Source organism: Pseudoalteromonas sp. AS71, from assembly GCF_038900275.1.
Classification (GTDB): Bacteria; Pseudomonadota; Gammaproteobacteria; order Enterobacterales; family Alteromonadaceae; genus Pseudoalteromonas.
Window position 1 is genome coordinate 1 of record NZ_JBBMQZ010000009.1, and the last position, 115,343, is coordinate 115,343.

Annotated in this window: 99 protein-coding genes, 2 tRNA genes and 2 pseudogenes (1 of these 103 running past the window's edge); 55 read left to right on the plus strand and 48 right to left on the minus strand. The window is 39.1% G+C overall.

Translation table 11 applies throughout. The features are described 5' to 3' along the window. Positions 1-321: 321 nt before the first annotated feature. From WNY98_RS08370 to WNY98_RS08400, 7 genes are read left to right on the plus strand one after another with little or no spacing between them, the layout of a single operon-like run. Positions 322-987: a Bax inhibitor-1/YccA family protein gene (locus WNY98_RS08370; RefSeq protein ID WP_007580214.1), complete on the plus strand. Its 666-nt coding sequence runs from the start codon at positions 322-324 to the stop codon at positions 985-987. A gap of 55 nt (positions 988-1,042) precedes the next feature. Further along, positions 1,043-1,396, plus strand: a complete 354-nt coding sequence (gene tusD, locus WNY98_RS08375) for a sulfurtransferase complex subunit TusD (protein ID WP_342877624.1) — start codon at positions 1,043-1,045, stop codon at positions 1,394-1,396. Continuing rightward, positions 1,393-1,749, plus strand: coding sequence for a sulfurtransferase complex subunit TusC (gene tusC / locus WNY98_RS08380; protein WP_024600506.1), 357 nt, complete (start codon positions 1,393-1,395; stop codon positions 1,747-1,749). The genes tusD and tusC overlap by 4 nt, the downstream gene beginning before the upstream one ends. After that, positions 1,746-2,012: a DsrH/TusB family sulfur metabolism protein gene (locus WNY98_RS08385; RefSeq protein ID WP_170070820.1), complete on the plus strand. Its 267-nt coding sequence runs from the start codon at positions 1,746-1,748 to the stop codon at positions 2,010-2,012. The genes tusC and WNY98_RS08385 overlap by 4 nt, the downstream gene beginning before the upstream one ends. A 3-nt stretch (positions 2,013-2,015) precedes the next feature. Then, positions 2,016-2,345 carry a TusE/DsrC/DsvC family sulfur relay protein gene (locus WNY98_RS08390; protein WP_007580207.1) on the plus strand — a complete coding sequence of 110 codons (330 nt, stop codon included), beginning with the start codon at positions 2,016-2,018 and terminating at the stop codon, positions 2,343-2,345. Next, the gene (locus tag WNY98_RS08395) at positions 2,345-3,031 is read left to right on the plus strand and encodes a pseudouridine synthase (RefSeq protein WP_342877625.1); all 687 of its coding nucleotides are present in this window, start codon (positions 2,345-2,347) and stop codon (positions 3,029-3,031) included. Before WNY98_RS08390 ends, WNY98_RS08395 begins: the two co-directional genes overlap by 1 nt. Next, on the plus strand, positions 3,024-3,461 hold the full coding sequence (locus tag WNY98_RS08400) for an NUDIX hydrolase (RefSeq protein ID WP_076924569.1): 438 nt from the start codon (positions 3,024-3,026) through the stop codon (positions 3,459-3,461). Before WNY98_RS08395 ends, WNY98_RS08400 begins: the two co-directional genes overlap by 8 nt. Before the next feature lie 45 nt (positions 3,462-3,506). Here the strand turns inward: WNY98_RS08400 and WNY98_RS08405 are convergent, their stop codons facing one another. Beyond that, on the minus strand, positions 3,507-4,778 hold the full coding sequence (locus tag WNY98_RS08405; protein ID WP_342877626.1) for a diguanylate cyclase: 1,272 nt from the start codon (positions 4,776-4,778) through the stop codon (positions 3,507-3,509). 360 nt (positions 4,779-5,138) lie between these two features. On the opposite strand from WNY98_RS08405, the gene mnmA reads away from it, so the two are divergent. The 5 genes from mnmA to WNY98_RS08430 all read left to right on the plus strand — a co-directional run bounded on the left by mnmA (position 5,139) and on the right by WNY98_RS08430 (position 10,101). Further along, positions 5,139-6,239 carry a tRNA 2-thiouridine(34) synthase MnmA gene (gene mnmA / locus WNY98_RS08410; RefSeq protein WP_007375708.1) on the plus strand — a complete coding sequence of 367 codons (1,101 nt, stop codon included), beginning with the start codon at positions 5,139-5,141 and terminating at the stop codon, positions 6,237-6,239. Continuing rightward, positions 6,239-6,841, plus strand: coding sequence for a high frequency lysogenization protein HflD (hflD, locus tag WNY98_RS08415; protein WP_024597927.1), 603 nt, complete (start codon positions 6,239-6,241; stop codon positions 6,839-6,841). Before mnmA ends, hflD begins: the two co-directional genes overlap by 1 nt. Positions 6,842-6,872: 31 nt before the next feature. After that, on the plus strand, positions 6,873-8,243 hold the full coding sequence (gene purB / locus WNY98_RS08420) for an adenylosuccinate lyase (protein WP_024597928.1): 1,371 nt from the start codon (positions 6,873-6,875) through the stop codon (positions 8,241-8,243). An 88-nt stretch (positions 8,244-8,331) separates the two neighbouring features. Continuing rightward, on the plus strand, positions 8,332-9,489 hold the full coding sequence (locus tag WNY98_RS08425; RefSeq protein WP_342877627.1) for a cupin domain-containing protein: 1,158 nt from the start codon (positions 8,332-8,334) through the stop codon (positions 9,487-9,489). Between the two features lie 153 nt (positions 9,490-9,642). Continuing rightward, positions 9,643-10,101 (plus strand): GNAT family N-acetyltransferase, encoded by a 459-nt coding sequence (locus tag WNY98_RS08430; protein ID WP_024597930.1) that lies wholly within the window; start codon positions 9,643-9,645, stop codon positions 10,099-10,101. 72 nt (positions 10,102-10,173) lie between these two features. Here WNY98_RS08430 and WNY98_RS08435 read toward each other — a convergent pair whose 3' ends face one another. The 3 genes from WNY98_RS08435 to WNY98_RS08445 all read right to left on the minus strand — a co-directional run bounded on the left by WNY98_RS08435 (position 10,174) and on the right by WNY98_RS08445 (position 12,728). Then, positions 10,174-10,620: a DUF4826 family protein gene (locus WNY98_RS08435; protein WP_024597931.1), complete on the minus strand. Its 447-nt coding sequence runs from the start codon at positions 10,618-10,620 to the stop codon at positions 10,174-10,176. A 118-nt stretch (positions 10,621-10,738) separates the two neighbouring features. Then, positions 10,739-12,142: a M28 family metallopeptidase gene (locus WNY98_RS08440; protein WP_197120925.1), complete on the minus strand. Its 1,404-nt coding sequence runs from the start codon at positions 12,140-12,142 to the stop codon at positions 10,739-10,741. Between the two features lie 172 nt (positions 12,143-12,314). Next, positions 12,315-12,728 (minus strand): hypothetical protein, encoded by a 414-nt coding sequence (locus WNY98_RS08445; protein ID WP_024600444.1) that lies wholly within the window; start codon positions 12,726-12,728, stop codon positions 12,315-12,317. Between the two features lie 149 nt (positions 12,729-12,877). Between WNY98_RS08445 and WNY98_RS08450 the strand changes: the two genes are divergently transcribed. Next, positions 12,878-13,675, plus strand: coding sequence for a hypothetical protein (locus WNY98_RS08450; RefSeq protein WP_342877628.1), 798 nt, complete (start codon positions 12,878-12,880; stop codon positions 13,673-13,675). Between the two features lie 6 nt (positions 13,676-13,681). Here the strand turns inward: WNY98_RS08450 and WNY98_RS08455 are convergent, their stop codons facing one another. Continuing rightward, entirely contained in the window at positions 13,682-14,086 is a 405-nt protein-coding gene (locus WNY98_RS08455; protein WP_170070812.1) for a GFA family protein, read from the minus strand. Between the two features lie 210 nt (positions 14,087-14,296). On the opposite strand from WNY98_RS08455, the gene WNY98_RS08460 reads away from it, so the two are divergent. Next, complete coding sequence (locus WNY98_RS08460; protein WP_342877629.1) at positions 14,297-15,151, plus strand: hypothetical protein; 855 nt, start codon at positions 14,297-14,299, stop codon at positions 15,149-15,151. A 151-nt stretch (positions 15,152-15,302) separates the two neighbouring features. Then, positions 15,303-17,150, plus strand: coding sequence for an ABC transporter ATP-binding protein (locus tag WNY98_RS08465; protein WP_170070810.1), 1,848 nt, complete (start codon positions 15,303-15,305; stop codon positions 17,148-17,150). A 130-nt stretch (positions 17,151-17,280) separates the two neighbouring features. On the opposite strand, the gene WNY98_RS08470 is transcribed toward WNY98_RS08465, so the two are convergent. The 3 genes from WNY98_RS08470 to WNY98_RS08480 all read right to left on the minus strand — a co-directional run bounded on the left by WNY98_RS08470 (position 17,281) and on the right by WNY98_RS08480 (position 21,617). Beyond that, complete coding sequence (locus WNY98_RS08470; protein ID WP_024600439.1) at positions 17,281-17,700, minus strand: MAPEG family protein; 420 nt, start codon at positions 17,698-17,700, stop codon at positions 17,281-17,283. A 189-nt stretch (positions 17,701-17,889) separates the two neighbouring features. After that, the gene (locus WNY98_RS08475) at positions 17,890-20,094 is read right to left on the minus strand and encodes a tetratricopeptide repeat-containing diguanylate cyclase (protein ID WP_342877630.1); all 2,205 of its coding nucleotides are present in this window, start codon (positions 20,092-20,094) and stop codon (positions 17,890-17,892) included. A 413-nt stretch (positions 20,095-20,507) separates the two neighbouring features. Continuing rightward, positions 20,508-21,617, minus strand: coding sequence for an endonuclease/exonuclease/phosphatase family protein (locus tag WNY98_RS08480; RefSeq protein ID WP_342877716.1), 1,110 nt, complete (start codon positions 21,615-21,617; stop codon positions 20,508-20,510). 506 nt (positions 21,618-22,123) lie between these two features. Between WNY98_RS08480 and WNY98_RS08485 the strand changes: the two genes are divergently transcribed. From WNY98_RS08485 to WNY98_RS08500, 4 genes are all read left to right on the plus strand, one after another. Beyond that, positions 22,124-24,415, plus strand: coding sequence for a peptidase U32 family protein (locus WNY98_RS08485; protein WP_342877631.1), 2,292 nt, complete (start codon positions 22,124-22,126; stop codon positions 24,413-24,415). Between the two features lie 11 nt (positions 24,416-24,426). Next, complete coding sequence (locus WNY98_RS08490) at positions 24,427-25,086, plus strand: glutathione S-transferase (protein WP_342877632.1); 660 nt, start codon at positions 24,427-24,429, stop codon at positions 25,084-25,086. Positions 25,087-25,221: 135 nt separating this feature from the next. Next, on the plus strand, positions 25,222-26,484 hold the full coding sequence (locus WNY98_RS08495; protein ID WP_342877633.1) for a valine--pyruvate transaminase: 1,263 nt from the start codon (positions 25,222-25,224) through the stop codon (positions 26,482-26,484). A 402-nt stretch (positions 26,485-26,886) separates the two neighbouring features. Then, the gene (locus WNY98_RS08500; protein WP_182197893.1) at positions 26,887-28,086 is read left to right on the plus strand and encodes an Nramp family divalent metal transporter; all 1,200 of its coding nucleotides are present in this window, start codon (positions 26,887-26,889) and stop codon (positions 28,084-28,086) included. A gap of 102 nt (positions 28,087-28,188) precedes the next feature. On the opposite strand, the gene WNY98_RS08505 is transcribed toward WNY98_RS08500, so the two are convergent. Continuing rightward, positions 28,189-28,641, minus strand: a complete 453-nt coding sequence (locus WNY98_RS08505) for a hypothetical protein (RefSeq protein ID WP_182197894.1) — start codon at positions 28,639-28,641, stop codon at positions 28,189-28,191. On the opposite strand from WNY98_RS08505, the gene WNY98_RS08510 reads away from it, so the two are divergent. Further along, positions 28,626-29,816: a PQQ-dependent sugar dehydrogenase gene (locus WNY98_RS08510; protein ID WP_342877634.1), complete on the plus strand. Its 1,191-nt coding sequence runs from the start codon at positions 28,626-28,628 to the stop codon at positions 29,814-29,816. The genes WNY98_RS08505 and WNY98_RS08510 overlap by 16 nt on opposite strands. 196 nt (positions 29,817-30,012) lie before the next feature. Here WNY98_RS08510 and WNY98_RS08515 read toward each other — a convergent pair whose 3' ends face one another. Further along, entirely contained in the window at positions 30,013-30,444 is a 432-nt protein-coding gene (locus WNY98_RS08515) for a hypothetical protein (RefSeq protein WP_342877635.1), read from the minus strand. Positions 30,445-30,576: 132 nt separating this feature from the next. Then, a pseudogene (locus WNY98_RS08520) lies at positions 30,577-30,978 on the minus strand (hypothetical protein). A gap of 165 nt (positions 30,979-31,143) precedes the next feature. On the opposite strand from WNY98_RS08520, the pseudogene WNY98_RS08525 reads away from it, so the two are divergent. Beyond that, positions 31,144-31,293, plus strand: a pseudogene (locus WNY98_RS08525) (PQQ-dependent sugar dehydrogenase); the annotation flags it as partial. A 183-nt stretch (positions 31,294-31,476) separates the two neighbouring features. Here WNY98_RS08525 and WNY98_RS08530 read toward each other — a convergent pair. The 10 genes from WNY98_RS08530 to lrp form a co-directional block, all read right to left on the minus strand. Continuing rightward, positions 31,477-31,932: a hypothetical protein gene (locus WNY98_RS08530; protein WP_007580157.1), complete on the minus strand. Its 456-nt coding sequence runs from the start codon at positions 31,930-31,932 to the stop codon at positions 31,477-31,479. 117 nt (positions 31,933-32,049) lie between these two features. Further along, complete coding sequence (locus WNY98_RS08535) at positions 32,050-32,409, minus strand: hypothetical protein (RefSeq protein ID WP_342877636.1); 360 nt, start codon at positions 32,407-32,409, stop codon at positions 32,050-32,052. A gap of 140 nt (positions 32,410-32,549) precedes the next feature. Next, the gene (locus WNY98_RS08540; RefSeq protein ID WP_342877637.1) at positions 32,550-32,924 is read right to left on the minus strand and encodes a molecular chaperone DnaJ; all 375 of its coding nucleotides are present in this window, start codon (positions 32,922-32,924) and stop codon (positions 32,550-32,552) included. Between the two features lie 109 nt (positions 32,925-33,033). Next, positions 33,034-33,477 (minus strand): hypothetical protein, encoded by a 444-nt coding sequence (locus WNY98_RS08545; protein ID WP_342877638.1) that lies wholly within the window; start codon positions 33,475-33,477, stop codon positions 33,034-33,036. A 356-nt stretch (positions 33,478-33,833) separates the two neighbouring features. Next, entirely contained in the window at positions 33,834-35,138 is a 1,305-nt protein-coding gene (serS, locus tag WNY98_RS08550; protein WP_342877639.1) for a serine--tRNA ligase, read from the minus strand. Between the two features lie 9 nt (positions 35,139-35,147). Beyond that, positions 35,148-35,528, minus strand: a complete 381-nt coding sequence (gene crcB, locus WNY98_RS08555; RefSeq protein ID WP_021032117.1) for a fluoride efflux transporter CrcB — start codon at positions 35,526-35,528, stop codon at positions 35,148-35,150. Next, positions 35,521-36,864 (minus strand): replication-associated recombination protein A, encoded by a 1,344-nt coding sequence (locus WNY98_RS08560; RefSeq protein ID WP_342877640.1) that lies wholly within the window; start codon positions 36,862-36,864, stop codon positions 35,521-35,523. The genes crcB and WNY98_RS08560 overlap by 8 nt, the downstream gene beginning before the upstream one ends. After that, positions 36,857-37,483, minus strand: a complete 627-nt coding sequence (gene lolA / locus WNY98_RS08565) for an outer membrane lipoprotein chaperone LolA (protein ID WP_342877641.1) — start codon at positions 37,481-37,483, stop codon at positions 36,857-36,859. Before lolA ends, WNY98_RS08560 begins: the two co-directional genes overlap by 8 nt. After that, positions 37,483-39,978 carry a DNA translocase FtsK 4TM domain-containing protein gene (locus WNY98_RS08570; RefSeq protein WP_024599040.1) on the minus strand — a complete coding sequence of 832 codons (2,496 nt, stop codon included), beginning with the start codon at positions 39,976-39,978 and terminating at the stop codon, positions 37,483-37,485. Before WNY98_RS08570 ends, lolA begins: the two co-directional genes overlap by 1 nt. Before the next feature lie 173 nt (positions 39,979-40,151). Continuing rightward, positions 40,152-40,631, minus strand: coding sequence for a leucine-responsive transcriptional regulator Lrp (gene lrp, locus WNY98_RS08575; RefSeq protein WP_007582985.1), 480 nt, complete (start codon positions 40,629-40,631; stop codon positions 40,152-40,154). Between the two features lie 142 nt (positions 40,632-40,773). Here lrp and ald point away from each other — a divergent pair, with 142 nt between their 5' ends. Further along, positions 40,774-41,895, plus strand: a complete 1,122-nt coding sequence (ald, locus tag WNY98_RS08580) for an alanine dehydrogenase (RefSeq protein ID WP_024599039.1) — start codon at positions 40,774-40,776, stop codon at positions 41,893-41,895. A gap of 134 nt (positions 41,896-42,029) precedes the next feature. On the opposite strand, the gene pssA is transcribed toward ald, so the two are convergent. After that, positions 42,030-43,355 carry a CDP-diacylglycerol--serine O-phosphatidyltransferase gene (gene pssA / locus WNY98_RS08585; protein ID WP_342877642.1) on the minus strand — a complete coding sequence of 442 codons (1,326 nt, stop codon included), beginning with the start codon at positions 43,353-43,355 and terminating at the stop codon, positions 42,030-42,032. Between the two features lie 298 nt (positions 43,356-43,653). Here pssA and trxB point away from each other — a divergent pair, with 298 nt between their 5' ends. From trxB to infA, 4 genes are all read left to right on the plus strand, one after another. Further along, complete coding sequence (gene trxB, locus WNY98_RS08590; protein WP_008168643.1) at positions 43,654-44,604, plus strand: thioredoxin-disulfide reductase; 951 nt, start codon at positions 43,654-43,656, stop codon at positions 44,602-44,604. A 97-nt stretch (positions 44,605-44,701) separates the two neighbouring features. Beyond that, a complete protein-coding gene (aat, locus tag WNY98_RS08595; protein ID WP_342877643.1) occupies positions 44,702-45,418 on the plus strand; it encodes a leucyl/phenylalanyl-tRNA--protein transferase in 717 nt (238 codons plus the stop codon). Beyond that, positions 45,411-46,115: an arginyltransferase gene (locus WNY98_RS08600; RefSeq protein ID WP_010552618.1), complete on the plus strand. Its 705-nt coding sequence runs from the start codon at positions 45,411-45,413 to the stop codon at positions 46,113-46,115. The genes aat and WNY98_RS08600 overlap by 8 nt, the downstream gene beginning before the upstream one ends. A gap of 90 nt (positions 46,116-46,205) precedes the next feature. Further along, a complete protein-coding gene (gene infA, locus WNY98_RS08605) occupies positions 46,206-46,424 on the plus strand; it encodes a translation initiation factor IF-1 (RefSeq protein WP_002962494.1) in 219 nt (72 codons plus the stop codon). A 212-nt stretch (positions 46,425-46,636) separates the two neighbouring features. Here infA and clpA read toward each other — a convergent pair whose 3' ends face one another. Both clpA and clpS read right to left on the minus strand, forming a co-directional pair. Continuing rightward, positions 46,637-48,898 (minus strand): ATP-dependent Clp protease ATP-binding subunit ClpA, encoded by a 2,262-nt coding sequence (gene clpA / locus WNY98_RS08610; protein ID WP_342877644.1) that lies wholly within the window; start codon positions 48,896-48,898, stop codon positions 46,637-46,639. A 93-nt stretch (positions 48,899-48,991) separates the two neighbouring features. Next, the gene (gene clpS / locus WNY98_RS08615) at positions 48,992-49,300 is read right to left on the minus strand and encodes an ATP-dependent Clp protease adapter ClpS (protein WP_002962498.1); all 309 of its coding nucleotides are present in this window, start codon (positions 49,298-49,300) and stop codon (positions 48,992-48,994) included. Positions 49,301-49,509: 209 nt separating this feature from the next. On the opposite strand from clpS, the gene cspD reads away from it, so the two are divergent. After that, positions 49,510-49,728, plus strand: coding sequence for a cold shock domain-containing protein CspD (gene cspD, locus WNY98_RS08620; RefSeq protein WP_002962500.1), 219 nt, complete (start codon positions 49,510-49,512; stop codon positions 49,726-49,728). 524 nt (positions 49,729-50,252) lie between these two features. Beyond that, the gene (locus WNY98_RS08625) at positions 50,253-52,475 is read left to right on the plus strand and encodes an NADP-dependent isocitrate dehydrogenase (protein ID WP_342877645.1); all 2,223 of its coding nucleotides are present in this window, start codon (positions 50,253-50,255) and stop codon (positions 52,473-52,475) included. 117 nt (positions 52,476-52,592) lie between these two features. On the opposite strand, the gene WNY98_RS08630 is transcribed toward WNY98_RS08625, so the two are convergent. From WNY98_RS08630 to WNY98_RS08645, 4 genes are all read right to left on the minus strand, one after another. Beyond that, positions 52,593-53,834, minus strand: a complete 1,242-nt coding sequence (locus tag WNY98_RS08630; RefSeq protein ID WP_337151282.1) for an amidohydrolase family protein — start codon at positions 53,832-53,834, stop codon at positions 52,593-52,595. Positions 53,835-53,846: 12 nt separating this feature from the next. Continuing rightward, on the minus strand, positions 53,847-55,229 hold the full coding sequence (locus WNY98_RS08635; RefSeq protein WP_076924540.1) for an amidohydrolase: 1,383 nt from the start codon (positions 55,227-55,229) through the stop codon (positions 53,847-53,849). Positions 55,230-55,329: 100 nt separating this feature from the next. Then, a complete protein-coding gene (locus WNY98_RS08640; RefSeq protein ID WP_197173556.1) occupies positions 55,330-56,115 on the minus strand; it encodes a hypothetical protein in 786 nt (261 codons plus the stop codon). A 122-nt stretch (positions 56,116-56,237) separates the two neighbouring features. After that, the gene (locus WNY98_RS08645) at positions 56,238-56,930 is read right to left on the minus strand and encodes a DUF445 domain-containing protein (RefSeq protein ID WP_197185786.1); all 693 of its coding nucleotides are present in this window, start codon (positions 56,928-56,930) and stop codon (positions 56,238-56,240) included. A 124-nt stretch (positions 56,931-57,054) separates the two neighbouring features. On the opposite strand from WNY98_RS08645, the gene WNY98_RS08650 reads away from it, so the two are divergent. Both WNY98_RS08650 and WNY98_RS08655 read left to right on the plus strand, forming a co-directional pair. Then, the gene (locus WNY98_RS08650; RefSeq protein ID WP_342877646.1) at positions 57,055-57,927 is read left to right on the plus strand and encodes a fructosamine kinase family protein; all 873 of its coding nucleotides are present in this window, start codon (positions 57,055-57,057) and stop codon (positions 57,925-57,927) included. Between the two features lie 103 nt (positions 57,928-58,030). Next, positions 58,031-58,234, plus strand: coding sequence for a CPXCG motif-containing cysteine-rich protein (locus tag WNY98_RS08655; RefSeq protein ID WP_002962509.1), 204 nt, complete (start codon positions 58,031-58,033; stop codon positions 58,232-58,234). 1 nt (position 58,235) lies between these two features. Here WNY98_RS08655 and WNY98_RS08660 read toward each other — a convergent pair whose 3' ends face one another. Beyond that, positions 58,236-58,862, minus strand: a complete 627-nt coding sequence (locus WNY98_RS08660; protein ID WP_007585130.1) for a riboflavin synthase — start codon at positions 58,860-58,862, stop codon at positions 58,236-58,238. Positions 58,863-58,990: 128 nt separating this feature from the next. Between WNY98_RS08660 and WNY98_RS08665 the strand changes: the two genes are divergently transcribed. The 4 genes from WNY98_RS08665 (at position 58,991) to WNY98_RS08680 (ending at position 61,905) form a co-directional block, all read left to right on the plus strand. Beyond that, entirely contained in the window at positions 58,991-60,361 is a 1,371-nt protein-coding gene (locus WNY98_RS08665; RefSeq protein ID WP_076924537.1) for an MATE family efflux transporter, read from the plus strand. Then, the gene (locus WNY98_RS08670; protein WP_033036817.1) at positions 60,324-61,388 is read left to right on the plus strand and encodes a DUF3080 family protein; all 1,065 of its coding nucleotides are present in this window, start codon (positions 60,324-60,326) and stop codon (positions 61,386-61,388) included. The genes WNY98_RS08665 and WNY98_RS08670 overlap by 38 nt, the downstream gene beginning before the upstream one ends. Before the next feature lie 113 nt (positions 61,389-61,501). Then, positions 61,502-61,578, plus strand: a tRNA-Val gene (locus WNY98_RS08675). A gap of 250 nt (positions 61,579-61,828) precedes the next feature. Then, positions 61,829-61,905: transfer RNA gene (locus WNY98_RS08680), tRNA-Val, on the plus strand. Between the two features lie 1,096 nt (positions 61,906-63,001). On the opposite strand, the gene WNY98_RS08685 is transcribed toward WNY98_RS08680, so the two are convergent. Together WNY98_RS08685 and WNY98_RS08690 are read right to left on the minus strand one after the other, a co-directional pair. Then, positions 63,002-64,411, minus strand: coding sequence for a sugar porter family MFS transporter (locus WNY98_RS08685; RefSeq protein WP_342877717.1), 1,410 nt, complete (start codon positions 64,409-64,411; stop codon positions 63,002-63,004). Positions 64,412-64,464: 53 nt separating this feature from the next. Next, positions 64,465-65,505, minus strand: a complete 1,041-nt coding sequence (locus tag WNY98_RS08690; protein WP_101163905.1) for a LacI family DNA-binding transcriptional regulator — start codon at positions 65,503-65,505, stop codon at positions 64,465-64,467. 211 nt (positions 65,506-65,716) lie between these two features. Here WNY98_RS08690 and WNY98_RS08695 point away from each other — a divergent pair, with 211 nt between their 5' ends. Continuing rightward, entirely contained in the window at positions 65,717-67,327 is a 1,611-nt protein-coding gene (locus WNY98_RS08695; protein ID WP_342877647.1) for a glycoside hydrolase family 43 protein, read from the plus strand. A 116-nt stretch (positions 67,328-67,443) separates the two neighbouring features. Here the strand turns inward: WNY98_RS08695 and WNY98_RS08700 are convergent, their stop codons facing one another. Then, positions 67,444-68,400 (minus strand): Gfo/Idh/MocA family oxidoreductase, encoded by a 957-nt coding sequence (locus WNY98_RS08700; protein WP_342877648.1) that lies wholly within the window; start codon positions 68,398-68,400, stop codon positions 67,444-67,446. A gap of 162 nt (positions 68,401-68,562) precedes the next feature. Here WNY98_RS08700 and xylB point away from each other — a divergent pair, with 162 nt between their 5' ends. The 6 genes from xylB (at position 68,563) to WNY98_RS08730 (ending at position 75,904) form a co-directional block, all read left to right on the plus strand. Beyond that, complete coding sequence (xylB, locus tag WNY98_RS08705) at positions 68,563-70,020, plus strand: xylulokinase (protein ID WP_342877649.1); 1,458 nt, start codon at positions 68,563-68,565, stop codon at positions 70,018-70,020. 30 nt (positions 70,021-70,050) lie between these two features. Next, positions 70,051-71,370, plus strand: coding sequence for a xylose isomerase (gene xylA, locus WNY98_RS08710; RefSeq protein ID WP_342877650.1), 1,320 nt, complete (start codon positions 70,051-70,053; stop codon positions 71,368-71,370). Positions 71,371-71,409: 39 nt separating this feature from the next. After that, positions 71,410-72,348, plus strand: coding sequence for a transaldolase (tal, locus tag WNY98_RS08715; RefSeq protein ID WP_342877651.1), 939 nt, complete (start codon positions 71,410-71,412; stop codon positions 72,346-72,348). Between the two features lie 58 nt (positions 72,349-72,406). Next, positions 72,407-74,425 (plus strand): transketolase, encoded by a 2,019-nt coding sequence (gene tkt, locus WNY98_RS08720; protein WP_342877652.1) that lies wholly within the window; start codon positions 72,407-72,409, stop codon positions 74,423-74,425. Between the two features lie 107 nt (positions 74,426-74,532). Then, the gene (locus WNY98_RS08725) at positions 74,533-74,916 is read left to right on the plus strand and encodes a hypothetical protein (protein WP_024593043.1); all 384 of its coding nucleotides are present in this window, start codon (positions 74,533-74,535) and stop codon (positions 74,914-74,916) included. 13 nt (positions 74,917-74,929) lie between these two features. After that, on the plus strand, positions 74,930-75,904 hold the full coding sequence (locus WNY98_RS08730) for an aldose epimerase family protein (protein ID WP_342877653.1): 975 nt from the start codon (positions 74,930-74,932) through the stop codon (positions 75,902-75,904). Positions 75,905-76,000: 96 nt separating this feature from the next. Here WNY98_RS08730 and WNY98_RS08735 read toward each other — a convergent pair whose 3' ends face one another. Then, positions 76,001-77,149, minus strand: coding sequence for an endo-1,4-beta-xylanase (locus tag WNY98_RS08735; protein WP_342877654.1), 1,149 nt, complete (start codon positions 77,147-77,149; stop codon positions 76,001-76,003). A gap of 157 nt (positions 77,150-77,306) precedes the next feature. Here WNY98_RS08735 and WNY98_RS08740 point away from each other — a divergent pair, with 157 nt between their 5' ends. Next, entirely contained in the window at positions 77,307-77,729 is a 423-nt protein-coding gene (locus WNY98_RS08740) for a cupin domain-containing protein (RefSeq protein ID WP_342877655.1), read from the plus strand. 170 nt (positions 77,730-77,899) lie between these two features. Here the strand turns inward: WNY98_RS08740 and WNY98_RS08745 are convergent, their stop codons facing one another. The 4 genes from WNY98_RS08745 to WNY98_RS08760 form a co-directional block, all read right to left on the minus strand. Continuing rightward, positions 77,900-78,823: an HNH endonuclease gene (locus tag WNY98_RS08745; RefSeq protein ID WP_342877656.1), complete on the minus strand. Its 924-nt coding sequence runs from the start codon at positions 78,821-78,823 to the stop codon at positions 77,900-77,902. Positions 78,824-78,965: 142 nt separating this feature from the next. Continuing rightward, on the minus strand, positions 78,966-79,967 hold the full coding sequence (locus WNY98_RS08750) for a 5'-nucleotidase (RefSeq protein WP_342877657.1): 1,002 nt from the start codon (positions 79,965-79,967) through the stop codon (positions 78,966-78,968). Between the two features lie 377 nt (positions 79,968-80,344). After that, on the minus strand, positions 80,345-82,567 hold the full coding sequence (locus WNY98_RS08755) for an endo-1,4-beta-xylanase (protein ID WP_342877658.1): 2,223 nt from the start codon (positions 82,565-82,567) through the stop codon (positions 80,345-80,347). A gap of 583 nt (positions 82,568-83,150) precedes the next feature. Continuing rightward, complete coding sequence (locus WNY98_RS08760) at positions 83,151-84,284, minus strand: endo-1,4-beta-xylanase (protein WP_342877659.1); 1,134 nt, start codon at positions 84,282-84,284, stop codon at positions 83,151-83,153. 115 nt (positions 84,285-84,399) lie between these two features. Here WNY98_RS08760 and WNY98_RS08765 point away from each other — a divergent pair, with 115 nt between their 5' ends. Continuing rightward, positions 84,400-85,374, plus strand: coding sequence for an SMP-30/gluconolactonase/LRE family protein (locus WNY98_RS08765; RefSeq protein ID WP_342877660.1), 975 nt, complete (start codon positions 84,400-84,402; stop codon positions 85,372-85,374). A gap of 143 nt (positions 85,375-85,517) precedes the next feature. Here the strand turns inward: WNY98_RS08765 and WNY98_RS08770 are convergent, their stop codons facing one another. The 9 genes from WNY98_RS08770 to WNY98_RS08810 all read right to left on the minus strand — a co-directional run bounded on the left by WNY98_RS08770 (position 85,518) and on the right by WNY98_RS08810 (position 97,923). Then, positions 85,518-86,798: a glycosyl hydrolase family 8 gene (locus WNY98_RS08770; RefSeq protein WP_342877661.1), complete on the minus strand. Its 1,281-nt coding sequence runs from the start codon at positions 86,796-86,798 to the stop codon at positions 85,518-85,520. Between the two features lie 219 nt (positions 86,799-87,017). Then, a complete protein-coding gene (locus WNY98_RS08775) occupies positions 87,018-87,839 on the minus strand; it encodes a ThuA domain-containing protein (RefSeq protein ID WP_342877662.1) in 822 nt (273 codons plus the stop codon). A 7-nt stretch (positions 87,840-87,846) separates the two neighbouring features. Next, complete coding sequence (locus WNY98_RS08780; RefSeq protein WP_342877663.1) at positions 87,847-88,557, minus strand: DUF6445 family protein; 711 nt, start codon at positions 88,555-88,557, stop codon at positions 87,847-87,849. Between the two features lie 5 nt (positions 88,558-88,562). Continuing rightward, a complete protein-coding gene (locus WNY98_RS08785) occupies positions 88,563-90,047 on the minus strand; it encodes a tryptophan halogenase family protein (protein ID WP_342877664.1) in 1,485 nt (494 codons plus the stop codon). A 22-nt stretch (positions 90,048-90,069) separates the two neighbouring features. Beyond that, complete coding sequence (locus WNY98_RS08790; protein ID WP_342877665.1) at positions 90,070-91,080, minus strand: cupin-like domain-containing protein; 1,011 nt, start codon at positions 91,078-91,080, stop codon at positions 90,070-90,072. 10 nt (positions 91,081-91,090) lie between these two features. Continuing rightward, the gene (locus WNY98_RS08795; RefSeq protein WP_342877666.1) at positions 91,091-91,834 is read right to left on the minus strand and encodes a SapC family protein; all 744 of its coding nucleotides are present in this window, start codon (positions 91,832-91,834) and stop codon (positions 91,091-91,093) included. Between the two features lie 186 nt (positions 91,835-92,020). Continuing rightward, complete coding sequence (locus WNY98_RS08800) at positions 92,021-95,050, minus strand: TonB-dependent receptor (protein WP_342877667.1); 3,030 nt, start codon at positions 95,048-95,050, stop codon at positions 92,021-92,023. Positions 95,051-95,437: 387 nt separating this feature from the next. Further along, a complete protein-coding gene (locus tag WNY98_RS08805; RefSeq protein ID WP_342877668.1) occupies positions 95,438-96,505 on the minus strand; it encodes a glycoside hydrolase family 43 protein in 1,068 nt (355 codons plus the stop codon). Between the two features lie 62 nt (positions 96,506-96,567). Beyond that, positions 96,568-97,923, minus strand: coding sequence for an MFS transporter (locus tag WNY98_RS08810; RefSeq protein ID WP_197117547.1), 1,356 nt, complete (start codon positions 97,921-97,923; stop codon positions 96,568-96,570). Positions 97,924-98,287: 364 nt separating this feature from the next. Between WNY98_RS08810 and WNY98_RS08815 the strand changes: the two genes are divergently transcribed. The 3 genes from WNY98_RS08815 (at position 98,288) to WNY98_RS08825 (ending at position 101,641) form a co-directional block, all read left to right on the plus strand. Further along, complete coding sequence (locus tag WNY98_RS08815; RefSeq protein WP_096793274.1) at positions 98,288-99,016, plus strand: NUDIX domain-containing protein; 729 nt, start codon at positions 98,288-98,290, stop codon at positions 99,014-99,016. A gap of 272 nt (positions 99,017-99,288) precedes the next feature. After that, positions 99,289-100,779: a SulP family inorganic anion transporter gene (locus tag WNY98_RS08820; RefSeq protein WP_342877669.1), complete on the plus strand. Its 1,491-nt coding sequence runs from the start codon at positions 99,289-99,291 to the stop codon at positions 100,777-100,779. Between the two features lie 10 nt (positions 100,780-100,789). Beyond that, positions 100,790-101,641, plus strand: coding sequence for a universal stress protein (locus WNY98_RS08825; protein ID WP_342877670.1), 852 nt, complete (start codon positions 100,790-100,792; stop codon positions 101,639-101,641). A 163-nt stretch (positions 101,642-101,804) separates the two neighbouring features. On the opposite strand, the gene WNY98_RS08830 is transcribed toward WNY98_RS08825, so the two are convergent. Beyond that, the gene (locus WNY98_RS08830; RefSeq protein ID WP_342877671.1) at positions 101,805-102,698 is read right to left on the minus strand and encodes a LysR family transcriptional regulator; all 894 of its coding nucleotides are present in this window, start codon (positions 102,696-102,698) and stop codon (positions 101,805-101,807) included. A gap of 117 nt (positions 102,699-102,815) precedes the next feature. Between WNY98_RS08830 and WNY98_RS08835 the strand changes: the two genes are divergently transcribed. From WNY98_RS08835 to WNY98_RS08845, 3 genes are all read left to right on the plus strand, one after another. Next, positions 102,816-103,439, plus strand: coding sequence for a glutathione S-transferase (locus WNY98_RS08835; protein WP_197102322.1), 624 nt, complete (start codon positions 102,816-102,818; stop codon positions 103,437-103,439). A 535-nt stretch (positions 103,440-103,974) separates the two neighbouring features. Continuing rightward, positions 103,975-104,145 carry a hypothetical protein gene (locus WNY98_RS08840; RefSeq protein WP_007375222.1) on the plus strand — a complete coding sequence of 57 codons (171 nt, stop codon included), beginning with the start codon at positions 103,975-103,977 and terminating at the stop codon, positions 104,143-104,145. Further along, positions 104,145-104,552, plus strand: coding sequence for a type II toxin-antitoxin system death-on-curing family toxin (locus WNY98_RS08845; protein WP_342877672.1), 408 nt, complete (start codon positions 104,145-104,147; stop codon positions 104,550-104,552). The genes WNY98_RS08840 and WNY98_RS08845 overlap by 1 nt, the downstream gene beginning before the upstream one ends. A gap of 86 nt (positions 104,553-104,638) precedes the next feature. On the opposite strand, the gene WNY98_RS08850 is transcribed toward WNY98_RS08845, so the two are convergent. Beyond that, positions 104,639-106,768 (minus strand): pyridoxamine 5'-phosphate oxidase family protein, encoded by a 2,130-nt coding sequence (locus WNY98_RS08850; RefSeq protein WP_342877673.1) that lies wholly within the window; start codon positions 106,766-106,768, stop codon positions 104,639-104,641. A gap of 394 nt (positions 106,769-107,162) precedes the next feature. On the opposite strand from WNY98_RS08850, the gene nirB reads away from it, so the two are divergent. The 6 genes from nirB to WNY98_RS08880 form a co-directional block, all read left to right on the plus strand. Continuing rightward, positions 107,163-109,736 (plus strand): nitrite reductase large subunit NirB, encoded by a 2,574-nt coding sequence (gene nirB / locus WNY98_RS08855; protein ID WP_342877674.1) that lies wholly within the window; start codon positions 107,163-107,165, stop codon positions 109,734-109,736. Beyond that, positions 109,723-110,076: a nitrite reductase small subunit NirD gene (nirD, locus tag WNY98_RS08860; protein WP_342877675.1), complete on the plus strand. Its 354-nt coding sequence runs from the start codon at positions 109,723-109,725 to the stop codon at positions 110,074-110,076. The genes nirB and nirD overlap by 14 nt, the downstream gene beginning before the upstream one ends. Before the next feature lie 9 nt (positions 110,077-110,085). Next, positions 110,086-110,952, plus strand: a complete 867-nt coding sequence (cobA, locus tag WNY98_RS08865; RefSeq protein ID WP_342877676.1) for a uroporphyrinogen-III C-methyltransferase — start codon at positions 110,086-110,088, stop codon at positions 110,950-110,952. A 271-nt stretch (positions 110,953-111,223) separates the two neighbouring features. Then, a complete protein-coding gene (locus WNY98_RS08870) occupies positions 111,224-112,486 on the plus strand; it encodes a nitrate- and nitrite sensing domain-containing protein (RefSeq protein WP_342877677.1) in 1,263 nt (420 codons plus the stop codon). A gap of 280 nt (positions 112,487-112,766) precedes the next feature. Next, entirely contained in the window at positions 112,767-113,960 is a 1,194-nt protein-coding gene (locus WNY98_RS08875; RefSeq protein ID WP_342877678.1) for an ATP-binding protein, read from the plus strand. A 58-nt stretch (positions 113,961-114,018) separates the two neighbouring features. Beyond that, a protein-coding gene (locus WNY98_RS08880; protein ID WP_342877679.1) for an EAL domain-containing protein crosses the window boundary here: on the plus strand, positions 114,019-115,343 show its 5' portion. 406 nt of this gene lie beyond the right edge of the window; only the first 1,325 of its 1,731 coding nucleotides appear in the window; the start codon lies at positions 114,019-114,021; the stop codon falls past the right edge of the window.

The following is a 115,343-nucleotide window of genomic DNA, read 5'->3' on the forward strand; positions in this document are numbered from 1 at the left end:
AACCCTAGATGGGCTATAAACCCATGCCGGTTTTCAAGACCGGTGCATTCGACCACTCTGCCATCTCTCCGCACGGCCTGCATAATAGGGAAACCCATCCCTTTTGTGAAGCTTTTTTTTTAATTAATTGTTTAAGTGCTTAAAAAACAATTAATTTGTTTAAAGTTAGAACAAAGTGTTTTTAATTTAGCCGTCAATACTCTTTTATTTAAATATTTAACTCTATTGATCTACAAAGGTTTGCCCAAACATATAAGAGTTGGTAATCTAATTTTAGTTAAATTATCGAAACACACACGTTTCACTTAAAGGAGCTCTACAATGGCGTTTAATCAATCGTACAATACCGCGAAACCGGTAATGTCTACCATTGAAACAAACAAGGTACTTAAAAACACCTACTTTTTACTAGCTATGACACTTGCATTTAGTGCAGTTACAGCCGGTATTTCAATGGCACTACAATTACCTTACTTTATGGGAATTGTGTTTACACTTGTTTCGTTCGGTTTATTATTTGTTGTAAATAAAAAAGCAGATACAGCATCTGGTGTATTTTGGGTGTTTGCTTTCACAGGCTTAATGGGGGCAGGCTTAGGTCCATTGCTCAACCATTATGCTGCAATGCCTAATGGTCCAATGCTTATTATGCAAGCGTTGGGTTCTACGGCGCTTATCTTTTTTGGTTTATCTGCTTATGCACTAAACACTAAAAAAGACTTCTCATTCATGGGTGGCTTTTTAACGGTTGGCTTAATCGTTGTGATTGTAGCTAGCATTGTTAATATTTTTGTTGGCAGTTCACTTATGTTTATGGTGCTTAATGCTGCAGTTGTATTGATCATGTCTGGTTTGATTTTATTTGATACAAGCCGAATCATTAACGGCGGCGAAACTAACTATATTCGCGCAACAGTGTCTTTATACCTAAGCGTATATAACTTATTTACGTCTTTACTTGCTCTACTTGGCGCAAGTGATGACTAATTAAATAGTTCTGTTAAAATAGCCCCTTAATTGGGGCTTTTTTATTGGAATTGTTTTGTCACGTTTTGTTCTTTCATTACATACACCACCATCCGATCACGATACAACGCAACGCATTGTTAAGTTTGCGAATGCATGTTTAGCTCAAGGGCACACCATTGATGCTATTTTTTTATACCAGCAAGGTATTTATCATGCATCTACCCACTTTGATTTATCCTCAAACGAACTTCAAATACCAGCACTTTGGCAGCAACTCGCCGATCAAAAACTAAATTTAATGCTGTGTGTTACCGCCGCTGAAAAACGCGGGTTAGATATTAAACGAACAGGTGTATTTGCAGTCGCAGGGTTAGCTGAATTTGCAATGCTTGCAAGCGACGCAGATAAATGGGTGCAATTTAAATGATAAACGTATTAGTAATGAGTCAGTGCAGCCCATTTGACGATTTAAATATTCGTGATGCACTTGATATGACATTGATATTTGCGGCCGTTGACCAAAATGTGAGTTGGTTGTTTAGCGGCCCCGCCGTTTTGGCTTTAAAAAAGCATCAACAACCAAACGATATTGGCTTAAAAGATTTTTTTAAAAACATTAAAACACTCGAAATCTATGATGTTGAAAACATCTACGTGTGTGAAAAGTCATTGCTTGATTATGGTTTAAATAAACATGATTTACTCATAGAGGCAAAAGCACTCAACTTTAGCCAACAACAAACATTAATTAAAGCGCAGCAACATGTGGTGAATTTATGAGTACATTACATATTTTTTCTAAGCCGCTTAACTATTATTCGGCAAATCAGCTAGAAAACTTAATTTTATCAGACGATAACGTGCTACTTGTTGGTGATGCCTGCTTTGCAAAAAAACAATTTAGGCAATTTGCAGATACACTATTAATACTTGAACAAGACGCGCAAGTACGTGCAATAAAATTAACAGATAACGATATAGCCATTAGCTATGAAGACTTTGTAGCTCTCACTTTATCAACTAATCAATCAATTACGTGGTAACTCATGCTTGAATTTAACAACCAACAGATTGAAACCGACAAACAAGGTTACTTGCTTGACCATACTTTGTGGTCAAAGGAGCTTGCACCTGTAATTGCTATCCAAGAAAACATTACCCTTAGTGTTCAACACTGGGAAGTCATTAACTTTGTTCGTGATTTTTATATTGAATATAACACCAGTCCAGCAATTCGGATGCTTGTAAAAGCAATGGCTAAAGCGCTCGGTGAAGACAAAGGTAATAGCCTTTATTTATATAAATTATTTCCTAAAGGCCCAGCCAAGCAAGCAACAAAAATTGCCGGATTACCAAAACCAGCTAGGTGCATATAATGAGATCTAAACCAGGCAATAATCAAGTAACTGAATCCAAGCCAAAAAGAAGTACAGGGCGTACTTATTCACGCAGTGCACTTAACAAAACGCCTTCAGGTAAAAGAGAGATAAAGCCGCAAATAGCATCTAAAGACAGAAAAATTGTGTTATTCAATAAACCATTTGATGTGCTATGCCAATTTACAGATGACGCAGACAGAAAAACGCTTGCTGAGTTTATCCCTATTAAAGAAGTTTACGCAGCGGGTAGATTAGATAGAGACAGTGAAGGTTTATTGCTTTTAACAAACTGTGGAAAATTGCAAAACACATTAACTGCACCTAATAAAAAAACGAATAAAACATACTGGGCACAAGTTGAAGGTGAACCAACGAGTGAATCAATTAATGATTTATGTAATGGCGTAGAACTTAAAGACGGACTTACACTCCCCGCTAACGTTAAAGTAATTGATGAGCCAACAATTTGGACTCGTAATCCCCCTGTACGCGAGCGAAAAGCAATCCCTACCACTTGGCTAAGTATTACAATTAATGAAGGTAAAAACAGACAAGTTCGTCGAATGACCGCGCATATTGGCCACCCTACACTTCGTCTTATTCGCTACAGTATCGGAAACTATACGTTGGATGATATTAATTGTGGTGAATACAAAGTAATTAAAGGTGCATTTGATGCATAAACCGCATGTAACCGTTGCGGCAATAGTAAAAAAGCAAAATGAGTTTTTACTTGTCAAAGAGCGCGATAAATTTACACAGCAGGTTTGTTACAATCAACCTGCTGGTCATTTAGAACAAAACGAAACTCTTGCACAAGCCGCAAGCAGAGAGCTACTTGAAGAAACAGGCTTAGCGCTTGAGCCAGTCGGCTTTTTAGGTGTGTATAATTTGCATGCCGAAAATGGAGTGCACTATTTGCGATTTTGCTTCTTATTTGAAGCGCCTGATAATATAAACGCGCCAACGCCAATAGATATCGATATTATCAGCGCTAACTGGTACACATTAGAGCAAATAAAATCACTCTCCCTTAGAAGCCCTTTAGTATTGAAGTGTATTAACGACAGCCTGAATCGACCAGTATTGAGCCTAGAAACTATTTACAATTAGCTATATTGGGGAGTAGAGTAAATAAGATAATTAACTCTATTTTATTTACTCTGAGCTTAGCGCTATACAATTACGCCCTTGTTTTTTAGCATAGTATAGGGCGTTATCAGCGGCTTTAACAAAGCTAATTTCGTCACTATTTGTATAGTCACTAATGGTATTAATCCCCATACTTATAGATAAAAATCCGGTAAAGCTATCCTGGTGCGCAATAGCTAAGTTTTCTACAGCTTTTTGTATTTGCTCAGCTATAAACAACGCCCCTTGCCTATCGGTTTGAGGTAATAAAACAACAAATTCCTCCCCCCCATAACGAGCCACAAAATCTTCTGGGCGACTAACCGTTGAAGCAATTGTTTGAGCAACATCATATAAACACGTATCGCCAGCCACATGCCCATACCGGTCATTAAATTGTTTAAAATGATCAATATCGATGATAATCATCGACAGCATGCCTTCGCATTCTTTTGCTCGTTCATACTCATGCGTTAGTTTTTCATCAAACCGGCGCCTATTTGCAATTTTGGTTAATGCATCCAAAAAGGCCATATCTCTAAGTATATCCTCCGCTTCTAAACGTTCTGTTGCATCATTAAAAACAGCCAAAAACTCTTCACCTATATCAATCCCTGATATCTCCATCATCACTTGTGTTCCATCACGACAAGACACTCGATAATTATTTGCGGGTATATCGTTATTATTATTCAGTGCCTTTTCAAGTGAGTCTTGCCACAGCTCTTTTGCAAGTGCTCTGTATTGTGGATCTGGATACGCTTTCTCCCACCACGATTTAAGATTAGGTACATCCTCTACCGTATAACCAAAAACATCTACAAAGCGTTGATTAACTTTCAAAATATCACCCGTTTTGGCACACACATTACATACCGGCATTGGCAAAACGGTAAATAACCTAGCGTAGTGACTTATCTCATGTTTGCGCATAGGGTTGAGCGTACTTTGAGGTAAGTAACTCATTGGCATATCACTTTTTTCTATACTAAGCTTTACGTCCATTTCTAAAGCAAAATACCATTCAAGCCACCAGTGCTCTACATGCTCAAGCACCTTTAGCTCAATGTTCTTTTTAGCGGTTGAGCCCTTAATTAAACTAAATAACTCATGTACATGGTTTGGTTCTTGGAAAATGTGAGGGTTTTTGAGTTTTATTAACTCATAAAAAAGGTGATAGGCTGACTTTTTAAACTCTGTCGTTTTGCTATAAAGTAATTCGCTATCCACAAAATCAGATTCGTTTGTATAGTGTTCAACTAAAGAGATTATCTTGTTTATTTGATAGGCGTAATTCATATATTCATTCCATTGACTATATATTAAGCGATTTTAAGTGGTTTACATTCATATACTCACCACTATTTTTATTTTGTTAAGTGTATATTTACTCTAGTAGTTTTAAAAGAAAATACTATTAATAAAACTTAATAACTACATGAATTATTCTATAGTCTTAATTTATTAGTAAAGATCACTTTAATATTACTAAAGTTACAGCCTAATAAAGCGCTTAAGTCTAGTTTGCTATTTGTTATATAAATAAAATACTGACTAATTCCCCTCTTTGCGCCCTTAGTCTCTTTAAGCACAAACAAAATACATGCTATAATCGCGGCCTTTCCAAGTTAACAGCAATCTGTATAAGCGAAATTATTCATGAGCGAAAATAGTCACATTAAAGTCATTGTTGGCATGTCCGGCGGTGTTGATTCTTCTGTATCTGCATATTTATTACAACAACAGGGCTACCAAGTAGAAGGCCTGTTTATGAAGAACTGGGAAGAAGACGACAATGATGAATACTGTGCTGCCGCTGATGATTTAAAAGATGCGCAAGCAGTGTGCGACAAATTAGGCATTGAGCTTCACACAGTTAACTTTGCAGCAGAATATTGGGACAATGTATTTGAGTACTTTTTAGCAGAGTACAAAGCAGGTCGTACACCTAACCCAGATATAATGTGTAACAAAGAAATTAAATTTAAAGCCTTTTTAGAATTTGCTGCGCAAGCACTCGGTGCTGACTTTATTGCAACGGGTCACTATGTTCGCCGTGAGCTTCGCGATGACAAATACGTAATGTGTCGCGGACTTGATAACAATAAAGATCAAAGCTATTTCTTGTATACTCTAAGCCATGAACATATTGGCCAAACGTTATTCCCTGTAGGCGATATCGAAAAACCAGAAGTACGCCGCATAGCAGAAGAGCAAGACCTAATCACTCACGATAAAAAAGACAGCACAGGTATCTGCTTTATTGGTGAGCGTAAATTTAAAGACTTTTTACAAAAGTTCTTACCAGCACAACCTGGCGTTATCGAAGACACAGACGGTAACAACGTAGGCGAGCACGAAGGCTTAATGTACCACACACTTGGACAACGCAAAGGCTTGTTAATTGGTGGTATGAAGGAAGGTTCTGGTGAGCCTTGGTACGTAGTAGATAAAGACCTTGAGCGAAATGTACTTATTGTGGGGCAAGGTAAAGATCACCCTCGCCTATACAGCAACGGTCTTAACGCAAACCAACTTCACTGGGTAGACCGTATTGGCCCTAAAGGCACCACTCGCTGCACAGTAAAAACGCGTTACCGCCAAGAAGACTTAAGCTGCACCCTACTTGTAGGTGAAGACGGCATGGCCCGCGTATTGTTCGACGAGCCACAAAAAGCAGTTACGCCTGGTCAATCTGCCGTATTTTACGCAGAAGATGTGTGTTTAGGTGGTGGTATTATTGACTCGGTGATTAAGTAATGAATGAACACCAAGTCATGGCGCTTGCCGCCATGTGCCAGGCTGCTAAACAAGTTCAAAAAATTGCCCAATACGGCAACAATAACGAACATGATTTAGAAATCTTACTTTCAAGCATTATTCAAACATCTCCGGCATCGCCAGAAGATGTTTACCAAGGTACTGACAACTTACGTGATGGCTATAAAACATTAATGGCGCAACTTACTGCTGGCGCTCAAAAAGATGTTGAAATAGTAAAGTACGTTGGTGGTTTAATGCAGCTTGAGCGAGCACTCAGTGCTAACGAAAAAAGCTTAAACGAATTAGGTAAACGAATTGATGATATTCATCGTCGTTTAGACCACTTTGCTATTACCGATGAGAGTGTTGTTGCCGGTTTAGCAGATATTTACTCGTCGGTGCTGAGCCCCCTTGGGCACCGAATACAGGTTTATGGTAAACCCGAGTTATTAAAACAGCAGCTCACTCAAAATAAAATCCGTGCATTATTATTAGCCGGCATTAGAAGTGCAGTATTATGGCGACAAATGGGCGGTAAGCGCCGTCACTTTTTCTTTGCAAAAAGAAAAATACTCGCCATTGCTAAAACAAAAATTTAACTATCGTTCAAACTAAAATTTAGGAGTTATTATGGAGCTTTCAGCGTTAACGGCTATCTCTCCAGTGGATGGTCGCTACGGCAGCAAAACCACTGAACTACGCAGTATTTTCAGCGAATTTGGCTTAATCAAATACCGCGTAATTGTTGAAGTGCGTTGGTTGCAAGCGTTAGCTGCAGCAAGCGATATTAAAGAAGTACCTGCATTTAGCGAACAGGCTAATGCACTTCTAAACGCCATTGTAGATAACTTCAGTGAAGCTGATGCACAGCGCGTTAAAGATATAGAACGCACTACAAATCACGATGTTAAAGCTGTTGAATACCTACTAAAAGAAAAAGTAGCCGATAACAGTGAGCTCCATGCAATAAACGAATTTATTCACTTTGCTTGTACTTCAGAAGATATTAACAATCTATCTCATGGTTTGATGCTAAGCGAAGCACGTAAAAATGTTTTACTTCCTTATTGCGACGAACTTTTAAGTGCAATTAAAGCTAAAGCAATTGAATATAAAACAATCCCAATGATGACTCGTACGCACGGACAACCTGCTACACCATCAACTATGGGTAAAGAGTTTGCTAACGTATACATGCGTTTAAAGCGTCAACGTGACCAAATTGCACAAGTAGAAATGCTAGGTAAAGTTAATGGTGCTGTTGGTAACTACAACGCTCACCTTAGCGCATACCCAGATTACGACTGGCACACACATGCAGATAAATTTGTATCAAGTTTAGGTTTAACACTAAACCCATTTACTACACAAATTGAACCGCATGACTATATTGCAGAGTTATTTGACGCAATTGCACGTTTCAACACTATATTATTAGATTTTGACCGTGACATGTGGGGTTACATTGCCCTTAATCACTTTAAGCAAAAAACAATTGCTGGCGAAATTGGCTCATCAACAATGCCACATAAAGTTAACCCAATTGATTTTGAAAACTCAGAAGGTAACTTAGGCTTAGCAAATGCCATTTTCTCTCATCTTGCACAAAAATTACCAGTTTCTCGCTGGCAGCGTGATCTTACTGATTCAACGGTATTACGTAACCTAGGTGTTGGTATGGGTTATGCAATTATTGCATACCAATCAACACTTAAAGGTGTAAGCAAGCTAGAAGTAAACGAGCAACGTTTAGCTGACGAGCTTGATCAAAACTGGGAATTGCTAGCTGAGCCGATTCAAACGGTTATGCGTAAGTATGGCATTGAAAAGCCATACGAAAAACTTAAAGATTTAACACGCGGTAAACGCGTAAATCAAGAAATTATGGCTGACTTCATCGATGGTTTAGACCTTCCAGAGCACGCTAAAGTAGAAATGAAAAAATTAACGCCTGCCAACTACATTGGCCGCGCTGTTGAGTTTATTGATGATTTAGTTTAAAAACTAAATTGCTCTTTTAAAAAGCGAAAGGATCATCCTTTCGCTTTTTTTGTTTTAACCTCATTGCACTAACTAGTAGGCATAATGTATGTACCAATTAAAAATAAATAATTTGTCTGAGCAAGAGTTTTTAAGCCATTTTTGGCAAAAAAAGCCGCTTTTAATCAAACAAGGTTTTGCTGATTTTCAAGACCCGCTTGATGCTAATGAACTTGCCGGCCTAGCAATGGAAGAAAGCATAGAGTCGCGTATTATCACCAATCATAAAAATGATTGGCAAACACACCAAGGTCCATTTGAAGACTTTGAGCAGTTAACTGACGATCACTCTACTTTACTCGTGCAAGCAGTTGATCACTGGCATAGCGATGCTGCACAACTGCTAGAACCTTTTAGGTTTATTCCCAACTGGCGCATAGATGATTTAATGATCAGCTATTCAACGCCTAATGGTGGTGTGGGTCCACATTTAGACCAATACGACGTATTTATTATTCAAGGTGAAGGCAAACGTCATTGGCGTGTAGGCTTACCCGATCCAGCACTTAAGCAGTTTGCTCAAAACAAAAAGCTACTTCAAGTTGAAGCATTTGAAGCCGTAATAGATTGCATTTTAGAACCTGGCGATATTTTGTATATTCCACCAGGGTGCCCTCACGAAGGTTACGCTGTAGAAAACGCACTAAATTATTCAGTTGGTTTTAGAGCCCCAAATCAACAAGATTTATTGTCGAGCTTTGCCGATCATATTATTGATACTGAAAGCGGACAAAAACGTTATACCGATCACAACATCACACTAAGAAAATCAAAAGGTGAACTTACAAACCTTGAAGTTGATAAAGTTAAAACACTGATGGCGGCACTTTTAGAAAATGACGATTTATTTAAACAATGGTTAGGCTCAACGCTTAGTCAGCCCAAACATGAAATGGATTTAGCACCAGTAGAGCCTCCATTTACATCAGAGCAAATAAGCGATGATTTAAGTGATGAAGAAACTGTGTTTGAGCGTTTAGGTGGTACGCGTGCTATTTACCAGCAGCTCGATACCGAAGTGCTATTAAGTGTTAACGGTGAAAATTACGCTATGCCATTAACTGACTTAGCGGCGGTAAAACTACTTACCGATAATACTGAGTTTGAAAGTTCAGCATTAAACTTAACAAACCCAAGTTTAGTATTTACTCAAACCTTTACTACACTTGTTAATGAGGGGATCTGGTTTAATATAGACCAAGAATAATAATACCAATTTTATTAGTAGTGATGAGCATTTTGCGGCGTAAAATATTATGTATACAGGTTAGTTAAAAATTTTAATTTTACCTGATATTGGCTTAAATAATTTTGCTGCGATTGCTTACTCATTTTAATTTGGTATCAATAGGAGTTTGCAATGGGCTATCTGGTTGATAAGGTTGAATGGGATATAAAAAAAGATATGTTACAAAAAATTCGAGAGCGAGTTTTCGTTTACGAGTTACATATCCCCAAGCACATCGAATTCGATAGCCTAGATAAAATTGCATTACATGTACTTGTCACAGACGATGCAAACTGCCCTATTGCAACAGGTAGATTATGTACAGATGGCTTAATCGGCAGAATAGCTGTATTACCCGAGCATCGTAACCGCAAGGTATATAAATCACTTCTCAATTTTATTGTTGAATTAGCGTCAAACCAAGGTATAGAAGAAGTAAGCATTAATTGTATTTTAAATGAGGTAGAGCGTTTTAAGCGAAATGGCTTTATTCAACAAGGAAATGTTTTTATGGAAGCGGGAATACCTAGGCAACGCATGCAATGCCCTGTTTCAGCGTTTAAAACAACCCCCTTCACACTTGTTCATTAGATAAAGAAAAGGGCAATAAATAAACTACCGCCCTCCACATTATTATTTTAAACTAAACTTAAGTTACCTAAACTACTTTGGTTCATTAGCCCACAGTGGTTCATTATCATACATTTCGTATAAGCCATGTGCTCTATTTATAAGTAAGTTAGCAAAATCTACCTGAGTTTTATCACGCGCGCCTGTACTCATAATTTGATCCGCTTTTAATTGCCACTGCAATGAAAAATAACGCATTGCATCGCGAGCATCTGTAGCTGCACTTACCTCAGCATGATCTGTAGGTAATCGTCCTGTAACTACCCAATATGTTTTACCGTTCTGGGCTTTAAATTTCCACATAGCACAAAGTGGTGCTAAAAATCGGCTGTCTTTATCAACTACTGATTTTGGCATAATGCCTTTTTCGGCTAAATGCTTTTGCGCTGCTTGAAAACATTCCCGTTGCCACTGCATTCTTTGCTCATCAGTTATAACTTGCTCTTTTGCTGTTAACGGCTTTTTTTCTTGTTGTTCCATTTTTAATAACCTTTTACTTCTTTTTTTTACACTCTAAGGGCTTAGTAAATAAGGTGCAAGCATAAAACTCCCATTTGCACCTTAAAGCTCTCTGTTTGCTGTGTTTTTAGGCAAACTATTATTTTATATTGTGATCAAACGAACCTACATCACCCGGAAAAACTACGGGTGACTCAACACCGTCTTTACTAACAGAAGCTACACCAAAGTAATAATTATCAATTACCACATTTTCAAGTGTATATTTTGAAACATTACCCACGTATTTACTAAACTGCCATTGCGGCTCGCTCGTATAACGCCAATAAATTTTATATCCAGCAATGTTCTCGTCATCATTTTTCGCCCATGAGAAAGAAGTGTTAGCAGTAACAGCGCCCGTTATTTTAACTTCTTTTGGCGGTGCGGGTGCCCACGCCATAGACGCCATAGTTACCGCATTAAGTGAGGTTAGCTTAGCCGTATAGTCAAAATCAACACCTTCAATGGTATCACCATACTCAACACCATCTTCAGTGCGTAAATCTTGATGCTGACGATCGTAGTGCTCATTAGTTTCCATAATACGCACGGCTGCAAAACCTGCGTCATTAAATGGACGATGATGCCCACCACGGCCAAATCTATCTAATCGATATACAAGCATTGTATCTAAATTAGGAATGTATCTGTCAGCAATAGTGTCTATGTAGCGAGCTAAATTACGACTCGCAGAATCAACTTCACCACCTGTAAAGCGACGAGTATTAGCTTGCTTTTTAGTTTCAACAACACGGGTACCTTCTGAAAATATACGTGCAGTCGTGTTATCAGTTACACCATTAATACCGGTAATATTACCAATCATATCGTTGTTTAAAACGCCATGAACTTGCCAGTTATGCTTTTGTGCATAAGCAGTTAATATTTTACCGCCAAACAAACCTTGCTCTTCGCCCGAAAGCGCCGCGTAAACTACCGAACCATTAAATTTGTATTTACTTAAAACACGAGCAGCTTCTATAACACCAGCTACACCTGATGCATTATCATTTGCGCCAGGAGAGTCGCTAGTAAAATCCATAACATCACTTACACGTGAATCTATGTCACCCGACATCATCACCATTCGATTAGGCTCGCTTGATCCGCGTTGAATAGCCACTATGTTAACCACTTCAACAGGATTAGGAATGCGTTTTTCGCCCGATATAGTGTCCTTTACTTCAATAATTTCCAGGCAACCACCACACTGTGCCGATATTTTTTCAAATTCTTTTTTTATCCAGCGTCTAGCCGCACCAATACCTCGAGTATCCGATTTAGTATCTGAAAGCGTATGACGAGTACCAAAATCCACCAGCGTTTGAATATCACTACCAATACGGGTAGCCGACACTTCACTTGCTATGTCATGTAACTTTTGTTGGTCGGTATATTGTAATTGTGTTTCACCATGTGCTGATAATGCAAGTGTGCAGGCACCTGCAATTGCAGTAAATTTAAGTAACGTTGTTGTGATTTTCAAAGGTGTTTTAAGCATCTATTAGCTCCTAATTATTATAGTGTAACCATTACCTAAGTAAGATTTTATGGCAATACATTTGAGGTAGATGCAGAAAGGAGCACGCTAAAGCGCATTTACAAGAGGTTACTAGGATAGTAAAAAGCCCACTACCTTGAATGGTTCTGGCCAAAATTTATTATGCATATTTTTAATAAGTGGTTTTAATATCAAATTCTTTTAAAAAGGCCTCATGTCCCCCTAAGCTTGCAAGCACACCAGCAGAAAACATAAATATTAATACAAATGCTAAACAGATCAAAAACTCCGAACTATTTTCAGGATTAATATAGTAGTTAAGTAAAAAACCACTCAAGACACCTATAAAAGCAATTTTGCTAAATAAAAAATAACTTGGGATCTCAAATGCCCAAACAGAGGTGTTGTTTACAAACTGCCTATATCCATACGTCATAAAAGCCAACAGACCAATAATACCAATTGCAAAAGTAGTCACTGTGGTCAGTGCGCTCATGTTTTTATAAATAAGCACATACCCTAATCGTAAAGAATAGATAAATACTGCAAACCATGCCAAAACAGCAGGCCCTAAAATTAATCCCATTTTCAATCCTTGAATAACGTCTAACTAATTAATTGCTAATACAATATTATATTTAGAGGTTAAATTACAAACCTTGTTACACAATAATTTATTATAAAGTGTGTTTTTCATGGCACACTATCATTGTGTTTATATAAATAGTTTAAGTTATGCGCCAGCTAAAAGAAGATACAGTTAAAAGTAACCTTATTGAATCGCAGCAAAGTGCATACGGTCCCGTATGTGTGTACCAAAATAAAGAATATCGTTGGCTAACCCTTGCACAAAAGGCCAATGATGACATAACTATTCAAGGTGTTATGAACCTAACACACCCTGAGCAAGTAATCGTACCTGTAAACCAGTGCATGCTGCTGTTTTTACTTAAACCGGTAAATACACTAAACATATTAAATCTAGGTTTAGGCACTGCAGGGTTTGAGCGAATTATGTATCACTTGCAAAGTAGTACGCCTTACATAAACACCATCAATACATTTAAGACGGTAGAAATAAACCCAAGCATTGCTTTAATTGCTGCTCAGCACTTTAAGTTACCAATTAAGCACAGCAGCTATTTACAATGCGCCGAGCAATATATTTCGCAATGCTCTGATCACTTTAACGTGATCACTATCGATATTTTTAGTGGTGAATATCATCAGCCTTTTTTAACCAGCGATAGCTTTTGGCAAAACATAAACCGCTGTAGTGAGCCAAGTACTCATGTAATCATTAATTTAAACCCGCAAACTGGCAAAGAGTTGCAAATGCTTTTAGTGCTTTTAAGGCAACATTTTAAGTGCTTAGCGATAATAGAGTTTAACGAATACAAAAATATAGTAATCATACTAAGCCAGCAAACATTAATGCACATAAACGTTGATGAAATACAAAACTCACCTGTGTTTATAAATTTTGCGCCAAACCTTTATAAAAGTATTAACAGTATTTACCACATTGAATAAAATGCGTTACCGCCCAGGTTCATGTTTTTCATAGCACGGTAAGCTTGTTTCTAGCTGCTCCCAGTTAGCTTTAGACGTAACAAAATTATGCGATAATACCAGCTCAGTAATATCGCTATCGAATATTCCTAAACGAATTCGTATTCTGCTTTTATCATCATTGTTGCTACTGTAAACCGGCGAGCCGCAACATTTACAAAAGTAACGAGTGCGCCCTGGTTTAAAACTAAATTCACTCAGCTGCTCTTGTCCTTTAGTTATTATAAAGTCCTCAGTATTTACAAAGCCATTGGTTGCAAATGCAGTCCCGCTGTTTTTTCTGCACAGTGAGCAATGACAATGAATAATGCTGGTTATACTACCCGACACTTCAACATTTACCTCACCACACAAACACGAACCCGTATACATAAAACGTCCTAATAATTTAAACTCAGCTAAAGCTTGCCGAGCTGATTGAATGCAAAGGTTATATTACATTTTCAAGCTCTATCAAACCATACCTATTGCTTTAATGATTGACATAAAAACATTAAATTGGTTACATAACCTTTGCTTTAAAGTTATAGCCAAAAAGATAATTGGTTAACCAAAAACACCTAAACTTACTGAGATCCAATTATGCATTTTAAACACACGTTACTTTTATGTTTGTTAAGCACGCTAGCGGCGTGTTCAACCATTTCTAAAAACACGTCAAGCGATTGGCTACTTATTGATGATTTTGAAAATTCACTTAGCAAGTGGCAGAGTGTCGATACGCAAAATGAAACTAAACCACAGGTTAAAAATCCACAAATAACAGTTATACAACCAGAACAAGCAACTACATCTACATCTACATCTACATCTACAAATCATTATTTACTAAAAAAGCCTGCACGCGATGGTATTGTTGGCAATCGCAAAGCGCTTTCTTATACAAAGCTTCCACAAGCGGTTGAAGTTGGTCAAACCTACACATTTTATATACGTATAAACGTGGCTGCTTTTCCTAATAACCATGCTTTTGGATTAAGCAACCTCACGCCAGAGCTAATTAATAAACATGCGTACGATGCGTTTGAGCCTACACTTCGCGTAACCGATAAAACAGAATCAAACGGACTTGTAAACGATGGCGCATTAATGGTTAAAATCGGCAATGGGTATAGCAACATTCAAAACTACACTACCAAACAATCGGCCAAGCCACTGCAAACAAATACATGGTACGACGTGTGGTACGTTGTTAATAACGCAGCAGCCTCAAAGCAAGGTCAGCAATACGATGTTTACGTAAAAGGCGGTGAATTTAAGGAGCAAACACTGGTGTATAAAAATGCACAATTTAGAATGAAGCGCGAACAACCTCTTATATACTTTTTAGCAAACTGTAATACAGGCCCGATTAAAAAGCCTTACGGAAATGGTGGTCTCAGATATGACGATTTATACATGAGCAAAGGCACAAACCTAAATAACCCAATGCTATAAAAGTAAGTAAAGTGCTTTTTTGATGCTCTTTTTGACATAGGTTTATATAAATAATGCTCTAGCATATTCACAATTAATACCTTACAAACCTGCATTTAAAAATACTTAAATGGTATGATACGCATCATTATTTGCCATTTAAGTTTTTAAAATGTATCGATTATTTGAAAAAATGACAAAAGCATTTCCTGAGGACCAACCCACTCAGCCGCCTTCTACTTTATTTGCTTTTTGCCGTCACTACACCAAAGGAATGGAGCTCTCGCTGCTGCTAATGTCAATCAGCGCCGCCATGCTCGCTATTTTAGAGGTTTCTTTATTTAGCTACATGGGCCAACTTGTGGATTGGTTAACCGCCTACACACCCGAAACCTTGTTTGTAGAGCAAAAGTCAGAACTTATCAAAATGGCTGTTATGCTATTAGTTGTGCTGCCCGTTGTTGTATTTTTTCATTCTGCTATTTTGCACCAAGCATTACTAGGCAATTATCCCATGTCGATTCGCTGGTTAGCGCATCGTTATTTACTGCGTCAAAGTGTTAGCTTTTATCAAAATGAATTTGCAGGAAGAATAGCCACTAAAGTATTACAAACCTCTTTAGCTGTTCGCGAAACAGTTACAAAGCTACTCGATGTATTAATGTACATAGTGGTTTACTTTGGCTCTATGGTGTTTTTAGTGGCCGAAGCTGATTGGCGGTTAATGATTCCGCTACTGGTTTGGTTAGTTTTATACATTTTCGTGCAGCTTTACTTTGTACCGCGCCTTAAAAAAATTGCCAGCTCACAAGCAGATGCTCGCTCAGAAATGACCGGTCGAATTGTTGATAGCTACACAAATATTTCTACTATTAAGCTGTTTTCGTATACCCAACGTGAAGAACAATACGCAAAACAAAGCATGGATGTTTTTTTACAGCCGGTGTACAAACAAATGCGCTTGGTCACCAGCTTAAACTTTGTTATTCAAAGCTTAAATTACCTATTGGTATTTTCGGTGGCTGCGGTCTCGCTTTACCTATGGTCACTTAGCGCAATTAGCGCAGGTGCTATTGCAGTGGCTGTTAGTTTAGCGCTTAGGTTAAACGGTATGGCGCAGTGGATCATGTGGGAAATAAGCAGCTTATTCGAAAACATTGGCACCGTAGCCGATGGTATGAAAACACTTTCTAACCCTATTGAAGTTGCCGATAAACCAAATGCCGATACACTTAACGTAAGCCAAGGTGCCATTGAGTTTAACAACGTACACTTTAACTACGGAAAAGCTGCAAACGAGACTAATCGCAGCCCAGTAATGAACGGTTTAAACTTAAATATTAAACCTGGCGAAAAAATTGGCTTAGTCGGTCGCTCTGGCGCAGGTAAATCAACGCTCGTTAACTTGTTACTACGCTTTTACGACACAGACTCTGGCAGCATAAAAATTGATGGTCAAAACATCACAGATGTAAGCCAAGAAAGCCTACGCCGTTATATAGCGATGGTTACGCAAGATACGTCCCTGCTACATCGCTCAGTAAAAGACAACATTTTGTACGGTCGCCCTGATGCAACGCAAGCTGAGATGATAACCGCTACTAAACAAGCTAAAGCACTTGAGTTTATAAATGACTTAGTAGATAGCAAAGGTAACAAAGGCTTTGACGCACAAGTAGGCGAACGCGGCGTTACTCTTTCGGGCGGTCAGCGCCAGCGTATTGCTATTGCACGTGTGCTACTTAAAAATGCACCAATACTTATACTCGACGAAGCCACCAGCGCACTCGACTCAGAAGTAGAAGCAGCAATTCAGGCAAGCCTTGATGACTTAATGACAGGCAAAACAGTCATCGCGATAGCGCATAGGCTCTCAACCATTGCACAAATGGATAGATTAATTGTACTTGATGATGGCGGCGTAGTTGAGCAAGGCACTCATGAAGAACTAATCGCTAAAGGTGGAATTTACGCAGCTTTATGGACACACCAAACAGGTGGGTTTATAGGCGTCGATTAGCCATTAATATTGTCTTACTGTAGACGTGGTTTATATTCTTCTGCTACCTAACAAAAAAAGCGAAGATGCCTTAAAGGCTCTTCGCTTTTTTGTTTAAAGTTATAAATAGAGTTTATAACTTTTTAATAAATTAAGAGATTAGTCTTAACCCTATCATTATCAGCATAACCACATTAGCAAGCACCCCTATTAAAAAGAAGTAACTACGTGGGCTTGGGTTTTTTTCAGTTGCTATAGCATAGTACAGCACCATATGGATTAAGCGCGCAATTAAGTACACCCAAACACACATTGCAAAAATAGGGCTCTGTAAATTAATTACAAACGCAAATAAAACAGTACCTATAAATAACGCGCTGTTTTCAAGCGTATTATGAAATGTACGATGTGCTCTAAAAATAAAGCTGTCGTGCGATAAATCATCGCTAATTTTACCTGGTACAGCATTAGGCTCTTTAGCTTTGCTAAACGTAGCGACCGCCCACTGTACAAGCAACATAATTAAATAGAGGTAAAATGCCAAATAGGCCGAAAGTGCAACTTCTGTCATTGTTAAGTTCCCTGTTTTGTTTTTTAACTTAGTTAGGGGAGCAATATCAAAGCCAAAGTTAATACCTTGATATTTGAAGGATTAATTTTTTCAGCCCAATCACATATGTAAGTAACTCACAGCGTTGTATAAAATTTACTTGTTATGATTTTAAAAATGAAATCAAAACTGAGCCATATACAGTTGGGTTTACTCCGATCTAAAAAGCTTAAATTCTTCAAACGAAGCATCCCATAATACAACTTGGTTACGACCCAAAGACTTAGCTTCATAAAGAGCTAAATCAGCTTGCTCAATTAACTCAGAAGGAGTTCTGGCTTTAAATTTGATTGAGGTAACCCCAAAACTACACGTAACAGGAATCTCATCAAAGATTGCTTCTTCTACTTTAATTCGAATTGCCTCAGCAATCCGAATTGCTTGCTCTTGAGTTGTATTGGGTAAAATAATACAAAACTCTTCGCCACCAAAACGAGCAACACGATCACTTTTACGTATATTGGCTTGTAACAGCTCAGCAACGCCACAAAGTACAGTGTCGCCAATGCTATGCCCATAAGTATCATTAACACTTTTAAAATGATCGATATCGACCATTAAAATACAATATTCTTCAATCTGAGGTAAATTCAAAAAGTCACGATTCATAACCTCAAATAAAATGCGACGGTTATAACAATTGGTCAAAGGATCTCTTGCAGCCAAATAGTCCAACTCTTCATTACGTTTTTTAGAAGCAATAAAACTTCTATAAACCAGTAAAACAATAGCTAAACAAGCAGCTAATAAAAATGCGAGCGCAATACTCGCATATTTGTTTTTTGCAAGCTCTAGCTCTGATATAACCCTAGCTTGGTCAGATATTTCAATTTCATTGTTTTTCTTTTCAAGCTCAAGTTGATGGAGTTTTTCTTTTTCTCTCAAGGTCTCCAGCTCTGTTTCCATCTTGTGAGAATGCAAATGTGCTTTTTCAAGAGCAAGCTTATTTTCGTCTCTTTCGTTTTGAAGAATTTCGGTCAGGGCTATTTCTTCTTCCGCGTAACGAAGTGACTCGTCTATGCGCCCACGCAGCTTTTCGGCTATTCGAATTTCACGATAAGCGTATAGCATATGTAACTTATCATCTATCTGCGTTGATAAAGCGAGTGATCTTTTAAGTAAAATAATCGCCTCATTTGTATCAATTCCAATTAAAATCGCGGCTAGCGCTGTTAGCGACTTTATTTCATAAAGTTTATTACCCGTTACTCTCGCGACCGATAATGACTCTTTATAATACTCAATAGCTTTATTTTTATCCCCATGAGCGCGATAAATATTAGCAATAATCCGCGACGTTATGGAAATGTAAGACTTAAGGTTTTCAGCTTTATAAGTTACGTAAGCTTTTTGTGCAAATTTCATCGCCGAATCTAAGTCGCCAGATTCATAGTTAATAACAGCCATCTCTCTCAAAGCCGTTGCCAGCGTTTTTTCCTCAACCATACCTTCTGGTAAATCAATGGTTATTTGATAAAAAAGCTCGGCCTGATCAAATTGCTTTAATCGCGTATATAGCAGTCCCATTTGATTCGATGTTTTAGCAATCCCAAGCACGTTATTTACTTTTTTATAATATAAATATGCCTTATTTACATGCTCGAGTGATTTTTCGTAAAGGTTAATATGACGATAAATAATACCCGCACCTAATAATGCTTTAGCAAAGCCAACAGGGTCGTCAATTTTTTTATGTATTTCTAATGCGCGAGTGGAGTAATCAAGGGCTAAAACTAAATTATCTAAATAGCGCTGCGCTTCTGCTAGTGTATTTAATGTGCGCGCCATCAACTTTAAATCACCTAAATTGGTGTATACCCCTAAAGCTTTGGTATAAAAATAAGCCGTTTGCTCTCTATTTTTAAGCCGTTTATACGACTGAGCTAATTTTTTATATGTTTCACCTAACTTTTTTTGTACAGATTCATCCTCATCAACGAGATACTTTAAAGCAGATGAGTATTGTGCGTTTGCATCAATATATTTTTTTTGGTCATAAAACGAATCCCCTTTAGTAAGAAGTACTTGCGCTATAAAAAACTCATCGCCATACACAAGTGTTGTAGGTAACAAAGTTTCAATGCTTGAAGCAAGTTCGTCATATCGTTTTTCATCTAATAATATTTTTATATAATTAATAGAGGCTTTTATTTGGTTATTAGCATCATTTAACTTGCTGTAATAAACAGAGGATTGTGAATAGTGATGAAGCGATTCATTAATATTGTTATTTTTTTTATTCGCTTTACCTAACAAGTTATGCAACTTTGCACTGAGTAATGTGTCATCGGCACTCTGCGCTTGTGACAACAATTCTTTACTAAGTTCGATACTTGTTATGACGTCAGTATCCATAAGTAATTCGGCTCTTTTTAGTAGCCCTTCGCTGGATTCGTTGATCAAACTGTATGAGGTAGTTTCTTGCGCGTAAGCGCTGCTTAAGCTAATAAACAAAGCACAAAGCAAAGCTTTTACTAAAAATTTAGAATTATAAATTCGATTTACGAATAAACAGTGTACTTGCGAAATTAAGTCCATCTTTCGCGTGTGATACGAGTGAGTGTAAAATTCCATATTTACCATTTTAGTGATTTGTTATTAATTTAATGCAAAAATTCTGGCGATAAAATATACACATAAAGACTGCAGGTCAAGTTTCGCTGCAATATGAGTAATTGCTAATTTATGATTTTAGCATAATTATGCATATCGCAACTTAATTCTTTTTTTAGCTTAATCGTGCGCTGTAAGTTATTAGATGAGAAAACCTAGCTTCTTAGTTTAAGGGTAACCAATACAACACCGTGGTCGGTAGTTAAATCATCACGTTCATACTCGGGATTTATTAAGTGCCTATCGTAAGTGTTATAATTACTGACTTCAAAAAAGCTGTCATCGTAACTAGCGTCAAACTCACACGACAATAAAATGTAATCAAGCACAGAGCTGCTTGCGCCGTAGTAATGTGTTGGCGCCCTTAACAGTGCTGGCTTTGTTAGGTTTATATTTTTTACTTGGCTTTTATCCGCTGAATCAGCAATCTCGCTGTTACTACTATCACAATCGCTTTGTACATCGTTTGTTATTGCTTCATCGCTAGAAACCTCATCAATACTTAGCTGCGACTTAACAAACAGATCCCATGAATCATTTAAACAATATTTAGCAAGGTAGGTTTTAGCATCGAACGCAGGAGCAAAGCGTAATTTATTTGTGAGTAAATGGCTTAATACGCCATCCGCAAGTTCATTATTAAAGTCCCCCATTAATAGCATGGGTTGCTGCGTAGCTTCACGGCGAGTAATCATTTGTATCATTAGTAATGTAGCTTCACTGCCACGCTGAATAGTTGAGCCCCACCCGCCCGCTACATTCGCTTTTAAAATTTCGATTATGTTTTGCTCAGGTGCAAGCTCTTTATTGTGTTCATCAACATTAATCATTGGGCGCTTAGATTTAAAGTGCACCACATAACAATCAGTATTACCTATATGCGGCAGCGTTATAGTTGCTCTTAGTACTTTGCGACTAAAGGTAAACTCACTATTAAGGCCAAGCGCATTTGCAAGCTCACTATCGTGCTCAACCGCTGCTACTTCAACTATGGGGTATTTAGCAGCAATCGCCACCACTGGGCGTTTATAAATAAAATCGTCAATCACCTCTGGCGTATCAACCACCGCAAAGTAATTATAGCCTTGCTCAGCAACTAGCTCTTTTAACGAATCAATACTAAACACTTCCTGAAAACCAATTACATCAGGCGCATGCTGCGTTAAGTAATCAACAATCCAACGCTGCTTTTTAGCCCACTGCTGCGCGGTATAAATTTTCTCAAACTCATAGTAGGCATTGGGTGGCTCAAGGTAATTAAACAGGTTAAATGTGGCTATTTTTAGATGGGTATTAGTAATAACAGATTCTTGAATATTTAAATCTGTATCTAACTGTTTAAGATCTTGATTGCTGATGGGTATCGCCTAAGTAAAGTTGAAAGTCTAGCTTGCTTATAAACTATCATTTTATTACATGTTTACGTAATAAATCAGCCAGCTTAATTGTAATTTTATACACTCTTGTATTCTATACCAATCCGCAATAATACTTAATCATTTTGCGGGGCTAAACGTGTCGCTACCTGTGTTAAAAAATTCTCATTTACGACTGCATGGATGCAGAAGGTAGAGCAATGCAGGAGCAATTGCCGAGAACGACTAAATAGCGATTTTTTTGTCTAGCTATCAACACGTTTTTCCAGCCTCAAAATAGATCACTTAATTAAGCGAATTGGTATTAGTCTTTATTATATCCCTCAATAAATAGCATTAACGTGCTTAACCAGATAAAATTCGCGGCAATTAAATATGAGCGAAGTGAAGTTGTCATGAGTAGAAAGATTGAACTATTAGCCCCAGGCGGTGATGTAAACGCGGTAAAAGCCGCCATTGTAGCCGGTGCTAATGCGGTTTATTGTGGGTTAGATACCTTTAATGCACGTAACCGAGCGTCTAATCTTTCGTTTGATGAGCTTAACGGCGCACTTCGCTTAGCCCACGAATACGGCTGTGAGATTTTTTTAACGCTTAACGTGGTAATATTAGAGCACGAAATGGGTGCGCTATTTAAGCTGTTAAATCAGCTAGTAAATACAACTCTTGATGGCATAATTGTGCAAGATTTAGGGTTGTTCAACATTGTTAAAAAACACTTTCCTACTTTGCATATTCACGCATCAACGCAGTTAACTACGCATAACGAATCGCAAGTTGAATTTTTAGCGCGCATTGGCGCTACACGTGTAAATTTATCGCGCGAGCTTAACTTAACTGAAATTAAAATATTGACCGACGTAGCGCACAAATGCGACGTACTAACCGAAGTGTTTGTACATGGCGCATTATGTATTGCGTTTTCAGGGCAATGTTATTCAAGCTCAGTAAGTGTAGGTAACTCGGGTAATCGTGGTCGCTGCTCGCAAGCGTGTCGTGATGAATACGAGCCAACGGCAATGGGTAACAAACACCCATTAAACTTAAAAGATAATTCAGCGTATTTTGACCTACCAGAGCTGGTAGCCGCAGGCGTTGATTCGTTAAAAGTAGAGGGCCGCATTAAAGGCGCTAACTACGTACATACGGTTATTGACAGCTGGCGCAAACAAATAGATACCTTTGTACAAACCGGTAACCTAATTGAAGACGATTCAAGCTTATATAAAGTGTTTAACCGTAACTTTACTAATAAGTTTTTAACCGGCGACATGACCAAAAACATGTTTACCGACAATCCGCGAGACCATAGCTTTGATCACGCTAACGAAAAAAACAACGCGATTTCGGTAGTGCAAATTTACGATGCGCAACAAGAGCTTTCTACCCAAAAAAGTGAAATTGATTCGTTAGTTAAAAAGAAAATTGAGTTTTTAGATATTTCAAAGCGCGAGCTTTCATTAGAATTTACAGGGCAATTAAATCAGCCATTCACTGTAAACATAATTATTGAAGATAAAAACGATATTACGCTTTCAAATAAAAACGCAAAAGAGCCTCTACGCTTTGAAGTTCAATCGCAAATGCCTATGCAAATAGCCGACAAATCAGTTGTTGATATTGCTGCCATTGATAAGCGCTTTAAAACGTTTAGTAATGCCAATTTTGAAATTAAAAATATGGATTACACAAACCTCGGCGACAACTTAAGCATTCCGTTTAAAGAGCTAGCGCGTATTAAAAAGCAAGTCGCTTTTTTATTAAACGAAGGGAAAGACGTTATAGCGCCAGTTGAATTACCTAAACTAGTGAATCACGAAAAAGCCGAAAATATAACTACACTTTCTATTTTAATATCGGACATAAAAGACGCTCACTTATGTAATTTAACAGATGGTGACGTTTACTTTAAATTACCTGAGAGCTTTAGAACCGATAACGATAAATACATAAATGTATTTTTAGAACACCCGCAGTTAATTCCGTGGTTTCCAGCGGTACTAATTGGTAAAGATTTTGAAGAAGCTGTACGTTTACTCGAGGTTGTAAAACCTAAACTTATTATTAGTAATAACACAGGCGTAGCATACAAAGCAGTGCAAATGGGTATTGACTGGATTGCAGGCCCGTTATTAAACACCACAAACTCTTATGCATTATTAACGCTACAAGAGGATTTAAATGCTAAAGGCGCGTTTATTTCAAACGAGATTAACAAACAGCAAATGCGTAGTATTAAACGCCCTAACGACTTTAAAATGATGTACAGCATTTATCATCCAATACTAATGATGACCAGCCGTCAGTGTTTTTTCCAGCAAACCGTAGGCTGTAAAAAACCACGTATTGACGCAAGCTGTATGCTGAGCTGTAAAAAAGAAACAACCGTTACCAATGTTAAAGGCATTAGCTTTGCCATTGATAAACAAAAAGGCGGCTACCCGAGCATTTATAACCATGAGCAATTTTTAAATATGGATATTGTGACCGATTACGCTGACAAGTTTGACGAGTTTATGATTGATTTAACCGACATTGGCTCAGGCGATAAAGAAAGGCTAGATAAAGCCGTGTTACTTGCCCATTTTCAAGATTTAATTAGTGGGCAAACAAACGCGGTCGATCAGTTAAATAACATGGTAAAAGTAAAAACACGTCAGCAATATGTTGAAGGCTTAAATAGCTAAGGTAAGTAAACATGACACTGCCATTATTATATTCATTACAACACTGCCCATACGCAATGCGCGCACGAATGGGTATTTTAATGGCAGAGCAACACGTGCTACTACGCGCTATTAAAACTAAAAACAAGCCACCGCATCTTTTGAAAATATCACCAAAAGGCACGGTGCCTGTTTTATTACTGCCGGATAATCAAGTTATAGATGAAAGCCTAGATATTATGCTGTGGGCTTTAAAGCAAAACGATCCGCATAATTTACTGCCTACTCAAAACCCATTAGCACTTGAGCGCATGCTTGAATTAATTAAGTTAAACGACACACAATTTAAACCAGTGCTCGAAAAGTACAAATTTTATGCTCGCACAAAAGACATGGCACAAATTTACTACCAAAAAGCCTGCGAAGAGTTTATTAAGCAATTTGAAGCAAAACTAACCACGCATAAATACTTAATGGGCAATGAAAAAAGCCTAGTCGATTATGCCCTGCTGCCATTTATTAGACAGTTTGCCCGTGTAGATAAACACTGGTACTTGCAAAGTGAATACACGCATATGCGCGCCTGGTTAAACGAGTTTTTACACGCCCCCATGTTTACCAAAGTTATGACCAAATTTGATTTGTATATGGATTGCGGCGAAGAGTTTTTATACGGCGTTAAAAAATCTTAACTTAGCCTTTGTTTTATAGAAATTTTATTGTCATAGCCAACTACAAAGCTAAGCATTGAATTATTCTCATCATCGGATTTAAGCCCTTTATTTACGCTATACTGCCCTCCCCATTACTAACAAACGCTATGCATTATGAACTACTCAAACTTCGGCACTAAATTCACACAACCCAACGGCATTACTCAGTTAATGGAAGATTTAGGCGGTGCTAAAAACAGCAACAATCCTAATATTGTTATGCTCGGTGGCGGTAACCCCGCATTAGTACCACAAGTAAATGAGGTTTTTTTAAGTGAATTACAAAAACTCGTTGCCAGTAACAAGGTATCGCAGGTATTTGGCCTTTACGACGGCCCGACTGGTAACGACGAGTTTAGAGCTGCATTAGCAGGCCAGCTAAGTAAAGAGTTCGCATGGGATATTAGCGCCGATAACGTAGCACTTGGTAATGGCAGCCAAGCTAACTTTTTTGTATTGTTTAATATGTTGGCAGGTGAAATGCCGGATGGCAGCCATAAAAAGATTTTATTTCCCCTTGCGCCAGAGTACATAGGTTATGCCGATCAAGGTTTATCGACTGATATGTTTGTTGCCATAAAGCCTGATATCGAAATTTTAAATACAGGTAGTGCATCAAAACAGTTTAAATACGTCATTGATTTTAAAGCAGTTGAAAAAGTACTAGCAAATGACAGCAGCATAAGCGCACTGTGCGTATCACGCCCTACCAATCCAACGGGTAATGTAATTACTGACGATGAAGTAAAACACCTTGATTTGCTCGCTAAGCAATATGGCATTCCACTCATTATTGATAACGCGTACGGCGATCCGTTCCCAGGTTGTATTTACACCGATGCAAACCTAACGTGGAACTCAAACATTATTTTATGTATGTCACTTTCAAAACTTGGCCTACCGGGTTTACGCAGCGGTATTGTGGTTGCAAACAATGAGATTATTAAAGCAATTGGCCGCGTAAATGGCAGCATGGTGTTATCGCCAAATAGTATTGGTCCAAGCTTAGTGACACGCTTAATTAACGACAACGAACTACTCCCACTGTGCCGTAATGTTGTCCTGCCTTTTTATCGTAATAAGGCACACATAGCGATTGACTTGTTTGATGAAGTATTTGCTGAACTGCCTGTTTATTTGCACAAAGTTGAAGGTGCATTTTTTATGTGGCTGTGGTTTAAAGACGCAAAAATGACAAGCGAGGTGTTATATCAAAAGCTGAAAGAGCAAGACGTGTATGTGATCCCTGGTCACAACTTTTTTATCGGCATTGAGGAGAGCTGGCCACACAAACACGAGTGTATTCGTATTAACTATGCTACCGATGCAAGTACACTAAAAAAAGGCTTAGAAGCAATCAAAGCACTAATAAAGTAAATACATTGATATTGTTATTAATAGCAATATCGGCATCTGTCATTTAACTTGCGTCGCTTATACATTCTCTTGTGATTTACTGCATAAAATATTGTACTTTTTTATGCGGTAAGCATTAACTAAATTTTGAGACTTCGCGTGTAACCTCTACTCGCACCACTTATTCGTTTAAAATTCATGCAAACGCATTGTATCCCCTTTAAATTTATATATAAATTGGTATCCTACGCGACCTTTTTTAGCATATGCTGGTAAAAAAGAACCAGCCAAGAGGCGACATCGCTGCAGGGCACTTAATCTAAGTGGCAGCAATAACACAACAGGCATCGCGTATAAATATCAGTTTTAAACGTTAGATGTAACTTTAAATAGCAACATGCAATAGCACTATTAAGGTCAATTATGCGATTAGGACCAGGACTACTCGTCACCGCTGCCTTCATTGGACCAGGGACCATTACTACCGCCAGCGTGGCAGGTGCAAACTTTGGTTTTGCACTTATATGGACGTTACTGTTTTCAGTAATTGCCACTATATTATTACAATCCATGGCGGCGCGCCTTGGCGTTACTACCGGGCAAGATTTAGCACAAGCTCTTAGAGCTAATATTCAAACGCCTTTATTTAAATCCTTGGCGATATTTTTAGTTATTAGCGCCATTGGCGTAGGCAGTGCAGCTTATGAAGCGGGTAACTTAAGTGGCGCTAGCATGGGGTTAATTGAAATATTCCCTCAAATTAACTCCCAACTATGGACACCACTTATTGCTTTTTTAAGTGCTGCTTTACTGTATAGCGGCAAACATAAAGTGGTTGAAAACGCGCTAATTTTACTCGTTATTTTAATGAGTTTAGTGTTTATCTCAACACTTGTAATGGCTGCCCCCTCGCTCGCTGATGTATTTGCTGGTTTTATCCCTAGTATGCCTGAAGGTTCTATTACAACTATATTGGCATTAGTCGGTACGACCATTGTGCCGTACAACTTATTTTTACACTCCGGCGTACTCGCTGCCAGACACGACAGTAGCAGCGATATGCAAAAAATGATTAAAGAAACAAATGTTGATACAGGCCTATCAATCACCTTAGGCGGTGTAATCACTTTAGCTATTTTATCTACTGCTTCAGTTGCATTTTATGGCACCGATGCGGGGCAAATTAGTGCGGCTAACATGGCCGTGCAGCTAGAGCCATTACTTGGCGACGCCGCTCATTACTTTTTTGCTATTGGCTTATTTGCGGCAGGTTTAACAAGTGCTATTACAGCGCCTCTTGCCGGTGCTTACGCCGTATGTGGCATGTTAGGTTGGTCAAACGATATGGGTAACTTACGCTTTAAAGGCGTTGCTATTATTATTTTATTGTTTGGTGCTGCGGTGGCCTCATTAGGTTTAGACCCAGTAGCGGTGATTATATTCGCACAAGCGGCTAACGGGTTATTACTCCCTATTGTTAGCACCTACCTTGTATGGCTGGTTAATCAAAAAGGGGTTATGGGAAACTACACTAACTCTTTGGCTTTAAACCTAGTCACCCTACCCGTTTTAATCCTAATTTTTGGGCTAAGTAGCTACAAACTAATTAGTTTAATTTTTTAATTAAACTCTAAAAACCATATTTAAAGGCCGCTGTTTACAATAAACAGCGGCCTTTATTTGTTAATCATCAAATAACGTATCAACCGTACTTATATTCACACATCAACACGCTTTTTGGGTTTTAGCTGTCTTAAATAATTGCGAAAACGCAAAACCACCTACCGCGCCTGCAAGCAGTTGAGCATAAAAACCCCAGCCTCTTGCGCCCGCTATAATATGAATATTCATAATTGATTCAATGGCGATTAACACAATAGCAAATGCCACAATGCCAGCAATAACAAATAGCTGAGTACTGTATTTTTGAACCTTTTTATTAAGCTTTGTTGTAGCAAAAAAAGCGATGGCAAGTGCCACAGCAATAATAGCCCCGTAGGTAGGTAGCAAGCCTAACCAATCATCAAGCGTTAAACTAGCCCGATCACTAAAGCCCACCACTACACCTACATTAACTAATTCATTGACAACGTATTGGCTATGAAACAAGCTAGCAAGTGTGAATGTAAGTAACCAAGAAACTAAAAATGAAGGCAATATACGTGTTAAAAACGACATGGTTATCTCAACTTAAAATAAAGCTTTTCTCTTATACTAGTTATGCTAGCAAAGGCTTGCCCGGTAAACAATATATCTCTATTTTTACTCTGCTTTCGCTTTTTTCGCTTTCTGTTAATGCAGATGTTGCGTTACCAAAGGAGCAATACAGTACAAAAATACTGGCTACACAATTACAGTCTCCGTGGAGCATGGTTGAACTACCAAACGGCACATGGTTAATTACAGAGCGTGATGGTCATGTAGTTATAGTTAAAAACAACGCGCAATCAAGAGTAAAATTAAACCTTGAGGGCTTATACGTTGCGGGCCAAGGTGGTTTACTCGACATTGTATTATCGCCAGATTATAACGACTCAAAAGAAATTATTTTTACCTATGCCCAAGGTGATGCAAGCGCAAACAGGCTGGTTGTTGCCAAAGCCACGTTTAATGGCACTGACTTTTCAAAGCCTAACGTTATTTATAAAGTAGCGACTGATAAAAACACACCACAACATTACGCAGGACGCGCCCTTATCCTACCCGACAATACGTTATTAGTTTCAACGGGCGATGGGTTTGACTTTAGAGAGCAAGCACAGGTTATAACAAGCCAACTTGGTAAAATATTACGTATAAACCTAGATGGCACCACCCCAACAGACAACCCATTTATTAATCACGAAAACCAAAATGCACATGCTGTTTACTCACTTGGTCACCGTAACCCTCAAGGCTTAGTTTATGATTACGATACGCAGCAAATTGTTAGCAACGAACACGGCCCTGCAGGCGGTGACGAGCTAAACTACTTAACCGCTGGGACAAATTATGGCTGGCCGGTAATCACCTATGGCAAAGATTACTCGCAAGCGCGTATTTCACCCTTTACCGAATATAAAGGCATGCAAAAACCAAGTGTTAATTGGACGCCATCAATAGCGCCATCAGGCATGGCGTATTATGGCTCTAAACATGCAGCTTTTACTTCATTACAACAACATGTGCTAATCACAACGCTAGTCGATAAAAAGCTCTACAGCGTTAATCTGGCCAATGGTGAATTTACGCAGTCTCACGTATTTCCCAAGGCCGCAGGCAGGTTAAGAGATGTGCTTATAACTGATAAAGGTAACGTCGCGGTATTAACAGACGGTAAAGAGGCAAAGCTAATGTTGATGGCAGCAAACTAATTCATAAAGCAAATAAAAGCCGCTGCGCTTTTAAAGTAAGTAGCGGCTTTCAATAAGCCACTTTGGTTAATTAAGTAATTTGATCAGTAAGATCAGGGGTTAACCCCTTTAGTTTTAAGATTAAGGTGAGCGTCTTTATTATGTTATTAATAACGTTCTTGTCTCCAATTCCCTTTGCATATACTTACTGTGCTTGTTATTTACCCGCTTCTAATTGCTGTCTCAATAATTCAATAAGTTGAGTGTTAAGCCCGGTAATTTCGGCTTCTAGTAATTTCACTTTAGCTTGTGACTCTTCATCATCTTTACTGCGTAATAATGCAGTTTCCTGTAGTAGTTTTTCTATCTTTTCTTGTATTTCAGCAATCTGTTCATCAAGTGGGTCTTCTTCAGATTGTGATGCCTGACTTGCATCTTCATTGCCTGATAATTTACGTAACGCTTCACGATTTTGATCTTCCAGACTTTTTTCTTTTCCTTCTTCGGATATATCCACTTGGTCACTTTGAACCGCTGCTTTGTGCATAGTCGCTTTTTCGGTTACTTCATCAGCTACCACCTTTAAAGTTTGTTTTTGCGGGTAAGTTTCTAAAGGTTTAGAGGTTATGTGAACTGACATTTTATCCATTTTAATATTCCTTGTTCCGTCAATTATTAGCGACCAGTAGTTAACTATAAATATAATGCTTTACCAAAAGCCAATTGTAATAGCCCTTGTTTGATTCTTTATTAGATTACACTTTACTCACAAGCTTGCCCATTATTGTTTTAAACCAACAAGGTGAACAAAACCAAAAGATAAACAAATAATAGAATTCCAAAACCAAAACTCAGGCGAACGCCCCATAGGGTTATTTATTAAAAAATCCAGCAACACCGCGGACTAAATGAATAAAAGTTATTAATACAAGAGCTAGGCGGATGAATGGAAGTTTAAAAATAACACCTGCGGCTGAAAATGCATACAATGACCAGTTGATAGCATCAGAACAATTATACTAGTAATAAGAGTTGGTTTAATACTTCCTTGCTCAGAAAGTAATGCCATTTGCTCTCCTGCACCGAAGAACCGATACCAAGAACCTCCAAAATAGATACAACCTAAATGCAAAGTTGCTACAACAGCACTTAATATACCTGCAATTATTAGAAAAACATTCATAGAGCGATAAAACCTACGTGAGACATAACGAACCTGTAAATTAGCTGGTTTATTTATATTGATAAACAAACCATAGCCTGGGTTCTATCTGGGTACAATCGATTATTGAATGTTTACGCGTGATATCAAAGCTCGCATTAAACTAGACAGCCACTCCAATTGTAAATTAATCTGGCTAATGGTGAGTTTACGCAGTCTCACATATTTCCTGAGGTCGCAGGGCGATTAAGAGATATGTTTGTAACAACTGGGGAAAATATAGCTATATTAACCGATGGGGAAGATTCAAAGCTTATGTTGGTGATACCGAATTAATTTACATGAAATAACCAACAATAAAGATAATGGCCAAAGGAAAACCTCATAATACCATCATCAAATCATTGACGTTTAAGTGGACACGAATACTATTTAGGTGCTGGAAAACACATACGCCCTACGATGAATCAACTTACTTAACTGCATTGAAAAGTAAGGGATCACCGCTGTTAAAAGTTGTTATATTTTTTCAACTGCATCCATATTTGAAATAATTAGCTTGTATCCAATTTCTAATGTAGATGAACTTGCCCTATCAGCTCCCTCATCTACATCGTGGAATTCAGAAGTGACATTCCATTCATTTAAAATACGGCAGTTACTATGCCACTTACTCTCTGAAAAAATCACATCACTTAGAGAAATGCCTTTTTGGTTCATAGTAATATCTATTACTTTCCCGTTGCTTTCGATCCAATAATGTGAAAAGCCATTAGGTTCTCCATTAACTATTTTGAAACTATGAAGAGGAAATTTTCTTATAAGAAAACGAGATAATAAATGGCTAGTCATAACACAGCACGCTTGAGGAAAGCGTTTAAACTTTCTAAACTCATGTCCTAATCTTTGTAGTTCAATATCTTGGACTGTATTTTTAAAGTCATGAACAGCTAACGTAATTTCATTTATATCCATAAATACAACTCTACAATTAAAGAAACATAACGCCCGCTTAAGCGGAAAAGTATAGCTGGCTAAAATGTTGAACGGAGTGAAAATAGCCAGCTGTATTTTTTCCGTTTGAAGCGCTTGTTATGTGTAAATTTTTAACTGAACTTTGCCGTTTATAACTTCTAAGTTACCAAACTCACCAACAACCTTAAAGCCTTGATTTGTTTTAATTAACGAATCTATATTGCCATAATCAAATGAACCATTTATATCTTTGTTTGGTTTAACACTACTTTTTTCAGCAAGCCCTGAATATGAAGTGAAATCCGTAAATTGAATTTCACATATACGGTAGCAAGTATATTCATCAGGTTTTGGATTTAGATAATGAGGTGAGTCAGGCCAAATGCTAGCCTCAATTTTGAATGTGATTTCAGTTGCATTTGAACTCCAACCGAGAACAAACGAGTCATTGAAATCTATACCTTTGAAAATATCCATATACTCGACGATATCCGTTTACACATAACGCTTTGCTAAGGGGCAATTGACTGTTGGCTAAATTTGCGCGAAGCGCCAAGCCAACTGTTAATTGTCCCAGTGAGTTTACGAACGAACTTGAGCAACTTGTTATGTAACACTTACCCAGAACCTTTCATTATGTTTTTATTTAGTTGCTCAAACTCTTTCATTAATTTGTCGCACTCTGCTTTTTTAGCTTGGCAGAGTGCTGACATTTGAATATAGATGGCTTGGTTTTTCTCAAGGACTTTACGTTTTATCGCTGCTGGGTGAGCTGCGTGAGACTCCGGAGTAAACGACCATAAAACCAAGTTAGACTCTTCTTTATCTTCGATAATAGTCCAACCTCCTTGGACGCTTAGATTTGTACCGTCTTTATTTTTCAATGCTTGAAGGGCTAGGTCGACGGTTTTATATCCAATAGAACTATTTTCATTTGCAGATGATGGGAAGGCTAATAGTGCGCCTAAGAATATTATAGGTATAATTTTCACCAAACTCTCCGTGTTACATAACGCCTCAATAATAAGTGAGCCAAATGTGGCGGGCGATTTGCTCCGCAAATGGCATGACATGTTTAGCGAATCTTAATTTATTGACTTGTTAGCTTTCGTATCGCCTGATGAACATAACTAATTCATGTTTAATATCAGCAGAATTACCGTAAACCCCAGTATTTGCATCGTCGAGTTCATCCCAAAAGCAGAACATATAACCTTCTGCTTCTTCATGTGGTATTTGATCAGCCAGCGCCATGTAGTAAATTTTTTGTGCCACTTGTTCATGTGAAGTCAAACTCTGTTCAATGCCAATACGAAACAAATGAAAAGCTTTCTGAGCCACGATAGATTTCGATTCGGAATCACCAAAAGCTTGCAGCGAAATCACTGCATCATTTATATGTTTGGCTGTCGATACGTCAAACAATCTATCATCAGGCACTGCAAACTCGATGATCAATTCATCAGCCCAACTTACAACCTGTGCCAAACTCATAGCACCACATTCGAGCGCTAATATCATTGCATTTATTTCGACTATATTCATAGGAAGCTAACAACTTTGTATCCGACATTTGTCGCTTTATAAACCGACAAATGTCCAAATATTACAAAGGTTCTAATTTAACCAGCTAATAAGGACTTGTAAACAACTAGTTAGCCGATATTTAAGTTTCCTTGATGTAGAAATACCCCAAAATGGTAGAGATCAGTAATATCGGACAAAAAAGTAATGAGCCATAAAATAGGTGTAAGCGATATTATTAATAAGATAACTTGAATTTTTCTCTAAGCTTTTGCCTTTAACCTAAAACAAAAAAGCCGCTGTTCATTGCAAACAGCGGCTTTCGTCTTAAGATTTACAAGCTTAAAGCTTGCTTAACTTAAACTTAAACTTGATTTTTATTGTTTACCAATCACTTCAAGTCCACCCATGTATGGGCGTAATACTTCTGGTACTACTACTGTGCCATCGGCTTGTTGGTAGTTTTCTAGTATGGCTACTAGTGTACGGCCAACGGCTAAGCCTGAACCATTTAGTGTATGTAGTAACTCTGGCTTTTTAACACCTTCACGACGAAAACGTGCTTGCATTCTACGCGCCTGAAAATCAGCCATGTTTGAACAAGACGAAATTTCACGGTATGTGTCTTGTGCAGGTAACCATACTTCTAAATCATATGTTTTAGCTGAGCCAAAGCCCATGTCGCCCATACATAAAATTACTTTACGGTATGGTAGGTCTAGCGCTTGTAGTATTTGCTCTGCGTGACCAGTTAACTCTTCAAGCGTTGCCATTGAGTCTTCTGGTTTTACAAGTTGCACTAGTTCAACTTTATCAAATTGGTGCTGACGAATTAGGCCACGTGTATCGCGACCATAGCTGCCAGCTTCACTTCTAAAACATGGCGTGTGGGCAACTAAACGTATTGGTAAAGCGCTTTCGTCGTAAATTTCCTCACGTGCGCTGTTTGTAAGCGGTACTTCAGCTGTAGGAATTAAGCTAAAGCCGGCTTGTTGTTCGCCATCGTCGTTCACAAGGCCTAATGTGTGGAATAAATCGCCCGCAAATTTAGGTAATTGGCTTGTGCCATAAAGGCTTGCGCTATTAACTAAGTACGGTACATACATTTCTGTATAGCCGTTTTTGTCTGCGTGCGTATCTAGCATAAATTGCGTTAAAGCACGGTGCATACGCGCTACTTGACCGCGCATTACTGTAAAGCGTGCGCCACTAATTTTAACGCCCATTTCAAAATCTAAGCCATTTAAGTCTTGGCCTACATCAACGTGATCTTTAACTTCAAAATCAAACTTTTTAGGTGTGCCCCACGTTAAAATTTCAACGTTGTCGTCTTCGTCTTTACCGGCAGGTACTGACTCGTCTGGCAAGTTTGGAATTGCTAAAGCAATGTCGTTAATTGCGGCTAATACTTCATCTTGCTCAGTTTTAGCGGCGTCTAGCTCACTGCCTAAGTTAGCTACTGCATCAAGTAGTGGCTGTGCGTCTTCGCCTTTTGCTTTGGCTTGACCAATTGCTTTTGCGCTTGCATTACGTTGACTTTGAAGTTCTTGCGTTTTTACTTGTAATGTTTTGCGTTTTTCTTCAAGTGCCGTTACCGTCGCTACATCGAGTTCGTAACCGCGAGCTGCTAAACGTGCTGCAGTTTGTTCGATGTCTTGACGTAAAAATTTAGAATCTAACATGTTAGTTTTTTAACCTTTTTGCATTACTAGCTGAAGGCCCAGCCAAGCCATAAAAATACACACCATCACGTTTAAGATGATATTGAGGGCCATTTTAATAAAGTGACCTTGTTGTAATAACAACAACGAGTCCATTGAGAATGTTGAAAAGGTGGTTAATGCACCTAAAAAGCCAATACCGATAAGGGTTTTAGCGGGGCTTGCGGTGATAATTTCTTTATCTATCAAACCGTACAAAATGCCCATTAACAATGAACCCAGAATATTAACCGTCAACGTGCCAAAAGGGAATCCCCTACCGAGGAGTTTTAGCATGCTTTCGCTAATAAAAAACCGTAAACACGCACCTGAGGCTCCGCCAAGGGCAATCATCATATAAAGTTTAATCATTTTCGTACCGTTTAAGTGGGCTTTGCGCATCGCGCTCTTTTAGGTAATCGAGTTTTTGTTTAATTTTTTGCTCAAGGCCGCGCTCGCTCGGTAAGTAATATTCTTTGCCGTCCATTTCTGGCGGTAAGTATTTTTCTCCTGCGGCAAATGCGCCTTCTTCGTTATGCGCATAACGGTACTCAGCGCCGTAGCCTAAGTCTTTCATTAAGTTGGTTGGCGCATTACGCAGGTGCTCTGGCACGGGGTAACTTGGTTCGTTTTGAGCATCTGCTTTGGCTTGATTAAACGCCATATACACCGCATTACTTTTAGGTGCGCTGGCTAAGTACAATGTAGCTTGTGCAATTGCACGTTCGCCCTCGCTTGGGCCTACTCGCTGAAATATATCCCATGCGTTTAAGGCCACTTCCATCGCACGCGGATCGGCGTTACCAATATCTTCTGTTGCAATGGCGAGTAAACGCCTCGCTACGTATAGAGGGTCGCCACCACCGGCTAAAATACGGCAATACCAATACAATGCACCATCGGGGGAACTACCACGTACTGATTTGTGAAAGGCTGATATTAAATCGTAAAACTCATCGCCGCCTTTATCGTATTTAGCCAAATGTGTAGGTAATACTTGGCTAAGTACGTGCTCGTCTACGTTGTATTGCCCGTTTTGCTCGATTGTTAAATCAACCGCTTGTTCAAGTAAATTAAGTACTTTACGCGCATCGCCGCCACTTGCTTGGCATAGTGCCTTTTTAGCGTTGTCGGCAATAACAATGCTTTTTTGGTTTAGTTGCTCATCTTGCAAAAGTGCGCGCTCTATTACTGTGTATAAGTCGGTGTCGGCAAGCGATTTCAAAACATACACGCGTGCTCGCGACAATATAGCGTTATTAAGGGCAAATGATGGGTTTTCGGTGGTTGCACCTACAAATATAAAGGTGCCGTCTTCTATGTGCGGTAAAAACGCATCTTGCTGGGATTTATTAAAGCGATGAACTTCGTCAACAAACATAAGGGTGCGTTGGCCACGGCTTTCTAGGTTGTCCCGCGCTTGCGTTACGCTGTCGCGTATATCTTTTACGCCTGCGGTTACCGCCGACATTTGAATTAATGAGGCATCAGCGTGGTTGGCAATTATTTGCGCAAGTGTTGTTTTACCTACACCCGGCGGGCCCCACAAAATTAAACTATGGCAGCGCCCCGCTACAATGGCTTGATGCAGTGGTTTATCACCGCTTAATAAGTGCTGCTGACCAATGTATTCATCAAGTGTTGTAGGGCGCATACGCGCGGCAAGTGGGCGTACATCGGGCCCAAAGTTAAAACCTAAATTACTCACCGTTACTCTGATCGTCTATTTCAACACCTTCAGGAGGCGTAAATTCAAAAGTGCTTTTATCAAGCGGCGTATTAACTTGTGCATTGTCAAACGTAAATGACGATAGCTGTCCTGAGTTGTCGGTAACTACTAATTTAGCAAGGCCTTGTTCGCTATCTGCAAACGCTATATCAAGTTGTTCTACTTGGCTTTCTACGCCTTTATTTGGCGTTACGCTAAAACCTGTATTTGTTGCAAGTACACTGTATTTTTCCCACTGTGCTGGGTCTTTTGACGTAAGTAGCACAAATGGTGTTGAATCAATTAGGCTGCTGGTTTTCATAATCGTTACTTGCTCAGCAAAGCTGTCGAAGTAATATGTTTTATCACCGTTTGATACAAATAACGTATCGTCTGGGTTTGTTTGCTGCCAGCGAATCATCATAGGCTGTTGAAGGGCTATTGTGCCCTCGCCTTGCATAACTGCTTGGCCTTCTTTGTCTGTTACTTTTTGTGCAAACTGCGCTTTGAAACTTTTTAAAGTGGCAAGTCTGTCTTGTAATGCTTGGCTGTCGTCAGCAAAGCTTGGTGCGGCAAATACGCTGCCTAACACTAATAATAAGGCGTTAAATTTTTTCATTAATTTGCTCCATTAGGTACTAATACATCGCGAGCGCCGTTATGGCCTGGTGAACTCACGATACCCGATGTTTCCATTTGCTCTACTAAACGTGCTGCGCGGTTATAGCCAACACGTAATTTACGTTGCACTGACGATACCGATACTTTGCCAGTTTCTATTACAAACGACACAGCTTCGTCGTATAACGGATCGTTTTCTTCGTCTGCATTTTCGCTTGCTTCGCCTGGCAATAAAATATCTTCGCTGGCATCGCCATTTAATATTTCATCAATATAATTTGGTTTAGCACGTGCTTTCCAATCGTTTACTACAGCGTGTACTTCATGGTCGTCTACAAACGCACCGTGTACACGCTCTGGTACACTAGTACCTGGCGGTAAATAAAGCATGTCGCCCATACCCAGTAGATTTTCAGCGCCTTGTTGGTCAAGTATTGTGCGCGAATCTATTTTGCTTGATACCTGAAACGCCATACGCGTTGGTATATTTGCTTTAATTAAACCTGTAATTACATCAACCGATGGGCGCTGCGTAGCAAGCACTAAGTGAATACCTGCCGCACGTGCTTTTTGGGCAATACGTGCAATTAGCTCTTCTACTTTTTTACCTACAATCATCATCATGTCGGCAAATTCGTCTATTACTACAACAATACTTGGTAATTTACCTAGCTCATCTGGGCCTTCTTTCATGCCATCGGTGTCTTTAAATAATGGGTCTAGAATCGGGTAACCCGCTTCATTGGCATCAAGCACTTTTTGGTTGTAACCTTTTAAGTTACGCACACCCAAAGCTGACATTAATTTATAACGACGTTCCATTTCGCCTACACACCAACGCAGTGCGTTGGCGGCTTCTTTCATGTCGGTCACTACTTCACACAGTAAATGCGGAATGCCTTCGTATACTGAAAGCTCAAGCATTTTAGGGTCAATCATGATCATACGTACATCATCAGGACCCGATTTGTACAGCAAGCTTACTATCATGACATTAACGCCCACTGATTTACCTGAACCGGTTGTACCGGCTACCAATAAGTGTGGCATTTTACCTAAATCAGCACATACCGGCTGACCAGCAATATCTTTACCTAGCACCATGGTAAGCGGGGATGGATTTTGCTCAAATTTAGGCGCGTTTATTACTTCTGACAAACGTACTATTTCGCGGTGTTTATTAGGAAGCTCAATACCTACATATGTTTTACCCGGAATAACTTCTACAACACGTACACTAATTGCCGAAAGCGAACGGGCTAAATCTTTTGCTAAACCTGTAATTTTAGATACTTTTATACCCGGTGCTAAATCGAGTTCAAAACGCGTAACAACAGGGCCTGGGTACACTGCTACAACCTTTGCCTGTACGTTAAAGTCGAGTAGTTTTGTCTCTACTAAGCGCGATACTGTATCGAGCTCTTCTTGCGAAATTGGGTTTTTGGCTTTATCTGGTCTGTCGAGTAAATCAAGCGACGGTAACGGCCCCGGAGGTGGCTCTTGTGTTAATAATTGCTCAAATTTTTCTTTAGCCGTTGGCGGCGGTTGATATGCAGGTTTTGGTTTAGGCATTGGCCTAGCTGGCGATACAACCGTAGTCACTGGTTTTTCAGGCTCTATTACGGGGCTTTGGTCCAGCGCATTTAATGCAGCTTCTGTATCCATTGGCTCGTCGTCTATGGCGCTAAAGCCAATTTCTTGATCGAGTATGTCGTCAAGTTCATCAAACGGCATAAAGTCGTCACTAATTTGTGGCTCGCTAAATGGTGTTTGTGGTTTATTAATTGCTTTTTGTTTATCTACTTTTTTAGATGATGTAGGCAGCTCTATTTGCTCTTTTATATCGTCTTCAAAATGGGCGTCTTCTTCATCGTGATTATTTACTTTGCCCGCAGCATGCTCTCGGTGCATCCAGCCTTTTGCGTACGATACAATAAAGCGGTAAAACCTAACCATTAAATCGCCAAGGTAATCTACAAAATCAACCCACGATACACCCGTTAATAAGGTAAGCCCTGCAAAAAAGAAACACAGTAATAATATAGACGTGCCGGTAAAGTTGAATGCAGGCATCATGGCTGATGCAATAACATCGCCCACTACCCCACCAGATGAAAAATTATAAATATCGTCAAAATTAATACTACTAATAGCGGTAGCTGAGGTAATAAATAAAGCAAAACCAATAACACGCAGCGCTAAAGTGGTGTAATCAAGCTGTAAAATGCGGTGAGGTTGTTTAAATAACAAATAGCCAAATAGCTGAATGGCCGCAGGCACTAAGTAAGCCAACCAACCAAAGGTGAGTAATAAAATGTCGGCGATCCATGCACCGGCAGCTCCTGTAATGTTGCTTACTTCGCTAAAACTAGTTTGCGACCATGCAGCATCTGCTGGATCAAAGCTGATCAAGGCACATAAAATAAATATTGCCGTAAAGGTGCTGATAATCAGCCCTGTTTCTAATAGTCTTTGCACACCGTTTAGGCGCATAGTTCCCTATTCCTCTTTATTATTCTATTTTTATTCACACTTACTTAGCAATGAAATACCTTAGCAGGAAATGCAATTTGTTGCACTTTATCTTAACCTTGATGGCCTGATTATGAACAAGTTTTTATAATTTGAGCTTATATAAGCAAATGACGCAGTTAATATAAATAACCTCAAGTAATATAAGGACGAATAATTACGCCTTCTTCACCTTTTACTTCTTCCATTACTACATAAGTTCGGCTTTCACTAACATTAGGCAATTTTAATAATATGTCGCCTAATACGCCACGGTATTCTGACATATCATTTACGCGCGTTTTAAGTAAAAAATCAAAATTACCCGATACCAAGTGACATTCTATAATTTCTTCATGCTTTTTAACGGCCGCACTAAACTCATCAAATACGTCGGGAGAGGTTTTAGTAATTGTTACTTCTACATACACCGATAAACCTTGTCCAAGCTTAGCTGGATCGACCACTGCTTTATAACCAAGTATATAGCCTTCTCGTTCTAGCTTTTTCACTCGCTCCAGACAGGGCGTGGCGCTTAGGCCAACTCGTCTGGCCAGTTCAACATTTGAAAGGCGTCCATCGTGTTGTAATTCCATTAAAATTTTACGGTCAATTCTATCTAACAATTGATGCATAGTACCAACTAGTTTTTTATACTGTTTATTTTTATTATATAGATGATAACACTAGATTTGACTTTAAAAAAGGTGAGACACACGGGCTTATGATGAATATAATAGTGGAAAATGTTAATCCGTTCTTAATAAGGCAAATGATATGATTATTGGTGTTCCTAAAGAAATTAAAAACCATGAATACCGTGTAGGTATGGTTCCTGCAAGTGTTCGTGAATTAGTAAACCACGGTCACCAAGTGATTGTAGAAACTGATGCAGGCATGGGTATTGGTTTTACTAACGAAGATTACACGCTAGCGGGTGCTGAAATTTTAGCAACTGCTGCTGACGTTTTCGCTAAAGCAGACATGATTGTAAAAGTAAAAGAGCCACAAGCTGTTGAGCGTGCAATGCTACGTGAAGACCAAATTCTTTTCACTTACTTACACCTTGCACCTGATCTTCCACAAACTGAAGACCTTGTAAAAAGCAAAGCTATTTGTATTGCATACGAAACTGTAACTGACTCTCGCGGTGGTTTACCGCTTCTAGCTCCTATGAGCGAAGTTGCTGGTCGTATGTCTATTCAAGCTGGTGCACAAGCGCTTGAAAAATCTAACCACGGTCGTGGCATGCTACTAGGTGGCGTACCAGGCGTTGAAGCTGCTAAAGTTGTTGTTATTGGCGGCGGCATGGTTGGTCGTAGCGCAGCTCAAATGGCTGTTGGCCTTGGTGCTGAAGTTGTAGTGCTTGATCGTAACATCGACGTATTACGTGCACTAGATGCGCAATTTGGTAATAAAGTAAAAGCTATTTACTCAACTGCTGATGCACTAGAAAAACACGTACTAGAAGCTGACTTAGTAATTGGTGGCGTACTAATCCCAGGTGCAGCTGCACCTAAATTAGTAACTGCTGCGCACATTAAAGCAATGAAACCTGGTTCTGCAATTGTTGACGTTGCAATCGACCAAGGTGGCTGTATTGCTACTTCTAAAGCAACGACGCATGCTGATCCTACTTTCATCGTTGATGAAGTTGTTCACTACTGTGTTGCTAACATGCCAGGTGCTGTTCCACGCACATCTACGTTTGCACTTAACAATGCAACATTGCCTTTCATCATTAACCTTGCAAACAAAGGTTATAAAAAGGCATTACTAGATGACGCTCACTTCTTAAAAGGCTTAAACGTAATTAAAGGCCAAGTAACTTACAAAGAAGTAGCTGAAGCGTTCAACATGGAATATGTTGACCCACGCACAGCGGTAGAAAACGCATAATTTAGCGTTTTGTAGTTAGGCTATTATTTAGTAATGTAGCGACCTAACTACAACCCATAAAAAAAGCAGCTAATTAGCTGCTTTTTTTTATATTTAAATTTCAGATTTATATAAACTGGTTTAAATAAAATAGTTTAGATAAAACGCTTAATTATAAAATCTACTTTTACGCGCTTAGCTTGGCCAAGTAGCTTTTTAACTGGCTGCGGATAATCATCCATCGTCTCTAAATCATCTGGGCCTGTTAAACGTCGGCAGTGTTGTAAAATTTCCTGCTTTTCGTTATCAATAGCATCCATAATTGTTTGCTCTGGATCTTCTATTAAAATACCGTTTTCGATATCAAGACCCCATGCACGCGGATTTAAGTTATGCCCGCTCAGTAAATGTTTTGTTCTATCTGAACAAATACCTTTTAAATGAAACGAATTACTTTCATCTTTCCACAGATACACATTTAAATTACCGTTATCGATGTGGCGTTTTTGCGTTTTTACAAACTTATGCAAAATAGTTTCGTACAAATAAGGTAATGCCCCTATTTTACTAAACGGCTCGCTTGGCGGTAAATAAAAGTCATTTGCTGTTTTATCCCCTACTACAATAGTCACTTGCTTACCTTGCTTTAATAATCGGCGCAGTGATCGCATAAGCGGTGCCGGAAAATTAAAGTATGGCGTATACAACACAAGCTCTTGTTCTGTGGTATCAAATAACGCTTTTATTAGTCTGTTCAGTTCGTTGTTACGACGCCCGAGCCCTAAAAACAAGCGAATACCTAATGCTTTGGTATTTAGCTGCTCTGCTGCGTTATAACTTGCGACTTTTAAATCACGCATTAATTGCTTTTGATCTAGCTTAAAGTCGTGCAAACGCTTAAGCGGTCGAGTGTCTATGCGCGGTACAGCAACTGAACTAAGCAGCTTAGTCTCAATAAAATCAACCACCGAGTCACACAGCTCGCTCTGCGTTATTAAAAAGTAGCGATCGAGTCTGTAGCGCTCGCTGTATTGCAAGTACACATTATTTAAGCTTGCGCCGCTGTAAAGTAAGGTGTCGTCAATTACAAAACCTTTTAAATGCAATACGCCAAATAACTCTTTAGCTTTTACAGGTACGCCATATACTTGTACGTTCGATTTAAACTTTTCTAAATCGTCACAGTATAAACTTGCGTTGCCGTCTGACTTATCAGCGCCAATTAAACCACGTTGCGCACGATGAAAATCCACCAGCACTTTTACTTCAAGTGCGGGGTTTGCCAATGACACACGATGCAGCGCTTCTAAAATTTCGCGACCTGCTTCGTCATCTTGTAAATACAACGCCGTAATATAAATTCGTTTTTTTGCGTTAGCTATCAAACGTAGCAATTGCGTTCGGTAATCTTGCGCATTGGTTAAGACGTTAACGTCTTTTGAAGTCAACCCGAATGCGGGTTTTTCCTGCCAAAATAACATAGTTGCCTATTTGCTTAGGTCACATAATCTATCAGTGACAAATAAAATTAGGTAAAACATAACAAAAAAAATCAAAGGGGTCATGAATTAACGCTGTTTTATTGCCTGTTAGTCTATTTATTGAGCTACTTTGGCATATTAGCTGTAAAAGCATAGAGCTCTAGTACACAATACTGCACAGCTTTTCGATTTGAGAAAAAAAATAATCGCGGATTTTGTTTACATCTGCCTTGTTTTTCTTAGAATCAAGCGCATTAATGAGCATATTGAACACAGTATTAAACGTTTAGGAAAAATAATGACTGAAGCAAAACATTGTAAGCTACTAATTTTAGGCTCTGGCCCAGCTGGTTATACTGCCGCAGTATATGCAGCACGTGCAAATTTAAACCCTGTTTTAATTACAGGCATTCAACAAGGTGGCCAATTAACAACCACCACTGAAGTTGAAAACTGGCCTGGTGATGCACACGGTTTAACAGGTCCTGCGTTAATGGATCGTATGAAAGAGCACGCTGAGCGCTTTGAAACTGAAATCATATTCGATCACATCAATAAAGTAGATGTATCTAAGCGCCCTTTCACACTAACTGGTGACCAAGGTACTTACACATGTGATGCGTTAATTATTGCGACAGGTGCTTCTGCTAAATACTTAGGCCTAGAGTCTGAAACTAATTTCCAAGGCCGTGGTGTTTCGGCGTGTGCTACCTGTGACGGCTTTTTCTATAAAGGTCAAAAAGTAGCGGTTGTTGGTGGTGGTAATACAGCGGTTGAAGAAGCGCTTTACTTATCTAACATTGCTGACGAAGTACATGTTATTCATCGTCGTGACAGTTTCCGCAGTGAAAAGATACTTGCTGACCGCCTTGCTGAAAAAGCAGCAAACGGTAACGTTGTAATGCATTACAACCGTACGCTTGACGAAGTATTAGGCGATCAAATGGGCGTAACCGGTGTGCGCATTAAAGATGCACACTCTGATGCAACTGAAGAACTTGATTTAGCCGGTGTATTTATTGCTATCGGTCACAAGCCAAATACAGATATGTTTGTTGGTCAACTAGAAATGAAAGATGGCTACTTAGTTGTAGAGTCTGGTCTTCACGGTAACGCGACTCAAACAAGCGTAGAAGGCGTTTTTGCTGCAGGTGATGTGTCAGACCACATTTACCGTCAAGCAATCACATCTGCGGGTACAGGCTGTATGGCTGCCCTTGATGCAGAGCGTTTCTTAGATAATTTATAAGCAATTAAATAAATTATAATAGGGCTGATTATTCAGCCCTTTTTTTATGTCTAAAATATAGTTACACTTTTACGATCAATTATAAAATAAGTACTGTATGAGAAATCAGCTATACCAATTAAGTGAAACCGATATAGCATTCCCCAATCCGGAATACGCATTAGAATCCCCTGATGGCTTGTTAGCAATTGGCGGAGATTTGAGCTTACCTCGCCTAAGTAATGCCTACAAAAGCGGAATATTCCCTTGGTTTAGCGAAGATGAGCCTATTATGTGGTGGTCGCCTAGCGAGCGAGGCATTTTTGAGCTTAATGATTTTCATATAAGTAAGAGCCTGCGTAAGCATTTAAAAAAGCACCCTGTAAGAGTAACCATTAATAATGCCTTCGAAGAGGTGATAGAAGCCTGTCGCGATCAACGCCTTGATACCGATGGCACCTGGATCACCTCTGACATGCTCGACGCTTACGTTAATGCACACAATGCTGGCATTGCACATAGTTTAGAGGTGTGGAGTAACGGGGAGCTTGCAGGTGGCTTATACGGCATTATGCAAAATGGTGTTTTTTGTGGTGAGTCGATGTTTCATTATCAAACAAATTGCTCCAAGCTTGCTATGTGGGCACTTGTAAATTGGCTTAAGCGCCATAATGCGCACTTTATTGATTGCCAGTTAGAAAACCCTTATTTAATGACCCTGGGTGCACAAGTAATCCCCCGTTCCACATTTTTGACTAAACTAAAAGCTGCACATAACTATACTGTTAACCCTATTATGTGGGAGCCACAAGAACTTGACGCAATCTATGAATGAACAACTTCCTGCACGTGTTGGTTTAACCCAAGAGTTTGACTGTAGCTATTTACCCAACAGACAAGAACAACTTTTAGTTATTCTTGATCCCAGTTGCTACAGCACCGACAAATTTGAGTCTTTATTAGGTTTAGGATTTCGTCGCAGTGGTAACCAAATATACCGTCCGCACTGTCCAATATGCAGCGCATGTAGTTCTGTGCGTGTATTAGCACAAGACTTTATGCCCTCAAAATCGCAAAAACGTAAACTAAACAAAGCAAAAACACAGTTTGAGGTAAAATATTCAACGCAAGAGCGACCTGAGTACTATCCGCTTTATAGCAAGTACATAACGATGCGTCATCAGGATGGAAGTATGTATCCTCCTGAAAAAGAACAGTTTCAAAGTTTTTTGCTTTGCAGTTGGCTTAAGATCACATTTATTGAACTGTGGCACCAAGATACTTTAGTCGCAGTTGCTGTAACCGATTGTATGAATAGCGCTATTTCTGCAATTTACACCTTTTTTGACCCCGACTTTGAACACTATAGTTTAGGCTCTGTGATGATATTAGAGCAGCTAAAGTTTGCTAAAGAACAAAATAAACAATACGTGTACTTGGGCTATCAAATTGATGAATGCGACAAAATGAAGTACAAAACTCAGTTTTTACCTGCTCAAAAACAGCTCAATGATGAGTGGGTGGCTATTTAATTTGCAAATATAGCCCCTGCGCCTTTACTTATTGGTGTATTTTGGGCAAAATCTGCAGCGTTTAACTATTAAAGAGGTGTTACGCTAAACATGGCGAAAGAAGACGTAATCGAAATGCAAGGGACTGTCCTTGATACTTTACCAAATACAATGTTCCGAGTTGAGCTAGAAAATGGTCACGTAGTTGTGGCTCATATTTCAGGCAAAATGCGCAAAAACTATATCCGTATTTTAACCGGCGATAAAGTAACGGTAGAAATGACTCCTTACGATTTATCAAAGGGTCGTATCGTATTCCGTGCTCGCTAAGTAAGTGCGTAAACGAGATTTAGTTTTTGGCTAGTATTTAACTAGCTTTAAGCGTTTATTAAATGTAATTGATAGACATTGACTAGCAATTACATTTAATAAACAAAAAGCCCAGTTTTCACTGGGTTTTTTGTTGCCTATAAAAAGGGCAAAAAAATGGCCCGCTATTATGTAGCGGGCCATTTTATTTAACTAAATTATTTAATTAACGTTTAAGCTGGTGTTAAATTACTCTCGTAATCAAAGCGAATCTTCTTATCTTTAACCGATACTTTAACCGTACCGCCATCAACAAGTTCACCAAATAATATTTCGTTCGCTAATTGCTTTTTAAGCTCTTCTTGAATAACACGTGCCATTGGACGTGCACCCATCGCTTTATCGTAGCCTTTATCTGCTAACCACTCACGTGCTTTGGACGTAAGCTCAAGGTTAACCGATTTTTTATCAAGCTGCGCTTGCAGTTCCACAATAAATTTATCAACCACCAGTAAAATAACTTCACGTTCAAGGTGATTAAACCAAATGATGTTATCTAAACGGTTTCTAAATTCAGGCGAGAATACTTTATTAATTTCGCCCATTGCATCATGTGTATGGTCTTGCTCTGTAAAACCAATCGACTTACGTGTAGTTTCTTGTACGCCCGCATTGGTAGTCATTACAACCACTACATTTCTAAAATCAGCTTTACGACCATTATTATCGGTTAACGTACCGTGATCCATAACCTGTAGCAAAATGTTGTAAATGTCAGGATGCGCTTTCTCAATCTCATCTAAAAGTACAACCGCATGTGGGTTTTTAATAACGGCTTCTGTTAATAAACCGCCTTGCTCAAAACCAACATACCCTGGTGGTGCACCAATTAGTCGGCTGATTGCGTGGCGCTCTACATACTCAGACATATCAAAACGAATAAACTCAACACCCATACATTTAGCAAGTTGCTTAGTTACTTCTGTTTTACCAACACCTGTTGGGCCTGCAAACAAGAACGAACCCACTGGTTTTTCTTCGCTTGATAAACCTGAGCGAGATAAACGAATAGCCGATGTAAGCGCATCAATAGATTGATCTTGTCCAAACACCAGCATTTTAAGGTTACGGTCTAGATTTTTAAGCGTCTCTTTATCTGTTGAAGACACATTTTGTGGTGGAATACGTGCCATCTTCGATATTATTAGCTCTATATCAGCCACACCAATGGTTTTTTTACGTTTAGAACTAGGCTGTAAACGTTGGTTAGCGCCCGCTTCATCAATTACATCAATTGCTTTATCTGGCAAGTGGCGCTCATTGATGTATTTAGCACTAAGTTCAGCAGCTGCTTTTAATGCTTTTTGAGTGTAGCGAATACCATGGTGCTCTTCGTAACGCTCTTTTAATCCATTTAAAATTTTAGTGGTATCAGCAACACTTGGTTCAAGTACATCAATTTTTTGAAAACGGCGTACTAATGCACGGTCTTTCTCAAAAATATTTTTATACTCATTGTAAGTGGTTGAACCCATACAGCGTAACTTACCACTTGAAAGAAGTGGTTTAAGTAAGTTTGAAGCGTCCATAACGCCACCAGACGCTGCGCCAGCACCTATTATGGTATGTATTTCATCAATAAATAAAATAGACCCAGGTTGTGCCTGAAGCTCTTTTAATAAGCTTTTAAAGCGTTTTTCAAAATCGCCACGGTATTTAGTACCTGCAAGCAATGCCCCCATATCTAGTGAGTACACAACTGCATCTGCAATTACTTCTGGTACTTGCTCGTTCACAATACGGTACGCTAAACCTTCAGCAATGGCTGTTTTACCAACGCCCGCTTCACCAACAAGTAATGGGTTATTCTTTTTACGACGACACAATACTTGTACCGTGCGCTCTACTTCGCTGTCGCGCCCAATCAATGGGTCAATATTACCTTCACGAGCCTGAGCGTTTAAGTTAGTTGTAAAGCTGTCTAGCTTACTTGCTTCTTCGTTTTGAACTTCTTGCACTTCTTCATGTATATCATCGCTGTCGTCGCCTAGTTCATCATCAGCTTTTGAAATGCCGTGCGAAATAAAGTTAACAATATCTAAGCGCGATACATCATGCTTTTTAAGTAAATAAACAGCTTGGCTCTCTTGCTCTGAAAAAATAGCAACCAGTACATTGACACCCGTCACTTCGTTTTTTCCTGACGATTGCACATGAAACACAGCACGTTGTAATACACGCTGAAAACCAAGCGTTGGCTGAGTTTCACGCTCTTCTTCTAAATCTGGGATGACAGGTGTTGTTTCGTCAATAAATTCTAATAATTCGGTTTTTAAGCCTGAAAGATTAACACCACACGCGTTTAAGGCTTCTCCTGCAGAAGGATTATCTAATAGCGCAAGTAAAAGGTGCTCTACGGTCATAAACTCATGACGGCGAGTGCGCGCTTCACGAAACGCGGCATTTAAAGTGAGTTCTAAGTCTTTGTTTAGCATTGGCAACCCCTTACTGAGATAATAATTTATACCACAACAATCGGATGTTTGATCACCCTAATTGGTATTTATACCAATTGTATTAAATTGGTATTATTCCTGCTCACAACTACAAAGCAGTGGATGCTCGTTATCCCGTGAGTAACGGTTAACTTGTTCAACTTTGGTGTGGGCGACATCGGCGCTATAAACACCGCAAATACCCTTACCTTTTTCATGAACCTGAAGCATCACATCGGTTGCTCTATCGCTATCCATATTAAAAAACGTCGTTAAAACTTCAATTACGAAGTCCATCGGCGTGTAGTCGTCGTTATTTAAAACAACTTTATATTTTCGCGGCGGCTGTAGCTTTTGCTTTTCACTGTCGCGAACTGTGTCGATAACACCTGAATCTTTCATACCACTCATAATTAAATATAGTCTTGTCTTTGTAACTCAAGCAAACTTGAATAAAAAATAAATAAAATGTTAAAAAAATAACTCAAAACACTTGACTGGTTGGCTAAATAAACTACAGTCAAACGTAGATTGATTAAACCTTAGTCAGTCTAGCAAATAATACAATTTAGAATAACTAAATTAGTCAACTTATTGAAGGATGTAGAAGTATGGCTTGTGGTAAAGTTAAATGGTTCAACAACGCCAAAGGTTTTGGTTTCATCGTAGAAGACGGCTGCGAGAATGATATCTTCGCTCATTACTCAACAATTGTAATGGACGGCTATAAAACGCTTAAAGCTGGTCAAGATGTAACATTCGAATTAGAACAAGGGCCTAAAGGCCTACACGCTAAAAATATTGCCCCAGATGGTGACATTATTGAGTGACGATTGTTTTTTTCGACTAAAGCGAGCGACCTTTTAAGATCCTCGCTTAATTCCTTAAGCATACTAACTTATCTCTTCTCTTCTATTTATTGCCTCTTTTCATCCAAATTCAACCCTTTTCCTTGAATTTATTTTATATACCCCAATGTTCTAAGAGTTGATTGTTTAACTGCTTATTGGGCATGCTCAAACTCTAGCCCTTTTTATTTAAGCTTGTTACACTCTTGGTGCTAAAAATTGCGTATTAACGCAGCAACTAATCCAATTGTCGCCTATTTTATATGTACTAGGCTAAAGGCTGATTTATTTTTGTTAATTTTTTAGCTATAAATACAATTCCAGTTCGTCAGGTGTGACTATTCTGCTTTTATAAAAGAGCAACGCTGAGTACCAACACCTAACAAACTATTCATTACGAGCGTATGTATTCATTAACTTGTTTAGTAATATGTACTCACTCATTAGTAATGATTTTCTTTGCATTGTTGAATAAGACCTTATCGGTCTACTATCTAGGAATGATGATGACATCAAAAATTATCTATACAAAAACGGACGAAGCTCCGGCACTAGCAACTTACTCGTTGCTACCGATCATCCAAGCATATACAAATGCGGCCGGTGTTGAAGTTGAAACTCGCGATATCTCATTAGCAGGTCGTGTAATTGCTAGCTTCCCTGATTATTTAACACAAGAACAACGCATTGGTGATGCACTTGCTGAACTTGGCGAGCTTGCTAAAACACCAGAAGCAAACATCATCAAATTACCAAACATCAGTGCATCTGTACCACAGCTTCGCGCTGTAATTAAAGAGCTTCAAGCAAAAGGTTACGCTCTTCCAGAATACCCTGTTGAACCTAAAAATGATGAAGAAAAAGCAATTCAAGCGGCTTACGACAAAATCAAAGGCAGTGCAGTAAACCCAGTACTACGTGAAGGTAACTCAGATCGTCGCGCACCAGGTTCTGTAAAAGAATATGCACGTAACAACCCGCATTCAATGGGTGCGTGGAGCAAAGATTCAGAGTCTTATGTTGCAAGCATGAGCGAAGGCGATTTCTTTGGTTCAGAACAGTCAATCACTGTTGATACGGCCACTGATGTACGTATTGAACATGTTGCAACTAACGGCGACGTTTCTGTACTTAAACAAAGCACGCCTCTTTTAGCTGGCGAAGTTATTGATGCATCAAGCATCAGCGCTTCTAAGCTTCAAGCTTTCTTAGCTGCTGAAATTGACGCTGCTAAAGAAAAAGGTGTTTTATTCTCGCTTCACATGAAAGCGACAATGATGAAAGTATCTGATCCAATTATCTTTGGTCACGCTGTAAAAGTATTCTACAAAGATGTATTTGCTAAACACGGTGAGCTTTTTGAAGAGCTAGGTGTTGATGTAAATAATGGTTTAGGCGATGTATATTCTAAAATTCAAACATTAGATGATGCTAAGCGCGAAGAAATTGAAGCAGACATTCAAGCTGTTTACGCTAACCGCCCTGCTATTGCTATGGTTGACTCTGATAAAGGTATTACAAACCTACACGTACCAAGTGACGTGATTATCGATGCGTCTATGCCTGCTGCAATCCGTTCAAGCGGTCAAATGTGGAATAACGATGGTAAATTACAAGACACAAGCTTTGTAATTCCAGATCGTTGTTACTCAGGTATTTACCAAGCAACTATTGATTTTTGTAAAGTAAATGGCGCGTTTGATCCAACAACTATGGGTAGCGTTCCAAACGTTGGCCTTATGGCTCAAAAAGCTGAAGAATACGGTTCACACGATAAAACGTTTGAAGCTAAAGCAGATGGTTCTATCCGTGTTGTTGATGCAAATGGCAATACATTACTTGAGCACAGTGTTGAGCAAGGCGATATTTGGCGCATGTGTCAGGTTAAAGACGCACCAATCCAAGATTGGGTTAAGCTTGCAGTAAATCGTGCACGCGCAACAGGCGTTCCTGCTATTTTCTGGTTAGATGAAAATCGTTCGCACGATGCTGAGCTAATCAAAAAAGTAAACAAATACCTACCAGATCACGATACAGCTGGCCTAGATATTCAAATTTTAGCACCGCTTGAAGCAACATTGTTCTCATTAGCGCGTATTAAAGAAGGTAAAGATACTATTTCTGTAACAGGTAACGTATTACGTGATTACCTTACAGATTTATTCCCAATTTTAGAGCTAGGTACGAGTGCTAAAATGCTTTCAATTGTTCCTCTTATGAACGGTGGCGGCTTATTTGAAACTGGCGCGGGTGGTTCTGCACCTAAGCATGTTCAACAATTCGAAAAAGAAAACCACTTACGTTGGGATTCTTTAGGTGAATTTTTAGCACTTGCTGCATCGCTTGAGCACCTAAGCGTAACTACGGGTAACAACAAAGCACAAGTACTTGCTGATACGCTAGATAAAGCGACAGGCACTTTCTTAGCAGAAAACAAGTCTCCTTCACGTAAAGTGAAAGAAATTGATAACCGTGGTTCTCATTTCTTCCTATCTTTATTCTGGGCACAAGAACTTGCTAAGCAAAATGATGACAGTGAACTTAAAGCACAGTTTACTCAAATTGCTAGCGACCTTGAGTCTAATAAAGAGCAAATCGTAAGTGAACTTAACGATGCGCAAGGTCCTGCAGTTGATTTAGGCGGTTACTTCCAGCCTAACGATGATGCAGCCTTTAAAGCGATGCGTCCAAGCACTACATTTAACGATATTCTTGCTAAATTAGTATAAATATTGGTTTAAATTTAAAAGCCGCTTACTTGTAAAAGTAAGCGGCTTTTTTGTAACCATAAAAGAAGACTGCAGTTGCAGCCTTTTCTTTTACCTAAATAAAAATAGTAGGCAATACTATTTTGTATAGGCGCGTGGCATTTTTGAATCAGTTGTATAACGGTCACGCAGTTTATCTTGGCGAGATTGTGTAGATACCTCAACGCCATTTATAAACATTTTGCTCACGTGGCTGCTTAGTTCAAACGGGTCATTACTCCACATTACTACATCAGCGGCTTTACCTACTTCAAGACTACCGGCATTGATACCAAATACATCTGCAACGTTTGATGTAACCGCTTTTAACGCACCTTCTTGGCTCATACCATACGATACTGCATTACCAGCATCAAAACGCAGCTGATAGATATTGTGGCTTGCATCGCCACCTACCGTTAATAATACTTTAACCCCTGCTTTTTCAAGCACACCTGCATTATCTAAACTCGCATGAAGCGAATCAAAACTTGCTGGTAAGCTATCCATTGCACTAACGATCACTGGGATATTTGCTTTAGCAACTCGCTCTTTTACTACAACAGCGTCTTGTGCGCCATTAAGTACCAAGTTAATACCAAATTGCTCTTTTACTTTAATAAGCTCAATAATATCTGCCGCACGTGATACGCCAACCACTAATGGCATTTCGCCACTGAGTATTTTTGCCATTACTTTGTCTTCAGTACTTGGCTTGTCGTCATCTTTTTTAGCTTTTTTACCGGCTTTAGTTTTGTGCTCATCAAGCTTATTAATAAGTGTTTGCAAAGTAAAAGCACGAGAACCTTTACTACGCTCACCTAAGTAAACAATTAAAGCTGCTTGTTTTTGCATGTCGCTATCAAAACTACCACTTAAATCAACAACACTCGCTAGGCCCGAAAAGATGCTATCACCACCATGAGGGGTAATTACATCGCGTGTTACACCGCCTTTACGAGCATAAGGAACTAGGCTTGAATGTGCGTTGTAAGCAAGGCTTACGTCAAAATCAATACCTGCTTTTTCTTCGCCTGCATCGCGAGAGCCTGCAACTGCACTTACTTCAACTAAACCAAGTTGATTAATACTTGCAATAAAGCCTGGGGTTACAATTTGGCCCTTTGCATCAATAATTTCATCTACTTTAATTTCAGTTGGGTTAATCGCTGTAATTTTGCCATCTGTCATTACAATGCTTGCCGCTTCTAATACACCTTGATCAGATGACGTATGCAATGTTGCATTAATAATTGCTAGCGATTGTGCGCTTACAGCACCAGATGCTAATAATCCTGCAGCAACCAGAGAAAGCGAAAACGAACGTGATAAATTTTTCATTCTGGGTGCTCCTTATTGTTGACCTAACATAAAATCACTTGTTGCTTGATACGCGCTGTCGTTTCTATCGTAAACTTTTGCACCATCAACAAACACTTGTTCAGCTTTAGCATAAACACTAAATGGGCTTTGATTCCAAATAACCACATCGCCCTGCTTACCCGCTTCTAGTGAACCTGTTTTGTCATCAATACCTAACGATTTAGCAGCGTTAGCCGTGATCCATTTAATAGCGTGTTGCTCAGAAATATCAAAACCGTTTTCGTTAGCACGGTACATAACCTTGCCAGCTTCTTGGTTTAAGCGCTGAATAGTAGTATCTGAATCTGAGTGAACAACCGCACACGAGTTTTTAACCGCATCAACAATAGCTACGTTTTCTTGAACCATGTCGTAGGCTTCCATTTTAAAACCCCACCAGTCTGGCCAAAGTGCAGCACACGAACCATTTTGGGCTAGTAGGTCAGCAATTTTATATGCTTCTACACCGTGATGGAATGTGCCCGCGTCGTAATTAAATTCTTTTGACAGGTCAATCATCATTGCCATTTCTTCAGCTTTATAACAATGATTATGGATACGCACTTCGCCTTCAAGCACACCGCGAAGTGTATCGTGTTTAATGTCACGTACTGGTGCTTCTGGGTTTAAACCGGCTTCATAATCTGCATCGTATTTATCCCACGCGCGTTTGTATTCAGCGGCTTCAGCCCACGCCATACGGTAACCAGCCATATTACCCATACGGGTTGAAGGCAATACACCTTGACGACCATAAACACGTTTAGGGTTTTCACCACACGCCATTTTTAAACCGTATGGCGCATCAGGAAACTTCATACCTTGCATAGTATGTGCAGGGACGTTTTTAAGCGTAACGCCGCGTCCACCAAATAAATTAGCTGATCCTGGTAAAATTTGCAGAGAAGTAATGCCGCCTTCACGTGCACGATTAAAGCCTGGATCTTGTGGCCAAACAGAATGCTCAACCCACACTTCTGCAGTGTTAGGGCTTGTCATTTCGTTACCATCTTGATGCGACTCAACCGATGGGCTTGGGTAAGCGCCTAAATGTGAATGTACGTCGATAATACCTGGTGTTACCCATTTGCCTTGTGCATCAATTGTAATATCAGCAGTGGCAGTTAAGTCTTTACCGACTTGTTGTACTTTGCCGCCAACAAGTAATACATCAGCATCATCTAAACGCTCACCAGTACCTGTAAGTACTGTTGCATTTGTAATAAGTGTGCTTGATGTAGAAACGGGCTGATAAGTACTTGGATAAGGATTTTTGTTGATTGTTATTTTATCGTCTTGCGGGCCATTTTCTTGGCAACCCACAAGTGCGGCAGCTAAGCCAACCGCTAATAAAGAAGGTGCAAATTTTTGCATGTTGTTTGGATCTCCTGTTTTTTTGCTACTTTAGCGAAAGCTAAGGAATAAAGCCAAAAAAACAGGTGAAAACGCAGTTAATTAAGATGAATTTCTGTAATTATTTCTTTATATAATTGTTATACAACTTTTCAAGCGCACCTTCGGTTGTAAGCGATGGATCTTTGCTAATAAAGTGCTTAACCGTACGCGTTACAAAATCAGAGTTTTGCTTATGTAGCTTAGAAAAATCTTTAATAAGTGTATTACCGTCTTTAGCTGCAGTTACTTTGTCATGTCGGTGGCGATACTGGCTCAATGCTTTATTAAAATCACCTTGGTAGTCTTCAACCAAAATTTTATAAAAGTCACTTTTTTGTACGTTTAAATCGTTAATGCAATAATTTAGCGCCTCTTTAAAGTCGGTAAATATCATGCCCTCTACATCAAACTCTTTCGTTTTTTCACGCACCGCGACTTTGGCATCTTCTGTGGCATAGCTAAAGCCCGTAAACGCTAAACGCTCAGCGGCTTCTTTTCCTAATTTCATACCCGCTGCAATACTATGCGCAAACTCGTCGCTCATGTCGCCAAGTTCGTTTTCTTCCCACATGTTATAAACACGCAGTGGTTTTGCATATTTGGTGGCAAGCTTTTTTTTCATTTTAGTAAAGCGCTCATCAATCGTCATCAGCCTTTCGTTATGTAAAAGTGCATGGCACTCATAACAAGCTGCAATAGATATAAAGTCAGCCTCTTCACCTAAATCAACAATGCTTTGTAGCATATGCAGCGGCGGACAATGGTCGCGCTCTGTCGCTTCACAGCCACAATAAAAACACTGGTTAAAATGCTGCTGATCGCACGCGTATGCTTGCTGATAATAACTGGCTAACGTTTTGCTCACCGTTGCTCCTAAAAAACACGACTAAATTATGGGGCGATAATAACAGCCTGAAAAAATATGTCAGCCGCAAAAAAGCATTTAATTTGATTATTTTACAGATATCACCTAACACAGAACAGCACTTAAATAAGCGCTGCAATTAAACCAAACAAACCACCAAACACACCACCCCATACTACAAGCCAGCCTAAGTGCTCGCGGATCATGGTTTGAATAATCTCTTTAACCATTTTAGGGGTAAGCTCATCTAGGCGCTCATCTACTAATTTAAGTACCGTTTTATGTAAACTCTCAGCACTATTACCTTGTGAAAGTGTTTGGGTTACTAATGCTTTAAAGTCGTCAGTTTGAGAGATTTCACCAAGCGACAATTGCATTTTTTCAATAAACTTTTCACGCATTGGCTCTATTGCCGCTGTGCCGCCAAACATACCTAACATGCTACCAAACTGAGATTCTTCAATAACGACAAGTAAATTGTCGAATGCAGGGTTTAAATCAACATTACTAATTATTGGCTCAAAATCGATATTAGGCTGCGCTTTATTGAGTAAATTATTAATTTTTTGCTCTGAAAAAAACTCCGTTAATATTAGGTTTCGTATAGCGACTTTAAAGCTTTCAAACTTAAGCGCTATAACGCCTGAGCCATATAAAAACGGGACTTTTTCGAATAACATATGAATAGCTAATAAATTAGTTACCGCGCCAGAAAGTGCAAATAAACCAACAGATAACACAATTGCTTGGTTAAACATAAAACCTACAACAACACATAAACCCGCTAGCAAATTGGTTATTAAACTTTTGTTCATTTTAACTCCACTACAGTAAGTGTAATTTTATTCAATATAGCCGTTAATTTTACAACGTTTAGATTGTTAAATTAATACCTTTTTGCCATAGTTTAAGTATCTGTTTAAAAGGCGAGCAATTGTTATGTGGAAAACAGTAAATGAGCACATCAGCCAAGCCATTAATTTTGACTTTAAGCACACCTACAAACGCCAATTACAAAGTACAAACACCGACAAACTATTTCATATTACCAATGGTACGCATAACTACTTCGTTAAAATAGCACTAAAAAGCGAACTCGAGCGTTTAGAAAGTGAATTTATTGGCTTAAAGCTTTTGGCGCAAAATAGTAATTTTAAAGTCCCTGAATGTATTACAACCGGTGCAAATATAGAGTTTTCATTTATTGTTTTACAGTGGCTTATTTTAGATAAACAACCCCACAACACGTGGGCAACTATGGGAAGCAGCCTCGCTAAAATGCATCAAAAACACGACCAAGCCATGTTTGGCTTTGATGTAGATAATTACCTAGCCACGACCATACAGCCAAACCGCTGGCACAAAAAGTGGGATGTATTTTACGCCGAAGAACGTATAGGGTGGCAATTACAGCTACTCGCTGAAAAAGGCATTAACTTTATTGAACCCGAGCGCTTAATTAATGCCGTTAAAGAACAGCTGCACAGTCATCAAGTTGAGCCATCATTACTGCATGGCGATTTTTGGCGTGGAAATATGGGCTTTTTAAAAGCAGAGCCTACGGTATTTAACCCAGCTTGTTATTATGGTGATCGGGAAATCGATATTGCAATGAGCGAACTATTTGCGCCACTGCCAAAAGACTTTTATAGCGCCTATAACGCGCACTACCCGCTTTCTCAAAATTACGAAAAACGTAAGTTAATATACCAGCTATACCCTATTTTAAATCACGCTAACATCTTTGCCGGTCACTATCTTACTGAAGCTAAACAACATATAGAAAAGCTGGTATTTGAAGGTATAAAATAAGTGTCATAAGCTGCATTTCAGCACTATATTTAATGAGTAAGTAGACGTTCATCTGTAAGCGATTAAGTTGAACCTAACTTAATTATTTATAACTGGAGTGATTATGAAAGATTTTTTATCACAACGAATAACGTGCCCACACTGCGGACACCATATTCATTTAGACTTAGACGCTAGCAGTGGCGATCAAGACTATATAGAAGATTGCACTGCCTGCTGTAACCCAATTCATTTAAATATGCATATAGACCATGCTAACAATAAATTAGAGCTACACGTAGACAGTGATGACGAACAAATATTTTAACTTAAGCCTGATGGCGTAAGTAGTTTTCTACCGTATTTACAATAGTGTAAGTTTGCTGATCAACTTCAATATTAAACTTGTCACCCACTTGCGCTGCACCAATGTTTGTAATGGCGAGCGTTTCCGGAATTAGGTGTAACCAAAAACCTTGTTCATCAACTTCGCCCACGGTTAAGCTTGCGCCATTTATCGCAACAAACCCTTTATACAACACATACTTTTGCCATTCTTTTGGCAGGCTTAACTGAATTTTACAGTTATTCTCAAGTTTCACTATTTGAGAAATTTGTGACGTACAATGAATATGCCCAGACACTATATGCCCACCTAGCTCAGTACCAAACGTAACAGAGCGTTCGTAATTAACTAAACTACCTAGCTCAAGCAGCCCTAAATTAGTTAGCTTTAGAGTTTCGTCAATCACATCAAAATGAACTTGCGCCACCACATCGTGATTACTTAGCTCAACTTGCACAACTGTTAAACAACAGCCATTAATAGCAATGCTTGCGCCTAAATCTAAATGCTTAACGTACTCATCGCTTACCGATACAACTAAGCGTAAAACACCGTCTGTTTGAGTTTTTGAGACCACGGTAGCTTGCGTTTGCACTATTCCTGTAAACATAAAATCACTTTAAATTATTACAAAGTGCTAGTTTAACGTATCAACTCATAAAATCATTCACTACTGTGATTTTTATTTAAACCCCAATAGATTACAATTACGCCCTATTTCATCAACTAGCTGTTTTTATGACCTTTTGCAATTGGGAAGCCAAGCGTTTACTTTCCCTCGCTTTACCTGTTTTTTTAGCGCAAGTTACACTTATTTTAATGTCGGTCGTCGACACAATTATGGCAGGCCAAGTTAGCCCTACTGACTTAGCGGCACTTTCTATTGCAACAGGAATATGGAACCCATTATTACTTGGCCTTCAAGGTATTTTATTAGCGCTTACTGGTATTATTGCGCAGTTTTCGGGCAGTGATGACCGCAAAGGCATTAGCCACTATTTTCAACAAGCGCTTTATTTAACCGCTATTTTGAGCTTTACAGGCTTTGGAATTGCCCATTTAGCGGATGCTATTATTTTTAAGCTCGATACAACGCCTGCTATTGCAAGCCTTGCTATTGACTACATCCACTTTGTGAAATGGGGTGTATTTGGATTTTTAATTTTTACGGTATACAGAAACGTTACCGAAGGCATGGGAATGACCAAGCCCGCGTTTTACATAAGCCTATTAGGTTTAGCTGTTAATATTCCGGTAAATTATATTTTCATAAATGGCTTATTTGGTTTTCCTGCTTATGGCGGCGCGGGCTGTGGTATTGCAACAGCCATTGTTTTATCTGTTATGGCAATAGCACAAGTCACTTACTGCCAAATGAGTAAAAAAGTAGATGCTAAAGGCCTGCTTTCATCATTCGAAAAACCTAATTTCACTACCATTGGTATTATTACTAAGTTAGGTATACCAATTTCACTCGCCACCTTTTTTGAAGTCACTTTATTTGCGTGTATACCGCTATTTATAGCGCATTTAGGTGCAGTAGCTATATCTGGACATCAAATAGCAGCCAGTGTAACTACATTGCTGTTTATGATGCCGCTGAGCCTATCAATCGCTATCAGCATTCGTATAGGTAACTTATACGGCCAAAAGAACATGACTCAATTAAAAGTTGCGGTTTCTACCAGCTATATTTTAGCCATTGCTGTGGCGTTATTTTTAGCGCTTATTACGTTCACCGGTCGTGATTTAATTAGCCAACTGTATACCGACAGCCCCGCTGTTATGGCATTGGCTTCATCAATTATGATTTTAGCGTGTATTTACCAATTACCTGATGCATTGCAAGTTGCAGCAAATGGCATACTTCGTGGGTTAAAATACACCACGCCTATATCGTATATAACGTTTATATCGTATTGGTTAATCGGCTTTTGTTTAGGTTACGTATTGGCAAGAACAGATATAATAGTGCCAGCTATGGGGCCACACGGTTTCTGGGCTGGGATAATAGTGGGACTTAGTGTCGCTGCTATTTTATTAATGCTAACGGTAAAAAAACGTTTAAAATATGAATTTTTTAAAATTGATGCACTCAATCAAAACTAATAAACTCAGCCTTAAAACATTACCAGCTGCAATGTTGGTAATGTGTTTTTTAACGCTTACTGGCTGCAGCAAACCACAAAGTAGTATAAACGCTACTTATATTGAACGCTTAAGTAGCACAGTTGATACAAGCACCACAGAGCCTGCGCCACTCAAGCAACTCCCCTTACTGCAGCCTCCCCCAATAGCACAAAGCGACCTAACACTGAGTATTGTTGAGCTTGCAGGCATTAGCCAATGTAAGCTAAACGTGCTTATAAGTGAGCACAATAACCAATTAGGAAAAACCGCCAGCGCTGCTGGGCAATTAAAATATCAAATAAACTTTATTAAAAGTGCGCAGGTTTGCTTGAACAGCCTTGATAAAAATAGTCCTAGTTACACAAAAATACTCGCAGCCAAAAACTACAAACAAATACACCTAATGCACTCTTTTAACGCCATGTTATTTAAAGAGCCAGAGCTTAATAAAACATGGCTGTTAACATCAAACGAGCTAAGTAACGAACCCGCTGGCTTCAGTGATACCTTGCAGGCGCTCAAACAACTTGTACTTATTAAGCAGCAAATAAACGCTAAAGAGTTTAGTGAAATTAATAGCGATTCTATTTTTAGTGCACTCGAGCAGCTTAATAAATTTCAATTTAACCAAGCACTCATTCAATCAGTCCGCAAGCAGGTAGTGTTAAATAACAACGCCACACAGTTAGTAAAAACACTAAACTTTAATACGTTGTGTCCTCAAGGTAAAAATAATAAAAATGCAAAAATTATAAGCAACGTATTCCAAAAGTTTTACCTAAAACAAATTCAGCCCTATCAAGCGCAATTAACTGGTTATCTAGAGGCACTACAACCGCTTTATAATGAGCTTTGGTTCAACGAAAGTATCTCAAGCCCTCAAATTAATAACTTAGTCAAAACGGGCTCGACAAGTAACTTACTGAACTTACTAAAAAGCTCAGCTAAAAAACATGTGGTTTGGTGGCAAGGTTTTTATAAAACGTGCGAAATAAGCCCAATATGAATAAAAAAACGGCAAATAAACTCAAAAACAACAAACTTGCTTGATTCACCAACCGCCACGCTATATATTAGCCGCCGTTGTTAAGCAATTAACACCTACTTAAATAAAGTAATACGACTGTAGCTCAGTTGGTTAGAGCACTACCTTGACATGGTAGGGGTCGGTGGTTCGAATCCACTCAGTCGTACCAACATTTAAGTAAAATAAATAAAAGTACATCTGAAGGAAAAAGCACTACCTACTCTTGATCACCCGGTCCAAGGGTCAGTGGTTCGAATCCACTCAGTCGTACCAACATTAATGAAACGTATAATTGAAGGAAAGAGCACTACCTACTCTTGACCACCCGGTCCAAGGGTCAGTAGTTCTAATCCATTTAGTCGTACCAACATTTATTCTTAACTTAAAGAGTAAATCCATTTAAGAACTCAAAAGATTGTACGACTGTAGCTCAGTTGGTTAGAGCACTACCTTGACATGGTAGGGGTCGGTGGTTCGAATCCACTCAGTCGTACCAATTAAACTATATATTTCAAACAGTTAAAAATCCTATTCAATTTACTCGTTTAATTTTTTGTTGAAAATTAAATTCTTGGTTTTTTTATTATTCTGTATTCAAAATTTAAAAATAAGGAGAGCCAAGCATCAAAAGATCATCCTAAAAACTCCAGTTTTTATCGATTTGTGCCCAAACTTGTGCCCAAGCGCCCAAACCACTTTTTTAGCTCTTTAATCTTCCTCAAAATTAGACCCCTACCCTTACTAATTCACAAATTCCAAATTCCAAATTCCAAACCAAAAATTTCAAATCAGGTGACCACTAACCTAATATTTTCAGTGTCATTTCATGAAATATTCTATGACCTCTATTCCATAAACTGCTTTTGTGACTTGTTTAGACATCTGTGCCCACACAAGGCACAAATTCACTAATTAGTTGTACGCGGCGATATAACTTTAATAATATGAGCATTATAATAAGTATAATTGCCTTGATTAGGTGCAATTAGCCTAATTCACCTTAATCTGCATTTAGTTTATATTCAATCAACTCAACAGCATCACTAAGCAAGCTAAACCGAGACAAACAATCACTCTAAAGCTTTACCAAGAGCATGGTATGGAAGCGCTGTTTTTATAAAGGTATGTTTCATTTGTGCGCCGGTTTAAAGCGCTTAAGATTGCAAACCCACGACTAAATAAAAAGTTTATTGAAGAACATTTTCAAACTAATTTTATAAGGTAGCTATATAAAGCCGAGTAGCAGAAAATTAGCTGCTTAGCAGCCAAAGGTTAACTATAAAGGCCAGCATTCGATTAACTTGATGATGATGCTAATACTGAACGGTATAATAACACTGCTCTATACAGACCGGTAAGTAACATCATTTTGATAATACCGATGATTAGTAAAACCAAACAACCAAGTTATTATGGTTGTATTATGATTAAAAGTCTCACAGCAAAAATAAATGCAGATGTTAGCCTAACCTCTACTTTTTGTGTAATTAAAATTGGGAAGATGATTTTCAATTATATTTTGGTACTTGGAATTAATAAAATAAGCGCCAAAACTATCACAATAATTTTGGCGCTTATTAAATAGGTAGTATTTACCCTTTCATTTGTTCAAGCTCTTTGCCTTTGGTTTCGTGTAAAAACTTAAATACAAATATGACTGAAACAAACGCGCAAAATGCGTAAAAACCATACGCACCTGCTAAACCTATACCGGTGAGCATAACAGGGAACGACCAGGTAATTAAAAAGTTAGCTATCCACTGGGTAAAGCCAGTAACTGCAAGGCCTGAACCGCGAATTTGGTTAGGGAACATTTCGCCTAACATAACCCACATTACAGGGCCCCACGAAAGGTTAAAAAAGAACACATACGCATTAGCGGCTATTAAAGCAACCATGCCCTGTTCTCCTAATTCTAAGTTACCTGTTGAGCCAATATCTGCGTTTAAAAAGGCATAAACAATAACCGAAAGCGTCACTGTCATACCAATTGAACCGGTTAACAAAAAAGGTTTTCTGCCAATTTTGTCTATAAAATACATGGTAATAAACACCGCTAAAATACTTACAAAACCGCTTATTATATTAATAAGTAACGCGTCAGACTCAGTAAAACCAGCTGCTTGCCAAAGTACCGCGCCGTAGTAAAAAACAACGTTAATACCGACTAATTGCTGAAATGTCGCTAAGCCAATTCCTATCCAAACAATGGGGCGTAAACGTTTTTTAGGTTTATCAATAAGATCAGATAATTTAGGTTGGTGTTTATCGCCAGCAAGCGACTCTGCTATTTCATTTAATTTAAGAGCGGCAGTTTCATCGCCATATAATGACGATAAAACACGTGCAGCAGCGTCTTTTTTACCAGCCATAATTAAGTATCGAGGGCTTTCGGGGATAAAAAATAAAGCGATTAAAAACAAGCATGCAGGTAATAACTCAACCCAAAACATCCAACGCCATGTTTCAAAGTCGAGCCAAAATAACGCCGTAGAGCCGCCAGCTGTGTTGGCTAAAAAATAGTTACTTACAAATGCGCTAAATAAACCAAATATAATAGCCACTTGTTGCAGTGTAGAGAGCGTGCCTCTGTATCGCGCCGGGGCAATTTCGCTAATATAAGCTGGGGTCATAACCGATGCAGCCCCTACAGCTAAGCCGCCTAAAATGCGATAAATCACAAATTCAAACGATGTGACTGACACACCCGAGCCCCAAGCACTTATAATAAATAAAGCAGCGGCAAAAAGTAAAATTGGACGCCGACCAAATTTATCAGCCAATCGACCTGCGCAAAACGCACCAATTGCACAACCAATTAGCATGCTCGATACGTTAAATCCCGTACCCGCACTACTGGAGCCAAACGCTGTTTGGAGTCCATCAACCGTGCCGTTAATTACGCCGCTGTCAAAACCAAATAAAAAACCGCCAATGGTCGCAACAAAGCAAACCAGTACTATTAAAAGTACATTTTCTTTCTCGTTCATAAGTATCCATATTGTGTGTTGTTGTTATTTTATATAGATTTTGAAGCTCAAAAGGGTGTGCTTATTTAGTTGTTTTTATTGGTTGAGCTTGATTCTCTTTCTATTAATTCAAAATCTAAAATATGTCTTAAGTCTAAGCTTTTTACATTGCTTAAATCGTTATACTGTCCCGATGCAAGTAAAGTGATGGCAAGCTCAGCCATTTCATTAATGGGCTGTTTTACCGTAGAAATATTTGGCCAAACTATGGTTGCAAGTTGCGTGTCATCAAAGCCGACAACCGACAGTTCGCTTGGAATATTAATACCTTGTTTTTGAGCTATTGAGATTACAGCGGCTGCCATATCATCGTTAGCTGCAAAAATAGCCGTTGGTTTATCATCAAGCGAAAGTAATTTTATTGCCGCTTCCATGCCCGATTGATAAGTAAAACTGCCCTGCTCTATATACTCAGGTGGCGTTATTATTTTATTAGAGCGCAGCGCATCTAAATAACCTTGGTAACGCAAACGGCTTACACCTTGTTTGGTGTCGCCAATAATATGTGCAATTTTGCTATGCCCTTGATTTATTAAATGCTCTGTAACATCAAACGCCGCTTGGTAATCGTCCATGCATATATAAGGGGATCGATTTAATTTTGTATCTGGCGTTATTCTTACAAATGGTACTTGTGCTTTAGTAAGCACATCTAAAACCTGTTCGTTGTCGCACATAGGAGGCAGTAAAATCATGCCATCAACCTGTGTAACATCAATAAGTTGCTTTACCGATTCAATTGTTTTGTCAATATCGCTATGCGCTTCGTCAACAACAAGGTGGTAGCCCAATGCGCGGCATTTTTTAAGCGCAGCCAATAAAAACTGGCTTATATAAGAGTCACTTGGGTTATCGTACAAAAGTCCTAAAAAGAATGACTTAGTGCTAGCAAGGCGCCTAGCCGACACATTTGGTCTGTAATTTAATTGCTCAACAACCGCCATTACTTTTTCGCGGGTTTTGTCGCTTACTTTTTTGTCTTGGTTGAGCACGCGCGAAACTGTCATCATTGATACACCAGCCTGCTCGGCTACATCTTGTATTCTTGCTCTTTTAGGATCGGCCATTACTGTTATTACCTACTCACAATCAGTGGATTGTTATAATTAACTTTCTTAATTTTCATTATACATAATTGTAAAGCTTGATATTGTTTACAGCGCGTTTTAAATGATTACTTATTGACAAAGTCTTATACTACACCGAAAATGTTAGCGCTAACAACAAATTTATAATACTCACACCCAATAATATAAAAAACTTAAAAAGGCCTATATTATGAGCATGCTGCAAAACCCAATTCTAAGAGGCTTTAACCCAGACCCAAACATTGTCAGAGTTAATAACGACTACTACATAGCCACCTCAACTTTTGAATGGTTTGGCGGTGTACAAATTCACCACTCTACCGATTTAGTTAATTGGCGAGTTATAGGTCAAGCGCTTAATACCGTAGAGCAACTTGATATGCGAGGAGTACCCGACTCTTGCGGTGTATGGGCACCGCAACTTAGCTACAACAATGGGCGTTTTTATTTGGTGTATACCAATGTAAAAAGCTTTGATGGCCCATGGAAAGACACGCCAAATTATTTTGTATCAACCACTGATATTACCGGCAACTGGTCACAAGCGACTTACTTAAATTCTAGCGGTTTTGATCCGTCTATTTTTCACGATGATGACGGTAAAAGTTATTTGCTAAACATGCTGGTTGATCACCGCGACAACACACTCTTTGGTGGTATAGTAATGCAAGAGCTTTGCCTAAAAACCAATAAGTTAATAGGCGATGTTAAACCTATATTTGCAGGCACAGAGCTTGGTTGCACTGAAGGCCCGCATATTTTAAAACGCGGCGATTACTACTATTTAATTACCGCTGAAGGTGGCACAGGGTATGAACACTGCATTAGTATTGCGCGCTCTAAAAACGTATTTGGCCCTTACCAAGTACACCCATACAACCCCGTTATTACAGCAGCCCACGAGCCGAGTAATGCGCTACAAAAATGTGGCCATGGAGATTTTTTTCAAACACAAACCGGTGATTGGTACACGGTATTTTTAACATCAAGGCCACTGTCTGAGCGCGGCCGCTGCATTACTGGGCGTGAAACAGGGATTGAGCAAATAATCTGGAAAGACGATGGCTGGCCTTATGCAAAACACACAAATAAAGCCCCGAGAATACACGTACCCGTTGAAGGTTTAACGCTAAACCCACAGCCGCAACCCACAACACATATTGATTTTAGTAAAGATGATCTGACTGTTGATTTTCAGTCATTGCGTATACCCATGTGCAAAAGCTGGGTGTATAAGAATGCCCAAAAATCATCGCTCACCTTAGTGGGAAAAGAGTCTTTAAGCTCATTGCATCAGCAAAGTTTTATTGCCAGGCGTGTACAGGCTCATCATACTGTTAGCAGCACATGCGTTGATTTTGCGCCGAGCAGTTTTCAGCAAATGGCGGGGCTTGTATGTTATTACAACACCGCTCATTACTACTATTTACATATAAGCGGCGGCGATGTAGGCGATGAAACCACACCACGTTATTTAAATGTAATAAGCTGCGATAAATACCAAACAAGCAAGCCTGTTGCACCGCTTTTGCTTAAAACAAACAAGCCTGTTTACTTAAAAGCTGATTTTAATGGCGCTCAGCTGCAGTTTTACTACGCCACCGAAAAAAACCGCTGGATAGAGTGTGGCCCAGTGCTCGATGGCAGCATTTTATCTGATGATTACGTGCAGCAATCACCGCAAGGGTATCGACCGTGTTTTACCGGTGCTTTTGTTGGTATGGCGTGCCAAGATTTATCAGGGCAAAATAAAGAAGCTCATTTTTCATTTTTTAATTATGACGAACCTAGCGGCGAATAAATCACCGCTAGTTAAGTTTATTAGTTGATTTAAAGCTGATATAAAACCATTCCAAAGCTTTTTAAAACTCACTTAAGACTCATTTAAAGCTCTTTTAAAATTCTCTTAAAACCATTTTAAAACAGGGCTTTAATACGCTCCATTTGCGATTGTAAAAGTAAACTTTGAGAGTGGCTCATAATGTCACTCTCTCGTTTGTTTTCGCTCAGTAAGCGCCCTACTTCTTGCGCTTCAAAACTGTAACCTTGTGACTGCCTGCCATCTTCAAAACGCTCAATTAAATCATCAAGCTCATACAAAGAGCACTCGTAAGCCCTAAATGCATCGGGTATTTTTATATAGCCTTTGTCGCCAATAATATACGCGCCATTCCCTAACCGGCATTGAAATGACGTTGCTAAGCTCACCATTACATCGCCACAATTAGCAGTAATAAGTACATCGTCTTCCACGCCTTTATAGCGAATATTTGCTCTTACGTATAAGTTTTCAAGGTCGTTATTTAAAAAGTAATTGGCAATGGCAAGCGGATAAATCCCCATATCGAGTAAACAACCGCCTGCTAAATCTGGGTTGTATTCACGCCCGTCGGGGTTAAAAGGCACAGGATAGCCAAAGTCAGCTTTAACATGTTTAATAGTGCCAATTCGCCCTTGCTCCACCCATTGTTTTGCTTTTTGTATTGCTGGTAAAAAGTACGTCCACATGGCTTCCATTAAAAATACGTCATGCTTTTTAGCCAGTAAAGACAACTGCTTACACTCTTCAGCCGAGACCGTAATAGGCTTTTCGCACAATACATGTTTGCCTGCATTAATAGCATCACTGGCATTTTTAAAGTGAAAGTTATGCGGGGTCGCAATGTAAACTACATCAACGTTTTTATCGTCAAATAATGCTTGATACCCTTCGTAGGCATTTGCCGCGCCATACTTGCTCGCAAAAGCGCTTGCATCTTCCCCACTTCTTGCTGCAACCGCGTACGCAACACCATTATTGGTATGGGCTAAGTCTTCACAAAATTGTGCAGCAATTCGGCCACAACCAACAATACCCCAGTTTATTTTTTTCATAGTGTTTCCTTATGATCTTAAAAAGAAATTTAAGTGAACTCCAACAACCAAGCAATAAACTTGCAAATTAATTGTTAAACATAGTTTAAAACTAGCTTGACTTAACAATATCAAATCATTAATGTTAGCGCTAACACTAAAACAACATTAAGTATCACATTTATGTTCCTTGGTATCGATTTAGGCACTTCAGGTGTAAAAGTAATTATTTTAGACGAGCAAGACCAATTGCTTGCTCAAGCAAGTGGATCTTTAAGCGTTTCACGCCCAGCACCACTTTTTTCTGAGCAAAACCCTACAGACTGGTGGCTTGCTACATGTAGTGCAATCGAGGATCTTAAAAATACTCACCCTGCATTACTAAAATCGGTAAAGGCTGTGGGCCTTTCTGGGCAAATGCATGGCGCTACGCTGCTTGATAAAAACAATAATATTATTCGCCCAGCCATTTTATGGAACGACGGGCGTAGTGCTGCACAATGTGTAGAGCTTGAAAAACGCGAACCAAATTCTCGTAATATTACCGGCAACATAGCAATGCCTGGTTTTACTGCACCTAAATTGGTGTGGTTAAAAGAGTTTGAACCAGAAAACTTTGCAAAAGTAGCCAAAGTATTATTACCAAAAGACTACCTTCGCTTTTTAATGACCGGCAATTTTGCATCAGATATGTCTGACTCTGCAGGCACATTATGGCTGGACGTAGAAAAAAGAGCATGGTCTCAAAAAATGCTTAGCGCCTGCGACTTAACAGAGCAACACATGCCTACCCTTTTTGAAGGCACACAAATTACGGGCAAATTAACAGCCCAAGTTGCAGCTAAATGGGGAATGGAGCAAGTACCTGTTGTTGCAGGCGGTGGCGATAATGCCGCAGGCGCTGCCGGTGTAGGCGTAGTAAAGCCAAAACAAGCGTTTTTATCATTAGGTACTTCGGGCGTTTACTTTGTTGCCAACGAAAAATACCTGCCTAACCCAGAAGGTGCTGTACATACTTTTTGTCATTGCATTGAAAACACCTGGCACCAAATGTCAGTGGTGTTAAGCGCAGCAAGCTGTTTAACCTGGGTCACTAAATTAACTGGTTTTGAAAACGAAAGTGCATTGCTTGAACAAGTAAGTAAATGCGACTTTAGCAAACCAAGCTCAGTGATATTTTTGCCTTATTTAACTGGCGAACGTACGCCGCATAATAACCCCGATGCCAAAGGCGTGTTTTTTGGTTTAGACAGCGACACCGATGCAGCAGCCCTTGGCCGCGCAGTACTCGAGGGCGTTGCTTTTGCCTTTGCCGATGGCCAACAAGTACTGCTTGATGCCGGCGCACAAATTGACGATGTAACCGTTATTGGTGGTGGCGCTAAAAGCCCACTGTGGGGAAAAATCATCGCAAGCGTACTTAACCGCCCCCTAATTTACCGAGAAGGCTCAGAAGTTGGTCCCGCATTTGGCGCTGCAAGACTTGCCCGAATAGCAGTAACACAACTCTCTGCACAACAAGTGTGTGTTAACGGCAAAGTAACGCAAACCATTGAGCCAGACCCAATCATGCAAGACTTTTACGCACAGCAATACACAACATACAAAGCACTTTATCAAAGTGTAAAAACATACTTTTAATACACTATTATAAAATTAATGGAGCACAATATGAGCGAGCAATTTTTTACAAACGTTGAAAAAATTAAATTTGAGGGTGAAAACTCTAAAAACCCATTTGCATTTCGTTACTACGACGAAAACCAAGTAGTGCTTGGCAAAACAATGAAAGAGCACCTTCGTTTTGCAGCTTGTTACTGGCATAACTTTTGTTCTACAGGGTTTGATATTTTTGGTGAAGGTACGTTTGACCGTCCTTGGATCCAACCTGTGGGCAACCAATTAGAACTTGCTGAACAAAAAGTAAAAGTAGCCTTTGAATTTTATGAAAAATTAGGCGTTCCTTACTTTTGTTTTCATGATGTTGATATTGCACCTGAAGGAAAAACACTACAAGAAAGCCACGATAACGTAACGCATATCGCTAACATTATCGAAAAAGAAATGCAGCGCACAGGTGTAAAACTACTGTGGGGTACTGCTAACTTATTCTCAAATCAGCGTTTTTGTGCCGGTGGTGCAACAAACCCTAACCCTAATACGTATGCATATGCAGCAGCACAAGTTAAACATGCAATGGAAATAACGCATCGTTTAGGCGGCGAAAACTACGTACTGTGGGGTGGCCGTGAAGGTTACGACACACTACTAAATACAGACCTTGCGCAAGAAAGCGAACAGTACGCACGCTTTTTAAAAATGGTTGTAGAGCACAAGAAAAAAATTGGTTTTAAAGGTACATTATTAATTGAGCCAAAACCACAAGAGCCGACTAAGCACCAGTACGATTACGATACAGCAACAGTTGTAGGCTTTTTGTATAAGCACGGCTTACAAGACGAAATTAAAGTAAACATTGAAGCAAACCACGCAACACTTGCGGGTCATAGTTTCCATCACGAAATTGCAGTTGCTTGCGCAGAAGGCATTATGGGTAGTATTGACGCTAACCGTGGCGACATGCAAAACGGTTGGGATACAGACCAATTTCCTAACGACGTAGCTGAGTGCACACTTGTTGTTTACGAAATTTTAAAAATGGGTGGCTTTACAACGGGCGGCTTTAACTTTGACACTAAACTTCGTCGTCAATCGTGTGAGCGTGATGACTTATTCATTGGTCACATTGGCGGTATGGATACGATGGCTAAAGCATTACTCAATGCAGCAGCAATGATTGAAGGTGGCGAGCTGTCTGACTTTGTTGAAAAACGTTACGCTGGTTGGAAAGAAGACCTAGGCCAAAGCATTCTAAATGGTGAGCAATCACTTGAGAGCCTTTCAGCCTTAGTACACGAGAACAACATCGATCCTAAGCAAGTTTCTGGTCGCCAAGAACTGCTTGAGAATATTGTTAACCGCTACGTATAAGGACATAGCCTCGGTTTTAAAGCCGAGGCGTACATCATTATGAACTTGTTAGAACAACTCAAAAAAGTAACCACGGTCGTTGCCGACAGTGGCGATGTAGAGTCAATCAAAGCTCTACAACCGGTTGATGCAACAACCAACCCTTCGTTAATTTTACAAGCTGCAAAATTACCTCAGTATAAACATTTAATTAGTGATGCTATAAGCAAAGCTGGCAACGACGTTGACGCTATTTGCGACCAACTTATTGTTAACTTTGGCTGTGAAATACTAAAGGTAATACCAGGGCGTATATCAAGCGAAGTAGATGCGCGTTTATCGTTTGACACCCAAGCAAGTATTGCCAAAGGGCGTAAGCTTATTTCGCTTTACGAGCAAGCGGGTATTTCAAAAGACCGCGTACTTATTAAACTTGCTTCAACATGGGAAGGCATTAAAGCCGCCGAGCAGTTAGAAAAAGAAGGTATTAAGTGTAACTTAACCCTGCTTTTTTCGATGGCTCAAGCCATTGCATGCGCACAAGCTAACGTAACGCTTATATCTCCGTTTGTTGGGCGTATTCTTGATTGGTACAAAGCCCGCGATAATAAAGAATACACTCCAAGCGAAGATCCTGGTGTGCAGTCGGTTACAGGTATTTATCAGTACTACAAAAAGTACGATTATAAAACAGTGGTAATGGGCGCAAGCTTTAGAAACACTGAAGAAATAATCGAACTTGCTGGCTGCGATTTACTGACTATCTCGCCATCATTACTCAATGATTTACAAAGCCAAGAAGGTACTCTGGTTACAAAGCTTGACGCTGCAAATATTGCCGAAGCACCGCAAAGTAACATAACCCCACTCACTCACGAGCAATTTTTATGGCAGCACAACGAAGATGCAATGGCCAGCGAAAAGCTCGGTGAAGGTATTCGTAACTTTGCCAAAGATCAGCGTATTTTGGCTAAATTGGTTGAAGACTTACTAAACTAATTTCCCTCAAGCCTGCCATATTATGTGCAGGCTTTTTTAATTTTATTTGAGGTAATACATGACTCAGCTTTCTTCTCGTGCGCCTTTTGCAAATGCTATTCGCGCACTTAGCATGGATGCGGTACAGCAAGCAAATTCAGGGCATCCGGGCGCACCTATGGGTATGGCCGATATAGCCGAAGTACTGTGGAACGATTTTTTAAACCATAATCCAAACGATCCAAATTGGGCAAACCGAGACCGCTTTGTACTCAGTAACGGTCACGGATCTATGCTTATTTATTCTTTATTGCATTTAAGCGGGTACGAACTACCACTAAGCGAGCTTAAACAATTTAGACAAATGCATTCAAAAACCCCAGGCCACCCTGAATACGGTTATACCCCAGGTGTTGAAACAACAACAGGCCCGCTTGGCGCAGGTTTATCAAACGCTGTAGGTATGGCCATTGCCGAAAAAGCCCTCGCCGCGCAATTTAACAAAGAGAGTTTTGATATTGTAGATCATTACACTTACTGTTTTATGGGTGATGGTTGTTTAATGGAAGGCATATCGCACGAAGCATGTTCGCTTGCCGGCACACTAGGCTTGGGTAAACTTATTGCTTTTTGGGACGATAACGGTATATCTATCGACGGACACGTTGAGGGCTGGTTTACCGACGACACCGCTAAACGCTTTGAAGCGTACGGCTGGCATGTAATAAAAGATATAGACGGCCACGACCCAGAACAAATTGCCAGCGCCATTGCACAAGCAAAACAAGTGAGCGATAAACCTACTCTACTTTGTTGTAAAACCGTGATTGGTTTTGGCTCGCCAAATAAATCAGGCTCGCACGATTGCCATGGCTCGCCATTAGGTGATGACGAAATAACTGCTGCACGTAAATTTTTAAACCTCCCAAATAAAGCATTTAGTATCAGTGATAATATTTACGCCCATTGGGACGCTAAACAAAGCGGTGATAAAAAACAAAAACAATGGCAACAACTGTTTAGCGACTACACCAAAAGCCACCCTGAGCTTGCCAAAGAATTTGAACGCCGCGTAATTAAACGCACCTTGCCTGAAAACTTTGAAGCTATTGCAAACGACTACATTGCACAGTGCAACAAAGACGCTGCCAACATTGCAAGCCGAAAAGCCTCGCAAAACACCATTGAAGCCTTTGCCCCGCACTTACCAGAGTTATTGGGTGGCTCTGCCGATTTAGCCGGTTCTAATTTAACGCTGTGGTCTGGCTCTAAAGGCATAAGCGCAGATGACGCCAACGGTAATTACCTGTTTTATGGCGTGCGCGAGTTTGGTATGAGCGGCATTATGAATGGCATATCACTGCACAGTGGTTTTATTAATTACGGCGCTACATTTTTAATGTTTATGGAATATGCCCGTAACGCAGTAAGAATGTCGGCACTTATGGGTATTCAAAATATATTTGTGTATACCCACGACTCTATAGGCCAAGGTGAAGACGGTCCAACTCACCAACCTATTGAGCAACTAGCCAACCTACGTATGACCCCAAACCTAGTCACATGGCGCCCGTGTGATGCAGTAGAAACTGCAGTATCGTGGAAAAACGCGATACAAAATCAGCAGCAACCTACTGCGCTTATTTTTAGTCGCCAAGGGCTCAACCACCAGCCACGCAGCGCACAGCAAATTAGCGATATAGAAAAAGGCGGCTATATTCTTAGCGATAGCAGTAAAACGCCTGAGCTTATTTTAATTGCAACGGGTTCTGAAGTTGATTTAGCAATGCAAGCCGCAAAAGAGCTGACAGCACAAGGTGTTGCAGTGCGTGTGGTATCAATGCCAAGCACCACATTGTTTGACCTGCAATCAGACGATTATAAGCAAAGTGTATTGCCAAACTCGGTAGCAAACCGTATTGCAATTGAAACATCACACCAAGATTACTGGCTTAAATATGTAGGCTTACAAGGCAAAGTAATTGGTATGAGCACTTTTGGTGAATCGGCGCCAGGTAACGTGTTATTAGAGCATTTTGGCTTTACCACCAAAAATGTAGTGAGCACCGCGCAAGCGTTAATTAAAGCCAACGCTTAATATATTTAGTACGCGTAATGCGCTAAATAATCCAAACTTTATCCAATTAATGCGCTAAGCCTCCCAAAGCTCGGCGCATTTTTACAATTAACCAACAAAGGTGAACTATGAAATACTTACTATTAATTATGCTTTTTAGTGCAAGTACTAGTTTTAACGCATGGGCAAATGACGAGCAAAATGATGAACTAATGCTAACGATTTTTTTAAAACACGACCAATCAAAAAACCTCTCTGAAATAAAAGAAATACTCAATAACGCTAACTTTTACAAACATTTTCCGCCAGAGGGCGCAACGGTAGAATCTTGGAAAGTAATGATGGGCATAGGGCAAGTAGTCACTTTGCGCTTTCCGGCAGCGTTGTTACCTAAAGTAAACTTATCGATTGAACGTTATGGTTGGAAAGCTTACAGCACTGAGTTTTACCCAACTTACGATCTGTACCCAATCGTAAAAGAAGAAATTAAAAAAGCTAGAACGAACAATTAAAAGAGTAACCACAATGAGAGCTTCACTTATTCAATACACACTAAGTAATGAGGTAAACGACACTATTTCTATTATTAACTACGGTGCCCGGCTTACCAGCTGGGTTACCCATATTGATAATAAAAAACGAAATATTGTACTTGGCTATTCTAATATTAATGATTATTTAAACGACACGTTTTACTTGGGCGCTATAGCCGGTCCTTATGCAAACAGGCTAAGTAACGCCCGAATAAACATTGATGATAAAGCCTATGCACTTAATAAAAACGAAGGAGTAAACCAACTTCACGGCGGCCAAAAAGCATTAAGCGACTTGTTTTGGCAGCTCGATTATCATCACAAAAATGCATTAAGTTTAAGTATTACCCTACCCGATGGATACAACGGCTACCCAGGTAAAACTACATTTAACGTGCTGTATACCTTTACCACTAACAGTAAAAGCCACAGTAATCTTGATATTAAATTTACAATTACCAGTAATAAAAAAACCATTGCAGGGCCAACAGCACACCCATATTTTAATTTAAATGGCATTACTAACAGCGCACAAGGGCATACATTAAAACTGGCCGGCGCGTATTATACCCCCGTAGATACAAACGCCATTCCCACAGGTTTAATAACGCCTGTAGCAAATACCACTTTTGACTACACAAATGCGCGGGTGCTTAATAAAACCGATAAGCTCGATCATAACTTTGTAACCGAACAAACACTTAACCTGCAAACCAATAAACAACACGCGATGCTTACAAGCGCCGATACAAAACTAGTGCTGAGTGTATTCTCTAACTACCCTGCCATTCAGGTTTATACAGGGCAGCATTTAAAAACTCCGTTTAATGCATACGACGGTATATGCCTAGAACCCCAATTTTTCCCCGACAGCCCTAATAACCCACACTTCCCATTTAGCTATTTAACACCACAAGTGCCTTTGCAAACGCATATTAGTTACTGCTTAACTAACTTGAAATCTTAATAATAAACCTATCAAAAATAGCTATTTTAAGCGCTTAAAACCAAAAAAGGATCGCTATTAGGCGATCCTTTACGGGAGGTTAAATGTTTTTTACTATTATAAATCGCTTACAAAGCTTTTAAGTTTTAGCTCACGGTCAATTAATAATGGGTAATCGGTGCGCCCTTGCATTGGCCAATCGTTTCGCCAAGTGCGTGCATCGCTTATGCCCCAAAATGTAACGCGGCTTACTTTATCGTCATGCTTTTTAAGTATGTTAAACACGGCTTTATAGCGCTCACCTAACTGGGTGTTTACTTCACTAGGTAAACCATCTGGGTATGGATTAAAGCGCTCTTGTAGCGCAATATCTAACGAAATGTCAGCGCCTTGCTCTTCACCTTCAGGGAACGGTAATACCGAAATATCAAGCTCGGTTATCATCACATCAATGCCAGTGGCTGCGTATGCCACAATAGAGTCTTCCAATAACGAAAGCTCTGGGTTATCAAGCGAGTAATGCGCTTGCATACCAATACCATCAATTTGAATACCTTTGCTTTGCAAATTTTTAATAAGCGCAATTGCACCGGCTCTTTTTTCTGGCTTATACAAGTTGTAATCGTTGTAATATAACTTGGCATTAGGTGCTGCCTGCTTAGCGTATTTAAACGCGTATTCTATAAAGTCGTCACCAATAATGGTGCTCCATTTAGATTCACGCAGTGTGCCGTCTTCGTTAAGTGCTTCGTTTACCACGTCCCATGCAAAAATGCGGTTTTTATAGCGCCCTGCAACAGCATTAATATGGTTTTGCATACGCTTAAGTAATGCATCGCGGGTAAGCGGCTCGCCTTGGTCGTCTTCAAAAACCCAGTCAGGGGTTTGCGAGTGCCACACTAATGTGTGCCCAACTAACTCTTGGTTGTTCTCTTGTGCGTACTCAACTAGCGCATCAGCAGCTTCAAAGTCATACGTTTCTAGCTCTGGGTGTATACGCTCCCACTTCATTGAGTTTTCTGGCGTAAAGGTATTAAATTGCGCTTTAGCCACATTTAAATCTTCAGGCAAAGCCCCTAATATTTGGTCGCGGCTAATCGCTGTACCTATTTTAAAGTGGTCTTTAAATTGCGCTTTAAGCGTTAATTGCTCCGGCGCTTTTTGCGATTTTAATGTCGGTTTACTTTGCTCTGCTGAGTCATTACAGCCAATTGCAAGGCTCGACATTCCTAATAAAATAGCAATCGTAAGTTTATTTTTATGCATGATGTACCTGTTGTGTGTTTTTTAGTGTGCAACGTAAACTTAACACCATATAGTCCTTTTGACAACAACGTTTTATTAAAATAGACTGAACAAAAATAACACAGCATACATTCCTTAATCACACACTTTACTAGCAACAAAATTAGCAAGGACACACATGAAAAAAATAACAACCACCTTATCACTAACAGCCGCAGCCATTTTTGCATTACCTGTCAGCGCAGCAGATAAACCCACACTACTTACATCAGCTATTGTAAGTCAAAAAGACGCGCACATTACTCACTACGAAGGCGGTGATTTTCATACCTACTTTTACGGCGATACACCACTCACCAAAGGCGCTATTACGGGCGTTGCGGTTATTAAACCTAATAACGAAATACATCCCGCCCACCAGCATCCCGATGAAGAATACTTAATGATTCTTGAGGGCTCAGGTACCTGGACGCTCAATGGTAAAAGCCAACCAGCATTCACCGGAGATATTTTATTTGCAGCCCCTAATGACCTACACGGTATTTATAACAACGGCGATGTGCCGCTTAAATTTGTGGTAGTGAGATATCAGGCTAAGTAGGTTTGATTTTTTAGTTTTTAGTGAAATAGATTAAGTGAATTATGCACAAAGAGGTTAAGAGGCGCTTCGCTTTTAGAGGAAATAAAACAGCCTGATATTAGATCAGGCTGTCTTTCTTACTATAATATATTGTTTCTTAGTAATGACTAAATAAATCAAGATTTGGCTTTTTATATTTTAGTCACATCACCTTCGTAAAAGTATCCTTTGTCAAAGGCTCCATTTTTTAATGCTTTAAACTCAGCTACCTTTAAGAACTCTTTACGGCTATATCCCTTTAGTTTAGCTAAAGAGACAATAACTTCATACATATCAGCAAGCTCCTCTACTGACTTAGTATTATCCGATTCAGAGATATACTCTGAATGCTCCTCTATTAGTTTTTCATTCAGCGCTAAAAGTAACTTATTGCCTTTGAGGGCTTTAACTTTCGGTTCTCTGCCATCCTTAATGATGATATCTGGAATATTATCTCTAACTAACTTTTTAGTCCTTCTAAAGTCAGTATCGTCAGTATTTCGCTTTGCTCGATTACATTTATAACAAAGCGCTTGTAAATTTTCTTCTGAGTTAACATCAATCAATACGCCATCTTTTTCAACCTTTCCATTTTTATTTTTAAATGACTGAGGAACAATATGATCGATATCAATAGGACGAAGTGATTTTGAAATTCCACACAGCTCACATTTGCCATTCGAGCGCTTTAAAACTCTATACCTAATCGATGTATTGACTTGAGGAGAGCGTTCTATATTATTCTTTTTATAAATCCAGCTAGCTATTTTTTTTTCACATATTTCAGTTTCTTTATTTGAATTATTTAAATCAACAAAATTAGAATTTAATAAAAAGGTTTCACTTTTTCTTTCATACCTTACAACACAGTGCTTAGTAAGAGTATCTTTAGGCCATCTCATTACTATTTTTTTATAATATTCAAGAATTGATAAGTCATATCTAGCTAACGCAACAGCAAGGTCAGTCTTTGTACGTTTACCATTATTGTTAAGTAGCTCTTTGATTATTACAGGCTGATAAATTTCAGTCATTGACATTTTATCTAATAAGAAATCACTCAATTTTGATTCCATTGTTACTCCAAATATTTACTAATATGCTTAACGCTAAAAAATTTGATTAGAAAAATTAAAATAATGTTTTCCTATACGATAATACGAACGAAGTATATTCGCACATCAATACTAACTATCACCTGTCGACTTAGATACCTTCCTAGTTTTCACCTTTACCAGTGGCTTTAATTCTATATTTTTCCTCTTTTTTTAATTTATTTAGTTCAGAATCTGTTTTATATAAAACTTTCCCGCAAGGAACAAACTTAGAAGAATGTTCGAGATGTACATCTTGGTCATCAAAAAATATGTGAGCCCTAAAAGCTTTTAATATATTACTTTTCTCCACACCACCTAAGAAAAAAGCTTCATCAACATAAACTCCCCAACTTCGTAATATTTTAATAACTCGCATCTCTGATGGGCTATTTCTTGCCGTAACAATTGCAATACGGACAGGTGATAATTCTACACTCATTGGTAGGCGATCTTGTAATCTTGCTAATTTAATAAGAAACTTAGCAAATGGTCCTTCACTCATTGGAGTATCTTGCAATTTATCTTCATTCTCATGAAATGCAGTCATACCGTCATTTTTATAAACAAGCTCACTTTTTTCATCAAAAATCACTGCATCCCCATCAAATGCAATCCTAACTTGTCCATCGGGTATACTACATTTATAAGTCGGAGGAATAGACAACACAGCTGATGCGCAAGACCCACTATCAATAACCTTTTGCGCATCAAGTTGATTTGTTGTCAGAAAAAGATCTACTTCAAAAGCGTCTAAATAATCGGCACTCGACTCACCAGCAGTAAAAGCTGATCTTGTAATATTTAAATCATGTGTTCTTATTGCTTTTAATACTCGAATACCAGTCTCTGGACTATTCCTAGACATTATAACAACTTCAACAAGTGGCTTTTCACCATTTTCTTGATAAGAGTTTAGACTTAACAATGCTTTGACTAAGGGAAAACCAACACCCTCCTCCAAAGGTAAATCTTCGTTTTCTATCATATGTTTTTTATAAGTTTCCATCCCTTTATGAGGGTTTTTAGAAAACTCCTGCTCAAATAACTTGTCAGAATCTGTCAAATCGAACAAAGCAGTAGCCGAGATACCAATTACTAGGGTTTTTTCAAATGTAGTTGCCAATTTGGCCTCCAGAGAATTTAGAAAATTAACTGCTTTATTAACGGAACTTTGCTTACCATTTAATAAAAGCATATAAAAAGTCAATTACCTATATTAGTACAAAATGACAAAATGTATTGCTCAATATAAACCTTAACCTACTCTATTCATTTATAACGATCGAGAATGACTCTATACTCCTCATTTTTTCTCATTCTTTTTTCTTTGTGAAAATTTTCTAAAAAAGCGAGTATTTAAAAATATCCAGCTTTGACTACACATTACACTTTGCTTAACTTGCTTCGTTTTAAGTAAAACAAAAAAGCCCGCGCAAAAAAATAGTCTGTATAAAAATACAGACTATTTAATCTGAGGTTAATTACTTTTAGCTAGGTTTATTATTCAACCAAAGTGACCGATACATCATCTACATAAAAATCTGCAGTGAGTTCACTTGACTCAACATAAAGTAAAGCGGCGCTTTCCTGCGTTGTGATTGAATGTGTGTAAGTGCCCGAAAGCTGTACCCAGTCACCCGCGTTAACGGTAGTGACGGGGGTAAGCTCAAGGTACTCGGTGCTAGTGTGCTCTATTTGTAGCGTGAGTTTTATTCCTGGCGACACTGTTGTGCTGTCGTCAGATAACTTAACCCACGCAGATACGTTATACGTTTTACCTGCTGTAAATAAGCCTTTTACATCCTTTTGTAACCCATTCCACGTTTCAGTTCGCCCTTGTACTAAAGCGCTATTATTGCCACTGTGGGCTTGGGTTGTTTCAAGAGTTACACTTGCACTACCACGGGCTTGCCATGAATCAAGTCCGGCTTCAAAGTCGCCATTAGTTAGCAGCTCTGATGAAGGTGCTGGTTCAGCTACTTCAATTAGCTCTTTTAATGCATTAGCAAATCCTTGCAAGGCAGGCTTTGCAGTAAAGTCATTAAAAAATAACAGCGGCCATTCTATTGTCGGCTCTGGCCAGTTTTGTAACCAGCTATCCTCGTCAATTACGCCCCAAATTGTAATGCCACCGCGTTGATCTTCAGGTACCGTTTCTAAGTATGTTTTAACAATATCGTAGTAGTACTGCTTTTGTTCATCCGCTCTTTCACTGGTTAGGTAAGTTAGAGGAATGCCGCCTTCGTTGTTCATACGAACATCTAGCTCGGTAATTTTTACTTTGATTTTAGGGCGAATATCGACCACTTTTTGGAGATGTGCCTGAATGGTTGAAATATCAGGACTGTTAAGTGAAATATGAGATTGAAACCCTATACCATCAATAGGCACGCCATTGTTGTGAAAATCGTTAACCATATTGATAACAGCATCTAATTTATCTGCATTCCAAATCAGGTTGTAATCGTTATAGTATAAGTCGGCATCAGGATCGGCTGCTCTTGCTGCTTTATAGGCTAAAGACAAAAATTCAGCGCCTATATTTTCAAACCAAACAGATTCGTCAGCGCTGTCGTTTGTGGTTTTTTCACCACGGTATTTACCATTTTCCATAAACGCTTCGTTAACTACATCCCAGCTAACTACCGTATCGTTATCACCTTCTTCTTCAAAATGAGTGGCAACTTGAGTGATATGATTTTCCATCATGGTTATCCACGCGGCTTTATCACCTTGAAAACTTTGCATCCAAGGCGCAATTTGCGAGTGCCACACAAAAACATGACCATGTACCGTGAGTGAGTTGTCTTTGGCGTAGTTAACTAGCTCATCAGAATCATCGTAAAAAAATTCACCTTGGGTTGGTTGTAAATAGGTAGGCTTCATAATGTTTTCAGCAGAGAGCTGATTAAAGTGTTGTTCAATAATCGTTTTAATCTCTGGTCTGTCTATTATGCTGTTACCAAATCCACCCGCAGGAACAGCTACACCAATATTAAAATTAGGTGCTAATGCTTTTAAACTTTGTGCTGTCACTTCGCTGTATTGAACATCAGGTATTTCTTCTGCTGGTACATCGTCTAAAATAAAGCCTGAAAATTCGTCTAGGTAAATAGACTTGTTAATGTTCTCTTCTTTTGAAAAGTGAATTGCCAGCCTAACTAAAGAGTCAACTTCGGCTGTTGCGGCTGTTAATGTTATTTTTTGCCACTCGCCTGTGAGTGTTTCTTTTACTAGGCTAAGTTGGCCATAATCTGGCGCAGGTGTTTGAATCCAAAAATCGGCACTGGTTCCTTCTTCACCTTTGGCCCAAACACTAAACTCGTAATTTTTACCTCCAGTGATAGGAATGTCTTCATAAGCTATTTCAATTCCCCAAGGGTTGTCACCCAATGTATTAACAATAACCTCAGCTGCTTTGGTGCCTTTGTAAGTATTAACGCCTTCTTGCGATTCAATTATCTCTATAGTAGAAGTAGCGCTTGATTCTTGATCTGGTCTAAATACCCAATTTCCGACGGGCGTTGTTTGCCCTGTAGTGTCTTCTTCAAACCCACCATTTGCTATTTCAGCTGCTATTGGCGCTTCAGGCGCTGGAGTATCAGGGGCTACTACTTCCGGTATAGGTTCAGGCACCGGTGTATCTTTATTATCCCCCCCGCACGCCATTAATAGTGATACTAAGGTCACTAATCCGGTGTTACGAAAAATCGATTTATTCATTTTTTATTCCTTAGACTAAAGCAATAAATGAGTTGTTTTTAAACTAGGTGCAGTAAAGCCATTTGAGTGAATAAAATATGATAAGAGTATTTCTACTGCATCATCAAAATCTATTATTCAACATGACTACAACTAATTAGAAAAACAAACAGTCATTTATATTTATTATTTTAATATCTCTTCAAACGTTAATATTTACTTTGTACAAAGGTACAAATATAAATTTAAAATCATTGAGTTATAGTTAAGGTTTAAATTAAAATTTATTGTTTTATATCGTGTGTGTGAATATGCAATCATAAAATTAACCTAAAACCAACATCGTTATAGTCTAATTAACAATAAGGATCAAGGCTAAAATTTGACCCGTTTCATATTGAGTATGCTTTGAGTTTAATTTGAGTCTGATAAAAATAATTAAATAGAAGGTGTAAGTGATACTTGTGCTTGTATTACTTAGGTAAGATCAAGGTTTACCAGCTCATCGCTTAGTAAAATGACTTTTATTTGCCTCCATATAAAAATTTGCAAACAAAAAAAGCCGAGTATTTAAAAATACTCGGCTTTGACTACACAATGCGATTTACTTAACTACATCAGCAATGGTTTTAATAACTGGCTTAGGGTTTAAATTACGATCCCATAGTAATGGGTAGTTTGTTCTGTTTGGGATTGGGTAGTCGTTTTTCCACGACATACCATCGTGTAATCCCCAAAAGGTTACGCGGTCTATCTTGTCGCGCTTTGCATAAAACAATTCAAACAAGGCTTTATAACGGGCGTTTAGTTGCACCTCTACATCGCTCGGCAAGCCATTTTTGTAAGGGTCGAGGTAGGTTTCAAACTCTTCTAGCTGAAACTGTGGTTTCATCATATCGGTGCCGGTAATTTGCCCTTCTTTTGTTAAAGGCAGGACGTCTATATCAAGCTCGGTGATCATCACTTTTATACCCAGTGCGGCATATGCATCGATGGCTTTTTCAATGTATTGCATTTTAGGAAAGTTAAGCCCCCAATGCGCTTGTATGCCAATGCCATCAATGCGGATACCTTCTTTTTGCAGCATTTTGATCATGCGTATAATGCCGTCTCTTTTTTCTGGTCGCCATGCATTAAAATCGTTGTAGTAAAGCTCGGTATTAGGTGAATACTGCTGGGCGTATTTAAACGCGGCTTTTACCATAGTATCGCCATCGCCTACGCGGTTAACCCACACAGTTGGGCGATAAGAGCCATCATCAGCAATCACTTCGTTAACTACATCCCACGCATCTACTTTGTTTTTATAGCGCCCTGCTACAAGCTCTATGTGTTTGCGCATTTGCTCTAATTGCTCTGCTGGGGTATTTGGCTCATTTTTACTATTTGTAAAAAACCAGTCAGGCGTTTGGTTATGCCACACTAAGGTGTGGGCTACGGTAAACATGTTATTTTGCTTAGCAAAATCTATAAACGCATCTGCACCACTAAAATCGACCTTACCTTGCTGCGGGTAAATTACTTCTGCTTTCATGGCGTTTTCAAGAGTGACTGTATTAAATTGCTTAGCAATAATTAACTGCGCGGCTGCGTTTTTGCCTGTCACTATATCTTGGTTTACAGCAACCCCCATTTTGAATGAGTCTGCAAAGGTGTTTTTAAGAGCTTGGTCTTGTGCAGCGTTTACGCTTAATGACCCTGCAAGTAAAAGCAGGCTGAGTGTGTGTTTTTTATGCATGTGTGTGCTCCGTTGAATCGTTATTATTTTCGATAAATATCATACAACGAAAAAAATAAATGATATAGTCAAAATGACCATTAATTATAAATTAAACAAACCTGAGTAAACGTCCATGCTAAAAACACACAAAAAAATACTAAGCTTAGTTGTATTAATGCTCTGTTTTAATAAGGCAGCGCTGGCACAACAACCTCAAAACCCGCCTTTGTTAAACGCTGTAAACAACCCAAGCAATGAGCAGTCGCCATTAATAAAGGGCGTAAAACCCACACTTGTTAGTGACGAGCTTTTATTTTTAGAAGGCCCAACGTGGTCAAGCCAAGACAATGCGTTTTATTTTTCAGAAATGAACTTTGCAAGCTCGCAAGCACTTGGCCCTGATTCCACCATTTATAAATTAGTGCTGCCCAATACTCTCACCACTTATTTAAAACACAGTGGTACAAACGGATTGTATGCCAAAGGAGAGAGCCTCTATACGCTTAACCATAGTACGCAGTCGCTTTCTAAAATTAATATAAAAAGTAAAACTAATACCGTAATAGTTAGCGAATTTGATGGGCTAAGCTTTAGCTCGCCAAACGATATGACTATGCATAAAAATGGCGATATATTTTTTACCGATCCTAACTGGCAAATAGGCGAACGCACTCAACAAATGCCTTATACCGGCGTGTATAAGTTAAGTAATACGGGCACACTTAGTTTAATTGACGCTACGCTTGAAAAGCCCAACGGTGTTGCGCTCTCGCCCGATCAACGTACCCTTTATGTTGGCGACTTTAGTAACCGCGTCAGCAAATACACTATTGATGAAAACGGTGATATTTTACCGCGCGAAGACTTTATTAAAGTAACCTCGCCCGATGGCCTAAAAGTAGACTCCGCTGGCAATATTTACGTTAGCAGCCACAAAAAAGGCGTTATTAATATTTATACGCCAGAAGGTGCATTTATCGATAAAATTGAACTGGGCCCTAATGTAACCAACCTTGCCTTTGGTGGTAAAAACCGAAAAACGTTATTAATAACTACCGCTAAGGGGTTATTTACACTTGATGTAAAAATAGCTGGTTTGGCTAATTAGTTAAGCAACTTATTAAAGAGAAAGTTAAGTTTATTAGTTAAGCACAAAAACCGGTGTAACTTGGTTACACCGGTTTTTTATTATCGAGGTTTTGCTGCCTAAGCTTTTACTACTTAGGTTTTTGCTACTTAAGCACCGTTATTTTAATTAAACGTGTTGTTATAAAACTTAAAATTGCCCGATACATGCAGCATAGCTAACATATATAACGAACCATTATAGTAACGGTAGCTACCGGTTGGTTGCGATAAAGACCAAAACTCGTTAAAAAATTCATTTGCTTGCCCAGCATTTGTTGAAGCAAGTAACGCTACTGCATTCGCGGCTTTTTGACCTTCGCCTGCACAGCCTTTGTTTTGCGCACCACCGTACGAATACACTTGCTCGTAACAGTTTTTACTGTTGTTTGTTTTTGCATAACTTAAAAAGCCAAGTGCTTTATTAACTGCATTTTTATGCCACGCTTGAGCACCCATTAAATGCGCGTCTAAACCCACATTCATAATTACGCGCCATGCATCAAATTCATACCATTGACCTGGGTTTGCTTGGCCGTTAAAAATGTAGCCAATAACAGGGCTGCCATCTAAGCGCGATAAAAATGTAGGTAAGTTCCAATGCGGATTATCACTTACTTTTGTAAAATGGTTTTTGAGTAAGGTTCTACTTTTTGTGGCTACTTGTCGCCAGTAAGTTTTGTCTGCTTGGTTAGTTACGTTATTAGCAAAGTAGTCGTAAAACGCAGGTATATGGTAAGAAGGGTCTGTTAAGTTATCTAAATAAGGCGAAAAGCGGATTATTTGGTTTTCCATCAGCTTATTTTTAATTGTGTTTAACATGGTAATTGCATCGTTGTAGTAGTTAAACTCCCCCGAATTACCCCAACGAGCGGAGGCATTAAGTAGTGCAAAAGCAAAGTACTCTTCGCCATCCGGAGCGGGGCCTTCATCTACTTTATAAACAAAGCCGTTTTGATTAAGCTTTAGTTTCCACGCGTAAACGCCTTGTTTTTTAGCATCAGGGTGGTTGTCTGGATTTTTTTGATACGCTTTTGCAAAGCGCCATAGGTTATCAAATTCTTCTTGTTTATTAAGCATGACAGCAGCGGTCATTCCCCACGATTGCCCTTCTGTTCTTATATCGTCGCCTTCGTCAGGGTTTATTGCTTTTATGTAGTGTGCTTTATAAACACCGTTTTCGGTGTACGGGTAGTAAAGTTGTTGTGTATTGTTATAGCCAAACATATTGTCAAAAGTACTATTCACCTTTTGTTGTATGTTTGTTTTACCCATTTCTTGTGCGAGGTTACGGTATGCCCCTGAACTGTCGGCGCCTACACTCGATGGGTTATTATTAAATGCAGCAAGTGATTTATAGCTTATTAGTGTTAACAATAAAGTTGTTATTTTAAAAAATACTTTCATGTTTATCCTCTTTATTTGAATTATATTAGCGTGCAAATTTAATATAGTCTTTTTGACCATTTGATCAAGGTATTCTCAAAACTATTTATCTGTTTTATAAACTAAGAGAAATGTGTGAGGTGCTTAAGAAATGCTTAAATATAAAAGGCCGCTTAAAAAAGTAGCCTGAATCGACATGAATTGTGCTAAAAAGCGTATTTATTAGTTATTTATTAATTGCTACTTTTTTAACCCTTTACCCGTTGCAGCCCAATAAATTCCGCCATAAATATGCTCGGTTAAAAACTCACTTTTATACACCGCATTAGTATGCCCAAGGGCTGTATAAAATGATCGACCTCCATCGTAATTGTGATACCACGAAATAGGATGAAACGCCCCCATACCTGAGCTTGTTTTGTTATTACCCCAATCGGCAGTTGGGTTGTAACTTTGCTCATCAACCGTGAGTAAGTAGTTTAACTTAGTGAGCTCTGGCCCAAACTCATACCACTCGTCTGTCCAAAGCATCTCCGGCGGCATATGGTTTAAGCCAATAAAGCGAGTATTAGGCACTTTACTTAATACACCAGTTTGAATAACAGGATGAATGTTAAAGGTGCGCCCCACCAACTTTTGATACCACGGCCAATCGTATTCGGTATCTGATGCGCTATGAATGCCAACAAAGCCTTTGCCTGCTTTTACAAATCGCTCAAGCGCGGCTTGCTCTTTTGGGTTTAAAATATCGCCCGTGGTTGATAAAAATACCACTACATCAACATTTTTTAAGTAATCGTCGTTAAAATAATGGCTTTCTTCGTGCCAAATTAAGTTAAAAAAGTGCTTATCGGCTAAGCCTTCTAGCGCTTTAACGCCTTCGGTTTGCGACTTATGGTGCCACCCTGCAGTTTTTGTAAATAGCAGCACATTAAATTGCTTTTTAGGGAGGGTATCAAACCCTGTAGCATGACTTTTTTGCACTGTTGCCATACTCAGCGCCAATACAACAAAGCTTAATAGCCAACCTTTATATGCGAATCTAGGTAAAGAACAAGACATAGTAATCCTATTTAAAATGAACAAACATATTAGCCGTTAGCCGCCCTGTTTGTGGACACGACGAAATATCGGTAGATGTATTAAGTAAACTGGTGTGCAGCAAATACCCAGGAAACACAATAAGTCTATTTGACTTATATTCTATGTGCTTATAGCACTCAAATTCACTGTGCTGTGTGGTGCAATAACTAGGCTTTGCATTATCTAATTCAAGGTACTTCTGAGCATATGTTAAATACGTGTTTTTGCGCTTTGAGCTTATTGTTTCAAACCCTGTTTTTTTATGTCTAAAAAATCCAGTGCCGCCGTGCGCTCCCTCTCCAAGGTAATGAATAATGGCAATTAAGTTTGGATCGTTTGTATCAAAGTGTGGCAAGGTTTGTATTGGTGATAGCTGCCGCTCCGTTTTAGTAATTAACGATAGGGTATTATCTTTTGGGTATGGGGTAAGTGTTTGCCCAATGTTAAATACGTTATAAAACCCCTGTATAAGAGGCTTTAGGTAATCAACCACACATTGCTTTGGCAGCGGCATGCGTAAACCTGGGTATTGAGTGAGTTCGTCGGGTTTAAACTCCCCATTACTTTGAGCAGCACTTTGCGTTAGGTTTATAAGTTTTTGCGGCACACTTAGGTAGTCGTCAATTATAATAATTGGCGTTTGCTCTTGCCCTATAAACTCATATTGCGGCTGTAAGTTATTGCCAAGTGTTAGCATAATACTTACTTAGCCTTGCAATAATGATTAATAAAATCAATGTGACTCGGTAAGCTATTTGCTTTTTTAGCCACATGATTTTTTATTGATTCTAAAAATCGTTTAAGCTCATCATCGCTCATACTGTCTACAATTGGGTGATAATTTTGCGGCAGTAGACCTTGCCCTAACATCACTTGTAACCACGATGCTTCGCCAAATAGCTCTTGCTCTACTTTATATACATGCCCACTTTGCTTAAATAGCTCAATGCGTTTGGCAAGCGACTCTGGAATTGGCATGTTTTTACAGTAACGCCAAAAGTCGCTGTCGGTGCGCTGCGTTACGTAGTAATGAAGCACAATAAAGTCGCGAATGTTTTCGGCTTCAAAGCGCATTTTGTTATTAAAGTCATCTTGATAGCACGACTCGATTGCTTTGGTTGGCATGTTTTGCATTAATCTTATAATGCTTTGCTGAATTAAATGAATACTGGTTGATTCCAGCGGTTCAATAAAACCGCTTGCTAAGCCAATAGCAACACAGTTTTTGTTCCAATGTTTACGCCGTGTACCGGTGCGGTATTTAATAACGCGCGGCTCATTAATAGGTTTGCCTTCTACGTTATTGAGGAGCGCTGTTTTGGCCTCATCATCGCTCATGTATTTACTGCAAAACACAAAACCATTACCACGGCGGCTTTGCAGCGGTATTTGCCACTGCCAACCACATTTATGCGCCATTGCACGTGTGTATGGCACTATTGGGCTTACTAATTCTGTTTGTACTGCAACGGCACTGTCGCACGGGAGCCAATGGCTCCAATCTTCGTATCCGGTGTGTAGCGCTTGCTCTATTAATAAACCTTTAAAGCCGGTGCAATCTATAAATAAATCGCCCTCAATAATTTGCCCGTCAACTAAAGTAAGCGATTTTATAAAGCCATTGGTGGGCTCTAAATTAACTTTGCTTATCATGCCTTCTATACGTTTAGCGCCGTTTTGCTCTGCAAAATTTCGTAAAAATTTAGCGTACAAACCGGCATCTAACTGATAAGCATGGTTACGGTCTTGATTCGGCACTACGGCAAATTTACCCAAGCGACTTGCTACGTGCTCTGTGCAATAGTCGCCAATATCGGCTGCAACACCTTGTTGCATACCTTTTAGCCAAAAGTGCTGAAAACCTGCAGCCCAACAGCCTTGTCCAACATAACCAAATGAGTGAAAGTAGCTTTGTTGGTTTTGTTTCCAACCCTCAAACGATATGCCTAATTTGAACGTGGCGTTAGTGGCTGCCATAAATTCTGATTCGCTGATTTTTAGTAAATCATGAAATATATGCAGCGTAGGAATAGTTGACTCCCCGACCCCTACGGTAGGAATTAAATCGGATTCAACTAAGAACACTTCAATATTTTTACCTAGTAGCTTTGCCATTGCAGCGCTACACATCCAACCGGCGGTTCCGCCACCTGCTATTACGATTTTTTTAATTGCATTTTGATTCATATTTCAAACCTTACAAGTACGCTTAGCGTCTTAATTTATTTTGTAATTCGGCTCTTAATTTACGCGCTGCAAGCTCATCCATTGGCTTTGCTAAAATAGCCTGTGCAGGCTCTGGGATGTAAGTAAATTCGTTATCGGAAAATACGTAGTAATTAAACAAACGTTGCCATGCTGCGCGCTCATGCTTTGGTAAATTACGTATGTTTAAAATAGCAAGGTGCAACGCATTAGTAGGCTGACCATAAACCGCAGGCGTATTTTTAAACCAATAATTAAACAGTATATTTAAGCTGCCAAGCCCCTCTACTTGGTGCCACCACATGCTGGGCAATATAAGGGCATCGCCGGCTTCAAGATCAACGGTAATTGCCGCTTTTATTGCCTGCTCAAACTTAGGAAACTGCTCAAAGTTAGGTGCAGTTGTAGTGGTTAAGCTTATTGGCTGACCACCGGGTGCTTTATCAAGCGGACCTATATATAAATTGTCTATTTGATCGGGGGCAAATAAAGTAAAACGCCTTTTACCTGCAACGCAACATGCTAAATTTTGCGCTACGTCGTAATGTGCTGGTACGGTAACTTTTCCGCCTGCCCATACATTAAATAAACAGCCTTCGTTTAATGCGTTAACGTGGCAGTGATTAACCAAACCAGGTAAGCACTGTGCAATGCTAGTTGAGCCAATGTATAAAGTGTCGGCTTGTGGGTTATTTGCACTTTGCATTATTTGCTCAAGCGCACTAATAAATGCCGCTTGTTGATTAGTAAAGTTAAAACCGCTCATATCGGGGTTATACCCTACAACCCCGCTTTGACTGGCGGGTATTGTGCAAGTATTAACTAAAAAACCTTCGTAAAACGGTGTTAAATAATCAATTGCAGCTGCATCAGATTCTTTAGCGGCAATAACGAGGGGCCAATCGCTTACAAACCCTTTTAGTACAATAGGCACAGACGAGTTTAAAAACTCTTTGGGCAAGGTGCTGGGAGTTAAGCCACTCAGCGTTTGAATTTTATTTTCTAAATTTTCCATAGTTAAGCACTTACACAGCGTGCTTTTGTAGCATAAGTTGCTCGTTTTTAAGCGCGACTAAATCACGTACATGTACTTGCGAGGCAATGACCATGTATATACACGCTAAATACCCTTGCGAGTGCAGCTGCGCAATTGCATCGCTACTTAGTTGGTTAAGCGTGTCTTCGTTTATGGTGTAAAAGCCGAGTAAGTTATGTTTAATCCCGTTTACTAAATCAAGCTCTAGGGATACCGACTCAAGTAAACCATGTTTAATTAAGGTTTTAATAAAGGGCTGGTTTTGTTGTAAACCATGATGCAGGTTGTCGAGCACATTTATTACGTTTTCGAGATAATCGCTATTCCCGCCGTGTTCTAAAAATAAGTTAATACCCTGCTTTGTTGATACTTTTGGTGAATCTAAATCAATGCTAAGCATGCGCTCTTGCGTTGCTACACCGTTTTGCATTGTATTTTGAGTAGCAATAGCAAAAGGCAGTCGCTGCATACTTAACGGAATGTAGTGTGCTTGCCATTGCTGGTTTACTAAAAATAAATTTTCGTCTTTATTTATGCCGTACAAACACACCGGCGAAAATGTATTTGTTGTATCGTCCTTGGTAAAAAATATTGGATAATGTGCTTGAGCGACTCTAAATTCGCTCACAAATGTTTCGCTATACCAAACTCCGTCACCTAAGTGTGTGCTGCGTGCAGGGTTTATTTTTAAATGCTGATGCTCAACATTATTTAATAATGCATGATTGGCCATGGATTGTGTGCTCCAATTGTTGTTGTGTGCCTTTACTTACTGTTACGAATCGAATGTAACAAATAAGTTAAATTCATATTGACTATAACAGCTGGGTATTATTATTACTAGGTTAATTTAGGCAAATAAAAAGCCGCAAAAAGCCGCAAAATGCGGCTTTTATAAGGTTGCTACAAGGGTAATTTATTAAAAATTATAACGAACACCTAAACCATAACGAGAGCCAGTTTGAGTGATGTTATAAATTAGCTCTTGCTTGCGCCCGTACGATGTTACGTACTCATCAGTAATGTTTATACCTTCAATAAATACGGTAAGTCCCTCTACTGCCGGTACTTCGTAACTTACGTTAAAGTCTATTTGGTAATACTCATCGGTGTAAATTGGTGCGGTTAAATCGCCATTTACACGACGCTCATTTAAAAACGAGTCGCGCCAGTTATACGCAATACGCGCTTGTAAGCCTTCTTTATCGTAAAAGAACACCACGTTTGCCGTGTCACTTAACCCTACTAGTGCTTCTGTATCCTCTAGTGAGTCGTTGTCGTATTCAAGGCCTGAGTCAACCATAGTGTAGTTAAAAATACCGCCAAAACCTGACTCACCAAATAAATGCTGAATATTAAATTCAAAGCCATCAATAGTGTATTCTTGGTCGCCATTTACAGGCACGTTTATTCTAAAGTTAATTGGATCATCTGAGTCTGGGTCACCAACAATTGTGCCACCGTCTAATTCACCATCTTCATCAAAATTAGGCTGCACATTTGGATCATCAGCAAAGTTTTCAAAAATGTAATTTCTGATGTCTTCGTTAGATGCATTACCACCTAGTGCACTTGATGCAGCTCTAAATTTTTCACCATTTAATGGGTCATATAAGTTAAATATATTTGAGTCGATAGTGCCTGTAGTGATCCAATTTGTTACGTCTTTTTTAAAGTAACCAAACGAAATATAACTTCCTTCGTCGTAATACCATTCACTTGATAAATCGTAGTTAATTGATTCAAGCGGTTTAAGACCTGGATTACCAGAGCCACCCGAATAACCACTTAAACTACCCCCGGTATTAATAGTTGTACCGCCTTGCAGCTGACCGTAGCCCGCTCTTGAAATAGTTTTACTCGCTGCTGCACGGATCATTACATCTTCAACAACTTCAATATTAAAGTTAATATTAGGTAGGAATTGACTGTAATCTGCCGATTGGCTTAGCGTTTCAATACCGGTAACACCGGTTACTGATGTGGCTGTATCTTCGTTCCACTCTACGCGGCTGTAACCGGGTGCGGTTGCTTTAGAAAATACGTCTGTTTTTTCGTAGCGTAAGCCAATTTGCAGGTCGAAGAACATGCCGCTCAATTCACCTTTGTAGTTTACTTGTGCAAAAGCAGATTGCGTTTTTTCTTCAGTAAAGCGGTTTGTTGCTGCATCCCAGTCGGTTGAAGCACAAAATTGTCCTTCGCCGTTTGGTCCTGCCGCTGCGCCGTCGGCTGCTTTACAATCACCATAAAGGTTATCTACGTTGGCAATAGGATCTGCGTACTCTGCTGCATTTACAATCGCATCAAAGTCAGCAAAAAAGATTGTATTAAATAAATCGTATTCGCCTTGTGTTGCAGTGCCTTCAAAGTTACCCGCTTTAGCTTGAAACTTATCTAAAATAGTATCTTGGCGCCAATCGATATCAGCAAAGTCGCCCTCAACACCAACTCCACCCCAATCTGGGCGCTGCACTTGTGTATGACGATAATGGTTGTTTACTTTATTAACTGCAACGCCAAAATCAATACTTAAACTGTCGTCTAAGAAGTACTTACCTGAGATTTGTGTTTGATCGATTTCTGAATCGTATTTGTCGTTTGCAAACCAGCTACCCGATAAACGCATGGTTTCTGGGGTAAAATTTTCAATGTTACCAATAGCAATACCAGGTAAGTCGCCGGTTAAATCAAGCCCGGTACGTGAACGTGTGTACGATGGTAACTGAATATTGTTACGTGTACCGTGGCGTGGATCAGTTGCTTTCATTGATGCTTTTGAACTGTGGTGATCAAACTCTAGGTTAAGCTGATCAGACACTGCCCATTCTAGATTAAAGCCTAATGAATCTGTTTTTTCTTCGCGACCCCAAGAACCTACCGTAAGCGACGTATCGCGGAAATCGGCATCACTTTGAATGTCATAAATTTCTGAGTAAATAAGTGGATACGCGTTAGGCTCGCCCGCCCAAACAGATTCACTTCTGTCGCCAGCGTAGTTAAACCATACTGAGGCATCCGTATGCTGCTCTTCAATAGTTGTTTTAAAGCCGGTGTAATCAAGGGTTGCTGTAATATTTTCAACAGGTTGATATTGAAATACTAACTGCCCATTTACACGTTCACGTTGGCGCTCTTCAAACACATAACGTGGTTGTTGCGGGTTTGAGTAAATACCTGATGTAGGCCTGTTTGCTCCGCCCTCTGCGCCTGCAGGTACACCGCCCCATCCTGTATTTGTGTAATCAGATGCTCTGTAGCCTTGATCTTGAATAAACTGCTGCATACCGCTTTCACGGTCTTGGTAGCTACCTGAAATCGAAATACCAAACTTGTCATCCCCAAATGTTTGCGAATATAAACCGCTTACCTCTGGTGTAATGCTACCCTCGTCGGTTGATTGATCGTCTACAGCTTTTACGCCAAACGATGCTTTTATACCTGGGCTATTTAAAGGTCTGTTTGTTGTTAAGTTTATAGTTGCGCCAATGCCACCTGAGGTAACACTTGCGTCTGATGTTTTATAAACTTGCACGCCCGATACGCTTTCAGATGCGACATTTGCAAAATCAAATGTGCGGTCACCTGTTGTATTTGGAAGTTGGCGGCCATTAATAGTAATTAAGTTATTAGCAGGTCCAAATCCACGTACTGTTACGCGGCTACCTTCACCGCCCGCTCTATCAATTGATACGCCGGTAATACGTTGTAGCGATTCAGCAAGATTGGTATCAGGAAATTTCCCCATATCCTCAGCCGAAATTGCATCGACAATACCAGAAGAGTCGCGTTTAACATCCATAGAGCGTTGCAATGAACCTCTAATGCCGGTTACTTGTATTATTTCTACATCTTCATCGGCAACAGTTTCGGCAGCGTAGCTTTGGTGAGGAAGCGTAACGGTACCCATTGCAGCGAGTATGGCTGTTGAAATTATCTTTTTCTTAAACATCATGATGCCTTTTTCTTATTTAATTATTATTGACGTACTGCAAGACTTTAAGAATTACTCGAAACATAATTGTAAACTATTTGTTTCATTTTACGGTCAATAAATAATTATTGTGTGTGTATGTTTTAAACGTTTTACAAAGACCACAACCAGTTTTAAACATGTGCTACTTAACTAAAAACCGTTAAATAACAGCACGTTTATGCTAATTCTTTGTGCTAATTTTTTGCTTTAAAATATTTTCATTTTGTCATATGTCCTCAGCTTCCTCTTATTTTGACCATTAACAATAAAAATTAATGGTCATATTGACTATATCTTTTTTATGCAAATAAAAGCTTAAGCTTTGCTTACGCAGATAATTTGCAATGTTTGTAACTATTTTTACTAAGCGTGTTCATATGGGCTTATTGTTTGAATTTTTCCGTTTGAGTCGTGTTCGAGCTTAGCCATTTTCATACTGCGTAAATGGGTTTGCCCGCCCGACAACGTGCTGTCGTGATAAAATAAAAACCAATCACCATTGTGTTTAACAATTGAGTGATGCGTGGTCCAACCTAGTACTGGGTTTAAAATAACGCCCTGATAGGTAAATGGTCCGTATGGGTTATCGCCTGTTGCGTATACAATTTTGTGCGTATCACCCGTTGAATACGAAAAGTAATAAACACCATTGTGTTTGTGTACCCAAGGGCCTTCAAAAAAGCGGCGGTTATTATCGCACACTGTAATTGGCGAGCCGCTTTTATCGAGTACAGCAACTTCTTTTACGTCTTCGCTTAGGCTGATCATATCTTCAGATAATCTTGCTACACGCGCAGGGATTGCAGGTTCACCATTTTTGGGATAGGTGTCTTCATTGTTAAATTCGCTCGTTTGCCAATTTTGTAATTGCCCGCCCCACAAGCCACCAAAATACAAATAATGGCTTGAGTCGTCATCTTCAAATACAGCTGGGTCGATACTAAACGTCCCTTGAATGTAATCATCTTCTGCTTTGAATGGACCTGTTGGGCTGTCACTTTTTGCAACGCCAATTCTGAAAATACCTTGCTGATCACGCGCCGGAAAATAAAGGTAATACTGACCAAGTTTATGCGCTGCATCGGGTGCCCACATTTGCTTGCTTGCCCATTTTACGTCATCTACACAAAGTGCTACGCCATGATCTATGGCTTTGCCTGAGCTTTCCTCAAGGGAAAACACATGGTAGTCGCGCATTGCAAAGTGGTCGCCGTTATCATTAATTTCATTTTTTGATTCAATATCGTGCGATGGATAAATATACACTTTGCCGTTAAACACATGCGCAGACGGATCGGCGGTATACATGTGATCAACTAACACATTATGATTTTGTATTAACGAGTTGGCTCGTTGTAGGTCTTTTAACTGTTTAAGTTCAGCGTCACTTAATCCATTAGATGGGGGTGCTGCTTGTGCTGTATTTTGCATTGTTACTCCTAGTATTGCCTGCCCACTTTGCACTTGTAAAAGGTGCAAAGTGGGCTGCTAAATTAGTTTATGGTTTTGTTATCAGCCAGTTGCGTTTGAATGCGCTTTACTTCAGGCTCGGTAAGTTTGTAACGTGTTATAAAAATTAAACATGCCACGGTACAAATTACTGGAATGCCAGCAAAGGCGAGTAAAATGCCTGATAACGTGTGTTCTGATTGTTCTTGATTAGGCACGTATGCGTACCCTGATAATATCCAGCCAGCAATCGCACCGCCGATTGCAAAGCCTAATTTTATTGCTAATAAATGGCCCGAAAACGTAACTGCGGTTAATCTACGGCCAATTTTTAATGCGCCGTAATCAACCGTATCTGCCACCATTGAGAACATGATTGGGGTAATTATCATGTGAGCAAAGTTAGCAATAAAGTAGACAATAAAAATGGTGACTATGGCGTCGCTCTCAAGTACGTAAAACATGCTGTGAGAAATAATTACGACCACTAAAGCGACTATAAATAGCGTTTTCTTTTCAATAAATTTGGTTAAAAAGTTGGTAGACACAGCGCCGAGTACTGAGCCAATTGCTGAGAGTGTTAAAAAGTTAGAAGTAAGCGAGGCTTCTCCTACGTAGTACTTAATATAATGCGGTGCTACTGAGGCTCTAACGCCAATTAATATTAATGTTGCTAGGCTTATAACAGCTATAACAACCCATTGATCGTTTTTAAATAAGCTTAAAAATTCAAGGAAGGCATTCTTTTTACTTTGCGCGGGTTTAACTTGTTTGGTTTCTTTGGTCATTTTAAAACACAGTAAAAAACAAGTCGCAGCAAGTCCGCCTAAAAACACCATTGCTAGCGGGTAACCTACTACATCATCACCGTCGCCAAAAAAAGCAACCAGCTTAGGCAGCGCCCATACAATTACAAGCAGCGCTGCCATTGCCATTGCAAATCGGTATGACTGAAGCGATGCACGCTCTTTAGGGTCGTTTGTCATTACTGCGCCAAGTGCGCCGTACGGTATATTAATGGCGGTATAACATGTCATTAAAAGTCCGTAAGTAAAGTAGGCATATATAAGCTTGCCCGTAGAATCAAAATCTGGGGTTATGAATGCTAAGCAAGCAAACACACCGTAAGGCACGGCTAAAAATAATATATATGGGCGGTAAGAGCCCCAACGGCTGCGCGTTCTATCGGCAATGCTGCCCATTATAGGGTCGGTAATACCATCAAATAAACGAACCGCTAATAATAAGGTACCCGCAGCGGCTGCAGATAAACCGTAAACATCGGTATAAAATATCAACATAAAGTTAGCGACCATTTGAAATACAATATTACTGGCTGTATCACCAAGGCCGTACCCTATTTTTTCTTTAATTGTGAGTGTGTGTTTTGTGTTGTTCATGTGTGCTCAATTTTCAATGCAAATCGATATAGTCAAAAATACTATATGTATTTTTAGCGCATGTAAACATTTATGTTACATTTTTAATTTGCTAGTAATGTATTTAATACACGACGCTAATTAGCCGTTAAATTTACTAACATACAAAGGTATTATCCGTTCAATAAAAAACCAATACCAAACCAAAGTCGAATATCGGCGTGAACGCGTAAAAACAGGTACAGTTTATAAAGTGAGTAATTAAATAGATGTGATTGTTTTAAATAGGAATTATAAAAGCTTTTTATTTGCGCTTTACCCACCTTTTATATACCCTTAATAGTCTTTATAACAATATCTACGTATAGCTTTGGCTGAGTAATTTATGCACTATAAAACATCAAACATTTCTAACAACATCGACGAAGAATCGATTCCTGATGACTGCATTAGTAATCTAACCGTAGATAATATTGTATTTGCTATTCATGAAGGTAAGTTAAAGGTGTTGCTGGTTAAATATAACCGCGGCCTTGCAACAAGCCAGTGGGGTTTAATTGGTCATTGGGTTCGAAAGAATGAAAACCTAGATTCAGCCGCACTTCGTGTCGTTAAAAGTACAACCGGTGTTGAAAACCTGTATTTAGATCAGTTAGGTGCATTTGGTAACGTAGACCGCTACCCAGCTAGACGTATTATTACTATTGTTTATTATTCGCTCGTTCGCTTTGAAGAAACCAACCTTGTGAGTGGCGACAATGCTTTAGAATGTGAATGGTTTGATGTAAATAGTGTACCGGCTTTAATGTTTGACCACGCCGATATTTTAAAAAGCGGCTTAGATTACTTACGCTATAAAGTAAGGCACGAGCCGATTGGTTTTAGCTTACTTCCAGAAAAATTTACCCTGCTTGAGCTACAAGGAATTTACGAGTCGATTTTAAATAAATCACTCGATAAGCCTAACTTTAGACGTAAGTTTCAAAAAATGAACTTATTGATAAACTGCAAAGAAAAACAAACCAATGTGGCACACAGAGCCGCAACTTTGTACCGTTTTGACATAAACGTGTACGAAAAACTAAGAGAGTTTGGTTTTACGTTTGAGTTTTAAATATTCAAAAACATTATTGGATTAAAGTTTGGTCTTTAAGGCCAAACAGCATATTGCTAATATATATGTGATACCTTTAATTCGTTTGCATTATTAATATAAACTAATCAAAAAGGAGCTTTTTACTTGAAACTTACGCCGCCCTAGGCAACCACTCCCCTTTTTCATCAGCACGTTACGTGCAACCTTAATCGCCATCTGCGCGAGAATCACTATTATTTAAATAAAATACTCCCCTATACTGTGGGAAACTAACTAATTAGGTTACTTACATGTTTGATCACGTAAAAAGAGATTGGCTCTCTAATGTTCGTGGCGATGTGCTTGCTGGTATTGTTGTGGCGCTTGCCCTAATACCTGAAGCTATTGCCTTTTCTATTATTGCCGGTGTTGATCCAAAAGTGGGTTTGTACGCCTCATTTTGTATCGCCGTTATTATTGCCTTTGTAGGCGGACGCCCAGGCATGATATCGGCGGCTACCGGTGCAATGGCACTGTTAATGGTGACGCTAGTTAAAGATCATGGTCTGGAATACTTACTTGTTGCCACCTTGCTTACCGGCGTAATACAAATATTTGCAGGCTTTTTAAAGCTCGGTGAGTTAATGCGATTTGTATCGCGCTCTGTTGTTACTGGGTTTGTAAACGCACTGGCTATTTTAATATTTATGGCGCAGTTACCTGAGCTTACCAATGTTACTTGGCATGTTTATGCGATGACCGCAGCGGGTTTGGGTATTATTTACTTATTTCCGTATATTCCAACTATTGGTAAAATTATTCCCTCCCCTCTGGTCTGTATTGTTGTTATTACCTTACTTGCACTGTTTTTAGGGCTTGATATAAGAACCGTTGGCGACATGGGTGAACTGCCAGACACCCTACCTATATTTTTATGGCCCGATGTACCGCTAACGTTCGAAACGCTGCAAATTGTTTTACCATATTCAATTGGTCTTGCGGTTGTAGGCTTACTTGAATCAATGATGACCGCCACTATTGTTGATGACTTAACTGATACAACGAGCGATCGTAATAAAGAATGTAAAGGCCAAGGTATTGCTAATATTGGCGCAGGTTTATTTGGTGGTATGGCGGGTTGCGCCATGATTGGGCAATCAATCATTAATGTTAAGTCGGGCGGTCGCGGACGATTATCGACCTTTATAGCCGGTTCATTTTTAATCATTATGGTGGTGTTTTTAGATGAATGGTTGCGTTTAATTCCTATGGCAGCATTAGTTGCAGTAATGATTATGGTATCGATAGGTACGTTTTCGTGGGCATCTGTTAAAGATTTAAAAAAGAATCCGATGTCGTCAAATATAGTAATGGTTTCTACGGTTATTGTGGTTGTTGCCACGCATAACCTAGCCATTGGTGTTTTAGTTGGCGTGTTGTTAGCAACGTTGTTTTTTGCGAACAAAATTGGTCGTTTTATGGTTGTTAAAACTCAGCACAATAAAAGCAGCGATCAAATAACTTATGAAGTAGTAGGCCAAGTATTTTTTGCCTCAGCGGAGCAATTTATTGCATCTTTCGATTTTAAAAATGCGGTTTCTAACGTAGTAATTGATTTAACCCATGCCCATTTTTGGGATATTACCGGTGTGTCGTCACTCGATAAGGTCGTTATTAAATTTAGACGTGAAGGTGTAAAGGTAAGCATTACTGGTATGAATAGCGCAACTGAAACCGTAATCGATAAATTTGGTGTACACAACAACCCTGAAGAAGTCGAAAAGCTACTTGGCGGACATTAAGGAGAATGTAATGACTAAAATAATTACTTATGTAGATGGCTCATCCATTACTAAAAATGTAACCGAAGCCGCTATATGGGCTTCAAAAAAGCTAAATAAACCAATTAGCTTTGTACATACAATTGAAAAAACGCAACAAACTAATATCGGCGACTACTCGGGGAACATTGGGCTTGGCTCGCAATCAACATTGCTTGATGAGATGGTTAAACTTGACGAGCAGCGCGGTAAAGTAAATTTAAAAATGGCTGACGAATTATTACGTTCTGTAAGTGAGCATGCTAAATCGGCAGGTATTACTAATTTTGAATTAATAAAACGTCACGGTAACTTACTCAACACCGTTATAGACTTAAAAGACGACACACGCCTTATTGTTATTGGGCAAAATGGTGCGGGACATAGTAATAGTTTTGCAGTGCTGGGCTCACACATAGAAACCTTAGTACGCAATGCTACTCAGCCTATATTGCTTATTCCTGAAACATTTAAACAACCTAAATCATTTATGATTGCGTATGATGGCCGCGAAACAGCCGACAAAGCACTGCAACAAGTGATTGATGGCGGATTGCTACATGGCTTACATTGTCATTTGGTGAGTATCAAAAATAACGAAAAAGACCTCGAAGAAAAGTTTATTAATGCGCAGCATAAACTTCTCAGTATGGGGTTTGAAGTGTCAGCAAGCTTTTTAGAAGGCAATATTTTTGACTCGCTAATGCAATACAAAGAGCAAAATAATGTAGAGTTAATTGTAATGGGTGCGTTTGGGCACTCTAAACTAAGGCAGTTTTTTGTAGGTAGTAACACCATTAAAATGCTCGAAAACAGCGATGTGCCAGTGGTTATTTTAAAGTAAGGACCATTTTTAAATAAGGATTGGTTTTAAATAAGTTTTAGAATCCCATACAAAAAGCCTAAAATCACTTAATTGATTTTAGGCTTTTTGTTTTTGGCTTAGGTTGGGTTTTAGTTTTAGTTTTAGTTTTAGTTTTAAATTTAAAGTAAGGTTTAGAGTGGCTTTACTTTTTAGTTTCAAACTTTTCAAATAAAAACTGAATAAACGACGTAACCTTTTGCGCTACAAACTTTCTATGCGGATAAATAGCAAATAAACCAAACTCAAAAGTTTTATAGTCCCCCATAACCTGCAAAAGCTTGCCCGATGTAATATCGTCTCTCACCACTATTTCAGGAATTAAACCAATACCACCACCCGCTACAACCACCTCTTTTACAGCTTGTGGATTATTAACTGCTACTCGCGAGTTTACATTTGCCGTTAATGCCTCGCCACTAGGTGAAACTAGAGGCCAATGGCGACCTATTTTAAAGTTGCTATCAATCACCGTGGCGTGTTGTTCAAGCTCGTCAACACTCGCTGGTGCACCAAAACGCTGAATATAATCGGCTGATGCACATAAAATTAAAGGGTAACTGGTAATTTGCCGCGCAATTAAATTAGAGTCAGACACACTGCCAATTCTAATTGCTAAATCAACCCCCTCTTCAAGCAAATCAATTGTTTTGTCTGAAAGCACTAAATCAATACTTAAATCAGGGTATCGGCTCAGTAACTCAGGCATTAACGGCGCAAGGTTTGATTCGCCAAACGACACCGGCGCACTCACCCGAAGCTTGCCGCTGGCAAGCGCTGTTTGACCCGATAAGTTATCGAGCATTTCGCTATAGCTTTCAATTACCGGCACTACGCTTGCGTAATAACTTTGCCCCGCCTCGGTAATCGAGATTCTGCGCGTGGAACGATTAAATAATCTAACCCCTAAGTCTTGCTCTACAATGCCCACATATTTACTAACCAGCGCCTTTGAAAGCCCTAGTCTGTCTCCTGCGGCTGTAAAAGAGCCTGTTTCAACAACCGCGATGATTGTTTTAATGCCAATAATAGTATCCATGATTGTCAATATAGCATTGACATTTATTCCTTACTAGCTCGGTTTTTCAAAACTCATAATAGTGAAAGAATAGCGTTATTAAAAATCACTATTCAAAATTAAAAAACAGGACAAACCATGAGTAACTTAACGCTATATCGTTTTACTTTATCTGGTCATTCACATCGTGCAGAGCTATTTACATCGCTTTTAAAGCTTGATGTAAATATGGTTGATGTGGCACTGCAAGACGGCGCACAAAAGCACGATGACTTTCTAAAAATGAATATTTTTGGACAAGTACCGGTGCTTAAAAACAACGACGACATTATTAACGATTCAAACGCTATTTTAGTGTACTTAGCACAAAAATTTGATGCTAACAGAACCTGGTACCCTGAAGATGTTACTGTTCAAGCGCACATTCAGCGCTGGTTGAGTGTTGCTGCAGGACTTGTGGCTTCAGGTCCGTGTTCGGCGCGTTTAGTTACTGTATTTGGCGCAGAGCTTGATCATCAAAACGCGATAAACATTGCCCACACATTATTTAAAACAATGGATGCGTACTTGCAAAACCGCGAATACTTAGTCGGTACTCAGCCAACCATTGCCGACATTGCCAACTTTTCGTACATAGCACACGCACCAGAGGGCGGCGTATCGCTTGAGCAATACCCAAATATTTTAAGATGGTTAAGCAACATTCGCAAACTTGATGGTTTTATAGCAATGCCTGAAACAAAAGCAGGTTTACTGGCTTAGTTTTAAGTTTTTAATATTGTTTTATAAGAGGCTATTAAGCCTCTTTTTTTGTGCTTGATTAAGTGGGGTCTGAAGTTTAGTGTAAGTGAATAGGCCGATATTTTGACTGGCAGACAACTATTAATTCAATTAGTTGATACAAATCTATGCGAATAATACTGTGAGAAATTTCATGTGAAAATAAGGGGAATTCTTTTTGATAGAGCAGTTAGAAGATATCTAAAATTTGGCGGTAGGAATAAATATGAGGGAACACTCAGACCTTCGCGAAATGTATGGCGGTATCACAATGCCTGAAACAAAAATAGGTTTACTTGCCCAGTGATAAAAGCTTACTACTGTTTTAAAAGAAGTCATCGTGCTTTTTTTTATAAGTTTCAAATGTACTATTTACATGTTTAAAAACTTAGAGATTATTTCATAAGCTCATTTTTTAATTAATTTTCGCTGTTAGAGTTATTCTACAACCTTGCCATGTTCTCTTTCATAATATAGATGTATACTCAACTTAATACGTTATCAAAAGGTGATTGTGATGAATAAAAAAGTAGAAGCTTACGGCGTTTCCGCAGTTGCTAGACCTAAGATTAAAGCAACTAAGATTTTAGATTTATCTGGGGAATCAGGTAAGCAAATTGTAAAATCTGAAGCTAAACTAGCTATAAGAACACACAGAAAAACATTTACTAAATTGGCTCATATGTAATGGAAATAATTTGCTTTCCATTTGAAAGGGTTATTGAAATTAATGCTTTTATTTTAGAAAGTGAACCCGGTATGAAAGGTGCTGTCGACATTCCTAAATTACAGGGCGCCCTAGGGCGAATAGATAATGCAATTATCTACGATGGATTGGATGATGTATTTGAAATAGCAGCTAAATATACAGCAAGTATAGCTATAGCTCATGCATTATCTGACGCAAATAAACGAACAGGGCTAGTTGTTGGTCTAGAGTATTTGTCATTAAATGAATACGAATTAACTAGCGATAACGATTTAATAGCTGATGCTGTAAAAGATTTAGTTATCGGTGAAATTAGTGAAAATGATTTTGCTGATGTATTGTATGCACAGTATTTCCAAGAAAACCCTACCAATAAAAATACATAATCGGATAGCTAAATAGTCATTAACTAAAACAGTATTAATTCCATTTTGGGCTTCGCGAGTTTTTACACCTCAAGTGCAATTTTAACCTACAGCTCTAAATCAAGCGCCTCAACGCCTTTAGCCGGTACGGCGCAGCAAATTAGCGCCTGCCCTGCCTCTACTGGGTAGCTTACGTTATCTCGATAAACCACAGCGCCAGTATTTATTTTTACAGCGCAACTGCCGCAGCTGCCGTTTCGACAGCCAAATTCAGGCTCTAAACCATGCGCTTCAGCTACATTAAGTATAGTGTTGTCGCCTTTATTCCAGCGTTGCTCAAAGCCCGATTTACTAAATTTAATTACGGTGTTGTCAGCCTCTTCAACGCTAATGTCTTTGCTTTTATTAGGCGCTTCGTTTGTGTTAAGTACTTTGCGCTTAATACTGGAGGGTCCAAATGCTTCCGCAAATATGTTTTTGTCCTGCACACCGAGTAATAACAGCTCGTTATATACATGCTGCATAAATGCTTGCGGTCCACATAAAAAGAACTCGTAATCATCAAGTGGTAAATAATACCTAAACACATCCGCATTTATGCGCCCTTTTAAATCAAAGCCCTCGTCTTTTAAATTAAAGCCATTGCCTTGTTTTTCATCAAGCTCAGGCTGCGATAAAAGTGAGTAGTAATCAATTGCGCCGCCACTCGTATCTGCAAGTGTTTTTAGCTCGTCGTAAAAAGCACGCTGCTGGGTGTTTTTAGCACTATGAAAAATATGCAAAGGGCGTGTATAGCGGGTTCTTAACCCTTCATTGGCAATATGTTTAGCCATTGAGATCATCGGTGTAATACCTATTCCGCCACCAATTAATACCGCAGGTTTAGCGCTTGCTGGGTCAATAAAAAACTGCCCTTGTGGGTATTTAGCTAAAATAACGTCGCCTACTTTTACGTTATTATGAAAGTAGTTAGACACCTCACCACTGAGCTCTTTTTTAATCGATAACCGATAAAATAGCTCATGAGGGCTCGATGACACGGTGTAGGTTCTAATAACAGGTTTGCTCTTACTGTTATTACTACTATTTTTACTTGGTATTTGTACGGTTAAGTGCTGCCCAGCTTTAAACGGTAACAAGGTTGTATTGTTATGCCCTTCTAAATAAAAGGAAGTAATTACATCACTTTCTTTCGTCATTTTGGTTACTTTCAAAGGCTGCCAAGTATGTTTTAGTTTTTCGGCTTGTTTGTTTTTATCAGCCTCAAGCCACGTGCCCGTCATTTTAGTGTTAGGGGAATAAGCATCAAATTTAGCACTAAACGGAAGTAAGTTTTTAAGCCACATTCCTTTAGTGAGGGTAAATTTCCAGCCTCGGTCTGCGCCAATAAAGCCTTCAAGCTCTGGGTGCCCGTCCCATAAAACTTCAACGCTGCCGGTAAGCATTAATACATTACCCGTGTCAAAATCAGGAAATAACAAACCTGCTTTTGGGTTTAATAAAAAGTTACCCAAGGTATTAAAAAAATTGTTACCTGCGTAATCAGGAATCGTTAATGTGTTGCCTTCGCGCTTTATAAAGCCCGGCAACCCACCACGGTGAGAAACATCAACACCTTCAATTTTTGGGTTGTTTTTAGCGGTTATAAAGCTTGAAACAAAAAATGTATCGGTGGTGTCAATTAACGCAACTGCTGCGTTATCAAGTGTATTAAATTCAACTTTTTGCAGTGCATTACTTTTAAGTAAAGGGTCTGTGTTGAACACTAAATCGCGCGTTTGAATATACTGCGGGCAATTTCCAAAGGATTGATCAACATTAAAACTCACTTTATTATCACTAATTACCTCACTTACGCGCACGTTTAAACGGTTACGCCTTCGTGTACTTAGTTCAATACCTAATAAACCAATTGGCGAGCCTGCAATCTTTAACGTGTTATGTAAGGGGTCGTTTTTATCAACCGCATGGGTCATTAATAACGATGTGGGTGTGGGTGAGCTTAAAAAGCCAGGCATACCTGAAACAATAGATACCCACACATCAGCGTTTTCATCAACACTGCCTGCAACCACAAATGGTAACTGCTCAAAAAAGGCTTGATGCTGCTCTGGCATAAATGAGCGCACAGCACGTTTGCCAAATGTTGCCATTATTTCTCGTTTACCGAGTTTGTCTTGTATTGCCAGCTCGCCTTCATGAAAAGGTGAAGCATCTATTGAGTTTGTGTTTATCATTTTGCTCGTAATTCGTGTGCATATTTCATGGGTTAAATTTAACGCAATACACAATGAATGATAATGGGTGTTTTATTGACTGATAATGCACAAAACAATGACAATACTTGCACCCTCTTAGTGCCAGGCGCGCACCAATATATAACAAAATAGGTTTTATCCTCACTCTAAAAATACATTAAATACTATTTAAACAATAACTTAAAAAACTGGCTGTGTTTTTGCAAACATTCTATTAACAAGCCCGTTTTACTTACGGCAAAAATTTAGGTTGTGAGCACAATAGCTATTAGCAACCATCGGCAAAGAAGCCCGCACACAGTTATGCATAATGCGTATTTGTGGCGGGCTTTTTTGTTATTTATATTTAAACCGTCACTTTAAGGAATGCCCTATGCAAACCTCGCAAAAAATACTCATTATTGGTAATGGTATGGTTGGACACCACTTTGTTGAGCAAATGCGCCAAAGCGATGCCAACGCAGACATTACTGTACTTTGCGGAGAAGCGAATCTTGCATACGATCGCGTGTACTTATCAAGTGTATTTGATGGCAAAACCGCCGCCGATTTAGCACTTACCACTCACGACAACTACAAACAACTTAATATTAATGTGCATACCAGCCAGTGGGTTGAAGGCATTGATAGATCAGCAAAAATAGTGACCACATTAACCGGTGAGCAATACCCATACGACAAACTTATATTGGCAACAGGCTCATTTCCGTTTGTGCCGCCTATAAAAGGTAACGACCAACCTCATTGTTTGGTGTATCGCACATTAGAAGATTTAGAACAAATAAAAGCCAGTGCCTCTGTAAGTAAAAGCGGTGTTGTTATTGGCGGTGGTTTGTTGGGGCTTGAAGCTGCAAATGCCATTAAGCAACTGGGGCTTGATACCCACGTAGTTGAGTTTGCACCGCAGCTTATGGCTGTTCAACTCGACGGGCAAGGCGGTACGCTACTAAAAAATAAAATAGAAAAACTTGGCGTAACGGTACACACATCAAAAGCAACCAGCGAAATAGTAAAAGGCGAAACGAGTCGCTTTAGATTAAATTTTTCGGATGAGACATTTTTAGAAACAGACCTAATTTTGTTCTCTGCCGGTATTCGCCCGTATGATCAGCTAGGTAAAATTGCTGATTTAGAACTCGGTGAACGCGGCGGTATTATTATTAATAACCAATGCCAAACGTCAGATCCTGATATTTTAGCCATTGGTGAATGTGCCCTTTGGGACAAAAAATTATTTGGTTTAGTTGCACCGGGTTACAACATGGCGCGCGTTGCAGCGAGCCAGTTAAGTGGTGGCGAGCTTGAGTTTTTAGGTGCTGATATGAGTACTAAACTTAAGTTATTAGGCGTAGAAGTAGGCTCAATTGGCGACGCTCACGCAAAGACGCCAGACTGTAAAGAACTTATATATCAAGATGCTATTCGCGGCTGTTATAAAAAAATCATACTAAGTGAAAAAGGCGATAAATTACTGGGCGCTGTACTTGTTGGCGATACCAGCGATTACGATACTTTATTACAGTACATGCTTAACGACATGGACTTACCAGAAAACCCTGAGTGTTTAATTTTACCAGACAGCGGCGGCGCGCCGTCGTTATCGGGCAGTGCCCTACCCGACACCGCCACTATTTGTTCGTGTCACAATGTGAGTAAAGGCGACATTGTAGGTGCAATTGATGGCGGCTCATGCGATTTAGCCTCGGTAAAATCATGCACTAAAGCAGCAAGCGGCTGTGGTGGTTGTGCGGCATTATTAAAATCAGTTGTTGATAACGAATTAGCAAGTCGTGGAGTTGAAGTAAACAACCATGTATGTGAGCACTTTGCGTATTCACGCCAAGAACTACTGCACATGGTAAAAGTAGAAAGCATTAAAAGCTTTGATGACTTACTAACTAAACACGGTAGCGGTCATGGCTGTGAAATATGTAAACCTGCCATTGCCTCTATTTTAGCTTCAACATGGAACGACTTCATTTTAGAGCCCGCTCATGTTGGCTTACAAGACACTAACGATACGTACCTAGCAAATATGCAAAAAGATGGCTCGTACTCTGTGGTACCGCGTATTGCGGGTGGCGAAATAACGCCCGACAAACTCATTGTAATTGGACAAGTAGCCAAAGACTTTAACCTGTACTGCAAAGTAACTGGCGGTCAACGTATTGATTTATTTGGTGCGCGCTTAGAAGAGCTTCCTGTTATTTGGGAGCGACTTATAGAAGCCGGATTTGAGACCGGTCATGCCTATGGTAAGTCACTCAGAACCGTTAAATCGTGTGTGGGTAGTACGTGGTGTCGTTATGGCGTGCAAGACAGCGTTGGACACGCAATTGAAATTGAAAACCGCTACAAAGGGTTACGTGCACCGCATAAATTTAAAATGGCGGTATCGGGTTGTACCCGCGAATGCGCCGAAGCACAAAGTAAAGATATTGGCATTATAGCCACCGAAAACGGCTGGAACTTTTACGTGTGTGGTAATGGCGGTATGCGCCCTCGCCATGCTGATTTATTTGCGACCGATTTAGACACACCAACACTGATTAAATACATTGACCGCGTAATTATGTTTTACATTAAAACGGCTGACAAATTACAGCGTACATCGGTATGGATGGAAAATCTTGAAGGCGGTTTAGACTACCTTAAAAGCGTAGTTATTGACGACAGCTTAGGTATTTGCGACGAGTTAGAAGCGCAAATGGAATTAATTACACAAACCTATGCGTGTGAGTGGAAAAAAGCCATTGAAAGCCCAGATGCTGCCAAACGATTCCGCCAGTTTGTTAATAGCCCCGAAACCGACGACAACATTTTATTTGTGCAAGAGCGTAACCAAATTCGCCCTGCTACAGAAGCCGAAAAACGTGAGCAACGTAATACACAAAACCGTATTCCAGTAATGGAAGTTGAAGAGGAGCAAGCTGATGTCTTGGCATAATATTGGAACAATCGACAACCTAGTGGCTAATAGCGGCGTATGTGCATTAGTTAATAATCAGCAAGTGGCTATTTTTTACATTCCACAAAATCCAACGGCTGTGTTTGCTATTAGTAACTACGACCCAATTGGCAAAGCTAATGTATTATCACGTGGCATTATTGGCTCAATCGACAATAAATTAGTTGTCGCATCGCCTTTATATAAGCAACACTTTTGCTTAGAAACAGGCGAATGTTTAGAAGCAGAAGCAATACACTTACCGGTTTTTAATGCAAAAATTGAAGACGGCATTGTATTTATAAGCGCTGCGCCAAAAGTTACAACAGCTGTGGCTTAGGGGTATATTATGAGTGTATTGTCTTATTTTTCGGGTATTGAAAGCGTGTGGCTAAATAAGCTTGTTACTAAGCTAACAAGCTCAAATGATCGCAGTGCTAAAAGCGGCAACGTTTATATAATTGGTGCGGGCCCAGGAGACGCAGAGCTAATTACGGTAAAAGCACAGCGTTTAATTAATGCAGCCGATGTTGTTTTATACGACTGGTTAGTAAGCGATGATTTATTAAAAACGCTTCCTAAAAAAGCGCAACGTGTATTTGTAGGTAAACGTGCTGGCAAGCATTCAATGACCCAAGCTAACATTTGCGAACTACTGGTTAAATACGCACAACAAGGCTTAAACGTAGTGCGTTTAAAAGGCGGCGATCCGAGTATATTTGCACGTATTAACGAAGAAGCCGATGCGCTAACTAAGCATAATATTAATTTTGCGATTGTCCCGGGTGTAACAACGGCTTGTGCTACTTCTGCTTATACAGGTATTCCGCTAACAGCACGCGATGTAGCGCGTAGTGTTACATTTTTAACGGCGCAGTTTGCCGATCCTAACAAGCAACCTCATTGGCAAAATTACGCGTTTATGCCTGGAAACAACAACCCTACTTTAGTGGTTTATATGGGGCTTTCGCGCTTACAAGCGCTAAGCAACGGTTTGCAATCAGTGTGCTGGCCAAGTAATACACCCATTGCACTAATAGAAAATGCCACTACCACTAAGCAAAAAGTAATTACCAGTACGCTTGAGCATGTTGTAAATGAGCATGCTAAACACAACCTTCAAGGCCCTACCCTAATTATGATTGGCGAAGTAATAAATCATAAAATGGCTATCAGCCCAGAGTTACTAAACAGTATTAATGTTAACGCAAGATAGATAATGAATAATGCACTTTTCGCGCTTACTACCTCCCCAGGAGTAGGCGCTTTTTTTGTTTTTAATTTGGGTTCAAGTTGTGTGCAATAACATGTTTAAATGCACCAAATAAGTTAAAAGTAATGGCAATTTAAATTATAGAAATACAGTGATAAACAAAAATTACACTTTAAGCAATTGTATTAGCTTGATTTTAAATTCAATGATGAAATTTATTAATGATTGGAACAGTGGTTGCACTTTAAAAACAAAAAAGTGTGGAATAATACCAATGGCGACAAGCAATCCTCTCACAAAACAGTTTTTATTAGCGGCTAAATATCAAGAAATACATGCCCTAAAGCAATTACAAAACAGTTGTGCCTCGCTTACTAAATTAGGCGATTTTGTACACCAGTTACAAAAAGAGCGCGCGATGAGTAATATATTTTTGGCCTCAAATCGCGAGCGATTCAAAAGCCAATTACAAGAGCAGATCCCTTTAAGCAACAGCGCACAAACTGATTTTTATGATTCACTTAAGCAAACATTTATAAACGACAACGCCGATACTGGCCATACTCGGTTATTTAATTTAATTACGTATAGCTTGCAAGCACTCGACGCATTACCCGTCTTGCGAAACCAAATAGCACAACAAAATATTAGTGCAGTGCATGCTACTCAGTCATTCACTCAGTTAATTGCTAGTTTACTCAATATTATTTTAGAGGCGGCCGATGGCGCAAGCGATCCCAAAATAACGCGCTTATTAGTCGCATTTTTTAATTTTATGCAAGGTAAAGAATACGCAGGACAAGAGCGAGCATGTGGTGCTCAAGCATTTGCAGCGAGTAAATTTACCACAGAGCAAAAACAACAACTCGCGCATTTTGTACAAGAGCAAAACCACAGTTTTGACTTTTTTAATGAATACGCCGATGCGCACCTTTTAAAATGTTTTGGCACACTAACAACACATCAGGTTAATAATCAGGTAGAGCAACTGAGAAGTTTACTGCAAAAGCTCGATGACGAGAACGCTCAACCGCTCTCACAACTGAGCGAAGTATGGTACGAGGTAACCACTACGCGCATAGATATAATGCATAAAATTGAACAAAATATAGCAGATCAGTTAATTGATACCGCAGCAATGCAAATAGCCTGTGCTCAACGTAGCTTAAATACAAATAAGCAGGTACTTAACAATATGGCAGAGCAACACATAGCCCCAACTTTTGGGCAATTAGCTATTAAGCAACCAGAGCCAGAAGTAAGCCAAAACATTGCGGCCGATAAGCTCAATAGTAATAAAAGTATGTACGATTTAATTATCGAGCAAAGCCAACATATTAAACAAATAAACCAAGCGTTACTTGATGCCAAAAAAGTTATTAGTGAACAAAAAGTTATTCACCAAGCCAAGTACATACTTATTGAACAATTAAAACTCACTGAAGAGCAAGCCCATAAACAGCTACAAAAACAAGCGATGGATACGCATAAAACCTTATTTAGCGTAGCGCAAATAATTATACAAATGAGCGATTAAATATGCTCTTTTTATTAGGGCGTGTTGGTGTTTAGTAAGAACACTACCCTACATAATACTTATTTGTCCAGTTACAGACTTCACGCCCAGACTGAATTTTGCCTTATTTAAATATAGATTTATAACCTACTAACTATAATAAGGTAAGGCTCTAATTTGGCGTTAATTTTTAAAGTATAATTATTCAACACATTCAAAATAATCAACTACAATAAGTTAATCATTTGTTGCATCTCATTTTAATGAGGCATATTTATTTAATACTGTTGTAGGAGTTTGAATGCCCAATGTAGAGAGTTATATAGAAGGTGTATCATTAATAGATGAGCAGCAATTAACTACCTCTCTTGATAATGACATTCAAACAAGCTTAGAAAGCATTGCTGAGCTTGTTTTAAACATTTTTGATACTACCGCACTCTCTATTGTTGCTAACCTGCCTCAACGTATCATTGAGCTATATAAATTCGGTTCAAAAATAACAGTAGCTAAAGAACAACTACCTAATGACGTTTTTAGTGAATCGATTATCGAGTCTAATCCTAAAATATTCAGAGTTATATCGCCTATCATTTTGCCTTCAGGCCTTAAGTTTGGATGGTTTATATTTGACCGAGCAAGTGATTCACTACTTACAGAAAAAGAGCAATCAATCTTAAATAGTTTACAAAAAAACTTTGTAAACCAGTTAATCCAACGTAAAAAACAATTAGATAAAATAAACAGTTCTAAGTTTCACTCAACAATTTTTGAGCAAAACAAAGAAGACGAAATTGAAAAAGATCGCCTACTCAAAAAATTACAAAAAGTGAGTGATGAACTTGATGAATTTACCAGTATTGCTTCTCACGATCTAAAGTCACCATTAAATGCTATAAAGCGTTTATTAGAGTGGATTTATGATGACTGTAAAGATTTACTCCCTCAAGAGCACCTCGAAAACTTTCAGCTTGTGCTCAGCCGGGCTAATAGAATGCAAGTACTACTAGAGGATTTACTAAGCTACTCAAGAATAAATAGCTGTGATTCAACGCGTGCAAACATATCTTTAGAAAGTATTTACCAAGATGTAGAACAAATTTTAGAAGTTCCACAGACTGTCACTGTTGATATACATGCCAACAACGAAGTACTCGATATACCGCTAATCCCTTTTAAAACTGTTTTTCAAAACCTTATTAGTAATGCAATAAAGCATAACAATAAAGAGCACCCGGTTATCGACATTTCACTTATCCCCTCTAATCAATATTACATTATTGAAATAAAAGATAATGGCCCTGGAATTGACCCTAAATATTTTTCAATCATATTTAAGTTATTTCAAACATTACAATCTCGAGATGACGTTGAAGGTAGCGGCATTGGACTCTGCATTGCCAATAAGCTCATTATTAATTACAGGGGAAAAATTGAAGTAGCCTCCGATGGAAAGCTTGGCAGTACATTCACTATTTATTGGCCAAAATTTTAACTATGAAATTATCAATTATACACGAGCATCATGTTGATGTTGCTCTTAGAAGGAACGTATGAATATTTTAATTGTTGATGATGACTTAGTTGATCGCAAATTAATTAAAAAAATGCTTATTTCAGACGACTCTCAACTTCATAACATCACTGAAGTAACATGCGTTTGCGAAGGGTTAAAAGTAATTGAAAACAACCATTTTGATATAATACTACTTGATTATAATATGCCCAAAGAAGACGGTATTGAAATGCTAATTGAAATGCGCAAAAAACCTAAACTCGGTAATACCGCAATTATTATGATCAGCTCTTCAGAAAATTCAACCTTGGCAATTGAGTGTATAGAAGCCGGTGCCCAAGACTTTTTACCTAAAGGAGATATAACAGGAAGCAGTTTAAATAAGGCTCTTATATATGCAAAAAAACGTTTTGAAGCAGAGCAACGTATGCATAACAGTTATCTTGCTGTTAAGCATATGGCTGAGAGGGATCAGCTTACTGGTTTGTCCAATCGATATCATTTTGAAGAAATACTAAAAGTAATGATAGCCAAAAATAAACGTGCTAAAAACTGCGTGGCGTTACTTGCTTTAGATTTAGATAACTTCAAAAATATTAATGATACGCTCGGGCATAGTGTCGGCGACGAAATTTTAATACAAACCGTGCACAGAATTAATAGTTGCCTAAGACAAAACGAAGGATTTGCTCGATTAGGTGGTGATGAATTTGCAGTTATAATAGGTGGGATTTGCAATATTAATCAAATAGGTATGATAGCAAATAGAATTTTAGCTGAAGTGTCAAAACCCTTTTTACATGAAGGTAGAACTTTAAGTTGCAGTGTTAGTATAGGAAGTGCTTTATACCCAAACGATGCGACTGAATCGCATGAACTGCTAAAATGCGCTGACATTGCAATGTATCGCTCAAAGCAAAGTGGTAAAAGTAGAATCAGCTTCTACAAAGAGCAATATCAATACGAATTTAGTCGCCGGGTAGATATTCAAAATAGTATAAAAGAGCATATAGAGGAAAAAAACTTTAGGCTTTTTTATCAACCAGTTTACTGTTCAAAAACACAAATTATGACAGGTGTTGAAGCACTGATCCGTTGGCCCGATTCAACCGTTAGTTATACTCCTGATGAGTTTATTCCTATTGCTGAAGAATGTCGCTTAATAGAACCCCTTGGTAAATGGATAATTGCGACTGCATTAGAGCAATTATCTGCGTGGCAGCAAAGCTACGAAACTCCGTTAACCCTATCTATCAACATTTCACCTATACAACTACAAAAAGAAGCTTTAGAAACATATTTATTAAAAACAGTCGAAAAATACAATTTAAAAACCAGTAGCATTATTCTTGAAATAACAGA

Excerpts from the sequence above, each read along its gene's own strand:
- WNY98_RS08795 (WP_342877666.1), bottom strand. The coding sequence starts at position 91,834 with ATGGCCAATCATGCATTATTAAATAATGTTGAGCATCAGCATTTAAAA.
- cobA (WP_342877676.1), top strand. The coding sequence starts at position 110,086 with ATGAGTGTATTGTCTTATTTTTCGGGTATTGAAAGCGTGTGGCTAAAT.
- WNY98_RS08425 (WP_342877627.1), top strand. The coding sequence starts at position 8,332 with ATGTACCAATTAAAAATAAATAATTTGTCTGAGCAAGAGTTTTTAAGC.
- WNY98_RS08820 (WP_342877669.1), top strand. The coding sequence starts at position 99,289 with ATGTTTGATCACGTAAAAAGAGATTGGCTCTCTAATGTTCGTGGCGAT.
- WNY98_RS08650 (WP_342877646.1), top strand. The coding sequence starts at position 57,055 with ATGTGGAAAACAGTAAATGAGCACATCAGCCAAGCCATTAATTTTGAC.
- WNY98_RS08690 (WP_101163905.1), bottom strand. The coding sequence starts at position 65,505 with ATGGCCGATCCTAAAAGAGCAAGAATACAAGATGTAGCCGAGCAGGCT.
- WNY98_RS08645 (WP_197185786.1), bottom strand. The coding sequence starts at position 56,930 with ATGAACAAAAGTTTAATAACCAATTTGCTAGCGGGTTTATGTGTTGTT.
- WNY98_RS08845 (WP_342877672.1), top strand. The coding sequence starts at position 104,145 with ATGGAAATAATTTGCTTTCCATTTGAAAGGGTTATTGAAATTAATGCT.
- WNY98_RS08785 (WP_342877664.1), bottom strand. The coding sequence starts at position 90,047 with ATGAATCAAAATGCAATTAAAAAAATCGTAATAGCAGGTGGCGGAACC.
- WNY98_RS08490 (WP_342877632.1), top strand. The coding sequence starts at position 24,427 with ATGACACTGCCATTATTATATTCATTACAACACTGCCCATACGCAATG.
- WNY98_RS08875 (WP_342877678.1), top strand. The coding sequence starts at position 112,767 with ATGCCCAATGTAGAGAGTTATATAGAAGGTGTATCATTAATAGATGAG.
- WNY98_RS08460 (WP_342877629.1), top strand. The coding sequence starts at position 14,297 with ATGCATTTTAAACACACGTTACTTTTATGTTTGTTAAGCACGCTAGCG.
- tusC (WP_024600506.1), top strand. The coding sequence starts at position 1,393 with ATGATAAACGTATTAGTAATGAGTCAGTGCAGCCCATTTGACGATTTA.
- WNY98_RS08465 (WP_170070810.1), top strand. The coding sequence starts at position 15,303 with ATGTATCGATTATTTGAAAAAATGACAAAAGCATTTCCTGAGGACCAA.
- WNY98_RS08515 (WP_342877635.1), bottom strand. The coding sequence starts at position 30,444 with ATGGATAAAATGTCAGTTCACATAACCTCTAAACCTTTAGAAACTTAC.
- tkt (WP_342877652.1), top strand. The coding sequence starts at position 72,407 with ATGACTCAGCTTTCTTCTCGTGCGCCTTTTGCAAATGCTATTCGCGCA.
- WNY98_RS08810 (WP_197117547.1), bottom strand. The coding sequence starts at position 97,923 with ATGAACAACACAAAACACACACTCACAATTAAAGAAAAAATAGGGTAC.
- purB (WP_024597928.1), top strand. The coding sequence starts at position 6,873 with ATGGAGCTTTCAGCGTTAACGGCTATCTCTCCAGTGGATGGTCGCTAC.
- WNY98_RS08390 (WP_007580207.1), top strand. The coding sequence starts at position 2,016 with ATGCTTGAATTTAACAACCAACAGATTGAAACCGACAAACAAGGTTAC.
- nirD (WP_342877675.1), top strand. The coding sequence starts at position 109,723 with ATGTCTTGGCATAATATTGGAACAATCGACAACCTAGTGGCTAATAGC.
- WNY98_RS08775 (WP_342877662.1), bottom strand. The coding sequence starts at position 87,839 with ATGTCTTGTTCTTTACCTAGATTCGCATATAAAGGTTGGCTATTAAGC.
- WNY98_RS08535 (WP_342877636.1), bottom strand. The coding sequence starts at position 32,409 with ATGGATATTTTCAAAGGTATAGATTTCAATGACTCGTTTGTTCTCGGT.
- WNY98_RS08570 (WP_024599040.1), bottom strand. The coding sequence starts at position 39,978 with ATGCGCCTAAACGGTGTGCAAAGACTATTAGAAACAGGGCTGATTATC.
- WNY98_RS08470 (WP_024600439.1), bottom strand. The coding sequence starts at position 17,700 with ATGACAGAAGTTGCACTTTCGGCCTATTTGGCATTTTACCTCTATTTA.
- lolA (WP_342877641.1), bottom strand. The coding sequence starts at position 37,483 with ATGAAAAAATTTAACGCCTTATTATTAGTGTTAGGCAGCGTATTTGCC.
- clpS (WP_002962498.1), bottom strand. The coding sequence starts at position 49,300 with ATGAAAGATTCAGGTGTTATCGACACAGTTCGCGACAGTGAAAAGCAA.
- WNY98_RS08505 (WP_182197894.1), bottom strand. The coding sequence starts at position 28,641 with ATGTCGTTTTTAACACGTATATTGCCTTCATTTTTAGTTTCTTGGTTA.
- WNY98_RS08835 (WP_197102322.1), top strand. The coding sequence starts at position 102,816 with ATGAGTAACTTAACGCTATATCGTTTTACTTTATCTGGTCATTCACAT.
- lrp (WP_007582985.1), bottom strand. The coding sequence starts at position 40,631 with ATGCATCAATTGTTAGATAGAATTGACCGTAAAATTTTAATGGAATTA.
- WNY98_RS08400 (WP_076924569.1), top strand. The coding sequence starts at position 3,024 with ATGCATAAACCGCATGTAACCGTTGCGGCAATAGTAAAAAAGCAAAAT.
- clpA (WP_342877644.1), bottom strand. The coding sequence starts at position 48,898 with ATGCTAAACAAAGACTTAGAACTCACTTTAAATGCCGCGTTTCGTGAA.
- aat (WP_342877643.1), top strand. The coding sequence starts at position 44,702 with ATGAGAAATCAGCTATACCAATTAAGTGAAACCGATATAGCATTCCCC.
- WNY98_RS08485 (WP_342877631.1), top strand. The coding sequence starts at position 22,124 with ATGAGTAGAAAGATTGAACTATTAGCCCCAGGCGGTGATGTAAACGCG.
- pssA (WP_342877642.1), bottom strand. The coding sequence starts at position 43,355 with ATGTTATTTTGGCAGGAAAAACCCGCATTCGGGTTGACTTCAAAAGAC.
- WNY98_RS08850 (WP_342877673.1), bottom strand. The coding sequence starts at position 106,768 with ATGATAAACACAAACTCAATAGATGCTTCACCTTTTCATGAAGGCGAG.
- WNY98_RS08755 (WP_342877658.1), bottom strand. The coding sequence starts at position 82,567 with ATGAATAAATCGATTTTTCGTAACACCGGATTAGTGACCTTAGTATCA.
- WNY98_RS08405 (WP_342877626.1), bottom strand. The coding sequence starts at position 4,778 with ATGAATTACGCCTATCAAATAAACAAGATAATCTCTTTAGTTGAACAC.
- WNY98_RS08455 (WP_170070812.1), bottom strand. The coding sequence starts at position 14,086 with ATGTATACGGGTTCGTGTTTGTGTGGTGAGGTAAATGTTGAAGTGTCG.
- WNY98_RS08450 (WP_342877628.1), top strand. The coding sequence starts at position 12,878 with ATGCGCCAGCTAAAAGAAGATACAGTTAAAAGTAACCTTATTGAATCG.
- crcB (WP_021032117.1), bottom strand. The coding sequence starts at position 35,528 with ATGATTAAACTTTATATGATGATTGCCCTTGGCGGAGCCTCAGGTGCG.
- WNY98_RS08725 (WP_024593043.1), top strand. The coding sequence starts at position 74,533 with ATGAAATACTTACTATTAATTATGCTTTTTAGTGCAAGTACTAGTTTT.
- cspD (WP_002962500.1), top strand. The coding sequence starts at position 49,510 with ATGGCTTGTGGTAAAGTTAAATGGTTCAACAACGCCAAAGGTTTTGGT.
- WNY98_RS08445 (WP_024600444.1), bottom strand. The coding sequence starts at position 12,728 with ATGGGATTAATTTTAGGGCCTGCTGTTTTGGCATGGTTTGCAGTATTT.
- WNY98_RS08800 (WP_342877667.1), bottom strand. The coding sequence starts at position 95,050 with ATGTTTAAGAAAAAGATAATTTCAACAGCCATACTCGCTGCAATGGGT.
- xylB (WP_342877649.1), top strand. The coding sequence starts at position 68,563 with ATGTTCCTTGGTATCGATTTAGGCACTTCAGGTGTAAAAGTAATTATT.
- WNY98_RS08735 (WP_342877654.1), bottom strand. The coding sequence starts at position 77,149 with ATGCATAAAAATAAACTTACGATTGCTATTTTATTAGGAATGTCGAGC.
- WNY98_RS08670 (WP_033036817.1), top strand. The coding sequence starts at position 60,324 with ATGAATTTTTTAAAATTGATGCACTCAATCAAAACTAATAAACTCAGC.
- WNY98_RS08370 (WP_007580214.1), top strand. The coding sequence starts at position 322 with ATGGCGTTTAATCAATCGTACAATACCGCGAAACCGGTAATGTCTACC.
- WNY98_RS08665 (WP_076924537.1), top strand. The coding sequence starts at position 58,991 with ATGACCTTTTGCAATTGGGAAGCCAAGCGTTTACTTTCCCTCGCTTTA.
- WNY98_RS08440 (WP_197120925.1), bottom strand. The coding sequence starts at position 12,142 with ATGCTTAAAACACCTTTGAAAATCACAACAACGTTACTTAAATTTACT.
- WNY98_RS08530 (WP_007580157.1), bottom strand. The coding sequence starts at position 31,932 with ATGGATATAAATGAAATTACGTTAGCTGTTCATGACTTTAAAAATACA.
- WNY98_RS08630 (WP_337151282.1), bottom strand. The coding sequence starts at position 53,834 with ATGAAAAATTTATCACGTTCGTTTTCGCTTTCTCTGGTTGCTGCAGGA.
- infA (WP_002962494.1), top strand. The coding sequence starts at position 46,206 with ATGGCGAAAGAAGACGTAATCGAAATGCAAGGGACTGTCCTTGATACT.
- WNY98_RS08695 (WP_342877647.1), top strand. The coding sequence starts at position 65,717 with ATGAGCATGCTGCAAAACCCAATTCTAAGAGGCTTTAACCCAGACCCA.
- WNY98_RS08760 (WP_342877659.1), bottom strand. The coding sequence starts at position 84,284 with ATGCATAAAAAACACACACTCAGCCTGCTTTTACTTGCAGGGTCATTA.
- hflD (WP_024597927.1), top strand. The coding sequence starts at position 6,239 with ATGAATGAACACCAAGTCATGGCGCTTGCCGCCATGTGCCAGGCTGCT.
- WNY98_RS08840 (WP_007375222.1), top strand. The coding sequence starts at position 103,975 with ATGAATAAAAAAGTAGAAGCTTACGGCGTTTCCGCAGTTGCTAGACCT.
- WNY98_RS08435 (WP_024597931.1), bottom strand. The coding sequence starts at position 10,620 with ATGGAACAACAAGAAAAAAAGCCGTTAACAGCAAAAGAGCAAGTTATA.
- WNY98_RS08430 (WP_024597930.1), top strand. The coding sequence starts at position 9,643 with ATGGGCTATCTGGTTGATAAGGTTGAATGGGATATAAAAAAAGATATG.
- serS (WP_342877639.1), bottom strand. The coding sequence starts at position 35,138 with ATGTTAGATTCTAAATTTTTACGTCAAGACATCGAACAAACTGCAGCA.
- WNY98_RS08600 (WP_010552618.1), top strand. The coding sequence starts at position 45,411 with ATGAATGAACAACTTCCTGCACGTGTTGGTTTAACCCAAGAGTTTGAC.
- WNY98_RS08545 (WP_342877638.1), bottom strand. The coding sequence starts at position 33,477 with ATGAATATAGTCGAAATAAATGCAATGATATTAGCGCTCGAATGTGGT.
- WNY98_RS08780 (WP_342877663.1), bottom strand. The coding sequence starts at position 88,557 with ATGCTAACACTTGGCAATAACTTACAGCCGCAATATGAGTTTATAGGG.
- WNY98_RS08870 (WP_342877677.1), top strand. The coding sequence starts at position 111,224 with ATGGCGACAAGCAATCCTCTCACAAAACAGTTTTTATTAGCGGCTAAA.
- WNY98_RS08475 (WP_342877630.1), bottom strand. The coding sequence starts at position 20,094 with ATGGATACTGACGTCATAACAAGTATCGAACTTAGTAAAGAATTGTTG.
- WNY98_RS08740 (WP_342877655.1), top strand. The coding sequence starts at position 77,307 with ATGAAAAAAATAACAACCACCTTATCACTAACAGCCGCAGCCATTTTT.
- WNY98_RS08495 (WP_342877633.1), top strand. The coding sequence starts at position 25,222 with ATGAACTACTCAAACTTCGGCACTAAATTCACACAACCCAACGGCATT.
- trxB (WP_008168643.1), top strand. The coding sequence starts at position 43,654 with ATGACTGAAGCAAAACATTGTAAGCTACTAATTTTAGGCTCTGGCCCA.
- WNY98_RS08635 (WP_076924540.1), bottom strand. The coding sequence starts at position 55,229 with ATGCAAAAATTTGCACCTTCTTTATTAGCGGTTGGCTTAGCTGCCGCA.
- WNY98_RS08395 (WP_342877625.1), top strand. The coding sequence starts at position 2,345 with ATGAGATCTAAACCAGGCAATAATCAAGTAACTGAATCCAAGCCAAAA.
- WNY98_RS08745 (WP_342877656.1), bottom strand. The coding sequence starts at position 78,823 with ATGGAATCAAAATTGAGTGATTTCTTATTAGATAAAATGTCAATGACT.
- WNY98_RS08730 (WP_342877653.1), top strand. The coding sequence starts at position 74,930 with ATGAGAGCTTCACTTATTCAATACACACTAAGTAATGAGGTAAACGAC.
- WNY98_RS08500 (WP_182197893.1), top strand. The coding sequence starts at position 26,887 with ATGCGATTAGGACCAGGACTACTCGTCACCGCTGCCTTCATTGGACCA.
- tal (WP_342877651.1), top strand. The coding sequence starts at position 71,410 with ATGAACTTGTTAGAACAACTCAAAAAAGTAACCACGGTCGTTGCCGAC.
- WNY98_RS08655 (WP_002962509.1), top strand. The coding sequence starts at position 58,031 with ATGAAAGATTTTTTATCACAACGAATAACGTGCCCACACTGCGGACAC.
- WNY98_RS08765 (WP_342877660.1), top strand. The coding sequence starts at position 84,400 with ATGCTAAAAACACACAAAAAAATACTAAGCTTAGTTGTATTAATGCTC.
- WNY98_RS08625 (WP_342877645.1), top strand. The coding sequence starts at position 50,253 with ATGACATCAAAAATTATCTATACAAAAACGGACGAAGCTCCGGCACTA.
- WNY98_RS08805 (WP_342877668.1), bottom strand. The coding sequence starts at position 96,505 with ATGCAAAATACAGCACAAGCAGCACCCCCATCTAATGGATTAAGTGAC.
- WNY98_RS08830 (WP_342877671.1), bottom strand. The coding sequence starts at position 102,698 with ATGGATACTATTATTGGCATTAAAACAATCATCGCGGTTGTTGAAACA.
- WNY98_RS08825 (WP_342877670.1), top strand. The coding sequence starts at position 100,790 with ATGACTAAAATAATTACTTATGTAGATGGCTCATCCATTACTAAAAAT.
- WNY98_RS08700 (WP_342877648.1), bottom strand. The coding sequence starts at position 68,400 with ATGAAAAAAATAAACTGGGGTATTGTTGGTTGTGGCCGAATTGCTGCA.
- nirB (WP_342877674.1), top strand. The coding sequence starts at position 107,163 with ATGCAAACCTCGCAAAAAATACTCATTATTGGTAATGGTATGGTTGGA.
- WNY98_RS08770 (WP_342877661.1), bottom strand. The coding sequence starts at position 86,798 with ATGAAAGTATTTTTTAAAATAACAACTTTATTGTTAACACTAATAAGC.
- WNY98_RS08790 (WP_342877665.1), bottom strand. The coding sequence starts at position 91,080 with ATGGAAAATTTAGAAAATAAAATTCAAACGCTGAGTGGCTTAACTCCC.
- WNY98_RS08815 (WP_096793274.1), top strand. The coding sequence starts at position 98,288 with ATGCACTATAAAACATCAAACATTTCTAACAACATCGACGAAGAATCG.
- mnmA (WP_007375708.1), top strand. The coding sequence starts at position 5,139 with ATGAGCGAAAATAGTCACATTAAAGTCATTGTTGGCATGTCCGGCGGT.
- WNY98_RS08385 (WP_170070820.1), top strand. The coding sequence starts at position 1,746 with ATGAGTACATTACATATTTTTTCTAAGCCGCTTAACTATTATTCGGCA.
- WNY98_RS08660 (WP_007585130.1), bottom strand. The coding sequence starts at position 58,862 with ATGTTTACAGGAATAGTGCAAACGCAAGCTACCGTGGTCTCAAAAACT.
- xylA (WP_342877650.1), top strand. The coding sequence starts at position 70,051 with ATGAGCGAGCAATTTTTTACAAACGTTGAAAAAATTAAATTTGAGGGT.
- ald (WP_024599039.1), top strand. The coding sequence starts at position 40,774 with ATGATTATTGGTGTTCCTAAAGAAATTAAAAACCATGAATACCGTGTA.